Source organism: Streptomyces sp. NPDC007164, from assembly GCF_040634135.1.
GTDB classification, from domain to species: Bacteria; Actinomycetota; Actinomycetes; order Streptomycetales; family Streptomycetaceae; genus Streptomyces; species Streptomyces sanglieri.
The window spans coordinates 1-115,343 of the sequence record NZ_JBEYFB010000003.1; the positions used below are offsets into that span (position 1 = coordinate 1).

Genomic DNA, 115,343 nt, shown 5'->3' on the forward strand with positions numbered 1-115,343 from the left:
CAGGGCGCCCAGATCGTCGAATTCGTCAACGCCATCCTGGACGCCGTCATCGCCATCGCCAACGGCGGCACGGCGGGCGTCCCGAAAATGGTCGAAACCGCCCTCGCCGCCAGCGTCCCCCTCCTCATCGGCTTCCTCGCCTCACTCCTCGGCATCGGCAGCCTGGCCAACAAGGTCAAGAGCGTCTTCCATGCTGTCGCCCGCCCCGTCAACCGCGCCGTCGACAAAATAGTCAACTTCATCGCCAAAACAGGGAAGAAACTCTGGGCGAAGCTGAGAGGAAAAAACGGACATCCCAAAAATGGAGACTCCAAAAAAAGCAAAGACGTAAAGCGCGAAGCCCGCAGGATGCTCGCACTACGCACTGCCTCACCGCTGGAAAACGAAAAAGAACTGGACTCTATCATCTCCAGCGTCGCAGCAGAGCTTCGCCCTCGCGGGCTCAAGTCTCTACGCTCGAAGAAGTCCAGAAATAAGCCGGCAGAAATAAGCGTGATCGCAAAGGCCAGCCCAGAAGAGCAAGTTGCCAAAGTATTACTCCTGAAGCCCCAAATCGATAAATACCTCCCCGAACACGGCATCAATCTTGCGAAAGATCTAAAAAAGCACTGGTGGGACGCACAACTCAAAGAAACCAAGGCCTGGAACGGAATAGATGCGCTGGATAGATTCGAAGAACCCGCCATCGAATATCTCCGCGAACCGAGCACACACGAAAACCTCAGAGGATACTTCGACCCAGCAAAGAATGGCGGAACGAATCGCACCAAAGACGCCAGTGCGGACTCATTCAAACAGTATGCTCTGCATCAACTGGGTCCGAAGCCAAATCATTCGACCCGACCTGCATTCTATGAGAAGGTAGGGGACAACGCAGTCGCGAAACTCAGAAACAGCGCGATTGAAACAATCACTAGCAACCCCGACCTGAACGGTAAACTCAAGAGCCTTAAGTTTGGCGCCGACAGTCAGTACGGAAGGTTCTCCTCCCTGCCTGTCGCGAGACGTGAAGTCGACCCGAGGCTTGTAGCAGCTGCTGGCAAAGGCCGCGTACTTGAGTTCCTCAAAGAAATGGCAGAGGAGAAGAAATCGAGTGGTCTCACTTTGTCCGAATTGAAAGGACTTTGGGATGAAAAGGGGATTGGCGAGAACCCGCACAGAAAATGGCTTAAGGGCGAATTTCGTGCACTGGCCGATGGTCATCACGAGTGGATTCCCACGGATCAATTGCTCAAGATACTGGACACGGACATGAAGCAAGCGAACACTCAAAACTCCACGGGATGGATCGACCTCCAGGACGACCTGCGGTCACTCACAACCGATGTGATCTGGGAGATACGCCTCTCTGACAACATGACCGAAGTCGGTAGCCACGACATGGACGCCCACGTGGGGGCATTCATGACATACGACGGAAATCCAATCTATAACGGTCGAGACAAAAAATGGCATGACAGCCTGCGTGAATACTTCAAGAATTTCATAAAAGATAAACCGAATGGGAGCCCGGACCAATTCCTCGCCAACTTGCGCAACTTACTCGAGGAAGGGAAGTTGATGTGGAATGGAGACACTTCTAACTTCTCCGAGAAGCAGAAGAATCTGAAGATACTGGCAATCTATAAATCGATACGAATCGAAAGCACCCGCGTCGGCGAAGCCGCCCAAAAGGAAATCCCCTTCACCGTTGAGGAGTTGGGATCCGCACAGGAAGCCGCTTTTGGTCGCCTTCGCGACAAGATAGACACGCTGATCGAGAAATATTCCGGACGGAGTGCCTGAGTGAACTCGAATTTGGACCCGGCGGTTTCGAAATCGATTGCACGGGCCACTGGCCACGAACCACCATTCTCGAAGGAGGAATGCGAGGGGATCCAGGATCTCCACATCAGAAATTCACGCAATCTTGAGGTCCTGGCTCAGTGCGGCTCGCTTGAGATCTTGCTTCTCGTCGCATGCGACCCAGTGGATACAGATAATGTATCCCGCCTTGGGTCATTGCGTTCACTGACTGTCAGAGACAGCGGAATGGCTTCCGTTTCAGGGCTTGCCACTCTTTCGTTACTCAGCTTCTACGCGCCGCGAAATTTTATCTATGACATCACTCCACTGATGTCGATTTCGAGGCTACGCAACTTGGATCTGACTGGGAACCCCTTGTCCGAGAACTCCTACCGCCATCTGGTTCCACAACTCATCGAAAGAGGATGCCGGGTCATCCTCTCGGATGAGTTCGAGTGGAAGCTTACGCTCCATCTGCATGCCGAAGGAGTTCCTGTTTCCTGCTACAAAAGTCCGCAGGGATACAGGCTTTGCCGCCCCGGACTGAAGTTGACCGATTCCCCCGAATACGCCCATCCTGTGGTTGAGAAGAGTGACGCCGCGTCGCTCCTCTCAGGCAACCCCCAGAGGGCGTTTCAATACTTTGAAAACGACTGAAACACTTGCCGGTGCATGGCCCCCATACACCGGGCCGCCAACGCGCTCAACGGCGGGCTTCCTGCAGCGTCCCCCTAGTCTCAGCGTTCCAAGACACCGCAGCCAGCAGCCCAGCAGATCTGGCAGCCAGCTACTCATTGATCAGGTGGTCGAACTCCCCCGCCTCCACGCCCTTGGTCCAGGCGTCCATCTCTACAGCGGTGAAGAACACGGCCCCTGCATCAGGGTGGCTGCTGTTGCGCACGGCTATGCGACCGTCTGGCAAGGGGGCGGCCTCCACGCAGGCGCCTTGATCACCGCTGAAGGTGGACTTCCGCCACGCCAGAGCGTTCAACTCAGCGTAAGGCGAGGTGCGTTCATTTCGGCTCACTCGTACTCCTTCGCAATTTCTCGCACCACCACCACTGAACTCTCCGGGCTCAGCGCAAGCGCTACGAGGTGCTCGAAGGCCGCAATATGTGCCTCGATCTCGTGGGCACGTTCGAGGTAGCAGGCGCCCGCCCGGTGCTCCACATACGCCACGCCAGAATCGTCCGGCCACGGGGAGCTGAGGATCTGGAACGGGCCTGCCGCCATGCCCGGGTGCGCTCCGTGCTCGTAGGGGAGTACTTGCACGGTGATCTTCTGATGGCGAGTCATCTCGGCCAGATGAAGGAGCTGGCCCTTCGTGATCGCCGGGCTGCCGACCACTCGGCGCAGCACCGCTTCATTGAGCGCGGTCCAGAGGCGTAGTGGAGTGGATTCCCGACTCAGTGCAGCCTGCCGCGTCATGCGCAAGTCGACGAGGCGCTCCACCTCGTCGTCTCCCCGCTCGGCGGTTCCCCGCCACGTGATGGCATCGGTGTAGGCCCTGGTCTGGAGAAGCCCCGGGATGGCCTCGCTCTCGTACGCTCGGACTTGCGATGCCCCCTGTTCCAGTCCGACGAACAGGGAGAACCAACTCGGCATGGACATGCCTTAGCTTCCTTCCCACCAGCCCTTCTGGCGCGCGTTCCTGGCAGCCCTGAGGTAGTCGTCCCAGCGGTCCTCCGGGACGTTGTGGAGCGGAAGTAGAACTTCATCCAAGTCCCGCAGCGCAACCGGGCGTTCGGATGTCTCGTAGTAGGACACCTTTGCCACTGTGCAACGCAGCGCCTTGGCCACGTCATTCTGGTCGAGCCCAGCTTCCTTCCTCAGCCGGACCAGATCAAAGGCGAGCCAACGTCGCCTGAGGAAGTAGGCGCGAAGCTGCCTGCGTTTCTCCGCCGCTGCACGCCGAGTCAGCCAGAGAGACACCGGTCGAATACCTGCGTTGCGCGTGTAGCTGCCATCGTGAAGGATGCCCGACTCCGACCTGAGGAGTCGACTTCCTTCGGAGTCATCCACCTTCCCGGATGAGCAGGAAGGCACGCCGGTATGAATACCTTTCATTCCTGGCACTCGGTAAAGCACGGGCTTGTCGCGACCCGCCAAGAATACGAATCGGCTGTCAGTTGCCAACCACCCGCACCGGCAGCGACTTCAGACCGTTGATGAAGTTCGACACCAGACGCCCCGGTGAACCCGCCGGCTCGAGCGATCCCGGAAGCAGGCGGCACGTCTCCGCGTACAACGCCCGCAGCTGCAGCCGCGCGAAGTGCGCCCCCAGGCAGACATGCGGGCCGTCACCGAAGGAGACGTGGGGGTTCGGGGACCGGGAGAGGCCCAGCACGTGCGGATCGGGGAAGACGCGTTCGTCGTGGTTGGCGGAGGCGTGGAAGACGACCACCTTGTCGCCGGTGCGGATGCGGGTGCCTGCCAGCAGCGTGTCCTCGCGGGCCGTGCGGCGGAAGGTGAGGACCGGGGGGTGGCGGCGGAGGAGTTCGTCGACGGCAGTCGCGAACCCGACCTCGCCGTCGCGCAGGCGGCGGTACGCCTCGGGGTTCTCCGCCAGGAGGTGCAGGCCGCCCGGAGCCGCGCTGCGTACCGTGTCGTTGCCGGCGATCACCAGTAGGAAGAAGAACATCTCCAGTTCGGGCGCGGTCAGTTCGGGGTCCGTGGCCAAGGACGTCATCACGTCGTCGGCGGGGTGGCGGCGCTTGTGGGCAGCCAGGGCGTGCGCGTAGTCGAACATGTCGCGCAGGGCGGACGGGGAACGGGGGTTGAGCGGTCGCCCGTCCGGGCCCTGTTCAGGTGTTCCGGCCTCGTCGGGGTCCTGGTAGCCGATGACGCGCTGCGTCCAGTGGAGGAGGAGCGCGCGGTCGGTGTCCGGTACGCCGAGCAGGTCGGTGAGGTTGAGCAGGGCGTAGTCGTCGGTGACCTGGGCGACAAGGTCGCAGGTGCCGTCGCCGGCCCGCGCCCCGGCGACCGCGCGGGTGAGCAGGGAGCGGGCGCGTTCGCGGACGAGCACGGCGAAACGGTCGATGCGCTTCGGGGTGAAGGCGCGGCTGACGAGTACGCGCAGGCGTCGGTGGTGCGGCGGGTCCTGGTTGAGCATCATGCGGCGGAGGAACGGCAGGTCGGCGGGGTCCGGGTCGCGGATCTGGGTGGCGCCCAGGTACGAGGAGTACGTCGCGGAGTCCTTCAGGACCCGGACCACGTCCTCGTGCCGGGTGACCGCCCAGAAGCCGGGGCCCGCCGGCCAGCCGAGCACCTCCGGTTCGTCCTGCCAGGAGACGGGGTGGTGGTCGCGCAGGTGGCGGTAGTGGGCGTGGGGGATGCCCTGCCCGTACAGCCTCGGGTCGAAGACATCCGGTACGGGCATTTCGGCGGGGGCGGGACCGCTCATGCCTCCGCGTCCGCCCGCAGGAAGTCCTCCACCGCGCGGATCAGGTCGAGCGGGGCCTCGTCCATCGCGTAGTGGCCGCACGACGGCAGCTCCACCAGTTCGGCGCGGGGGAACCAGCGCATCCAGGTGGCGCGCTGCAACTCCGCGGAGAGGGCCGGGTCCAGCGCGCCCACTACGGCGAGGGCGGGCACGGGCGAGCCCTCGATCTGGTCGTGGAAGTCCTCGCCCGCCCAGGAGTCCAGCCAGGCCCGGAACGCCTTCGCGTCGCTGCATGCGACCGAGCGGCGCACCATGCGGTCCAGCCAGCCCGCAGGACGGCGGCCTCCGGTGGTGGTGTCGAGGATGATCCGCCGGTTCTGCGGGGTGTGCGCCGCCTCGGCGAAGAGTTCCCACTGCTCGGGCGGGAGCGGAAGGCCGGACGCGGGGACGGGCGAGACGCCGACGATCCTGCGTACCCGGTCCGGCGCGGCGGCCAGTGTCCGCTGGATGACGGAGCCGCCCATCGAGTGGCCGACCAGCGAGAACCGCTCCCAGCCCAGCCGGTCGGCCAGCGCGAGCACGTCCGACGCCCCCTCCGCCGTGGTGTACGAACCGTCCGTGTCCCGGGCCTCGCCGTACCCCCGCAGGTCCACCACCGCGTACTGGAACGAATCGAGGTCGAGATCCGGCAGCACGGGGGCGTACGCGGAGCGGTCGGCGAGCCAGCCGTGCACCGCGATCACCTTGTGCGGGCCGTCGCCGTGCAGTTCGTGGGGCAGAACAGGCAATGCGGTCACGCTGACTCCCGTCGCCGTACGGAGGAAAAGCGGCCGTTCACCGACCGACCCGACCACGGTCGCGCCAACTTCGGGTCCACGCAAGGGGCCGAGCCATGGGCCCATCGCTCTGTCACGGCAAACACAGCCCTCTACCAGTTCATGTATTAGATTGGTGTCATGAGTGATGACACCACCTACGGCCTGGGCGAGGGCCCCACCGCCAACGTCTCCGTCAGCCTGCACTCGGGCAATATCGCGGCCGTCCGTGCGCGCGTGGGGAAGCGGGGTTTCTCCGCCTACGTCGACGCAGCCGTGCAGCGCCAGATCGAGCGGGACAGCCTCGCCGAGCTGACCAACGCGCACGAGGCGGAGCACGGTGCGCTGAGTCGTACGGAGATCGATGCCGCCCGAGCGCTTCTGCGCGGCGACGCCGACGATGCACAGAACGCCGCCTGATGGCTCGGGCGGGGACGATCGTGCTGGACAGCGAGGGTCTGTCCAAGGTCGTGGCTGATGACCGGCAGGTCATGACGCTGCTCCGCGGAGCGGAGCAGGAGGACATGAGGGTGATCGTCAGCGTCCTCACCCTCATCGAGGCCCCCCACCGGAAAGTGAACGCCGCCCGGTTCAACTGGGCGGTGTCCAGGCTGACGGTCGAGCCCGTGAGCGAGGAGATCGGGCGCTCGGCCATGAAACTTCTGACCGATGCCGGACTCCATGGGCACAAGTACGCCATCGACGCCGTCGTGGGAGCGACTGCGTTGCTGATGCCGAAACCTGCGGTGATCCTTACTTCGGATCCTGAGGATCTGGGCCTGCTGTGCGGCGATCGGGTACGGATCATCAAGGTCTGAGCGTCAGGCTCCGCGCGGCACCGCACCTCACGCCAGCAGCTCCAGATAAGGGCCGAACTCCGACGCCAGCGTCAGCCGGCCCAGTTTCTGGTACTCGCGCTGGATCGCGTGGATCAGCGTCGGCATCGTCACCGGCTCGTCCGTGTCCGCCGCCAGGTACGCGGACGTCACCGCGATCGAACGGATGTTGCCGCCCGCCAACTCGAAGTTCTCCGCGCAGAAGGCGAGGTCCAGGTCCTTGCCCCGGGGGAGTACGGGGCCCAGGCAGCGCTCCCAGAGGACCAAGCGCTGTTCGGGGTCCGGGACCGGGAAGTCGATGACCAGGTCCAGGCGGCGGGTGAACGCGTCGTCCAGGTTGGCGCGGAGGTTGGTGGCGAGGATCGCCAGGCCGTCGAAGGACTCCATGCGCTGGAGGAGGTACGCGCTCTCGACGTTCGCGTAGCGGTCGTGGGCGTCCTTCACATCGGAGCGCTTGCCGAAGATCGCGTCGGCCTCGTCGAAGAGGAGGACGCCGTTCACGCCTGCGGCTTCCGAGAAGATGCGTTCCAGGTTCTTTTCCGTCTCGCCCACGTATTTGTCGATCACCGTCGCCAGATCGACCGTGTAGAGATCCAGGCCCAGGTCCGCGGCGATGACCTCCGCCGACATCGTCTTGCCGGTGCCGGAATCGCCGGCGAAGAGGGCGGACACACCTCGTCCACGGCCGCCGCCGGGGCGCATGCCCCACTCCCCGAGGACCCGGTCGCGATGTCTCGCGCGGGCGGTGAGTTCGCGGAGCTGGGCGTGGGTGTCCGGCGGGAGGACCAGGTCGTTCCAGGTGACGGTGGGTTCGATACGGCGGGCCAGGCGGTCCAGGCCCGCGGCGTTCTGGGCGCGGGCGCCCTGGCGGACGTGGTCGGGGGTGAGGGTGCCGCCGTCCAGGTGGGTGGTCTGGGCGGCGCCCCGGGCCGCGCGGGTGATCTGTTCCGGGGTGAGGAGGAACGGCGCGAGCAGCCGGTCCACGTCGATGGTCCCGGGTACGGGGGCGTCGTACGCCTCGGTCCAGAGGGCCGCCCTGGTCGAGGGTTCCACGCGTGGGGCGTGCAGGAGCAGGGGCGGGGCGGCGGACCAGGCCGCGTCCCAGGGGGCCCGGCCCACCAGGATCGTGGGGACCGGGGTTCCGGTGAGCAGCCGGAGGAGCTCCGGGTGTTCGCGGCAGACCGCGTCGACCGGGGCGCAGACCACGCCCGCACCGGTCAGCCGGGCCTCGCGGACCAGGGAGCGGACTGCCTCGACGGGGGACGGATCCTCCGCGAGGCGGGCCAGGTCCAGGCCCAGGACCCGGTGGCCCGCTCGGGTCAGCGCGGAGGCGGCGAGGGCGGTGCCCGCACCGCCCTGGTCCTCGCGGAGGTAGGCCAGCGAGGCGCCGTGGGCGAGGGCCCCGGCGAGTGGCGCCGGGTCTCCGACGCCCGCCACGGCGTGCCAGGGGGCGAGGAGATCGGCCAGTCGCGGGTCGGGGGTGTCGTCGCCCAGGAGGTGTGCGGTGACCCGGTCGGGGACGCGCAGCGCCCGGCTCAGGAACGGCCGGTCCAGGTCCTCGACCAGGAGGAGGCGGCCCTCACGGAGCGGGGCACGGGCGGCCAGCCGGCCACGCGCCTCCTGGTCGGCGGGGGAGAGCCCGCACAGGCCCAGCACCAGGCCGATCGACGGGCGGCGACGGGTGACGTCGTCGTTCAGGTAGCCGTAGAACGCCTCGAAGCGGTCGTCGAGATCTGGTACGAGCGCGATGAGGAGGATCTCGGTGTCGAGAGCGGTGAGGCCGAACTCGGCGGCCAGGACCGTGAGTCCGGACTGTTCCGTCGGCCCTGTGCCGTAGTCCGGAGCGGACGACGGTACGGGGTGGGGGAAGGCGCGGGCCTCGTCCTCGTCCAGCAGACGGGCGATGTTCTCGTCCGTGAGGTAGAGGCCGCGGAAGGCGTCGTCGGGGTCCGGATCGGTGAGCTGCCGGGCCTCGACCGCCCGGCGGATGCGCTGCTCCACCGCCACCGCGCGGGCGAGGAGGTGGCGCAGGTTCGGATCGCGATCGCCCGCGGTGGTCATTCGGCGCTGCCCTCCGTACCGGCCTTCCGGCCTTCCGTGCGGGTGTCCTGGTCCTTCCGGCTTTCCGTGCGGGTCTCCTGGTCCTTCCGGCTTTCCGTGCGGGTCTCCTGGTCCTTCCGGGTTTCCGTGCGGGTCTCCCGGTCCTTCTGTGCCTTCCGGGTCTCCACAATGCGGAGGGACAGACCGCGTCGTCGTTCCGCGTCGGGGATGCGCGAGGCGGCGCCCCCGCCCGGCCGCCCCGGGCGGCCGCCGTACACCGGGAGGCCCCCGCGCCCCGGCATCGGTTCCGACACCGGCTCGGCCCCCTCGGGTACGTCCCCGAAGCGGGTCTGCAGCCCCTCGTCCCCCACCGGCGGGCCCACCACATAGCTCGGCGACGCCGTCACCGGCACGCTGATCACCAGGTCGAGCGAGGGCTTCAACTCGCCGCCCAGCGCGCTCCACACGTCGGCGAACGATCGGTCCTCCGGTGGCGGCAGCGCGATCGACATCGGGACCGGCGCCCCGATCTCGGCCAGGGTGCCCGCCAGCCGCTCCGGGGGCAGGGCCTCGTAACGCAGCAGGCAGCCGAGCAGCGACGAGAGCAGCCGGTGTTCGTCCTCCGGGCGCTTCGTCCATGCCGTGATCAGGTACGACAGCTTGAAGAACCGGGGCGGGCGGCGACGGGCGATGATCGTGCCCCGCTCGTCGTAGTCGTTGTGCAGGCCCCGTTCGCGCCTGCGCATGTCCTCGCGGATGTCGTAGAGATACAGGTTGACCATGGGCGCGTTGACCTTCGCCGCCCATTCCCGGGTCGGGGCGTCGAAGACCACCGCGATCTGGCCGCCTTCGAGCACCTCCGCCCTGATCAGTGCCCGCAGTACGTCGTCGACCTCGTGGATCACCCGATCACTCCTGTGCGGTCATCGGCCGTGTGGTCACCGGCGCTCATGCGCGGCCCGCGAAGTCCGGTGGCTGGAGATTCCGCTGCACCACCAGGACCGGCTTCTTCAGCCGGGCGAGGTCGCGCGAGTCCGCTCTCAGCTCGCGCGGACCCAGCTTGTCCTTGCGCAGGACCAGGACCTGGACCTCGAAGGTGCCGTCACGTCCCACCGTGGCCGTCGCTCCGCCGGGAGTGATCCCGATGTTCCACGTGAAACGTACGGTCGCGCCCGGCGGATAGTTCTTGCCGCGGGCCAGTACCGGCTGGCCCGGCTTGGCCACCTGCGGAGTGACGGTCAGCGAGGGCTTCAGGACGCGCAGCCGGTCGGTGTCCTGGTTGTTGGCGCTCCGGCGGTCCGGCAGCGTGCCGCGCACGGTGGCCCGTACGTCCCCGGTGACCGCCGCGCGATACGTACCGGTCTGGGTCACCTCGATGCGGCCGCCGGCCGGGATGGTGCACGGTTTCGCCGCTGTGCAACGGGTCAGGGCAGGCAGGCTGCGGTCCTTGCCCTTGGACGGTTTCGGCCAGCTGGAGCCGATGACCACTCCTGTCGCCGGGTCCGGACCGGCGTTGGTGACGGTGAACCGCGCACGGGCCGGGCGGCCGGTGTACGTGCGGTCAGGGCTGATGTCGACCTTCATCGTCACATCCGCCGAGGGCGGTACGGGAGCCTCCAGGACCTCGATCTCCGCCGTGTCCGTCCCCGTGTTGCCCGCCGAGTCCGTCGCCGAGCAGGTCACCGTGGTACGGCCGACCGGGAAGAGCGAACCGGAGGCAGGGGTGCAGGTCACCGGCAGCGTGCCGTCGGTGACGTCCTGGGCGGTGGCGGCGTACGTCACGCGCGCGCCCTTCTTGTCCTTGGCCCGGACGGTCAGATCGTCCACGGTGACGACGGGCGCGTCGATGTCGTTCACATCGATGCTGATCTGCTCCTGGAAGTCCGGGTCGGCGGCCGCGGCCGGCCCGATCGTCTCCGTGCCGGGAACCTGGGTGCCCATCAGAAACTGGACGGTGCAGGTCAGGGTGGTGCCCTGCGGCGCGTCCGCGGCGACGTCGATGTTCTCCGCGAACGACGCGGTGTCGCCGCTCGTCACGCTGCGGGTGGGGGGATCCAGGGCAACGGTCAGGGACGGGTCGCAATTGTCGAGGCGGTAACCGACCGTGGTGGGAAGGTTGTTGAAGCCTTCGGCGATCGCCTCCGCGACCTTGTCGCCGTCGATCCCCTCCAGCAGACGGCCGTTGGTGGCGTTGATGATGCGGGTGGCCTGGTCGGGGGTGGTGAGCGGATCCTCGACATATTCGGGATCACCGGCATCACCATTGCCGTTCAGGCCGTCGCCGATCTTGCTCGCCACGTCGACACCGATCACCCGGACGCTCCGGTCCTGAAGATCGAAGATCGTGTCGTCGATGCTATGCCCGTTGCTCGGGGCGTGGCTGGAAGCATCGCCGACCAGCACGATGACCGGACTCGCCCCGTCACGGAAAACAGTTTGGCCACCGGCCCCGTTGGCGATCTGCCACAACCCGTTGATCCAGTCCTCGGACGGGCCCCGGCTCTTGCCGCCCAACGCGGTGTCCAGCTTGTTGACGCCTGCCTGCACCGCTTCGAGGTCGTCCGTCAGCCCCTGGAGCACGCTGAAACCGGCGTTGGGATCGCCCTCCTGATCGCCGAACGTGGCCACGGCGAACCGGGAGTCGGGCTGCTCGGCAAGGATCTTGTCGGTGATCTTGGGCAGGTTCTCCTGCACGCTCTTGATCGGGTCGGCCATGCTCGCGGTGCCGTCCACCAGCAGGATCACATCCGGCCTCGGCGGGATCGTCGGCGTACGCACCTGCTTGGCCACGCCCGTGGAACCGCCCGGGTCGACCGCGTCGGTGAACTCGGCCGGAGTGACCCAGGGTTCGGGCACCGACACCGACGGCGCCCCGGACGTGACGGCTGAACCGGGTGCGACGCCACTGACCACAAGAAGCAGGGCGAGGGCCGGGATCCGGAGCGCGGTGAGGGTGCGGCGCGAGGCGGACGGCCTGGGCCGACGCGTCCGCGGCCACAGAGCTCGCGGCGCCCGCAGCGCCCGCGCCACCCGCAGCGCCCGCCGAAGCGGCTGGAACCAGCGCACGGAAGTCCTCCCCCACCCTAGGCCGATCGGCACACCGGACGTCAGGGTCCTGTACCGGCGGCGGACGCACAGCGGAGCGGGAGTCACATCCTCGGGAAGCCCCCGCTGCCCGAAAGTGCATCCCGGGGCCCTGCCGAGGCGACGCACACACCAGCGTGGAAAGGCTCGGATCAGCCCCTGCCGAGGCGACGTGCACACCGGCACGGGAGCCGCAGATCAGCCCCTGCCGAAACGACGCACGCAGCAGCGCGGGAAGGCTCAGATCAGCCCCTGCCGCATCGCGTACGCCACCGCGTGCGACCGGTTCCGCAGCTGCAGCCTGGTCATCACCGAGTGCAGCACGTTCTTTATGGTGCGCTCGGAGTAGGCCAGTTTCGTCGCGATGTCCGCGGTGTCGTACCCCTCCGCGACCAGCCTCAGCACATCCACCTCGCGCGCCGCGAGGCCGGTGAAGTGCAGCCCGCGCGGGCCGAGCACCTGACCCTGGAGGCGGCCCACCTCCTCCAGCAGCCGTCCCAGCAGGTCGGACGGGAGATGCCCCTCGCCCCGCGCCACCGTTCCGATGACCTGCACCAGATGCTCCGGAGTCGCCTCGGAGCGCCTGACCACACCGGCGACACCGCACTCCGCGGCACTCACCAGCTTCTGCTCGTCGATGTCCGTGGTGACCAGAACGGTGCGTGAGGTGCTGGTGCGCTGTATGTGGCGCAGCATCGTCAACACCGCCTCGTCGACCGCGTCCACGACGACGACCACGATCCGGGGAGAGGTGTCGCCCTCCCCCCACTCCGTCACGCTGACCTCGGGCCGAGTCCGTAACTGACTGGCCACGCCCGCTTGCGAGATCGGATCCTGAGCTCGTAATGCGACAGTGATGCGCTCCATGGCAATGCTCCCCCTGGGCAACAGCCGATGGCGTCGCAGCGAACACAACCAACACGGCTGTTTTCGTATGCCTCACTCGTCTGAGGCGGTCAAAAGATGCCCGCGTATCCGTACAGGGAAACAAAAAGGCCGATCCGGGCACAGAATCTGCCCGGAAGTGTTCCTCCACGGCCGATGTCGGCGTTCAACGACGAACCTACGGTGCCGCCTATGAGTCTCACGGCAAGCCTCGACGATTCGTCCGTCACTGCCGCACCGGGCGAGGAGACGGCCCTCCCCCTGCGGATCCTCAACTCCGGCAGCACCGTCGAGGAGTACCGCTTCGAGGTGGTCGGCGCCTGTGCCGCCTGGTCGACGGTCGAGCCGGCGACGCTCTCCCTGTATCCGGGCGACTCGCAGACGGTCTCCCTCGTACTGCGTCCGCCCCGGGACTCGACCGTACTCGCGGGGGACACGCCCTTCGGGATACGGGTTGTGCCCACCAGCGAGCAGGGCGACACGGTGGTGCCCGAAGGGCGGGTGACCGTACTCCCCTTCACCGAGACGACCGCCGAACTGGTGCCGCGCAGCTCGCACGGGGCCTGGCGCGGCAAGCACCAGCTCGCCGTCGACAACCTGGGCAACGCCCCGGTCACCGTACGGCTGGGGGCCCAGTCGGGCACGGAGCGGGCACGGGTCTCGTTCGCCGAGGACACACTGCTGATCGCGCCCGGACGGGCGGACTTCGGGAAGGTACGCATCCGTCCGGCCAAGCGCGTGTGGCGCGGCATCCCGGTCACGCACCCCTTCCAGCTGGTCGCCACCCCGGACGTTGCCGAGGGCGAGGCCCCGGTCGCACCGGTGGTCGTGGACGGCACGTACCAGCAGGAGCCGATCCTGCCGCGCTGGCTCCCCCGCGCGCTGATCACCGCGGCCGTGCTGCTGATCGCGCTGGTGGGGCTCTGGTACGCGCTGCTGCGCCCGGCCGTGAAGTCGGCGGCCCGGGAGGCGATCACCCCGGACGCGGTACGGTCCGCCGCCGCGGCCGACAAGAGCAAGGCGCCCGAGAAGGGGTCCTCGGCCGGCGCGTCGGGCGGCGGCGGTGACTCCTCCGGGGCGAACGGGGGCTCGCCGAAGCCCAGCCCCTCACCGAGCGCCGGCGCGGACTCCGGCGCCTCGGCCGCGGCCCCGACCAGTGCGCAGGTGCAGGTCAGGGACTCGGTGGGCGGGGGGTCGAACACCGAGACGGCCCTCCAGGTGCCCGGCGGCCACACGTTCCAGCTGACCGACATCGTGGTCCAGAACCCGCAGGGCGACGCGGGCACGCTCGTGGTCTCGTCGGGGCGGGACGCGCCCGTGCTCCGGCTGGCGCTGGAGAACTTCCGCGACTCCGACTACCACTTCGTCACCCCGATCCTGGTGCTCGGCGGCGGGCAGGTCACGCTGACCGTGGACTGCCGGAAGGTCGGCAAGCCGGTGAACGCGCCGACGCCTTCGCGATGCTCGGAGTCGCTGTTCCTGGGCGGCACTATGAAGACCGACTCGGAGGACTGACGCGGCGGGGCGGATACGCGGCAGGGCTTCCGGTGAAGCTCCGGCTCCACCGGAAGCCCCACCGGAAATCCGCCCCTCCCTCACTCGGGCGGAGCCTCTTCCTCCTCCTCGGCCCCTTCCTTGGCGCGCTGTACGAAGGAGCCCTGCACGTCGGCCGGTTGCTCGTCCTCGTCCTCCGTCGCGGCCCGCTGCACGGACGCCGCCGAAGCTGGGGCGGAGGCCGAGTCCGGGGCGGAGGCCGAGTCCGAAACGGGGGCCGACGCCGGAGCCGGGTCCGACAGCACCCGGTCGGCGTTCGCGACGGCCTCCCGCTCGAACCGGTCGGACGGGTCGCTCACCCGGATCCCGCCCGCCGCCTCCGTGCCCTCCACCGGGCCGTTGCGCTGCTGGATCACATGGGTCAGCTCATGGGCCAGCGTGGTGCGGCCCTGCGTCGAGGACGGGTCGTAGGCGTCCCGCTGGAAGACCACGTTGTTGCCGACGGTGTACGCGTGCGCGCCCACGCCCTTCGCGGACTCGTGGGCGGCGGAGTCCGTGTGGATACGTACGTCGGAGAAGTCCGCCCCCATCCGCCCCTCCAGATCGGCGCGGGTGTCGGTGTCCAGCGGCTGCCCGCCGCCCGACGAGACCACGTCGTGCACGGGGGAGCGCTCTTCCTCCTCCTTGCGCTGGAGCATCGACCCCACGGCGCTGTTGCCGACCGCCCGCTGGAGCACGCTCATGCCCCCGGCCCCGACCACATCGGGCCGCCCGGTGGCCGCCGCACGGTAGAGGTGCGGGGTGTCCGCCGGCACCCGGCCCTCGGACGCCCGCGACGCGTGCACCGGCTCGTCGTGCTCATGCCCGTGCCCGTGGTCCCGCTCGTGGTCGTGGTCGTGTTCCTGGTCCCATTCCGGTGCGTGCATCGTCATCTCCCCTGACCGCGCCCCGGTCGAGGCGCGCCGTGATGGCCTCACCACTCCACCTTCACGACGCCGCACTGCCCCGTCCAGCCCGGACCCCGCCGGCCGGGGGCAGCCGCCGCTGCCCCTTCGGGCACCCGCTCCGTCCGTACGGCAAACGGCCGCACCAGCGGGCAGTGCGGTGGCCGGGCCGCACCGCCATCGGGATGATCGAAGACATGACCAAGAGCGACGTGACCGAGAGCAACGAGGACCAGCACATCACCCTGCGGATCGCCCAGGAACCGAAGGCGGACGAGCTCCTCGCGCGCAGCCCGCTCGCCGCGCTGGTGGGCATGCTGCTGGACCAGCAGGTGCCGATGGAATGGGCCTTCTCCGGCCCGTACTCGTTGGCACAGCGGATGGGCGGGGACGATCTGGACGCCCATGAGATCGCCGCCTACGACCCGGAGGCGTTCGCCGAACTCTTCACCACGAAACCCGCCCTGCACCGCTATCCCGGCTCCATGGCCAAGCGGGTCCAGCAGTTGTGCCAGTACCTGGTCGCAGAGTACGACGGCGACGCGAGCGCGGTATGGACCGACGTACCCGACGGGGCCGAACTGCGGCGGCGGCTGAACGCGCTGCCCGGGTTCGGCACTCAGAAGGCCCAGATCTTCCTGGCACTGCTGGGCAAGCAGTTCGGGGTCCGGCCGAAGGGCTGGCGAGAGGCTGCGGGCCCGTACGGAGAGGCCGGCTCGCACCGGTCGGTGGCCGACATCACGGGCCCGGAATCGCTCGCCGAGGTCCGCGCGTTCAAGCAGCACGCGAAGCAGGCGGCCAAGGCGGCCAAACGCGCCGCCGAAAAGTAGCCCCCGGGCCTGCCCGCCCCTAACGCCTGCGGCGGGCAGTGCCGAAGAGCGAACGCGAGATCTCCCGGCCCAGCTGCGTACCGACGGACCGGGCCAGCGACCGGAACATCCCGCTGCCCACCACCTGCTCGACCAGTGAGGCATCCTCCTCGGCCGCCTTCCCGCCCCTGCCCCCGCGCCCCCGCTCCCCGCGAACCGCCTCCTCCACCGCCGCCCGATCCGCAGCCTCCGCGGCCTTCGCTGCCTTCGCTGCCTTCGCTGCCTTCGCTGCCTTCGCTGCCTTCGCTGCCTTCGCGGCCTTCGCGGCCTTCGCAGCCTCTGCGGCCTCCTTGCCCGTGGCCACCGCCGCCGCCTCCGCCTCGGCTGCCCGCCGCTCCGACTCCTGACCGGCGCTCAGCTTCTCGTACGCCGACTCCCGGTCCACCGCCTGCGCATAGCTCCCGTACAGCGAGGAACCCTTCACGGCCGCGTCGAGCTCCGCCGCCGGCCACGGCCCCATCAGCGACCGCGGCGCCCGCAGCCGGGTCGCGGCGACCGGCGTCGGCGCGCCGTTCTCGCTCAGCACCGTGATCACGGCCTCGCCGATACCCAGCCGCGTCAACAGCTCCTCCAGGTCGTACGGCGAATTGGGGAATGTCTTCACCGTCGACCGCAACGCCTTCGCATCGTCCGGGGTAAAAGCGCGCAGCGCGTGCTGAACCCGGTTCCCGAGCTGCGCCAGCACCTCCGCCGGCACATCGCGGGGCGTCTGCGTGACGAAGAAGATGCCGACGCCCTTGGAACGGATCAGCCGCACGGTCCGGGTGATCGACTCCAGGAACGCCTTCGAGGCCCCGTCGAAGAGCAGGTGCGCCTCGTCGAAGAAGAAGACGAGCTTCGGCCGGTCGAGGTCGCCGACCTCCGGCAGATCGTGGAAGAGGTCGGCGAGCAGCCACATCAGGAAGGTGGAGAAGAGCCGGGGCTCGTCCTGCACCGCCGCCAGTTCCAGTACGGAGACGAGCCCGCGCCCGTCCGGCTCCTGCCGCAGCAACTCGGCCGTGTCGAACTCCGGTTCACCGAAGAAGTCGCCCGCGCCCTGCTGCTCGAAGGCGGTGATCGACCGCAGGATCACCCCCGCGGTGGCGGTGGAGAGACCGCCGATCCCCTTGAGTTCGGCCCTTCCGGTGTCCGAGACGAGGAACGCGACCACGGCCCGCAGGTCCTTGAGGTCCACCAACTCCAGGCCCTTGGAGTCGGCGTAATGGAAGATCAGGCCGAGCGACTGTTCCTGCGTCTGGTTGAGCTCCAGCACCTTGGACAGGAGTACGGGGCCGAAGCTGGTGACCGTCGCGCGCAGCGGGATGCCGGGGCCGATTCCGCCGAGCGCGTAGAACTCGCACGGGAAGCCCTCGGCCCGCCACTCCTGCCCCACCTGCCCGGCCCGTTCGGTGACCCGGTCACCCGGGGTGCCGGGGGCGGCGATGCCCGAGACATCGCCCTTGATGTCGGCGAGAAAGACGGGGACGCCATTGGCCGAGAGCTGCTCGGCGATCAGCTGGAGGGTCTTGGTCTTCCCGGTTCCGGTGGCGCCCGCGACGAGTCCGTGCCGGTTGAGCATCGCCAGCGGGATGCGGATCTGCGCGTCCGGCAGGCAGGTGCCGTCCCAGAGCAGCGCGCCCAGATCGAGGGCGGCCCCGGAAACGGCGTAACCGGCGGCGATCTCCCGCGCCGGCTCCGGCAGCACAGCGGCATTTTCGGCCGTACTCTCGCTGTCGCTCATCGGGGCCTCATTCCGTAATGCCTGCTTTTGTGGCGTTCTTGCCAGCATCGCAGTACCGCCCCGTGGCTGCGCCCGGAGGCTCTTGCCCGGTAGGCTTTCCGTGTGATCTTCAAGCGCATCGGAAATGGGCGGCCTTATCCCGACCACGGCCGGGAAAGCACCCGGCAGTGGGCGGATGTCGCGCCGCGCCCGGTCCGCCTCGATCAGCTGGTGACCACCAAGGGCAACCTGGACCTCGAAACCCTCCTCGCCGAGGATTCGACGTTCTACGGCGACCTGTTCGCGCACGTCGTGAAGTGGCAGGGCGACCTCTACCTGGAGGACGGACTGCACCGCGCGGTCCGTGCCGCGCTTCAGCAGCGCCAGGTACTCCACGCCCGCGTGCTCGAACTCGGCTGACCGAAGCGGCCCCGTCCACGGACCGGGCAGTGCCGGCAGGACTTGCGGTGCCGGCAGGACTTGCAGGACCAGCGGTACTGGCAGCACCGCCGCTACTGGCAGCACTGCCGGTGCCGACGAAACCTTGCGCGGCCTCGGGGCCGCACCGGGGTTCGTTCGGGTGCTTTCACACTCGGACGGGTGCGATCCATTGATCATTTAGTAGGCATCATCACCGGGTCGCACTACGCTGCGCCCATGAGCATGCTCACTCCCCCCGGCATGGGCGGAAAGTACCGCATCACGGGCGACAAGTACCCCCGGATGCGCCGCCCCCGGCGTCGCGGCAAACTGATCCTCGCTGCCACCGCCTCCGTGGTCGCCCTCGGGCTGGCCGGATGGGGCACGATGCAGCTCATCGACGTCTTCACCGGCGGCGACCGGAAGGCCAGCGCCGCGGACCACAAGACGGACTGCCCCACCGCCAGGCCGTCCGCGCCCGCGAAGGTGCTGCCGAAACCCGCGAAGATCACCGTCAACGTCTACAACGCGACACCGCGCAGCGGCCTCGCCAAGAAGGCGGCCGACGAGCTGAAGAAGCGCGGCTTCGCCATCGGCAAGGTGGGCAACGCCCCGGCCGCGTACGACAAGAAGGTCCCCGGCCCCGGGGTGCTGCTGGGCGCCCCGTCGGCCACGAACGGCTCGTTCCCGGTCCTCGGCACTCAACTGGTGGGCGCCACGCCGAAGACCGACGCCCGCAGGACGGCGGACATCGATCTGATTCTCGGTACGAAGTTCAAGACGTTCAACACGCCTCAGTCGGCGGCCGCGGCCCTCGCCGCCCTGACGAAGCCGGCCCCCGCACCGTCGTCCTGCTGACAACTGCGGGCACCCCTCGTCCGGGTGAAGATGCGAAGGCCCGGCGGAGGTGCGTAGGCGCGGGGGAAACCTCCCGCCCGCCGCCTGAAGCTAAATCACGCCAGGGGCCGGCCCGCGGCGAGGGCGCGCCACGAGTTCGCCACCGCAGTTGGGGCAGGCGTTCTGCATGAGGTCGCTACAGGGCACGCAGAACGTGCACTCGTACGAGCAGATACGGGCGGGCGAGTCCTGCGGCAGCGCCGCGTTCCCACACCGTTCGCAGCGGTCGCGCATCTCCAAGGCCATGGCTCCCCCAACGGATTCGGATGCCCGTCCTTGGCACGGTGGCACAGTGGCGCAGAGATCCCGATCGCGCAGTGCCCCGGCCGGGAAACGGAATCCCGGCCGGGGCACTGGCGTCTGCCCGGCCTCACACAGCCTCACACGGCCTGGTCCGGCCTGGTCCTGGTCCGGCCGAACGGTCCTGCTAGTCGACGGTGCCGTACATCCGGTCGCCCGCGTCGCCGAGGCCGGGGACGATGTAGCCGTTCTCGTTGAGCCGCTCGTCTACCGAGGCGGTGACCACGGTCACCGGCGTACCGGCCAGCTCGCGCTCCATCACCTCGACGCCCTCGGGCGCCGCGAGCAGCACGACCGCGGTGACATCGTCCGCGCCGCGCTTGATCAGCTCCTGGATGGCCGCGACGAGCGTGCCGCCGGTGGCCAGCATCGGGTCCAGGACGTACACCTGGCGGCCCGAGAGGTCCTCCGGCATCCGCGTGGCGTACGTCTCCGCCTGGAGCGTCTCCTCGTTGCGGATCATGCCCAGGAAGCCCACCTCTGCGGTCGGCAGCAGCCGCACCATGCCGTCGAGCATGCCGAGGCCGGCCCGCAGGATCGGCACGACCAGCGGCCTGGGGTGCGACAGCTTCACACCGGTCGTCGGTGTGACCGGGGTCTCGATGTCGACCTGTTCGGTGCGCACATCCCGGGTGGCCTCGTAGGCGAGCAGGGTGACCAGCTCGTCGGCGAGCCGCCGGAAGGTCGGGGAGTCGGTGCGCCTGTCGCGCAGGGTGGTGAGTTTGTGCGCGACCAGTGGGTGGTCGACGACGTGGATCCGCATGGGTTCAACAGTAACCGTGCCTCCCGCACCCGTGCGCTGGCATCAACCGCATGTTCGGGGGGAAGGTGGGGGCATACCGACCCAGCCTTGGGGTGATGAGCCGATGCCGGACGGGGAAAAGCGGAAGCGGGACCAGCCGGACACGCCGGTCCGGCCGGACGCACAGGTCCAGCAGGACACGCCGGTCCAGCCGGACCCGGAGGAGACCTACGCGGCGCGCCGGAGGCGGCGCGCCCAGTTCCTGCGCGAACTCCACGAGGCGAAAGCCCTCCGCGACCGGGTGCAGCCCCGCCGCGCCAGGGCGGCCCGGATGCGCCAGGCCATGCGCATGCGCACCTTCCGCTGGTAGCCGACGGCTGTCCGGCATCCCCCGCATTCCCCGGTGACGGCGCCCGGCATCCCCCTGGTGGCGGCGTCCGGCAGAACTGATGGCCGACTCAACGGCCGAACTCCTCTCTCAAAGCCCTCGTTTCTGCCACGATTCCGATGGGCGGGACCCAGGGCAGCCGGACAACCGACTTCCCTCCCGCCGGACCGACACCCCTAAGACCAGTGGGAGAGTCACGGTGTACTTCGCCGCACTGCTCGCGCGCACCGAAGACGGGTGGGAAGCGAGCGACACGGAGCTCGACGATGTGGAGACCCTGTCCGACCTGACAGATCTGGCCCGTGAAGCCTCGGTGGACGAGGACACGGTGCTCGTCTTCATCGAACAGGAGGACGCCTGGTTCGGCGTCGTCCGGGTGGACGGTGAGGAAGATCCCCGGATCTTCGTCTCGGACGCCACCGCCGCCGCACGCTCCTCGTACGGGGAGATCCTGCTCACCGACGAACTGCTCGGCCGCGAACCCGGGGCCGAGGACACGATCGCCGCCCTCGAAGAGCTCGTCGGCCTCGACGGCACGGAGGACGGCGACCCGGACACCACCCCCGACAACAACAACACCACTACCACCGACGATGACGACGACGGCCTCGACGCCGACGCCGTACCGGCGGGCCCGCTCGGCGACACCCGGATCCTGGCCGACCTCGGCCTCCCCGAAGCCGAACTGCTGATGCTGCGCACGGACGCACTGGTGGAGATCGCGGACGCGCTCGGCGCGGCCGAGGTCCTGGAGACCGTCCGTTAGGGTCCGCGGGTGAGCGAACCACCGCACCCGCAAGAAGCACCGGAAACGTCAGAACCGCACGACCCCGTGAGAGACCCGTGGCGGGCGCACATGCGCCGTGCCCTGGCCGAGGCCGATCTGGCGGCGCGGGCCGGCGATGTGCCGGTCGGCGCCGTCGTCCTCGGCCCGGACGGCACCCTGCTCGCCACGGGCCACAACGAACGCGAGGCCACCGGCGACCCGACCGCGCACGCGGAGGTCCTGGCCATCCGCAGGGCCGCCGCGGCCCTCGGCCGGTGGCGGCTGTCCGGCTGCACCCTGGTGGTCACCCTGGAGCCCTGCACAATGTGCGCGGGCGCCCTGGTCCAGTCCCGCGTGGACCGGGTGGTCTACGGCGCCCGCGACGAGAAGGCGGGCGCGGCGGGCTCCCTCTGGGACCTCGTACGCGACCGCCGCCTCAACCACCGCCCCGAGGTCATCCACGGCGTCCTGGAGGAGGAGTGCGCAAGCCTCCTGACGTCCTTCTTCCGCACCCCCTTCCGCACCTCCTGAGAACCGATTTCTGTCCACGGCGGGGGATGGTCTAAGCTCTCTCTCGGTAGCGTGTCCGAGCGGCCGAAGGAGCTCGCCTCGAAAGCGAGTGTGGGGAAACTCACCGAGGGTTCAAATCCCTCCGCTACCGCCATCGACGCCCTCCCGGACTGCGGAAACGCAGACTGGGAGGGCGTTCGCGCATCACTGGGCCCGCCACGCCAGCGCCGACGTCGGCTCTTGATCCCCGCGCGGACTTAAGCACCACTGGTCGAGTCGAGCGTGCGGCGAAATGTCCGAATCTCAAGAAGTAAGCAAAAACAGGCTCCCCCTGCCATAAACCAGCAGGTCAGGAACTGTGGTCCCCGCGCATGCGGGGTTGGTCCCCCGTGATCGTCGGCCAGGCCACGCAGCGAGTCGTGGTCCCCGCGCATGCGGGGTTGGTCCCTGGGTGCGGGTCAGCCTGGCGCGCTCCTCCATGTGGTCCCCGCGCATGCGGGGTTGGTCCCTTCCGGCAGCAAATGGAAGACGCCGAACTGAAGTGGTCCCCGCGCATGCGGGGATAGTCCCGATCTCGGCGTAGTACGCGCCGTTTGCGGCCGGCGGTCCCCGCGCGTGCGGGGGTTGGCCAACACACTGCGAGAGCCAGTATTCGGGAGCACAGTTCCCGCGTGTGCGGGCTCACCCGCTCCCGGCGCCCGCAGGCACACACCGACTACCGTATGAGCCACAGGGCGTCCCTGAAGTCTTGACCACTTCAGGGACGCCCTACTTCCGGTGGCCCTAATCAGCCACTTCGGTGCCCTCGCGCCCGAGCGCGAAATCGACCGTACGAAGCACGCCACCAGCGGCTTCGCCTGCGATACGCACGAACTCCTGCAGACGCCTCAAGTACAGGCACGGCCCAGCCCGACCGCATGCGTCGCACAGCACCGTGTGGTCGAGAACAGCCCGGTGCAACACCGCGTCGTCGGCCACTCGACGTCGGTCGGGGCCTGTCACCATGTGATCACCACCCACACGATCTTCCCGAACGGTCGTTCTGCGACGCCCCATTGCGCGGCCAGGGCCTGAACCAGATGCAGCCCCCGACCCCGGGCACGCTCGTTCGAGACGGGCCGAGCGCGCGGCTGCCTTCGGCGAGTGTCATGCACCTCGACCCGACACCGCCCTGGTGACGCTTCGACAGTCACCTTCAACGAGTCGCCGGGCTCCTGCCCGTATCGCACCGCGTTGGTCACCAGCTCACTGGCGAGCAGTTCGAGCGTGTCGAGCGCGTCATCGGGGATGGACGGTTCCTGATGAACGGCCGCCTGTAGGACGTAGCGCCTGGCGGGACGCACCGATTCCGGCTCGGACAGGTAGATCGCCTGCGGGGGCACAGCGGGCGGACCGCAAGAGTGGATGGACGGTAAGGCACCTGAACGTGCAGTCGTCATGCGACTCCCTCATGTACAGAACATGCACAGCCGACATGGCAGCGTCGCGCATCCATGTCGACACCAACGGGATTCCGATTACAGAATGCACCACGTGCATCACACTTCGCAACATGCATACAACGAATATGCACATGTGCATGCACCAATGAGAATGACTGTAACTAGGGGTCTCCGACGTGACACGGCACGACGCATCGCGGCAAACTGAGCCGACCCCCGTACGAGAGGCGGAATTGGTGAGCGCACCGACGGTGAGACGGCGGCAACTCGGCCGCACGCTCCGGGCCATGCGCGAGCAACTCGGCCTGAAGCAGGAAGATGTGGCACTACGCACGGATGGGGCGGTCAACCGGGCGAAGCTCTCGCGTATCGAGACTGCCCTCACCGCAGCGACGGCCGCAGACGTGGGCCTGATCCTCGATGCACTCGGCTGCACGGAGGACGGCCTGCGAACGTCACTGCTCAAGCTGACTCGCGAAGGCGCACGGCGCGGATGGTGGCAGTCGTACCGATCGGTCCTGTCCTCGGCCTACGAAGACCTGATCAGCCTGGAGAGCGAGGCCGATCACCTGAGCGCCTGGCAGCCAACCGTCATTCCAGGGCTGCTCCAAACCGGAGAGTACGCACAGCAGATCATTGCGGCCACAGCCATGAGCACCGCAGCCGAAGACCGCGTCGACGCCCTGGTGGAAGTTCGGCTCGCTCGCCAGTCAGTACTCACCCGCGAAGACCCGCTGAACCTCTGGGCAATCATCGGCGAAGCCGCACTTCGCACGCGCTGCACCGACTCCCAGATCATGTACGACCAACTCAATCGTCTGGTCACCGTGTCCGGCAGACCGACGATCACCATCCAGGTGCTCCCGTCGAACGCGGCACCGCACGTGGGGCAGATGGGGGCCTTCTCCATCCTCGGATACGGTACGCACGCCGATCTGTCAGTCGTACACGTCGAGTCGCTGACCAGCGCGTTGTACGTCGAGGAACGCACCGACGTGGCCGTATATCAGGACGCGGTTCAGCAACTTCGCGCGGCGGCACTGTCCGTTGACGAGTCCAGGCAAATGATCAGAGAGATAAGGGACCAGCAATGAACACCAGCCCCACCGTTGCCAACGCTTCGGACCTGCACGTGATCTGGTGGAAGTCCAGCGCGTCCGGGGCCCAGTCCGACTGCGTGGAGTGCGGCATCGTCGACACCGCAAACGTCGCTGTCCGCGACAGCAAGGTTCCGAACGGCCCAGCTTTGATCTTCGGTCGCGACGCCCTCTCCGCCATGGTCGACGCGGTAGCCGGCGGCCTTGTCTGATCCGGGCGGTGGACACGCCAAAGCGCATCGAAATGTCCGAATCTCAAGAAGTAAGTAAAAACAGGCTCCGCCCCGCATGAACCAGCAGGTCAGCAACTGTGGTCCCCGCGCATGCGGAGTTGGTCCCCAGTCCATGACGGTCAGCGCGTCGGTGTCGTTGTGGTCCCCGCGCATGCGGGGTTGGTCTCCGGCTTGGGACCGCGGTGACGCTCGCGGACCAGTGGTCCCCGCGCATGCGGGGTTGGTCCCCTGCGGGCCCGCCGGCAGACCTACGCCGACGTGTGGTCCCCGCGCATGCGGGGGTGGTCCCTGCTCGGCGGTTGATGCCACGAACGCCACGGCGTGGTCCCCGCGCGTGCGGGGGTGGTCCCCCGCAGTGGGTGTACGACTGGCAGGACGCCTAGTGGTCCCCGCGCGTGCGGGGGTGGTCCCGCGTCGTGCATTTCCTCGGGTACGCCGAGGACGTGGTCCCCGCGCGTGCGGGGGTGGTCCCTCATGGTCGACCTCTTCAACGCCGGGGTCGGCGTCTTCAGCGGGACGTCGTGGTCCCCGCGCCTGCGGGGATGGCCCCCAGACCGAGCTTCTCCGGGACCTCATGAATCCATGGTCCCCGCGCCTGCGGGGCCGTCCTCGCAGTGAGGTCGAGGCCGGGTTTCGGGGGTGGGCGGGGCGTAGTGGTCCGGAGGTGGGGCGTACACGGCTGTGGCCCCGCGCGACGGGCGTCGTGCGGGGCCACAGTTCCCCCACGCTCAGGTCGGGGGAAGCGGCATCGGGGGGACAAGCCGCTTCCCCCGATGGGAACGGGGCCTCCGGTCCTCGCCGCAGCCAGGGGGGGTGGCCGGCGGCGGGGATCCCACAGTGGGGGCCCGTTCCGAGCCGCTCGGAATACCTGCCGTATCCGCTGGGCTCACCGTCCATCCTGCTCCCCCTCGGGGGCCGGGCGGGCGGGCAAAAGGCCTCGATCGTCGGGTCCTTGGTCCTTAAAGGCCATGTGAGTGGACGGAAACCTCCCGGGGAGGCGGCCATCCGTGCGGATAGACTCGCCGCACTGCACAAAGGATCGAAACAGGGGACCGAAGGGGAGGCGGGGGCTGATGGTGCAAGCGAAGAAGATAGTTCTCTACGTGATATTCGTCTTCGTGGCGTACACGATCATCGCCTCTCCGGAACGGGCGGCCGAGCTCGTCCAGGTAGGGTTCGAGGGCGTTTCGAGTGCCGCACAGAGCGTCGGCGACTTCATGTCCGAGCTCGTGAAGTAGGAGTACACCGTGATCCGCCATCTGGTCCTGTTCAAGCTGAACGAAGGCGTCGAGCGGGACGACCCGCGGGTCGTCGCCGGGGCCGAGGCCTTCCGGGAGCTGGAGGGGCAGATCCCCGAGCTCGCGTTCTGGGAGTGCGCCTGGAACATCACCGACCGGCCGATCGCGTACGACTTCGCCATCAACTCCGCGGTCGCCGACCAGGACGCCCTGAAGCGGTACATCGAGCACCCCGCGCACCAGGCCGCCGCCGGACAGTGGCGCGAGTTCGCCACCTGGGTGATCGCCGACTATCCGTTCTGATCCGGTTCGGCACGGAATCTGGTTCGGTACGGATCCGGTTCGGTCCGCCACCTGGCCCCTCACCAATGCGGTGAGGGGCTTTTTTGGTGTTTAAACCAAGTTGAACCCAACACGACGCTATACGGTGCTTGCACACAGTGGACATGTCTTGTGATGCTATGACCGCTTTTGATGGATGAGTTGACCGAAGTTGACTGCAAAGGGGTGGCCTCATCGTGCCGGCCAGTACAGCGCCTCAAGTGCCTCCCCAGTCCGTCCAGACCGAGGCGCCCGACAGTACGACGACGCCCGCCAGGACCCGGGGCGCGGACACCAGGGCGCTCACCCAGGTGCTCTTCGGCCAGCTCAAGAACCTGGAGCCGGGGACCCCCGAGCACGGCCGGGTGCGGGCGGCCCTCATCGAGGCGAACCTTCCGCTGGTGCGGTACGCCGCGGCGCGGTTCCGCAGCCGCAACGAGCCGATGGAGGACGTCGTCCAGGTCGGCACGATCGGGCTGATCAACGCCATCGACCGGTTCGACCCCGAACGCGGCGTCCAGTTCCCGACCTTCGCGATGCCGACCGTCGTCGGCGAGATCAAGCGCTACTTCCGGGACAACGTACGGACCGTCCACGTCCCCCGGCGCCTGCACGAGCTGTGGGTCCAGGTCACCGGTGCCACCGAGGACCTGACGACCGCTCACGGCCGCTCGCCCACCACTGCGGAGATCGCCGAACGGCTGAGGATCTCCGAGGACGAGGTGCTCGCCTGCATCGAGGCCGGGCGCTCCTATCACGCGACCTCACTGGAGGCCGCCCAGGAGGGCGACGGGCTGCCCGGACTGCTGGACCGGCTCGGTTACGAGGACCCGGCGCTCGCCGGGGTCGAGCACCGCGACCTCGTCCGGCATCTGCTCGTACAACTGCCCGAGCGCGAACAGCGCATCCTTCTGCTGCGCTACTACAGCAATCTGACGCAGTCCCAGATCAGTGCCGAACTGGGTGTCTCCCAGATGCATGTGTCAAGACTGTTGGCCCGCAGCTTCGCCCGACTGCGATCCGCAAACAGGATCGAGGCCTAACCGGATCGGGTAGAGCAGCAGAAGTCCCGTTTCCGGCGGCCCAAATGACCCACACCCCCTGTTAACTGCGCAGACGTCACAAAGACTTGTCGACATGTCACTACAGCGTGTTGCCGACATGTGACATTCTGCGGGAACCGCGTTTGCCGTGGCCTCGCCTCCGGTATTCAGGTGGAGGCTGCGTTCCTCCGATGGTCGCGGCTCAACGCGACCGTCCGCGACCTCAAGGGGGTGGCATGTCCGCAGAACAGGGCAGCTCGAAGGTGCTCACGCTCACGAAGAGCGAACCCGCACCCGTTGTGCTCACCAGCTCGTCGGAAGCCATCGACACCCGCACTCTGTCCCGCTCCCTGTTCCTGCGGCTCGCCGCGCTGGGGCCGGCACCCGGCCCCGGTGGGACGGACAGCCCGGAGCGTGCCTACGTACGGGACACGCTCATCGAGCTCAACCTCCCACTGGTGCGATACGCCGCGGCGCGGTTCCGCAGCCGCAACGAGCCGATGGAGGACATCGTCCAGGTCGGCACAATCGGCCTGATCAAGGCGATCGACCGGTTCGACTGCGAGCGGGGCGTCGAGTTCCCGACCTTCGCGATGCCGACCGTCGTCGGGGAGATCAAGCGCTTCTTCCGCGACACCTCGTGGTCGGTGCGCGTCCCGCGCCGGCTCCAGGAGCTGCGGCTCGCGCTGACCAAGACCAGCGACGAGCTCGCGCAGAAGCTCGACCGCTCGCCGACCGTGCCAGAGCTGGCCAAGGCGCTCGGGGTCTCCGAGGAGGACGTGGTCGACGGTCTCGCCGTCGGCAACGCGTACACCGCCTCTTCGCTGGACTCGCCCTCGCCCGAGGACGACGGCGGCGAGGGCTCCCTCGTGGACCGGCTCGGCTACGAGGACTCGGCCCTGGAAGGCGTCGAGTACCGCGAATCGCTCAAGCCGCTGCTGGCCAAGCTCCCGCCGCGCGAGCGCCAGATCATCATGCTGCGGTTCTTCGCCAACATGACCCAGTCCCAGATCGGCGAGGAGGTCGGCATCTCGCAGATGCACGTCTCGCGCCTGCTGACCCGTACGCTCGCCCAGCTCAGGGAAGGACTCATCGCCGACTGACCGCCGTGGACTCCTGTACCGGAGCACAAGGGTTCCGATTTGACGGACCGTCAGCCACACTGGCGCGATGCGACGTCAGATGCTCGGCTCGAACGGCCGCCGGGGCAGCGTGATCGCCGCCTCGGCGGCCGCGCTGTGTCTGGGTGGCGTGCTGGCCGCCTGCGGCGGAGGTGCGACGGACGAGGGCTATGTGGCGCTCGGCGCGGCGGGAACGGATTCCGGGAGAACGTCGGCCGGGGCGGTGGCGCCGTCGGGGAAGGTGACGCTGGTCCCGCTGGACCGGGGCGGCAAGGGCGACGGCAGCGGTGGCGGGAGCGGCGACGGCGGTGGCGGTGATGGCCGCTCCGGCGATCGTGGAGCCTCACCGGGGGCCTCGGCGCGCGCCGACGGGCCTCACGGGGACGGGGACGCCACGACCGGTGGAGCGTCCCGGTCGCCCGGACCGGGACGACCGTCCGGATCGCCGGGAGCGCACGGTACCGGCGGCAGTGGGAACGGGAGCGGGGGCGGTGCGGGGGGCGCCGGAGGGGGGTCCTCCGAACCCTCGGCGCCTTCGACGCCCTCCGCGCCCGGATCCGGCGCACCCGCCGGGCCCGCCGTCCTGGCGGTGGGCGAACCGGTGCGGGCCGTGGCCGACAAGCGCTGGTGCGAGAAGGTGACCGTGAAGTTCCGGAACACCGGAGGGTCACCGGCGCGGTCGGGGACCGTCACCTTCGCCACGCACATCATCGGTGCGCTCGGGGTCGACTGGGCGACCGTCGAGTCGACCGGGCCGCTGCCCGCGCCGATCGACGCGGGAGCGGCGCGGACGGAGACGTACACCGTCTGTGTGGACGCCTGGCGGGTGCCCCTGGGCATGCATGTCGAGACCCGGGACGTCACCGCCGTATTGAAGTAGTGACGGATGGATGCGTGCGGTGCCGGACAGGCCCCGGACAGGTTCGAAAGGCCCTAGCGGAGGGCGAGCCAGGCGACCGCGCCGAGGGCGACGATCACCACGACGACGGCGGCGATCACCCCGACACGCGGTCCGGACGAGGTGGCGGCCGGCTGCTGCCGACGCTGCGGCTCGCCCTCGTCGACGAAGGCGCGGAACATCTGGGTGCTGCCGGCCGGGTCGTGGTTGCCCTCGGGGCCCTGCGGGGCGTGGGGGTTGTGTGCCATGTGCCAGGACCCTAGCGAACTCGGCGTTGCGGCCCAACCCCCGGGTCCGCGAAGGGCCGAGGCCGGAGGCGCGGGAACGGCGAGGAAGCGGTCGGCGGGCTGCGGTGGGGCGGGGCCGGCGGGCTGCCGTGGAGCGGATTCCGGCACGCGTTCGGCACGTGTTCGGCACGCGTTCGGCACGTGCTCAGGTGCGTGTTCGGCACGTGCTCAGGTGCGTGTTCGGCACGCACTCAGGTGCGTGCACGGGGGCGTGCACGGGGGCCTGTACAGGTGCGTACGCAGGGTACTTGCGGGGTGCGGGGCGGAGGCCGGTCGGCAACTCGGTCCGTACACACGGGACTTGGCCTGCCGACTGCCTCCCGGGCGGGGTCGGGGGGCGCTCCGGGCACTCGGTGTGCCCGCTTCCTCACGCTGCCGGAGCCGCCCGGGGCGGCACCCGGGGAGGCGCCCCGTCCGCCCCGACTGTGGCGCGAGACACATCCCGCATCATCCGCCCGCCACACGCTGGACCTTTGACCGGAGCCGTACGCGGCCTTTTGCTTTCCTTTACTTCTGCAAGCCCCCTTTCGTTTGCCTGCAGCAACCAACGGCTTCTATGGTTGCCCTAAGCAACAAGATGAACCGGTGAGATGTCTGGGGGTCCCATGGCCGCACGGAGTCAGTACGAAGAACTGGCCCGGCAGCTGAGTGCCGTAGGGGCCGTCAAGAGAGGTCTCGCCCGCATCCTGCCCGCCGAATGTCCGGGCGGCTCCGCCGCCGTGCTGGCTCTTCTCAGGCAGCACGGCGAGATGCGGATCAGCCGACTGGCCGAGCTGCTGGACGTCGATATGTCGGTGACCAGCCGTCATGTCGCCCATGTGGCCGAGCGGGGCTGGATCGAGCGGTCCCCTGATCCGGCGGACAAGCGGTCCCGCATCCTGCGGCTGACCCCCGACGGACACGACGTGCTCCGCGATCTGAACCGGCGGACCACCGAGATGTTCGCCCACAACCTCTCCGACTGGTCGGACGACGAGGTCGGACAACTCAACACGCTGTTGGCCCGGCTGCGCGACAGTTTCGCCTGTCGCGGGCCCAGCGGGTGCGGCCCCGGAAAGCACAGCGGCGACTGCCGCTCCCGGCAGGCCGACAGCGACAACGACTCGCACACCCGTACACCCGTGTAACAGAAGCAAAGACAAGGACTTAAATGGCTACGACCACACCAACCGGTGTGCGGGGCGGCCACGCCAAGCACGGGGGATCCCCGGATCCCTCGTCCGGCGCGCCGATGACACACCGGCAGATCATGGAGGCGCTCGCCGGGCTCATGCTCGGCATGTTCGTCGCCATCCTGTCGTCGACCGTCGTCTCGAACGCACTGCCCGAGATCATCTCCGACCTCGGCGGCGGCCAGAGCGCCTACACCTGGGTCGTCACGGCCTCGCTGCTGGCGATGACCGCCACCACCCCCCTGTGGGGCAAGCTCTCCGACCTGTTCAGCAAGAAGCTGCTGGTCCAGATAGCCCTGGTCATCTACGTCGCCGGCTCGGTCGTCGCCGGTATGTCGACCAGCAGCGGCATGCTGATCGCCTGCCGTGTCGTCCAGGGCATCGGCGTCGGCGGTCTCTCCGCCCTGGCGCAGATCGTCATGGCGGCGATGATCGCCCCGCGTGAGCGCGGTCGCTACAGCGGATACATCGGTGCGGTGTTCGCCGTCGCCACCGTCGGTGGTCCGCTGCTCGGCGGTGTCATCACCGACACCAGCTGGATGGGCTGGCGCTGGTGCTTCTACGTCGGTGTGCCGTTCGCCGTCATCGCGCTGGTCGTGCTCCAGAAGACGCTGAAGCTCCCGGTCGTGAAGCGTCAGGTCAAGGTCGACTGGTGGGGCGCGTTCTTCATCAGCGCCGCCGTTTCTCTGCTGCTGCTCTGGGTGACCTTCGCCGGTGACAAGTACGACTGGCTCTCCTGGCAGACCGCCGCGATGCTCCTCGGCTCCGTGGCGCTCACCGGGCTCTTCGTCGTCATCGAGTCCAAGGCCAGCGAGCCGATCATCCCGCTGCGCCTCTTCCGCAACCGCACCATCACGCTGGCCTCGCTGGCCTCGCTGTTCGTCGGTGTCGCGATGTTCGCGGGCACCGTCTTCTTCAGCCAGTACTTCCAGCTGGCACGCGGCAAGTCGCCGACGATGTCGGGCGTCATGACGATCCCGATGATCGCGGGTCTGTTCATCTCCTCGACGGTCTCCGGCCAGGTCATCACCAAGACCGGCCGCTGGAAGGCCTGGCTGGTCAGCGGTGGCTTCCTGGTCACCGCCGGTCTCGGACTGCTGGGCACCATCCGGTACGACACGGAGTACTGGCACATCGCGGTCTACATGGCCGTCATGGGTCTCGGCATCGGCATGATGATGCAGAACCTGGTGCTCGCCACGCAGAACCAGGTCGCTCCCTCCGACCTCGGCTCGGCCAGCTCCGTCGTCACCTTCTTCCGTTCCCTCGGTGGTGCGATCGGCGTCTCGGCGCTGGGCGCCGTCATGGCGAACCGCGTCACCCACTACGTCAAGGACGGTCTCGCGGACCTCGGCCCCAAGGGCGCTGCCATGGGCCACGGCGGTACCGGCGGCGGGGGCATCCCCGACCTGGACAAGCTGCCCGAGCCGTTCCGTACGGTCGTGGAGAGCGCCTACGGGCACGGTGTCGGCGATGTCTTCCTGTACGCCGCTCCGGCCGCGCTGATCGCCTTCGTGGTCACGATCTTCATCAAGGAGGTCGCCCTGAAGACCAGCGCTTCGAGCGAGGCCCCGACCACGGCCTCCGAGGCCCCGGCCGTCGAAGCCGCCGAGGCTCCGGCCGCCATCGCGGACGCGCCGGTCGTCGCGGCAGCGGCCACGGCCACGCCGACGGCCACCTCGGCCGACACCCTGGAGGCCCCGGCCGCCGGCCTGCACGGCACGTCCGTGCACGGTGTGGTGCGCGGCGCCGAGGGCGCGCCCGTCGCACGGGCCGCCGTCACGCTGATCTCGCTGGCCGGCCGGCAGCTGGGGCGCTCCGTCGCCCAGGCCGACGGCAGCTATGGTCTGGACGCGCCGGGCTCCGGCTCCTACGTCCTGATCGCGTCCGCCGACGGCTTCCAGCCGCAGGCGTCCACGGTGGTCGTCGGTGCCGAGCCGCTCGCGTACGACATCCTGCTCTCCGGTACGAGCGGACTGGCCGGTATCGTGCGGGCCGCGGAGACCTCCTCCCCGGTGGAGGGCGCCATGGTCATCGTGACCGATGTGCGCGGCGACGTGCTGGCCACCGGCAAGTCCGGCGAGACCGGCGAGTTCACCTTCGGTGAGCTGGTCCCCGGTTCGGTGACCGTCGCGGTGAACGCGGCCGGCTTCCGTCCGCTGGCGCTGCCGGTGGAGATCGGCGGCCAGGGCGTCACCCGGGTCGAGGCCGCGCTGCAGTCCGGTGCGCTGGTGCAGGGTGTCGTGCGGGCCGGTTCCGCGCGGCGGCCGCTGCCGGACGCCCGGGTCACACTGGTCGACGCGGCGGGCAATGTGGTCGCCACCTCGACGACCGGGGAGGACGGGGCGTACGCCTTCACCGACCTGGACTCGGGCGAGTACTCGGTCATCGCGACCGGCTACCCCCCGGTGGCGAGCGCGCTGACCGTCTCCGGCCGCGGGGCCGACGGCCACGACATCGAGCTCGCCCACCCCGGCGAGTAATCCGAGCAACCCGAGTAATCACAGACCCCTGGCGGGTCGGCGTTTCGAGCGGAGACGCTGTACCGGCCGGTGGAAATGGGCCCCGGTGGCGGGGACGGCAGGCAGGGGACGGCCTGCCGTCCCCGCCCCGGGGCCCGACTCATTGAGTCGTTGAGCAAGGAGAGAGAACGGGATGGGACTTCGCGCACAGGTACGGACGCGGGACGGCTGGGCGGTCCAGCACGCGGTCGTGACGGTCACCGACATGACCGGCGCGCAGGTGCTGCGGGCCACTGCCGACGAGGACGGGACGGTACGGACCGACGGTCCTCTGCAGGCCGGCGCGTACACCGTGATCGTCACGGCGGTCGGGTACGCCCCCGCCGCCTCCACCGCCCTCGTCACGGCGAGCGGGCGGGTCGAGGCCGGCACGGTGGTGCTGGCCCGCCAGGGCGGCGTGGAGCTGCCGCCGCCGGGCGCCTGGTCCCTGGACCCGGCGCACTCCTCGGTGGCCGCGGTCGCACAGCACCTGGGGATCTCCAGCGTGCACGGCCGGTTCACCGAGTTCAGCGGCCGGATCGAGATCTCTGAGGAGGTCCACCGGTCCCGGGTCGACGCCGTCATCAGCGCGGCGAGCATCGACACCGGCAACGGCATGCGCGACAAGCACCTGCGGTCGCCCGACTTCCTCGACTCGGACCGCTTCCCCGAGATCACGTACCGCTCCATCGGGATCACCCCCGCCGGCCCCGACCGCTGGACCGTCCACGGCCGGCTGTCGATGCACGGGGTGGAACGCCCGGTCGACCTGAACCTGAGCTACCTCGGCACGGGCCCGGACCCGTGGGGCGGGGTGCGTGCGGCCTTCAGCGCCACGGCGGAGCTGCGCCGCGAGGACTTCGCCATGAACTACAACCAGGTGGTGCAGGCGGGCATCTCGGCGATCGGCACGACACTGCGGGTGGAGCTCGACATCCAGGCCGTGCAGGGCGAGTCCCTGCCGTCGTAGTCACGGTGCGGGGTGCGCCCCTGCCGTCCTGTCACCGTGCGGGGTGCGTCCCTGCCGTCCTGGTCACCGTGCGGGGTGCGCCCCTGCCTCGTAGTCTGCGGGCATGGCACCCAATATCGCGACGAACACGGCTGTGGAACTCGACGAGTTGCTGGCCTTCGTACGGCCGAGGCACCGGGCGATCCTGCTGACCACCCGGTCCGACGGCCGCCCGCAGGGCTCCCCGCTGACCTGTGGGGTCGACGACGCGGGACGGATCGTCGTCTCGACCTACCCCGAGCGGGCCAAGACCCGCAACGCGAAGCGGGACGCGCGGGTCAGTGTGATCGTGCTGTCGGACGAGTGGAACGGGCCGTGGGTCCAGGTGGACGGTTCGGCCGAGGTGATCGACTCGCCGGAGTCGGTCGAACCGCTCGTCGAGTACTTCCGGAACATCTCGGGTGAGCACCCGGACTGGGACGAGTACCGGGCGGCGATGGTGAAGCAGGGGAAGTCGATCATCCGGATCACTCCGGAGCGGTGGAGTCCGATCGCCACCGGCGGCTTCCCGGCCCATCTGGCGTCCGACGGCTGAACGGGGCGCTGAAGCGGGGCGCTGAGGGGACGGAGTGCGCCCCTCAGCAGTCCCCAGCAGTCCCCAGCCATCCCCAGCAGCACCTCAACAGTCCCGCATCGCCCCTCGCCGGTCCCGCATCGCCTCGATGCCCGCGATCAGCAGGTCCAGGGCGAAGGCGAAGTCCCGGTCGCGCATCTCCTCGACCGTGTCGCCGCCGCGGGCGTCCATCACCTCCTGCGAGGACTCCATGATGTCGCTGAGATGCGGCTGGTCGCGGATCGTGGCCATCGCCTGCTGGTAGTACTGCTCCTGGCTGATTCCCGCAGCCGCGCTGCGCTGCGCGAAGTGGCCCTCGACCGTGCCGAACCCGTACACGAACTGGAAGACCGCGGAGAGCGCGCCGGTCTGGTGTTGCAGCGGCAGACCGGTCGCCCGGATCACGTCCTGGACGGCGTACGACATCAGCATCGCGTGCGGGCCGATGTTGAGGAAGTGCCCGGCGAGCGTCGACACCCAGACATGCCGGACCAGCAGCTCCCGGTACGCGACGGCCATCCCGCGCAGCCGGTCGTGCCAGTGCGCGTCCTGCGGCGGCGGCGTGAACTCCCGGTAGACCGAGTCCAGGGCCAGTTCCAGCAGGTCGTCCTTGGTGTCCACGTACCAGTACAGCGACATCGCGGTGACGTCGAGCTCGGCGGCGAGCCTGCGCATGGAGAACTTGGCGAGGCCCTCGGCGTCCAGCAGCCGGACCGAGGTCGCGGTGATCCTGTCCCGGTCCAGGCCCGCCGCCTGGTCCGGTTTGCGGGTGCGCGACGGTGTCCGCTGATCCAGCCACACGCTGGTCCTGGCGGGGTTCTTCACGCGGTCGGCCGCAGACACCATGGCGCACTCTCCTCGTCTTGCCGGCGGGGCGGGCCGGCCGCGTACGCGTGATCCGCGCACGGGGCGGATCCGTTACGGTCCGGCGCGCCCCTCCCCGATGCTATGCCGCCGCCGCGGTGCCGGTGGAGTCCGCCCGGGCGGCTTCCGTCCGCTCCGCGCGGCGCAGCAGCACGGCCGCGAGCAGGCCGCCGACCAGCACCGCGACCGCTCCGAAGAGCTGGCTGGTCTCCAGGCCCGAGGCGAAGGCGTCCGTGATCCGGGCCCGCTCACCGGCGTCGCCCGCCGAGGCGAGCGCGGCGGGCAGCGACGCCGCCCCGACCGCCGCCGGCACCAGGGCCGCGAACCGCGAGTTGAGCACCGCGCCGAGGACGGCGACCCCCAGGCCGTTGCCGAACTCGGCGAGCGTGCCGTTGACCCCGGCACCCACCCCGGCCTTCTCCGGCGGAATGGCGCTCATGATCGCGTTGGCCATGGCGGGCATGGCGAGCGCGATGCCCGCGCCCATCACGACCAGGCCGAGCAGCATGCCGCCGTAGCCGTCGCCGCCGAGCAGCGCGATCGCGGCCAGGCCCGCGGCCAGCAGGCTCATCCCGGACGCGATGGTGAGCGGCGTACCCAGCTTGGGCACCAGCCTGGCGCCCAGGCCGGTGAGGTTGAGCGCGACGACGCTCAGCGCCAGCGGGGCCGTGCGCAGACCGGCCTCCAACGGCTCGTAGCCGAGCACGAACTGGAGCTGCTGGGTGAGCAGGAAGAGCGAGCCGCCCATCCCGAAGGCGACCAGGATCGCGCCCGCGACCGCCCCGACGAACTTCTGGTTCCGGAAGAAGTGCATGTCCAGCATCGGGTACGGGATGTGCAGCTCCCACAGCACGAAGCCGGTGAGGACGGCGACCCCGACGAAGGCGGTCAGCAGCACCTGGCCCGACATCCAGCCGTGCCCCGGGCCGGAGATGATCGCGTACACGACGGACGCCATGCCGATGGTGGAGAGCAGGGCGCCGAGCAGGTCGGGGCGCTCGCCGCCGGCGCTCCTGGACTCCGGGACGAGCCGGGCCACGGCGACCAGGCCGATGACCGCGACCGGGATGTTGATCAGGAAGATCGCGCCCCACCAGAAGTGGTCGAGCATCACTCCGCCGATCAGCGGTCCGACGGCGAACCCGAGCGAGCTGACGGTCGACCAGATGCCGATCGCCTTGACGCGCTCGGAATCGTCGAAGATCTGGACGACGACGGCGAGTGTCGTGGTCATCAGCAGCGCACCGCCGATGCCCATGCCCGCGCGGGCGGCGATCAGCTGTGCGGACGTCTGGGCCAGCCCGGCCACCAGCGAGCCGATGCCGAACAGGGCGAGCCCTGCGATCAGCATCTTCTTGCGGCCGTAGCGGTCGGCGGAGCTGCCGGCCGTGAGCAGCAGGCCCGACTGGACCAGCGAATAGGCGTTGATCATCCACTGCACATCGGCGGTGGAGGCGTCCAGCTCCTGGGTGAGGGAGGGGATCGCGACGTTGAGGACGGTGTTGTCGAGCAGCACGGTGAGCTGGGCGAGACAGATGACGCCGAGGATCAGCCAGCGTTGTGGATGGCTCGGCGACGAGAGGTGGTTCTGCTCGGCGGCGGTCGCCGTCATACGGACTCCTGATCCCTTATGCGGTGTACGAGTAGCAGGCGTCGTACACCGTATAGCTGTCCCTGTACGGCGTACAACACATTAAGGCGCGGTACCGTGCTCGCCGCTGATCCGACAAGGGCTGGAGTGGTATGTCACTGCGTCGTCGTACGGTGGAAGTGCTCGTCGCGGCAGGGCTGTCGGTGACCGCCCTCGCGCCGCCCGCAGCGGCGGCAGGGCAGGGGCACTCGGTGCCGCTGCGCGTGGCCACGTACAACATCCATGCGGGCGCCGGCACGGACAACGTCTTCGATCTCGACCGGCAGGCCGCCGAGCTGCGCTCGCTGGACGCCGATGTGATCGGGCTCCAGGAGGTCGACGTCCACTGGGGCGACCGCAGCCAGTGGCGCGACCTGGCCGGTGAGCTGGCCGAACGGCTGGGAATGCAGGTGTCGTTCGCCCCGATCTACCGCCTCGACCCGGTGACGCCTGGCACGCCGAAGCGGGAGTTCGGCGTCGCGGTGCTGTCCCGGTATCCGATCGTGAGCGCCGAGAACCACGACATCACCCGGCTCTCCACCCAGGACCCGAACCCGGTGCCGGCGCCCGCGCCCGGCTTCGGTGAGGTGGTGGTGCGGGTGAAGGGACTGCCCGTGCACGTGTACGCGACGCACCTCGACTACCGCGGCGACCCGTCCGTCCGGATCGCCCAGGTCGCCGACACCCGCCGGATCATGGCCGAGGACCAGGAGTCGGAGCGGCGGCCGGTGCGTCAGGTCCTGCTCGGCGACTTCAACGCGGCGCCGGCCGCACCCGAACTCGCCCCGCTGTGGCAGGAGCTCGACGACGTGGAGCCCGGCGGTCCCACGTACCCGGCGCAGGACCCGGTGCAGCGGATCGACTACGTGGCGGTGTCGAAGGACACCGTGCGGGTACGCGACGCGGCGGTGGCCGAGACGCTCGCCTCGGACCACCGCCCTGTTGTCGCGGACCTGTTGCTGCGGCGCTGAGCCCCGGGCCCTCAGCCGCTCTTCTTCGGCTGGGTCAGGTCGTAGAAGGTGGCGCTGCCGGCCGTGACCTCCTTGAAGTTCTCCTCCACCCAGGAAGAGATCTGCGAGGAGGTGCCGTTGCCGCCGCCCATGCCGCCGCCCCCGCCCATGCCGCCGGAGATGAAGTAGTGGATCCGGCCGTCCTCGACGTACTGCTTGAACTGGGCGAGCGTCGGGGACGGGTCGCTCCCGTTGAAGCCGCCGATCGCCATCACCGGGTCGCCGGTGGCGAGTTGGTAGCTGGCGGCGTTCTGCGAGCCGATGGCCGCGGCGGCCCAGGTGTAGTCCCCGGCGTTCTTCTCCAGGAGCTTCTTGGCCTCGGTGCCGACGGACGCGCCATTGAGCAGTCCGCCCATGCCGCCGCCTCCGCCTCCGCCGCCTCCTCCGAAGCCCTCGCCCATGCCCATGCCCATGCCGGGCATGGCGCCGGGCTGCTGCCCGTTCTGCGAGGTGCCGGGCCGACCGTTCGCCTGGCCTTGGCCCTGGCCTTGACCCTGGCCGGGCGGGGTACCGGTCGGGGGCCGGCCCATGCCTCCGCCCTGCTGATTGCCCTGCTGATTGCCCTGTTGGCCGCCTTGCGGGATGCCTTGCTGGTTGCCCTGCCCCGGGAATCGCATCCCGCCGCCCGGACCACCGCGGCCACCGCCCCCCGGACCGCCCATGCCACCACCGGACGGCCCGGCCGTGACGATCGAGCCCTGGTGCCCGGTGTTCAGCGTGCTCACGGCGTACGCGGTCGGCCCGGCCAGCGACGCGGCGAAGCCCAGCCCCACGGCGACGAGCGCCACCCGGCGCCCCGTCCGGGACATGAGCAGCAGTCCCAGCCCGCCGGCGGTCCCGGCGACGAGCACGGCCGTGCGCAGCCACGGCAGGTAGTCGGTGGTCCGGGCCAGCAGCACGTACGACCAGTACGCCGTCACGGCGACCGTGCCGCCGAGCACGGCACCCGCCCACCAGCGGGACCGCTCCTCCCAGAGGACCGTGGCGCCCATGCCGATCAGCGCCGCGAGGTACGGGGCGAGGGCGACCGTGTAGTACTGGTGGAAGATGCCGGCCATGAAACTGAAGACGACCGCCGTCATCAGCAGCGAGCCGCCCCAGGCGAGGAACGCCGCACGGGCCGTGTCGGTCCGCTTCGCCCGCCAGGTCAGCCAGACGCCCGCGACCAGCAGGATCAGCGCGGCGGGCAGCAGCCAGGAGATCTGGCCGCCGATCTCGGAGTTGAACATCCGGCCGATGCCGGTCTCGCCCCACTGGCCGCCGGACCCGCCGCCCGGACCTCCCCCGCCGCCGACGCTGCCGGTCTCGTCGCCGTTGATCCGGCCCAGGCCGTTGTAGCCGAAGGTCAGTTCAAGGAAGGAGTTGTTCTGCGAGCCGCCGATGTACGGGCGGGACGAGGCGGGCCACAGTTCGACGATCGCGACCCACCAGCCGCCCGCGACGACCATCACGAGGGCCGAGAGCCCGAGCTGGCCGAGCCGTCGGCGTACCGGAACCGGCGCGCACAGCGCGTACAGCACGGCCAGCGGCGGCAGGATCAGGAAGGCCTGGAGGGTCTTCGCCAGGAACGCGAACCCGACCGCGACGCCCGCCCACACCAGCCACTTGGTGCGGCCGCGCTCCAGCGCGCGCAGCACGCAGTAGACCGTGACGGTCATCAGCAGCGCCAGCAGCGCGTCCGGGTTGTTGAAGCGGAACATCAGCGCGGCCACCGGAGTGAGCGCGAACACCACCATCGCGATCAGCCCGGCGACGGCGTTGAAGCGGCGGCGTACGCCCGCGTACAGCACCCCGGCCGTGGCCACCCCCATCAGCACCTGCGGGAGCAGGATCGCCCAGGAGTTGAGGCCGAGGACACGCACCGACAGGGCCATCGGCCAGAGGGAAGCCGGGGGCTTGTCGACGGTGATGGCGTTGGCCGCGTCCAGCGAACCGAAGAAGAAGGCCTTCCAGCTCCGGCTGCCCGCCTGCGCGGCGGCGGAGTAGAAGGAGTTGGCGTAGCCGGAGGCGCCGAGGTTCCACAGGTACGCGCCCGCGATGACCAGCAGCAGCACGAGGAACGCCGGCCGTGCCCAGCGCGGGTCCTCCGGCCTGCCGCGCCGGACGCGGTGCGCCGGGGAACTGTCCGGGCGTCCATGGGCCGGTGCGGTGGCCGGCGCAGGTGCCGGCGGGCCCGGCGGGGCCGGAAGGTGGTCGGGATGCAGCGTGGTCATCGGGCGTTCCCCAGTTCGTGGTGAGTGTCATCGGCGTGCCCGGCCGAAGGGGCCGCCGCGGCCGGGCCGTCCTCGTACGCCTCGCGGCTCCGGTCCGCCCGGTCCGGGAAGACCCAGGCGCGGAAGAGCAGGAACCGCAGCACGGTCGCCGCGAGGTTGGCCGCGATCAGTACGGCGAGCTCCGTGCCGTGCGACGGGGATCCGGACGCCGCCCCCAGCGCGCCCAGTGAGCCGCTGGTCAGCGCGAGGCCGATGGCGAAGACGACCAGGCCCTGCGCCTGATGGCGGACGGCTCCGCCCCGGCCCCGTACGCCGAAGGTGAGCCTCCGGTTGGCCGCCGTGTTGGCGACGGCCGACACCAGCAGCGCACCGCCGTTGGCGAGCTGCGGGCCGACGCCCAGCCGGAACAGTGAGTACAGGGCGAGGTAGACGAGCGTGGAGAGGGCGCCGACGACGCAGAACCCGACGAGCTGACGGGCCAGTCCGCCCGGCACCCCGCTCAGCGCGCGGTCGCGCGGATCGTCCCCGAAGGGCCGGGCCAGCCGGTCCAGCGGCAGTGCGCCGACCGCCAGCGCCCGCCCCACCCGCCACACGCCCTTCAGGTCCTCGGTCGCCGTCCGCACGATGTGGACGGTGGAGTCGGGGTCGTCGACCCAGTCGACCGGCACCTCGTGGATGCGCAGCCCGGCACGCTCGGCGAGCACCAGCAGCTCGGTGTCGAAGAACCACCCCGAGTCCTCCACCATCGGCAGCAGCCGCTCCGCGACATCGCGCCGGATGGCCTTGAACCCGCACTGCGCGTCGCTGAACCGGGCGGCCAGCGACGAGCGGAGAACGAGGTTGTAGGCGCGCGAGATGAACTCCCGCTTCGACCCCCGCACCACCCGCGAACCACGGCTCAGCCGGGAGCCGATGGCCAGGTCGGAGTGGCCCGAGATCAGCGGGGCGACCAGCGGCAGCAGCGCGTTGAGGCCGGTGGACAGATCGACGTCCATGTAGGCCAGGACCGGCGCGTCCGAATGCGACCAGACGGTGCGCAGCGCCCGTCCCCGGCCCTTCTCCTCCAGCCGGTACGACCGCACCCGGGGCAGCGCCGCCGCGAGCCGGGCCGCCACCTCCGGCGTCCGGTCGGTGCTGGCGTTGTCCGCGACGGTGATCCGGAAGCTGTACGGGAAGGTGCGCGCCAGATGGTCGTGCAGACGCAGCACGCACGGTTCGAGGTCCTTCTCCTCGTTGTAGACGGGTACCACCACATCGAGTACGGGTGCACCCGCCGCGTCGACCGCTGCGGCGAGGAGGTGGTCCCGGGCCGGCAGGGTGCCCCAAGGAGTGTCGGTTCGCATGCGACCGACACTCGCCAGCCCCGCTGTCACGCCGGTGTGCTGAGCCTGTCCCTCCGCTGTGAGTACGGACCGGTCTACTGTGCGTACGGACCGGTCTGCTGCGAGCACGGAACGTCCTGCCGCGTGTACGGACCACCCTGCTCCGAGCTCGTTCCGGCCCCCGCCTCCGCAGGCAGATGGACGGCGAACACCGTGCGTCCCGGCACCGAGTCCACCTCGGCCCGGCCGCCGTGCGCGGCGACGACGGCCTGCACGATGGCGAGCCCGAGCCCGGTGGAGCCCGCGTTGCGGGAGCGCGAGGCGTCACCGCGGGCGAACCGCTCGAAGACGTGCGGCAGCAGCTCCGGCGGAATGCCGGGCCCGTCGTCCTGGACCTCCAGCATCACCCACGGCCGGCCGGCCGCGCACCGCACCCGGACCGTGACGGTGGTGCCGGGCGGAGTGTGGGTACGGGCGTTCGCCAGCAGGTTGACCAGCACCTGGTGGAGCCGGGTCGGATCGCCGTGCACGGTCGCGGGCTCGTCCGGCAGTTCCAGGCGCCAGTGGTGGCCGCTCCGGCCGGCGGCGCGGGCATCGCTCAGCGCGTCGACGACGACCGGGGAGAGGTCGGTGCTCTCCAGGCCGAGCGGGCGTCCGGCGTCCAGCCGGGCGAGCAGCAGCAGATCCTCCACCATGCCCGTCATCCGCTCCGCCTCGGACTCGATCCGCCCCAGGGCGTGCCGGGTGTCGGGGCCGGTCTCCTCGCGGCCGCGCCTGGTCAGTTCGGCGTATCCGCGGATCGAGGCGAGCGGGGTGCGCAGCTCATGGCTGGCGTCCGCGACGAACTGGCGTACCCGCGTCTCGCTCTCCTGCCGGGCCTCCAGCGCCGAACCGACGTGCCCCAGCATCCGGTTGAGCGCCGCGCCCACCTGGCCGACCTCGGTACGCGGATCGGCCTGGGCCTGCGGTACCCGTTCCAGCAGGGCCACCTCGCCGCTGTGCAGCGGGAGTTCGGAGACCCTGGTCGCGGTCGCGGCGACCCGGCGCAGCGGCCGCAGGGCGACGCCGACCATGGCGGCGCCCGCGATCCCGGCCGCGATCAGCCCGGCACAGGTGACGCAGACCTCGACGAGGATCAGCGTGGTGAGCGCGGAGCCCACCTCGGCGGCGGGCAGCCCGACCAGGACGGTGACGCCGTGCGGATCGGTGACCGCCTCGACCCGGTTGGACCCGAGCCCCGGCAGGTCCACGCTCTTCGCCCCGCTCCCGGCGGTGACTCCGGCCGCCGCCAGCGCCCTGCTCTGGGCGGCGGTCATCGGCTGCCCGCTGTCCTCGGAGCCGGGCCCCGGCGTGGTGGTGCTCGCCACGACCACGCGCGACTCGGTGACCGAGCCGTCCTCCAGTACCGCCCCGAAGGCACCGACGGGCAGTCCGCGGGAGTCGACGAAGGCCAGCGGGCCGAGGCTCTGCGGCACACCGCCGCCGGGCATCGGGCCCCCGCCGGGCGGCTTCGCGGCCCGCATGGCGACGCTGTGCAGCTGGTCGTCGAGCTTGCCGTACATGTAGCTGTGGAAGGCGATGGTGGTGACCGTCCCGATCACCGCGGCGACGACGGCGATCAGCGTGACCGCCGAGACCACCAGCCGGGTCCGCAGCGTCCACGGCCCCCGCCACCCGCGGGCGCGCCTACTCACCGGGCTTGATGAGATATCCCGCCCCACGCCGGGTGTGGATCATCGATGAGCGTCCGGCGTCGATCTTCTTGCGCAGATACGAGATGTACAGCTCGACGACGTTCGCCTGCCCGCCGAAGTCGTAGTTCCACACCCGGTCGAGGATCTGCGCCTTGCTCAGCACCCGGCGCGGATTGCGCATCAGGAAGCGCAGCAGCTCGAACTCGGTCGCGGTGAGGTGGATGGACGTACCGCCCCGGCTGACCTCGTGGCTGTCCTCGTCGAGCATCAGATCGCCGACCACGAGCGTCGACTCGCTGCGCACCGCCGCCGTGCCCGAGCGCCGGATCAGCCCGCGCAGCCGCGCCACGACCTCCTCCAGGCTGAACGGCTTGGTGACGTAGTCGTCGCCGCCCGCCGTGAGCCCGGCGATCCGGTCCTCCACCGCGTCGCGCGCGGTCAGGAAGAGTACGGGCACCTCGGCGAGCTCCCGCCGCAGCCTGCCGAGCACGGCGAACCCGTCCGTGTCGGGCAGCATCACATCGAGGATCACCACGTCGGGCCGGAAGGTGCGCGCCATCCGGACGGCCCCGGCACCGTCCCCGGCGCTGCGCACCTCCCAGCCCTCGTAGCGCAGGGCCATGGACAACAGCTCGGCGAGGGGGGCCTCGTCGTCCACCACCAGCACACGGACGGGGGTGCGGTCCGCCCTCAGCAGTTCGGTACGCCCCTGGGGCGAGGTCGTCGTCGTCATGCCCCAAACCTGTGCGGCTCCCGTGAAAGGGCCCTTACCCGTTTCTGTGAATTCCCTGAGAAAGGGGCCGGCCCGGCGACGGCGGTCAGTCCACGCCGAACAAGTCGCTCGCGTTCCCGTGACAGACCGCCCGCAGCCAGTCGTCCCCCAGCTCCAGCCGTTCCAGCGCGTGCAGTTGATGGGCGTACGGGTACGGGATGTTCGGGAAGTCCGTGCCCAGCAGGATCCGGTCCCCGAGCGCCGCGAGCCGCCCCCGTCCGTCCGGCGGGAACGGGCTGAAGTCCTCCGTGAAGTCCGTGAACGCCATCGTCGTGTCGAGCCGCACCTGCGGGTACGCCTCCGCGAGCGCCAGGAACTCCGCGTACTCCGGCATCCCCATGTGCGCCACGATCAGCGGCAGGCGAGGATGCCGGGCGAGCAGCCGGCCGACCGGCTCCGGGCCCGTGTGCTTGCCGGGCGCCGGCCCCGAGCCGCAGTGCATCACCACCGGGATCCCGGCCTCCGCGAGCAGCCCCCACACCGGATCGAGCAGCGGGTCATTGGCGTCGTACGCGCCCACCTGGACGTGCGACTTGAAGACCCGCGCCCCCGCCTCGACGGCCTCGCGCACATACCGCTCCACGCCCTCCTCCGGGAAGAACGTCGCGGTGTGCAGACAGTCCGGCGCCCGGCGGGCGAAGTCGGCCGCCCAGCCGTTCAGCCAGGCGGCCATCCCCGCCTTGTGCGGGTAGAGCATCGAGGTGAAGCGGAGCACGCCGAACGAACGCAGCAGCGCGAGGCGTTCGTCCTCGTCGTGCCGGTAGGCGATCGGCCACTCCATGCCGGTCAGCGGCCCCGCCGAGTCGAAGTACGCCCAGACCTTGCTGAGCACCCGTTCCGGCATGAAGTGGGTATGGACATCGATGATCCCGGGCAGCCCCAGCCGCTGCCAGAACCGTACGACGTCGTCGGCGTCACCACTCGTTCCGCTCATCCCGTGCCCCTCTCACCGTCCTCACCGTCCGGACGTCTCCGACGATCTCAGAACAGCCCGCCCTGCACGCCACCGCCCCCGAGGTCCGCCACCGGCACCCCCACCCCGGCCCGCGGGTCCGCCGCCACCAGCTCCCACCCGGTCATCAGCCGGGTGTCCAGCACCACGACCCCGTCCGTCGCCGTCGCCAGATGCAGATCGGGCCCGGCCGCCGCCACCAGCCGCCCCGCGACAGCGCCCCCGGCCACCAACTCGGTGACGGCCCACGCCGGCTCGGCCGCGCCGTCGAGCCCGAACACCCCGGCGTGATCGACCGCCTCGAACGGCAGCCGCTCCAGCGATTCCGGCCACCCGGCCCCTTCCAGCGCCACGGCCCGCCCGTACAGCTCCGCCACCTCGGCCCGGCGCTCCGCCGCCCCCGGCAGCGCCCCGCGCACGGCCCGCTTCCTCGCGTACGGAATCCGGTCCGGCACCCCGAGCGCCGACCGCAGCAGCTCCTCGGTCCGCCGGCACGCCATCAGCGGCCCCCGCCCCAGCCAGCTGAACACCACGGCCCCCTGCTCACGCAGCCGCGCCGCTTCCCGCTGCTCGGCGGTGATCCCGACCTTCACCATCCCCGGCCCGAACCAGGCGAGATACACCCGGTACGTCCTCGGGTCGTCGGCGATCGTGTCGGCGGCCACCGAATGCGCCCGGTCCAGCCGCGCGCACTCCGGGCACCGCGCCCCCGTGCTACGCCCCGACACCTCGGCCCCCACCGGACACACATTCCCGCGCGCCCCGACACACCCGCGCGCGCCCTCGGCCCGGAAGCCGAGCTCCGTCCCGTAGGCCGGCGCACTCCCCCGTACGGCCCCGCCCCGCCGCCAGCCCAGCACGGGCGGCCCCTGCGCGTCGGGCCACCGCAGCCCGGTGCACTGCCACCCCATGGTCACCACCATCGCCCTCGACACATAGAGGCACCCTCAGTCGGATGCGAGGAACTCGGCCAGCCGAAGGGTGTCCTGGAGGTAGCGCTCGTAGGGGAACCCGGCCGCGACGAGCCCGGCGCGGAGCTCGTCGTAGAGCGGCTTTCCGGTGGCGTGGAAGGCTTTCCGGCCGGCCTCGGTGAGGCGAACCAGCCGCCGCCGCGCGTGTTCGGGATCGATGGTGATCTGCACCAGGCCACCCGCTTCGAGTGGTCGTAGCGCCCGGCTGATCGCCGGGTCCGACACCGACAACGCCTGCGCCAGCCGATGCTGCGTCGTCGGCTCGATGTCCTCCAGCGTGCCCAGAAGCCGGATCTGGCTGTAGGTCAAGCCGCCGGGGTCGTCGGTGCGCTGCCGGGTCGCCTCGCCCAGCAGCATGACCACACGGTGCAGCAGGTCTGCGAGTCCATCATCCACACCACCACTATACCTAATCGTTGACTGGTTAATATTAACTAGGTAAGACTGAGGCATGGACACCTTCCCGTATCTCGCCCAGTCCGCGTTCCCTCTGGTCTGGATCCTGGTGCCGGCCATCGGCGCCTTCGTGCGGACGCGCCACGCCCGGTCCCCCCAGCAGGCACTGGAAACCTGGCAGCGCTGGTGGGCCATCGGCGCCTTCGGCTGCGGCAGCCTGTGGATGACGGTCGCGTTCCTGGCCTTCCCGGACGTCATGGCCACCGCGATCGGCTTCGACCGGACGCCCTTCATGTTCGAGATCGCCTTCGCCAACCTCGGGCTGGCCGTCATGGGCTTCCGGGCCGCCTCGGCATCCGCGCGCGAGCGCATCACCATCGGACTCGGCGGCGGAATGTTCCTCTGGGGAGCCCTGGCCGGCCACGTCCACCAGTGGTTCGCCAACGGTGACCACGCCCCCGGCAACACCGGCGGGGTCCTCGTCAACGACCTCCTGATCCCGGCAGTCATGATCATCCTGGCCGTGCGGTCCCGTCACCTGGAGGCCACGCCCCGGCCGGCCGCGGGCATCGCCGCCTGACCAGCTCGCCCCGGCAGGGCTGTTCACACCAGCCCTGAAGGCTCGACCCTGAAAGCTCGGGCCCTGAAGGCAGAGCCAGAGGCCTTGAAGACAAAGCAAGAGGCCCTGTGGACTGATCCACAGGGCCTCTGAACTGTTGTGCACTCGGCAGGATTCGAACCTGCAACCTTCTGATCCGTAGTCAGATGCTCTATCCGTTAAGCTACGAGTGCTTGCGCTTCCCGGTTTTTTTCTCCCCGGTCGGCGTTGCGAGAACAACATTACATGACCTGTGCCGTAGCGCGAAATCCATTAGCCACACCTGCCCCGACCTGCGGAAACACCGTGTTCGGCGGTTGTTCGGGCGGGGCGCCGCGCCCCGTGGGGCCGTGCCTTCCCCGAGGCGGCGGACGGGACGGGTCCGTATGCGGCCGGAGCCCCGCGTCGGCGGGCCGGGCGCCGGGGCGCGGGTCAGCGGCCCCTCTCTCCATGGACGTTCACGCGGTCGCCGCCGCGGCGCCGGAAGCGTCAACTTCGCCGGTGGCCGATTCACCCTGAGCAGGGGTGGGCGCACCGGGCGCAGCGCGGGCTTTTGGCCATGACGGCGCGGGCGTGAGGGAGCCGGGTGGCGGGTGCGACGGGAGCGGCGCGGCGACGGCGGCGCGGGGGACGGGACGGCGGAAGCCGTCCGGGGGCGGGTTCCGCAAACCTGCCGCGCCCGGGTTGACCGAACCACCCCGCTCCTCGCTTTACGCGATCAACCGGATGCACTGCGCTAGTGGGTGCACCGGCTCCGCGGCGGCGCGCAGTTGTGCGGCCGGACGGCGGCGCGCAGTTGTGCGGCCGGACGGCGGTGCGTTCCAGCAGCGCCGACCCGAGGGGAAGAACCATGTCCACACCTCCTGCTCCGCTCCGGGTCACCCTGGCCAACGGCAGCTTCGAACAGCCCGTCGTCTCCGGTGTGGAGATCCTGCCGGACTCCTCACAGACGCAGGCGCCCAAGCGGGTCCCGGGCTGGCTCACCACCGCCACCGACCACATGATCGAGCTGTGGCACACCGGCTTCAACGGAGTGCCGGCGGCCGACGGCGCCCAGTTCGCCGAGCTCAACGCCAATCAGGTCTCCACGCTCTATCAGGACCTGCCCACCACGCCCGGCACGAAGCTGTACTGGCGGCTGTACCACCGGGGCCGCCAGGGGGACGACACCATGGCCCTGGACATCGGCGCGCCCGGCGCCACGGTCCAGCAGAGACGCTTCACCGACGCCACCACCGCCTGGGGCCACTACACCGGCACCTACACCGTCCCGGCGGGGCAGACGCTGACGCGGTTCGCCTTCCGGTCCGTCTCCGCCGCCGGCGGCAACCAGAGCATCGGCAACTTCCTGGACGGCATCTTCTTCGGCACCGCCCCCCATGTGGTGCTCACCAAGACCGCCGCGCCCACGGGGCCGCTGGAGGTGGGCGACGTCATCACCTACCGCGTCAGCGCCAGGAACGAGGGCGGCGGCGCGGCCGAGAACCTCGTCCTGACCGACGTCGTCCCGCAGGGCACGACGTATCTGCCCGGTTCCCTGCGCATCGTCGACGGCCCGAACGCCGGGCCGAAGACCGACGCGCGGGCCGAAGACCAGGCGTACTACGACACCCAGGGCGACAAGGTGGTCTTCGCCCTCGGCAACACCACCACCGGGGCAGGCGGCAGCCTGCCCAATACCGAGACCCTGCCTGCGGGAACCACCGCCGAGTACCGGGTCACCATCGACCGGGCCGCCGGCGGGCAGCAGCTCAGGAACACCGCCACCGCCTCCTACGAGAACCGCCTCGGCGACACCCCGGAGCCACTGACGGCCACCTCCAACGAGCAGGTCACACAGGTCAATCCGGCCGCCGACCTGGCCGTGGCCAAGGCGGCCGACGCGACCACCGTCACCGTCGGCCAGACCGTGACCTACCGCGTCACCGTCCACAACGCAGGCCCGAACCGGGCCACCGGCGTCACCGTCACCGACCGGCTCCCGGACGGTCTCGCCTTCCTGTCCGCCGACGGCCCCGGCAGCTACGACCCGGCCACCGGACGGTGGGCCGTGGGCACCCTGGCCGACGGCTCCGGGGCCACCCTCGTGCTGCGGGCCAAGGCCACCCGGACCGGCTCCGTCGTCAACACCGCCACGGCCACCGCCAACGAAAAGGATCCCGACACCGGCAACAACACCGACGCCGTCACCATCTGCGTCGAGCCGGCCCCCTCCTGCTGCGACCCCTGCGCCACCCGGAAGTAGCCGGGGGCTGCCGCAGATCGCCGCAACGGCTCCGGAAACGACTCAGGGAGTTCAGCCGAAACGGGCTGAACTCCCTGGTCAGAGAGCGGAGGCGGAGGGATTTGAACCCTCGATGGGCTTTAAGACCCAAACCGCATTAGCAGTGCGGCGCCATAGACCGGACTAGGCGACGCCTCCATGCACACCCCGCGCGAGCGCGAGTGGTGCGTGCAGATGATGACACAACTGAGCGGTGCGTCACCAATCGATGCCTACGGTACTAGGCAGTCGGGCACGAGGGCAAAGCGCCTGCGGTGCGCAACGCCGTGGCGTGCGGAGCGTTAGTGATGTCGGAGGCGCCGCCCTCCCGTTATTCCCTCCGTTCCACCGGCACTCCCGCCGCAGTGCACGAGCACAGGAGCCCGCAATGTTGCGCCGCCTCGCCCTCACCGCCGTCACCTCCCTCGCCGCGCTGTCCGCCGTCGCCCCGGCCGCGACCGCGGCCACCGGCCCCCTCCCCCTGCCGCTGCCGCTGCCCGTGCTCCAGGACGACGCCGGTACCCGGCTGACGATCACCGTCTCGGGCTCGGCGGACTCCGCGGCCGAGGGGACCTTCGAGCTGCGGTGCGCGCCGGCGGGCGGCAGCCACCCGGTGGCGGAGCGGGCCTGCGGCCGGCTGGACGAGCTGGCGGGCGGGAGGAAGGACCCGTTCGCCCCGGTGCCCGCGGACACGCTGTGCACCCTTCAGTCCGGGGGTCCGGCCACCGCCCGGGTCACCGGAACCTGGCAGGGGCGGCACATCGACTCGCTCTTCAGCCGGACCAACGGCTGCGAGATCTCCCGCTGGAACAATCTGACCCCGGTGCTCCCCAACGTCCGATGACCGGGCCGGGTCGGCTCGGACCGGTGGCCGGGGTGCGTCCGGGCGAACCCCGCGTACCCCGTGAGCAGGGGATCGTGCCCCGGCCGGGGCACATCGACGGCACATGACGGGGCGGAGTCGTACACCGTATGCACAGAACCTTGGTGAGAGCTCCCCCTCATCCGCAGCCCCTCGCCGCTTCGCTGCCTTTAGACTCCTCCAGTGACAGCCCGCGGCCCGAGGGGCAAGATGGGGCCCGCTGTCGGCAAGGTGCGGTAACCAGGGAGGAAGCGTCGTCGTGAGCAGCAGGCCATCCCGAGGCGCTGCTCGCCTCGCAGCCATACTCGATGCACTCCCCGACGGGCTGCTGCTCGTCAACTGCAACGGCACGGTCGTCAACGCCAACACGATCGCGCTGGAGATGTTCGAGACGCCGGGCACCGCGCTCGTCGGGCGCGGGCTGCTGGACCTGCTGCCCGAGTTCGACTCCAAGCTGATCCCGGGCTCGATGCGCCGGGCCGACACCGCCGGCGACCGCAGCCGTACGAAGCCGACCCGGATGACCGCCCGGCGCACCGACGGCACCGAGTACCCGGTCGAGGTCACCAGCGCCAGCCTGGAGGACGGGCAGGCCGCGTACAACGACTTCCAGAGCACCTACAGCGGCAGCTACACGGGCGACGAGCTGCTGATGCTCGTCGTACGGGATCTGTCGGGCACCGTGGACACCGAGGCCGAACTGGCCCGTTCGCAGCGGCAGACCGAGATGATCCTGCGGGCCGCGGCCGAGGGCGTCGTCGGCACGGACACCGATGGCCGGGTCGTCCTGGTCAACCCCGCCGCCGCGCAGATCCTCGGTTTCCGCGCCAGCGACCTGGGCGGCCAGGAGCTGCATCCGCTGATCCTGCACTCACGGGCGGAGGGCGAGCCGTTCCCGTACGAGGAGTCGCCGCTCGCCGACACCCTCAGGTCCGGGCGCAAGCACCGGGTGCGCGGCCAGGTCCTGTGGTCCAAGAGCGGCGCGCAGGTCCCGGTCGACCTGACCACCGCGCCGGTCCGGGACGGCGACCAGCTGGTCGGCGCCGTCATGACGTTCACCGACCGCAGGCCGTACGAGGAGCTCGGCGAGCAGCACCGGGCCGAGCTCGCCGAACTGACCGACAGCCACACCGCCGAGGTCGCCGAGCTGACGGAGCGCCACAGCTCGGAGCTGGCCGACCGGACCGAGCGGTACGCGGCCGAGCTGGAGGCGCAGGCCGACCGGCTGACGGCGCTGACCGACCGGCACACCCAGCTCACCGCCGTGCTCGGCGAATCGCTGCGCGGCCCGCTGGAGGAACTGCGCGGCGAACTCTCCACGCTCGCCGCCGACCCGGCGGGGCAGCTGTGGCCCGAGGCCAACCAGATCCTGCACCATCTGGCGGCGGGCTACGCCCGGATGACCACCCTCGTCGACAACGTCCTCGGCTATCAGCGCCTGGACGCCGGCTCCGAGAAGCTGGTCAAGGCGAACGTGCTGCTCGACTCGGTCGTGACGGCCGGTATCGACGCGTCCGTCGAGCTGATCGGTCCCGGGCGCGCCCAGTTCGCCGTGCACGCGCCGCCGATCGAGGCCGAGGTGGACGCGGCCCGGCTGGTGACCGCGCTCGCCCACCTGGTCGCGGATGTGGCCGGGGTCGACTCCACCGGCAAGGCCCGGGTGGTGCCCGGTGGCGGGTACGTCGACTCCACGGTCGTCGTCGCGGCGGCGCAGCGCGGCGAGGTCGTACGGATCGAGGTGCGCGGACCGTTCGCCGGGGGAGACCCGGTGCACGAGCCGATCGTGCGCGGGATCGTGCGGGCCCACGGCGGTGTGCTCCAGACGCACGAGGTGCCGGGGATGAGCGGCAGCGCGTATGTGCTCGAAGTGCCGTTGGGGGCCGGTTCGGGGACGGTGACGGCGCCCGCGCCGGAGCCGGAGGCCGAGCCGGTGGCCGACCGGGGCGGGCCGGAGACCGGGCAGCAGACGGGCGGCGGGCGGCGACGCGCGCGGCGGGCGTCCACGGACGCGTTCCTGGAGAGCCCGGTGGGCGGTTCCGGGGCGGGCGCGGAGGCGGACGGCGACACGGCCGCGGCCGAGCCGACCGGGCGGCGGCGGGCGCGCCGTGAGCCCGTGGTGCCGGACGCGGCCCAGATCGCGGAGAGCGCGCGCAGCGAGGGTTCGGGGCGCAGGCGGGGCCGGCCGAGCCCGGCCGAGACCGGTGCGCAGCAGCCGTCCCCGGTGCCCGGGCCGGCTCCGTCTGCCGAGTCCCTCGAATCTCCCGGGTCTCCCGAGCAGGGTGCCGGGCAGGCGTTGGCGCTGCCCGCGCCGTCCGAAGGTGCCGTGGTGACGGCGGCGGAAGGCGCGCAGGGCGGCGGCGGCAACAGCCGGCCGCAGCTCGGCCAGACCGTGCCGCCGCAGGGCGTGCCGGTGCCCGCGGGCGGACACCGCGCGCGTCAGGGTGCCGAGAGCCGGAACCAGGGCCAGGGGCAGAACCAGCTGGCTCTGCCCGCCTCCGCTTCGGATTCGGCCCACGTTCCGGCACCGGCCCAAGCCCCGGCTCCGGATTCCGGCTCGGCCGGCGCTTCGCCCGTACCGGCGCAGGCGTCCCAGCCGACCGGGCGGCGGGCCCGGCGGGCGCTGGCGGCCACCCAGGAGCGGGCCGCCCAGGCCGAGCCCGCGGGGCCCCGTACCGCGTTCGCGCTGCCGCCCGCGGAGGCCGACCGGTCCCCGGCCCCGGCCGCCGACGCGGACGCGGACGCCTCGCTGCCGGGACGCCATGACGCCGTACGCATCGCACCGGACGACGACCACACACCGCCCCAGCCGCATCCGGTACCGACCGGCCGTCGCCGGGCCCGCCACCCCGAGGTCCCGCAACAGGCCGGGCAGCCCGAGCAGCCCGAAGACCTGCCCGCCGAGGATGCGGAGCCGCTCGCGGTCGGACAGACCACGCACGCCACGGGCACCACGGCCGTCGCGACTGCCGCGGCAGAGAGCGCGGAAGGGCCGGAGAGCATGGAGGGCCCGGAGAGCGCGGAAGGCCACGCGCGGAGCATCGCGCCCCTGACGGACGCGCGTAGCCGGCCGCTGCCCGCGGAGGCTCCGATGCCCGGCGGGTCGTCGGACTCCACGCAGGGACGCGCGTTCAGCGTGCGGACGCTCGGGCAGGGCGTGCCGTTCGCCCAGCACATCGCGCACCAGCAGAACCAGACGCTCGGCGGTGCCGGACGGCGCCGCAAGCTCGCGGCGCCGCCGGAGGGCGAGCGCACCCCGCAGGCCGCCGCGTCGGCCCCGTCCCCGTCCGTCCCCGCGCAGGGCCCGCTGCGCTCCGACCCGGAGGCCGAAGGGCGTTCGTACGCGATAGGGGCCCCCGACGAGGGCGCCGAGGGGCCGGAGCCGCTGGACGGTCCGGGCGGCGCGGTCGAGGTCGCCAACCGCCCCTCGCCGCAGCCCGTCGACGACGAGCTGCCCCCGGAGCCGCTGGACAACCCGCGCCGGCTGCTCGTCTGGCCCGCGCCCGATGTCTCCACCCAGCAGGCGCTGAGCGACCGCGGCTACCGGCCGGTGATCGTGCACTCGCGCGAGGAGGTCGACGCCCAGATCGCGGCGTTCCCCGCCGCGCTGTTCGTCGATCCGCTGACCGGCCCGATCACCCGCAAGGCCCTCCAGTCGCTGCGGCAGGCGGCGGTGGCGGCCGAGGTGCCGGTGCTGGTGACGGCGGGCCTGGGACAGGCCTCGCGGGAGGCGGCGTACGGTGCCGACCCCGCCGTGCTCCTCAAGGCGCTCGCCCCGCGCGACAGCGAACAGCATCCGCCCCGGGTGCTGTTGATCGAGGAGCACGAGGAGATCGCGCTGGCGCTGACGGAGACCCTGGAGCGCCGCGGCATGCAGGTGGCGCGGGCCTCCACGGACAGCGAGGCGGTGTCGCTCGCCACCCGGATGCGGCCCAACCTCGTGGTGATGGACCTGATGCAGGTGCGCCGCCGCCGGGCCGGCATCGTCGACTGGCTGCGCGCCAACGGTCAGTTGAACCGGACCCCGCTGGTCGTCTACACCTCCGCCGACATGCACGGGCCGGAGCTGCCGAAGCTCAGCTCGGGCGAGACCGTGCTCTTCCTGGCCGAGCGGTCCACGAGCGAAGAGGTCCAGGCACGCATCGTCGACCTGCTCGCGAAGATCGGTACGAACTGAGGCACCGGTACGGGACGAGGGCGGTACGGGAGTCTCCCGTACCGCCCTCGTCGTGTCCGCGGCCGCCGGCTCAGAGCTGGGTGATATCCAGCTCGCCCTCCGCGTACTGCCTGCGGATCACCTTCTTGTCGAACTTGCCGACGCTGGTCTTCGGCACGGCCGCGATGACCGTCCAGCGCTCCGGCAGCTGCCACTTGGCGATCCCGGACGTGGCGAGGAAGTCCTTCAGCGCCACGTAGTCGGCGCTCGCGCCGTCCTTGAGGACCACGGTCGCCAGCGGGCGCTCGCCCCACTTCTCGTCCGGGACCGCGACGACGGCCGCCTCGGCCACATCGGGGTGCGCCATCAATACGTTCTCCAGTGAAACGCTGGAGATCCATTCGCCGCCGGACTTGATGACGTCCTTGGCCCGGTCGGTGAGCGTGAGGAAGCCGTCCTCGCTGATCACACCGACGTCACCGGTCTTCAGCCAGCCATCCTCGCTGAACTTGTCCTCGGGGCGCAGGGTCTCGCCGTCCCTGCCTCCGTAGTAGGACCCGGCGATCCAGGGGCCGCGCACCTCCAGCTCACCGGCCGACTCGTTGTCCCACGGCAGGTGCTCACCGCCGGGTCCGACCAGCCGTGCCTCCACGCCCGCCGAGAAGCGGCCCTGGGTGACGCGGTAGGGCCGGCCCTCCTCCTCGGTCAGTCCGGCGGGCGGCTGGGCGATGGTGCCGAGCGGCGAAGTCTCCGTCATGCCCCAGGCGTGGCAGAGGCGGACGCCGAGCTTGTCGTACGCCGCCATGAGGGAGGGCGGGCAGGCGGCGCCGCCGATGATGACGCGGGCCATGGAGCTGACGTCGCGCGGGTTGGTGGTGACCTCGGCGAGCAGCGCCTGCCAGATGGTGGGAACGGCGGCGGCGTGGGTCGGCCGCTCGCGCTCGATCATCTCGGCGAGCGGGGCGGGCTGCAGGAACCGGTCCGGCATGAGCATGCTGACGCCGGACATGAACGCCGCGTGCGGCAGCCCCCAGGCGTTCACATGGAACTGGGGGACGACCACCAGCGTGGTGTCGTTGTCGGTCAGGGACATCGATTCGGCCATGTTGACCTGCATGGAGTGCAGGTAGATGGAGCGGTGGGAGTAGACGACGCCCTTGGGTTCGCCGGTGGTGCCGGAGGTGTAGCACATGACGGCGGCCTGGCGTTCGTCCAGCTCGGGCCAGTCGTAGTGGGTGGGGCGGCCGGCGATCAGGTCCTCGTACTCGTGCACCCGGGGCGCCGCCCCGTCGAGGAGCGAAAGGTCGCCCGGACCGGTGACGATCACGTGCTCGACCGACGTCAGCCGGGGGAGGAGCGGTGCGAGCATCGGCAGCAGTGAGCCGTTGACGATGAGGACCTTGTCGTCGGCGTGAGCGACGATCCAGACCAGCTGCTCGGCCGGGAGCCGGAGGTTGAGCGTGTGGAGCACCGCGCCCATCGAGGGGATCGCGAGATACGCCTCGACGTGCTCGGCGTTGTTCCACATGAGGGTGCCCACCCGCTGGTCGGCGACCACACCGAGTTCGTCGCGCAGCGCGTTCGCGAGCCGCGTCGCGCGCCGGCCGACCTCGGCGAAGCTGCGCCGCTGCGGCTCGGGCTCACCGGTCCAGGTCGTGACCTGCGACTTCCCGTGAATGGTCATCCCATGGTTGAGGATGCGGGTGACAGTCAGCGGTACGTCCTGCATGGTGCTCAGCACGGCGTCCTCCCGGTGGGCGCTACGCGGCAGTAAGGTTGGCCTGATTCTGCTCACATACCGTTCGGTATGTCACTACTTCCGGGAGTACGAATCGGTGTCGTCCGGCAAAATCAGGCCCGGCCGATGCGCTGCACAGGCCCGGCGGGTGCGCTGCCACCGCCCGGGGTCACCGCACCGGAGCCAGCTCCGGGTCCTCCCTGAGCTTGCCGAGCGCCCGCGAGACCGCGCTCTTCACGGTGCCGACGGATACCCCGAGCACCTCGGCCGTCTGGGCCTCGCTCAGGTCCTCGTAGTAGCGCAGGACCACCATCGCCCGCTGCCGGTCCGGCAGCTTCAGCACCGCTCGCCACATGGCGTCGTGCAGCGTCTGCTGCTCGGCCGGGTCGGGGGCCGGAGCGGCCTCCTGCTCGGGCAGCTCGTCGCAGGCGAACTCGTCGACCTTGCGTTTGCGCCACTGCGAGGTCCGGGTGTTCAGCAGGGCCCGGCGGACATAGCCGTCGAGCGCCCGGTGGTCCTCGATCCGCTCCCAGGCGACGTACGTCTTGGTGAGCGCGGTCTGCAGCAGGTCCTCGGCATCGCTCGGATTGGCGGTGAGCGAGCGCGCGGCCCGAAGCAGCACGGGGCCCCTCGCGCGGACGAACGAGGAGAACGATGGGTAGGGGGTGTGCGGAGCGTACGGGGCGTGCGGCGTCCGCGAGGCGTACGCGGCGCGTGCGGCCCGCGGTGCCTGCAGGCCGTGTGAGCCGAGCCCGGTGGTGTGCGAGGAGTACGAGGTGTGCGACGTGTGTACCGGGTACGGCGTGTGCGGCGCGTGTCCGGTGGCGGCGGCTCCCCCGGAGCTGCCCGTGCAGACTGGCGTGGTCATAGCTCCACGCTAGAAGCGGGCACCGCTCCGGGGGATCGGCCCCAGGTCCCGAAAGCGCGTCCGCCTCAGGGTGTAGGGGTAGGGCCTGCTCCACCTCCTGTAGGTGGAGTCGTAGTCTCCAGGGCTCAGGGGCGCCCCCTGATGCCGCGCCCCGTCGCGGACACCGCCCCGGGGCCGGGCGCGCTCAGTCGTCCGTGCCGAGGATCAGCCCCGAGGTGGGCACGCCGGTGCCCGCCGTGACCAGGGTCCGGGCCGCCCCGGACACCTGGTTCACCGATGTGCCGCGGATCTGCCGGACCGCCTCCGCGATGCCGTTCATGCCGTGCAGATACGCCTCCCCCAGCTGGCCCCCGTGCGTGTTCAGCGGCAGCGCGTCCGCAGCGACGAACCCGGCCGCCTCCCCCGGCGCGCAGAAGCCGAACTCCTCCAGCTGCATCAGGACGAAGGGGGTGAAGTGGTCGTAGAGGATCCCCACGTCGATGTCGGAGGGGGTCAGGCCGGAGCTGCGCCAGAGCTGCCGGGCGACCACTCCCGTCTCCGGCAGGCCGGTCAGGTCGTCGCGGTAGAAGCTCGTCATCTGCTCCTGCGCCCGGCCGGCCCCCTGCGCGGCCGCCACGATCACGGCGGGCGGCCGCCGCAGGTCCCGGGCCCGTTCGGCGCTGGTGACGACGATCGCCTGTCCGCCGTCGGTCTCCTGGCAGCAGTCGAGCAGCCGCAGCGGTTCGACGATCCACCGCGACGCGGCGTGGTCGGCCAGGGTGACCGGCTTCCCGTAGAAGTACGCCGCCGGGTTCCGGGCGGCGTGGCGGCGGTCGGTCACCGCGACATGGCCGAAGACGTCCGGCGTCAGCCCGTAGGTGTGCAGATAGCGCTGGGCGGCCATGGCGACCCAGGAGGCCGGGGTGAGCAGCCCGAAGGGCAGGTTCCAGCCGAGCGCCGTACCTTCCGCGGTGGGCTCGCGCTGCTGCACGCCGGAGCCGAATCTGCGCCCCGAGCGCTCGTTGAACGCGCGGTAGCAGACCACCACGTCGGCCACCCCGCTCGCCACGGCCATCGCCGCCTGCTGGACGGTGGCGCAGGCCGCCCCGCCGCCGTAATGGATGCGGGAGAAGAACGACAGCTCACCGATCCCGGCCGCCTGGGCGACGGTGATCTCCGGGCTGGTGTCCATGGTGAAGGTGACGAGCCCGTCCACGTCGGCGGGGGTCAGCCCGGCGTCGTCGAGGGCGGCCCGCACCGCCTCGACGGCCAGCTTCAGCTCGCTGCGCCCGGAGTCCTTGGAGAACTCCGTCGCGCCGATCCCCACGACCGCCGCCCTGCCGCCGAGCGAATCGGCCCTGCGCACACTCATGCCGCCCCCTGCGGTACGCCGACGGTCACCGTGCCGGTGACGTGCCGGCCGAGGCCGTTGGAGCCGACGACGGCCACCTCGGCGGTCCCGTCGTCCGCGACGGCGGTGACCGTGCCGCTCAGCACCATGGTGTCCCCGGGGTAGTTGGGCGCGCCCAGCCTGATGGCGACCCGGCGGAGCACGGCCGAGGGGCCGAGCCGGTCGGTGACGTACCTGCCGACCAGGCCGTTGGTCGTCAGGATGTTCATGAAGATGTCCGGGGATCCCTTCTCCCGGGCCAGCTCCGCGTCGTGGTGCACGTCCTGGTAGTCGCGGGAGGCGATCGCGCCCGCCACGATCAGGGTGCGGGTCACCGCGATCTCCAGCGGCGCGAGTTCGTCACCGGCCTTCACCTTCACTCCGTGCCCTCCTTCACCAGCGAATCGCCGAGTTCCTGAAGCACTTCGCCGCCGCAGCCCAGATAGGCGTCGAGCTGCCGCCCCCAGAGGAAGTGGCGGTGCACCGGGTGGTCGAGGTCCGCGCCCGTGCCGCCGTGCAGATGCTGTCCGGCGTGCACCACCCGCTTGCCGGCCTCCGAGGCCCACCAGGCCGCGGTCAGTGCCTGCGGTCCGTACGGCAGTCCCGTGTCGTAACGCCAGGCCGCCTCGTACGCGGTGACCCGGATCGCCTCGGTGTCCATGTGGGCATCGGCGGCGCGCAGCAGCACCCCCTGCTTGGTGGAGAGCGGGCGCCCGAACTGCTCCCGGGTGTTCACGTGCGCGACGGCGCGGGCCAGTGAACCGGCGCACACCCCGGCCTGCAGTCCCGCGAACGCCGTCCGGGCCGCGGCCAGCACCGCCCCGTACGCCCCGGCGCCGCCGAGCCGCTCCCCGGCCGCCCCGTCCAGGACGAGCCGCGCCGCCGACCAGGGCGCCGTGGTCTCCACCGGCTCGGTCAGCACACCGGGATCACCGGTCCGTACGATCCACAGCCGCGCCGCCCGGTCCGGGACGAGGACGAGGCCGGCGTCCCGCAGCCACGGCACGTACGGCACACTGCCGCTCAGCCGCCCCCCACCGCCGTCGCCATCCACGCCGCTGCCATCCACGCCGTCGGTATCTGCGCCGTCGCCGTCCACGCCGTCGGTATCCGCGCCCTCGGTGTCCGTCCATATGCCGCCTCGCGACGGAAAGGCCCCGGTGGCGACGGCCGTGCCGTCCCTCAGCGCGGGCAGCAGCCGTTCCCGCTGTTCGTCCGTGCCGTGCCGGGCGACGGCCAGCAGCCCGTACACACAGCTGGCCGCCAACGGCACCTGGGCCGTCGTGCGGCCCTGCTCCTCCAGCAGGAGCACCAGGCCGAGCAGCCCGGTCTCCTCGACGGCCGCGGTCAGCCCGGCCGCGCAGAGCTCCTTCCACAGCTCGGCGTCCGTCCCCGTGCCGGCCGCGGCCAGACGCTCGGGCGTCGACAGATCGCCGAAGATCCGCGCCGCGAGCCCCTGCGCCGCGCTCTGCTCCTCGGTGGGTGCGAAATCCATCTCAGCCCTCGCCTCCCCGGAAGACCGGAAGCTCCAACTCGGGGTCCGTACGCAGGAATTCCAGCCGCACCGGCATTCCCGGCCGCACCTTGTCGTACGGCACACCGATGACATTGGCGACCATCCGCACCCCCTCGACCAGCTCGATCAGCGCCACCGCGTACGGTCCGCCCGCCCCGTCGGCGGCGAAGGCGGGGAAGGGCGGGTGGTGCATCACCACATGGCTGAAGACGGTGCCCTCGCCGCTCGCCTCGACGGTGTCCCACTCCTGGCAGCCGCACACGTTGCAGCCGGGCAGCCAGGGGAAGCGCGGCGTGCCGCACCCGGTACACCGCTGGATCAGCAGCCGGTGCCCGGCGACGCCCTGCCAGAACCCGGCGTTGTCCCGGTTGATCACCGGCCTCGGGCGCAGGTTCCGGCCGCCGCGCGCCGCCCGCTTCGCCGCCGGGGTGTACTTGAGGATCCGGAAGCGGTGCGTCCCGGCGGGTTCGCCGTTCGCCCCGACGTCCATGCGCGTGGTGACGAAATAGCCCGTCCCGAGCTTGGTGGTCTTGCGCTCCGAGACCGATTCGATGACCGCGTCGAAGGTGATCCGGTCCCCGGGCCGCAGCGGCCGCAGGTACTCCTGCTCGCAGTCGGTCGCGACCACCGAGGTGTAACCCGCGCCGTCGAGCAGGCCGAAGAGTTCCTCGTACGCCGCGGAGCGGTCGGTGTGCCCCGACAGCCCGCCCATCGTCCACGCCTGGAGCATCGTCGGCGGAGCGATCGCGTCCGGACCGCGGTACGCGGGACTGCCGTCCCCCATCGCCTCGCACCAGTGCCTGATCATCGGCTCGTTGACCGGGTCCTTGCCGGTGCCCGCGGTCGCGGCCGCCCGCCCCTCGAACTCCTTGAGCCGCCCGTACAGCTCGTCCGGCCCCTCGGGCACCCCCGCCCCGGCCGTCACCGCCGGCCCCGCTTCATGCCGAGCCGCATCGTCGCGACGATCTCCCGCTGCACCTCGCTCACCCCTCCCCCGAAGGTGTTGATCTGCGCCGCCCGGTTCATCCGCTCCAGCTCCCCGTCCCCGAAGGCGCCGGGCGAACCGCCCCGCACCATGCCCGCCTCGCCGGTGATCTCCTGGCACATCCGGTAGACCTCGACGGCGCTCTCGGTCCCCGCGAACTTCACGCCGCTCGCCTCGCCCGGGGCCGGCGAACCCGCCCCGACCTCCCCCACCAGACGCCAGTTGAGCAGGCGCGTCGCCGCGAGCCGGGCGTACGCCTCGGCCAGCCGGCCGCGCACCCACGGCTCGTCGGCCGGACGCCCGCCCGTCACCGGGTCGGGGGTACGGGCGTGGGCGAGGGCCGCCCCGTAGAAGTCCTCGGCCTGCATCCCGATCGCGGCGAGAGCCACCCGTTCATGGTTCAGCTGATTGGTGATGAGCCCCCAGCCGCCGTTCTCCGGACCCACCAGATTGGCGGCCGGCACCCGTATCCCGTCGTAGTAGGTGGCCGTCGTGGTGAGCCCGCCCACCGTCTCGATCGGCGTCCAGGAGAAGCCGGGGGAGTCGGTCGGGACGAGGATGATCGAGATGCCCCGGTGCTTGGGCGCGTCGGGATCCGTACGGCAGGCGAGCCAGATCCAGTCCGCGTTCTGGGCGTTGCTGGTGAAGATCTTCTGCCCGTCGATCACCCAGTGGCCGCCGTCCCCGGTACCGTTCGGGCGGGCGGTGTCGCCGCGGTCCCGCACCGCTCTGGTACGCATCGCGGCGAGGTCCGTACCGGCCTCGGGCTCGCTGTAGCCGATGGCGAAGACGAGCTCGCCGCTGAGGATCCTGGGCAGGAAGTACGCCTTCTGCTCATCGGTCCCGTACTTCATCAGCGTCGGGCCGACGGTGTTGAGGGTGACCATCGAGACGGGCGCCCCCGCCCGGTACGCCTCGTCGAAGAAGACGAACTGCTCGTCGGCGCCGCGCCCCTGGCCGCCGTACTCGACGGGCCAGCCCAGTCCGAGCATCCCGTCCGCGCCGATCCTGCGCAGCACCCGCCGCTGCCCGTCCGGATCCTCGGCCCCCGGGGCGGCACCGGCGTCCCTGCCGGGCATCACCTCGCGGAAGTACGTGCGGAGTTCGGCGCGCAGCTGCTGCTGGCGTTCCGTCTGGGCGAGGTGCACGGCGGGCTGCCTCCCGGACACGGGGCTCACGGATCAGGGTTTCTGACTGTCCGTCAGATCTGTGTCCGCTGTCAAGGTCGGCGACGCCCTTCGCGGGCCTTCGCCGCACAACGCGGAACGGCCCGCGCGAAGGTGCCGGAGCACCCTCACCGGACCGCTGCATGTCCTGCCGACCCTGGCCCGACCCCCCGACCGGCCCATGACCGGCCACGGCTCACCAGAGGTTGGTGAAGTTCACCGCGACGTTGTCGTTGTCCTGGTCGACCACGGTGAATCCGGAGCCGTTCACCTGCGCGGAGTTGCTCTGGTTCGACGCCCCGGCGCCTACGGCCTGCTGCTGGGACGTGGAAGAGTTGCCGGAGTTGTTGCCGCCGACACCGCTGCCGACAACCGTCGCGACGGCCGCGTTCGATCCGTCGTTCGCGAACGAACCGCTGTCGGCCTGGGCCACACCACCGAAGAGCGCGGCGGCAAGGGGCAGGGCGGCAACAGCGGCGAGGGCACGAGCGGTACGGATGCTTGCCATGTCAATTCCTCCAGGAACCGGAAGTACGGCTTGTTCCGAGGCAGCCGGCCGACCGCCCCGGTGTTGGTCACGACGTCGCGACACCAGAGTTGCCCACCGGATCCCCGGCGAACCACCCATGCGGCCCGGTTCCCCCGCAGGCGTGAGGAAGCGCCGATAAACCTTTGTGCTCCCCAAAAGCCCCAGCTCACCACCGCTCGCACCCCCACCGGCCCGCCGACGGACACCCGGCCCCGCACCACCCAAGGGAAAAAGCGTTCCGGCGGCAGGCCCGCCGCAGCCATGCCCCCTTCCCCTTTTCGAACGCCTGAACGAAAATAGAGTCATGGCCATCACCGACCGGCAGACCGCCGCCCTGGCCCTCGCCCATGCACTCTCCGCCGCCGAGCGCGGGCTCCCCGTCATCCCGCTGACCGCCCGCAAGCTCCCCGCGCTGCCCTCCCCGCACCGGAACGACGACCGCCGGCCGGTCTGCCGGGGCGCGTGCGGCCTTCCCGGACACGGCGTCCACGACGCCACCACGGACCCGGCGGCCGTACGGGCCCTCTTCGCCGCCGCCCCCTGGGCCACCGGCTACGGCATCGCCTGCGGCCGGCCGCCGCACCACCTCATCGGCATCGACCTGGACGTCGGCCCCACGGGCGGCGGCGACTCCGCCGTATCGCTGCGACAGCTTGCCCTGCACCATCTGTTCACGATCCCGCCGACCGTCACGGTCCTCACCCCGAGCGGCGGACGGCACCTCTGGCTGACCGGCCCGCCCGGCATCCCCGTACCGAACTCCGCGGGCCGCCTCGCCCCCGGCATCGACATCCGGGGCACCGGCGGCTACCTGGTGGGCCCCGGCTCGGTCACTCCGCACGGCCGGTACCGGCTCGCCCCGGGCACCGCCGGGCTGCCCCCGGCGCCCTGCCCCCGCGCGCTGCTGCGCCTGCTCACGCCCCCGGCGCGCCGTCGGCACAGCTCGGAGGACCCGGACCGGGGGCGGGGACTGGTCCGCTTCGTCCTCGCGTCACGCGAGGGCCGGCGCAACACACGGCTCTTCTGGGCGGCCTGCCGCGCCTACGAACACGGATACGGCGACGCCCTGGCGGACGCCCTCGTCCGGGCCGCCGTCCGCACCGGCCTCACCGAACGCGAGGCCCGCGCCACGATCGCGTCCGCGGCCCGCCTGTTCCGGTGGTGACCCGCCTGTTCCGGTGGTGACCCGCCCGATTCGGTGTCGACCCGCCCGTTCCGGCATCAGGAGGCGGTGCTGAGCTCCCAGAACCGGAAGACGGTGGACGTGTCCAGACAGTTCTGCAGACCCCGGACGTTATCGTTGGCGACCGCGTACTGCTTCCCCTGCCAGAGCGGCAGGAGCGGCAGCTGACGCGCCACGATGTCCTGGAGCTTGATGAACGACGACCGGGTGCTCGCGCGGTCGGTCATGGACGAGGTCTGCGGGATGATCCGCTTGGTTATGTCGCTGTTCTCGTAATTGTTCGACAGGACATTCCCGTCGCCGAAGAACGGCTGGGTGAAGTTGTCGGGGTCGGGATAGTCGGGCACCCAGCCCTTGACGTAGATCCCGAACTTTCCGTCGGCGATGCCCTTTTCGTACTGGTCGAACGGAACGGACTTCATCCCGGCCTCGAACAGCCCGCTCTTGTTCAGCTGATCGGCGATGGCCTGCAGTTCGTCGTCGGTGGCCGGTCCGTAACGGCTCGGCGTGGACCAGAGGGTGAGCTTCACCTTGTCGGTGATGCCGGATTCCCTCAGGACGTCCTTCGCCTTCTGCGGCTGCGGGCTGTCGCCGTACGTGTTGAAGAAGGAGTTGCCGTGTCCGGTGACGCCGACCGGGACGATCGAGTAGAGCGGTGTCGCCGTGGACTGGTAGACCTTGCTGACCAGGGCGTAACGGTCCACGAGATAGGCGATGGCCTTGCGTACGGCGAGCTTGCCGACCACCGGGTCCTTGACGTTGAAGACCATGTGCTGGACCTCCGCGCTGCTGCCCTGGACGACGTCTAGGCCGTCCTTGTCCGCGGAGGGCGCGGTATCGAGCTCGGCAATCGTCTTGGCGGTGAGGCCGCGATACGCGATGTCGACCTCGTCCTTCTCCAGAGCGGCCTTGAGCGCCTGCTGGTTCCCCTGGAAGAGCTTCATCGTCACGCCGGAGTTCTTCACCTCGGCGGTTCCGTGATAGCCGGAATAGACCGAGAAGGAGGCTTTCGACTTGTCTATGGAATCCAGCTTGTAAGGGCCGGAACCGACCGCCCTGCCGCCTCCGAGCAGACTGTCCTTGGGATAGACCCGGCGGTCCACGATGGAGCCGGCACCCGATGCGATCTTGCTCGGGAATGTCGCGTCCGGCACCTTGAGGCGGAATATGACGGTCTTGTCGTCCGGGGTCCTGATCGACGAGATCGTGGAGAGCAGCGGTGCGGGACCCGCCGGGTCGTTGATCTTGATCGCCCGGTCGAAGGAGTACTTGACGTCCGCCGAGGTGAGGCTGTTGCCGTTGCTGAACTTCAGTCCGTCGCGCAGCGTGCAGGTGTAGGTTCTGCTGCCGTCCGAGAAGCCGCACTCGTCGGCGGCCTCTGGCACCGGGATGGAACCCCCGGGCGGGAAACTCAGCAGCGACTGGAAGACGTTGTTGAACAGCAGCCAGGAGCCGGGGTCGTACCCCGCGGCCGGATCGGTCGCCAGGATGCCGTCGGACATGCCGACGACCATCGTGTCCTTGCTGTCGAATGGCCAGATCTGGTCCTCGGAGCCACAACCCGTCAGCAACAGCACCACCGCCACTCCCCCGGAGATCAGAGTGGCCGACCGCCTCGTACGAACCTTCACAGAACGTGCCTCATACTCTCGGCCGGGGACGTGGGGATCTCCGGACAACCGGATCAGGTCAAGAACTACTGCGAACGTCGCGACCGTCCAGCACTGTCAGCCCGGCCGTGCGCGGTGGAACGGACCGAAAGCCTGCCTGGACATGGTGTTCACCAGGGTTCTACGTGGTGACCGGCTGTCGAATGACAGCTGATGAACGATGAAGGGCAGACCATGATCGGTCCCGTGGTGCTTTGACAATCTAGTAGTACGCAGCGCCGTGTGGTGGCACATCATGCGACAAAAATCTTCACTCTCGGCCAGTGCCGGGGACGTAATTGGCTGGTATCCACCCGTGCCGCCCGATCGCCCGCCCCGGCCACCGCGACTACACCCCTGATCAGCGAACATCCCGCGGATAAACATCACACGGCCCCCGCGGCCCGCGATCTCCCGTACTCCGTCCGGAACCGTCCGTGGCCGGTTTCAGGCCCGTAGGTCACGTTTTGCCGAGGCTCCGAGGCCCAATTGCCTTGCAGGGCACGTCTCGTCGGCGCCGGCCCGAGTCGGTCCCGGCCCGAGGTGGAACCGTTCAACCGCGGCCGGGACGGGCGAGCCCTCGGCGAAGGCCGCCGCACGGGCCTCCAGGAACGTCGCCTGGGCCCGGCCGACAACCGCACCGCGGTCGGACCGAAAGGGAAGAGCCTCCGACCGATGCTGCTGGTCGGAGGCTCTCAACCACTGCGGTGGGTGTGGGATTTGAACCCACGGTGACATCGCTGCCACGACGGTTTTCAAGACCGTTCCCTTAGGCCGCTCGGGCAACCCACCCCTGCTCCGGCCACCTGCGACGGAGCGCCTACAGCGTACCGGCTCATTGAATCCGGCTGTACGTGCCTCAGCAGGTACCGGCAGCCGACGGACCGCCGTCCCGGAGAGTGGTGCGGCACCGGGCCGCCGCTGGTCAGCTGTCGCCGCTGCGCTCCCCGAGGGTGACCTCGGCCGTGGCCGTCCTGCCGTCGCGCGTGTAGGTCAGTGTCACCCGGTCACCGGGCTTGTGGGTCCAGATCTCGCCGATCAGGGTCGGGCCGCTGTCGATCGCGGTGTCGTTGAACTTGGTGATGACATCGCCCGGCTTGAGGCCGGCCCGGTCCGCGGGGCCGTCCTTCGACACGGCCGTCGTACCGCCCACCCCCTGGTCGGGGATGACCGCGCCGCCGGTCTTCTCGTCCATGGCGACCGTGGCGCCGATCACCGGGTAGACCGGCTTGCCGGTCTTGATCAGCTGCTGGGCGACGTTCGTCGCCTGGTTGATCGGGATCGCGAAGCCGAGGCCGATGGAGCCCGCCTGGGTCTGACCGACGCTGCTGCCGGTCGACTGGATCGCGGAGTTGATGCCGATGACCGCGCCGCGCGCATCGAGCAAGGGGCCACCGGAGTTGCCCGGGTTGATCGAGGCGTCGGTCTGCAGGGCGCTCATGTACGAGTTGCTGCCGCTGGAGCCGTCGCCGGAGGCGACCGGGCGGTTCTTCGCGCTGATGATGCCCGTGGTGACCGTGTTGGACAGGCCGAACGGGGCGCCGATCGCGATCGTGGAATCGCCGACCGCGACCTGGTCCGAATTGCCGAGGGACAGCGGGGCGAGCCCCGACGGCGGGTTCTTCAGCTTCAGCACGGCGACGTCGTAGCCCTTCGCCCGGCCGACCACCTCGGCACCGTACTTCTTGCCGTTGGAGAACGTCACCGTGAGCTGGCCGCTGTCCGCCGCGGAGGCCACCACGTGGTTGTTCGTGAGGATGTGGCCCTCCTTGTCGTACACGAAGCCGGTGCCCGTGCCGCCCTCGCCGTCGCCGCCCTGCGCGTCGATGGTGACCACGCTGGGCAGCGCCCTGGACGCCACGCCCGCGACCGTACCGGGGTCGCGCTTGAGGTCCTGCGGGTTGGCCGACGCCGAAACCGTGGTCGAGCCGGAGCCGTTGCGGTCGGCCGCCCAGTAGCCGAGGGCGCCGCCGATGCCGCCGGCGATCAGCGCCGCGGCCGCCACCGCCGCCACGAGGCCGCCCATGCCGCGTCTGCGCGGGCCTTCGGGGGCGTACGGCTGGGGCGGCGCGCCCCAGACCGGGCCGCCGGCGCCCGCACCGTGGGAGGCGTACGCGGGCACGGCGGGCGGCGACGGGGGAGGCCAGTTGGCCTCGGCGGCCGACTGCGGTGCGTGAGGGTTGAGGGGAGGCGCGTGGGGCGCGTGGGGAGGCGTGGCGGGCAGTTCGGCCACGGGGGCGGGGGCGGGCTCGGGCGGGCTCCCGGGCGCCCCCTGAGGAGCGTCGGCCGGCACTGGAGGTGCGGACGGGACGGCCTCGGCCGCAGTGCCCTCGTTGCCCTCGTTCTCTGTGCTCACAGCTCTTTACTCCTCGGTTCCACATCAATTTCGGCAAGAGATCCGCTGTATACGTGTCCCGTAACAGCTTTTCCCAAGGCACGTCAGGCCACTGTAAGCAGGACCTGTGCATCCGCACACCAATCTTTACATCGGTCAAAACGGTCCCCCGGTGCAAGACGCACCGCAGGGTGCGCCCCGGCCGCACCCCGGGGTACGCGCTTCCGCCGAGCCACGTGCGCACAGCGGTCGCCCGACGGTGACACGATGACGCGGTGACCCACGCACGCCAGCAGCCCACGGACCACCCCATCCAGGTCATCGCGCACCGGGGCGCGTCCGACGACGCCCCCGAGCACACCCTCGCCGCGTACCGGAAGGCGATCGAGGACGGTGCCGACGCCCTGGAGTGCGACGTACGGCTCACCGCCGACGGCCACCTCGTGTGCGTGCACGACCGCCGGGTGAACCGCACCTCCAACGGCCGCGGCGCCGTCTCAGCCCTGGAGCTCGCCGAGCTCGCGGCCCTCGATTTCGGCTCCTGGAAGGACCGCGAGGAGTCGGAGTCCCCGGACTGGGATCCGGTGCCGGGGGAACTCACCTCCGTACTGACCCTGGAGCGGCTGCTCGAACTCGTCGTCGAGACCCGGGCCGCCGGGCGACCGCTCCAGCTGGCCGTCGAGACCAAGCACCCCACCCGCTGGGCGGGCCAGGTAGAGGAGCGGCTGCTGCAGCTGCTGAAGCACTTCGAGCTCGACGCGCCCCCGGCCGACGAACCGTCGCCGGTACGCGTCATGAGCTTCTCGGCGCGCTCGCTGTACCGCATCCAGGCCGCGGCCCCCACGCTGCCCACCGTGTATCTGATGCAGTTCCTCTCGCCGCGGCTGCGCGACGGGCGGCTGCCCGCCGGGGCGCGGATCGCCGGGCCGGGGATGCGGATCGTACGCAATCACCCCGGCTACATCGAGCGACTGCACCGCGCGGGGCACCGCGTGCACGTCTGGACGGTGAACGAGCCGGAGGACGTCGAACGCTGCGTCGATCTCGGCATCGAGGCAATCATCACGAACCGCCCGAAGCAGGTTCTGGCGCAACTTGGACGCTCTTAGCATCAGTGACACGGAGTGCACCGGCGCATTCGAACCGTATTCGATCGTTACGAGTGCGTCACTGGCAGTCCATTGGCCGGTTTCCGGTCCAGTCCAGGGGGGCATCCACTCCGTGGCGTGGGGCAAAGGAGGTCTCGGGGGTGGCGTTGGTGGTGGCACAGGAAGTGCCCACGTCGTCGAGCATGGCCGTACCCCATGGCCCTGCGGGCGTGGGCCAGGCGCGGCACCGGATGCGCGCGCAGTTGCGCAGTCACGGGGTGTCGGATTCGGTCGTCGACGATGCAGTACTGATTCTTTCCGAACTGCTCAGCAATGCCTGCCGGCACGGCAGGCCACTGGGCCGGCACACGGATGTGGGTGACGGCGACGTCCGCGCCGCATGGCGCGTCGACAGGACGGGCGGGCTGACCGTCGAGGTTACGGACGGCGGCGGTCCGACCCGTCCGATTCCGGCCACTCCATCGGTCACGGCGCGTGGCGGCCGGGGGCTCAACATCATCAGCGCGCTGGCCGACGAGTGGGGCGTACGCGACAGCTCGTCCGGTGAAGTGACCGTCTGGGTCCTGGTCAATGAGGGACACGGGCAGCAGCCCGGGGGGCCGGGTACGCCCAGGCCGGGCATTTCGGCGCCGAGTCTCTCGGGGCCCGCCGTCTCGGGGCTCGACGCGCTGGGATTCGCGGACGCCTTCGACGACGTGGGCTGACGTCGCGCCACTCGCTCCGCCATTCGCTCCGGCGCCGATGCCGGTACCGGCGGACGCATGGGCGCGCGGGCGCGTGTGTCCCGGACGCGACAGGGACGGCTAGGCTCGCGGCCCAGACCGCACTGTCGCAATCGGGAGAAAGCCCACCATGGCCAAGAAGCGCCCTCAGACCAAGGCCGGGAAGCAGCAACTCAAGGACGGCGAGATCCCGGTGGTCGGGGCTCGCGAGCCCTGCCCGTGCGGTTCGGGCCGCCGCTACAAGGCATGTCACGGCCGGGCCGCCGCCCAGGCCGTGACCGAGCTCGTCCACCGCCCCTTCGAGGGACTGGCCGGCGAGTGCGACTGGGTCGCGCTGCGCGAACTGGTGCCCGCCGCCACGGTGGCGCTGACGCTGAAGGACGGGCTGCCCGAGGGCGTGCCCTCGGTGTCGCTCGCGACCGTCCTGCCGATGGCCTGGCCGGCGCTCCGCCGCGACGACGGTTCGGTGCTGCTGGCCCTGCAGAACGACACCCCGTCCGGCGACCTCAGCCGTGACCTCGCGGACACCCTGCTGCGGGCGCTGGCCGCCGAGCCCGGTTCGCCCGTGGCCGCGCAGCGCGTACCGGCCGACGGTCCGCGACTGCAGGACGTGCTCGACCCGGATGCGGCGTTCGAGCCCGCCGTCCACTCCGGCTTCGAGTTCTGGGTTCCGGACGCGGAGAACGCCACGCCCGAGGTGTCCGCCTCCCTGGAGCGTGCGAACGAGGCGGCGATCCCGACGACGCGGCTCGCCGGTGTGGACGCCGCCTACTGGTGCGAGACCCCGGAGAAGAACCACCTCCGCTGGGTCATGCCGCACGCCGAGGAGCAGCTGCTCGACGCGCTCGCCCGGCTGCACGCCGCCAGCGCCTCCTCGCTGGGCGAGGGCACCAGGCTGGTCGGCTCCTTCCGGGCGCACGGGCTGATGGTCCCGGTCTGGGACCTGCCGAGCGCGATGGGGGCCGAGGAGTGCGAAAAGCCCGCGGCGGAGTTCGCCGAGCGGCTGGCCGAGGTGCTCGCCTCGGACGCACCGCTCACCGCGGAGGAGCGGCGGGCACGCGGTGGGCTCACCAACCGTCAGGTAACTCTCAGCTGACGGTGACGAGCCCCGGGCCCGGCCGGCTCGATAGGTGACTCGCGTCACAACTCCCCGTACTGACAGGTAAATCCCTGTCCGAATACGCGAGATCGAATTTGCGAACGGCAGATCTCTTGTTACCGTTCTAGAAGCCCGGTCGCTGGTGCATCCCCCGTCGCCAGCGATCGGGCATCCTCATTTCCGGGTACGGCGCACAGCGCGCACCGCGGCGCACGAGCCCGCGCAGAAGCCCCTCGTCGATACGCCCCGGCTCATCGAGCAGGACGGTTCACGCCCCCGCATCCGCGGCCACCTCCACACCACTGCACCCCACGCCCCGCCTTGCCGGCGACGGTCGGCCCACGTACGGACCGGTGGAGCGGGCAGGGATGAGTCCCCGCGGGGACCGATCGGTCTCGGACAGATGCCGGGCACCGGAAACGGATACTGGAGGCGGATACTGAAGGCGGATGCCGGAGACGGGCGCCGGAGACGGACGATCTCCACCAATACCATCGCCACCTCCGGCCACACCAGAAACGCTCGAATGAATATTCGAGTAATCCGGTTCGAGGCATTCCGGAAAGGCCATCAGAAAGCCTTCCGGCACCGGACTTTGCGACGGCTGACGCCGCGGACTTTGCAATTGCGTGGCATGGACCGGACCGTATCCGCCACCGGGAATCGGCCATCGGATATTCCCGGGCCTCGCCTGTCGGCTTCGCATGAGTATCTGACGGTCCGCCGGATATCCCGACGGAAAACCGGGTTCGGCGCGACTTACCCCGGCACCCCGGCACCCCACATTCCGGCACCCAGACACCCGGGCACCCAGACATCCCAGTGCCCGGCATTCCAGCCCCCTGGCGCCCCGGCGCTCCGCCCCGTCAGTACGCGAGCCGGCTGCCACCGTCCGGTGCGCCGCTGCTCGCCTCGACCAGCGCGTCCAGCACCGTCCCCACGTCCGGCAGCCACGGCGCGTCCGACGCCGGGGCCCGCTCCCAGCGCACCTGCCCCGCCCCCACCTCGGACGGCGGGAGGACGAGATAACCGCCCTCGCCGTGGAAACGAAGCGAGCTGGGCACCCAGTCCTGGGCGTGCAGCAGTTCACCGAGCCGTTCCAGGCTGTACGGGGCGACCATCAGCGACCACCGCGTCGGCGTCGCCACCACGGGACCGAGCCGCACACCCATCCGGTCCAGCTCGACCAGCGCCCGGGCGGCGGCCACGGCCGGCAGGCTCAGCGCGCACGGGGCACGCCCGCCGGTGGCCAGGAGGATCGGGGCGGTGGGCCGGTTGGTCCACCACCAGCGCACCATGCGCTCGTCGGTGGACGCCGCGAGGAGACCGGGGTCGAAGGGGTGTGCGCCGGGCACGGCGCACTCGGGATCGGGACAGGCGCAGCTGCGGCCACGGTCACCGCGACCGCCGGCCGCCTTCAGCCCCACTCCGGGGAGCACGGGCCACCGCCATGCCATGGCGCAGGTCAGGGCCGCGTCGAGCTGGGCGGGCCTTCCCCTGCGCCGGAGCCGGAGCCTGCGTCGCCTTCCGAGGATCTCGCGCATGAGCGCTCGTTCCTTTCCGTTGAACGCCGAGGGTCCACATCACACCACGTGTGAGTTGCTGTACGTATGCATCACTTCACTGTGCGTACATGCTCTTCAAATCTGCGGTACGGGTGGGACGTCGGTACCGAGCATGGGCCGAGCCGAGTCGAGCAGGTGCGATACGGGTCCGGACGGATCGGTCCGGACAAGCGCGGCGAGGAGCGGCGCGCGTATCGCGCCTGCCGTACCGAGGTGCAAACCCCGCCACTCGGGGGTGGGGGCGTGGCCGTCACTGGAGAGGACGTCCGGGCCCGTTGCCGGGTTCCGGGGCGATCAGAACTGCCCCTGGCCTTCATCGATTACGTACCCAGCATGCCCGAAATGACGCTCCCTCCGGGACTTCACCCCGAGAACACCCCCTGTTCGAGCACGCCCAGTCGACCGCAAATAGTTGCCTTCGGGTGCATTTTTTGGCCAACTTAACAGCCGCCCGGACACCATAAAACCCGTGGGGACAATGCTGGACATCGCCTCACTTGTGCGTGTACATGTGGTGCTACGTGTACATGCGGATGCACTGATAGCGACGCAGAATGACATGGGGGTTTGCGATGCTATTCGACAGAAAGCACTGGTCGGAAAGCCGGAAGCCATGAGCGCCCCACACCTGCCGAAAGTGGCTGGAATCGATCCCACAGTTCCGGTTTCAGCACACACTGCCGGGCCTCTGTCCGAAGTGCCCTCCGCACCCGGAGCCGTCATCCAGGACCGGCTCGCCGGCTGGATCTCCGACCTCACCACGCTGCACGAACTCACCGAGCGGCTGGCCAGAACCGGCACGCTCGACGATGCCCTCCACGAACTGCTGGACGCCGGGGCCGCCCTGGTCGGCGCCCGCCGCGGCCTGGTCGTCTTCGAACCGTCCGACCGCCGCGGCCCCGTGAGCACCATCGGCCTCGGGCTCGCCCACGCCGAGCTCGGACAGATCGAGACCGTTCCGCGCACCGCCACCTCCTACGGCCGGATCCTGGAGGGGCTCCCGGACACCGAGGACGCGCTGACCACCCCCGACCTGCTGGGCGCCCCCGGCCTGGACCCCCGCCGCCGCGAGGTCGCCGCCCGGCTCGGATACGCCGCCAGCTACGCCGTACCGATCACCGCCGGGGCGACCGGCAGGCTCGGCGCCGCCGTCTGGCTGTACGACGAACCCGCCGAACCCCTGGAGCGCCAACGCCATCTCGTCGGTCTCTACGCCGGATACGCCGGTGAGCATCTGGCCAGGCTGCTGGAGCTGGAGCGGGCCAGGGCCGATGTCGCCACCGTCACCGAGGAGCTGCTGCCCAGCCGGCTGCCCCGGGTTCCCGGCGTGCAGCTGGCCGCCCGCCACCGCAGGGCGGCGCGGGGCGGCGGCGACTGGTACGACGCGCTCGCCCTGCCGGAGGGGGCGCTCGGTCTCGCCGTGGGCTCGGTGAACGGCTCCGGGCCGAGCGCGCTGGCCGCCATGGGACGGCTGCGGTCCGGTCTGCGGGCGTACGCGGTGATGGAGGGCGAGGATCCGGTCGCCGTGCTCTCCGACCTGGAGCTGCTGCTGCGGCTGACCGAACCGGCCCGTACGGCGACCGCGCTGTTCGCCTACTGCGAACCGGCCGAGCGCAAGATCCTGCTGGCCGGCGCGGGCCACACCCCGCCGCTCGTGATCGGCGACCGGCGCACCGAATTCGTCGAGACCTCGGTCTCCGCACCGCTCGGCATGCTCGCCTGCTGGGAGGCGCCCAGCGTGGAGATCGCGCCGGCGCCCGGCGAGACCGTACTGCTCTACACCGACGGACTGCTGCGCCGGACCGGCGACTCGACGGACCGGGCGTTCGCGCGGCTCCACTCGGCGGCCGCGTCCGTACCCAAGGCGATGCGCCACGACGCCGGAGCCGTCGCCGACCATGTGCTGCACACCGTGCTGCCGGACGGGCCCGGCCGGAGCGGCGGCGCTCGCGACCGGAACGACAGCGCCGAGGACGTGGTCGTACTGGCCGCGCGCTTCGACTGAGCGCCGCCGGGTCCCGCTCCACGCCCGCCCCAGCCGTGTAACAGGTCTTCCGGCCCTGTGCCCCCTTCCGTACGCCCGTACGATGGTCGGGGTCCAGTGTCGTATCAAGGAGAGACAAATCGTGGCTGAGGAGCTCACCCCGGAGAACCCGGAGACCGAGGAAGAAGAGACGGTCAAGCAGCGGAAGAACGGCCTGTACCCGGGCGTCTCCGATGAACTCGCCGCGAACATGAAGTCCGGTTGGGCCGATACCGAGCTGCACGGCCTCGAACCGATCGCCCAGGCCGCACACACGGCCGCCCGCCGCGCCGCGCTCTCCGCGCGTTTCCCCGGTGAGCGACTGGTCGTCCCCGCGGGCAACCTGAAGACCCGCTCCAATGACACCGAGTACGCCTTCCGAGCCTCCACCGAGTACGCGTACCTCACCGGCGACCAGACCCAGGACGGCGTCCTCGTCCTGGAGCCGACCGAGAACGGTCACGAGGCGACCCTCCACCTGCTGCCGCGCTCGAACCGCGAGAACGGCGAGTTCTGGCTCGACGGCCAGGGCGAGCTGTGGGTCGGCCGCCGCCACTCCCTCGCCGAGGCCGAGCAGCTGCTCGGCATCCCCGCGAAGGACGTGCGCGAGCTCCCCGCCGCGCTGACCGAGGCCACCGGCCCGGTCCGCAACGTCCGCGGCCACGACGCCGGCATCGAGGCCGCGCTGACCGACAAGGTCACCGCGGAGCGCGACGAGGAACTGCGCGTCTTCCTGTCCGAGGCCCGGCTGGTCAAGGACGCCTTCGAGATCTCCGAGCTGGAGAAGGCCTGCGACGCCACCGCGCGCGGCTTCGAGGACGTCGTCAAGGTCCTCGACCGGGCCGAGGCGACCAGCGAGCGCTACATCGAGGGCACCTTCTTCCTGCGTGCCCGCATCGAGGGCAACGACATCGGCTACGGCTCGATCTGCGCGGCCGGCCCGCACGCCACCACCCTGCACTGGGTGCGCAACGACGGACCGGTGCGCTCCGGCGAGCTGCTGCTGCTCGACGCCGGCGTGGAGACCGACGACCTCTACACCGCCGACGTGACCCGCACCCTTCCGATCAACGGCACGTTCACGCCGTTGCAGCGGAAGATCTACGACGCGGTGTACGAGGCGCAGGAGGCGGGCATCGCCGCCGTCAAGCCCGGCGCCGGCTTCCGCGACTTCCACGACGCCGCGCAGCGGGTGCTCACCGAGAAGCTCGTCGAGTGGGGCCTGCTGGGCGACCTGACCGTGGACAAGGTCCTGGAGCTGGGGCTCCAGCGCCGCTGGACGCTGCACGGCACCGGTCACATGCTCGGCATGGACGTCCACGACTGCGCCGCCGCGCGCACCGAGACGTATGTCAACAGCACGCTGGAGCCCGGCGTCTGCCTCACGGTCGAGCCCGGTCTGTACTTCCAGACCGACGACCTGACCGTGCCGGAGGAGTACCGGGGCATCGGCGTCCGGATCGAGGACGACATCCTCGTCACCGAGGACGGCAACCGGAACCTCTCCGACAAGCTGCCGCGCCGGTCCGACAAGGTCGAGGCGTGGATGGCCCGGCTCAAGGGCTGATCCCCACGCGTCGAAGGGCGCCCTGCTCAGGACACCATGAGCAGGGCGTCCTTCCGCCATTTCAGGACCTTGTCGAAGCTGACGACGGCACCGCGGCCGGGGCGGTTGCCGAAGTGCACATGGTCGGCGAGCTGCTCGATCAGACACAGCCCCCGCCCGTCCTCGGCGCTGAGCGGCGGGTACTGCCGGGGCTCGTACCGCTGCTGGTCCTCGTACCGCTCCGCGGAGTCGTGGAGGGTGCTCCGGGCCGGGAAGCCTGGGCCCGAATCGGCGACCTCGATACGGCACTTCTCGCCGTCCAGGTAGGCGGTGACCCGGTACTGCGCCGAGGCGGCGCCGGGCAGCTCGTCCCACACGTCCCACGGATCCCGGGTGCCGAATCGGTCGCCCCGGCCTTCCCGGTCGTCCTGGTCCGCGTGGTCACCGCCATGCTCGACGGCGTTCGCACAGGCCTCGCTGAGCGCGAGCGACAGATCGAAGGAGATGTCCGGGTCCACGCCCGCGGTCTCCATGGTGCCCAGCAGGAAGCGGCGGGCGAGTGGAACGCTCGCAGCCTCGCGCCGCAAATGGAGGGACCACCAGATGCTCATGCTCCAGCCTCCTGGCTGCGGCTCGACATACCGATACCTATTGCCGCGCAGCGCCGTTCGTAAGCGCGGACCGGATGTGAGACCGCTCATTCGGCGGATACCAGCTCTCCGTACACCCGTGTATGCCCGGCGCACACCCGAGAAAGCCCCGGCCCGTACCGACCGGCTCGTTCCCGTCGGACGGAAGGCGGCCTTCCGGACCTGCCGTACCGAAGCCGGGGCCTCGGTGCGATGATGACCCCGCCATGTCTATGCCGGTCGCACGCGCCGGAGCCGGTCTGCGGCTCCTGAGGACCGCGGTGTTCGCCGCGGTCTGTGTCGCGCTGTCCGCGGCGGGTCACGCCCTGGCCTCCTGTGCGCCCGTCCCTTGGTGGACCCTGCTCGCCGGATTCCTGGGGATGGCCGCGGTGGTGGCACCGCTCGCCGGACGCGAGCGTTCACTGCCGTCCATCGCCGCCGCGCTGGCGGGCGGGCAGATCGCCCTGCACGTCCTGTTCGGCATGGGTACGCACGGCACCCCGGCGAACACCGCGGCGGGCGACGACTCCTTGATCCGGTTCGCGGCGAGCCTGGTGTGCGGGGCCGGTCCGGCGCAGCTGAGCGCCGCCGAGGCGCACCGCGTCGTCACCACCGCGGGCATCGACCCGGCTTCGGTGTCGGGCGGTGCCCACCAGCACGTGGCCGCCGCGTCCGGTACGGATCCGGGCGCGCTCGCCGCGCTGCTGCCCGATCTGCCCATGGTCCTCGGCCACCTGCTGGCCGCGGTGGCCACCGGCTGGCTGCTGCGGCGCGGGGAGATCGCCCTGTTCCGGCTGGTCCGGCTGTCCGCGCACGGCGCCCAGCAGATCGCCGCCGGGGCCCGGCTGCGCGCCCTGCGCGCCGCACTCGCCCTGGTCGGTGCCCTGCGCGCCGGGCTCCGCGACTGCCCGACGACCGGGCCGCGCACCCTCCGTACGGCGGTCGACGCCCCGGCGCCCGCCACCGGCGACCCCTTGCAGCACCTGGTGATCAGGCGCGGTCCGCCACTCGCGTACGCACTCGCAGCCTGACGCGACACCTCCACCCGGCGCACGAACCGCGCTGTTCCGTACCCGGTCGGCGCATGCCCGCCGTTCGGAGGGGAGAGGTGTCGTGATGTCGGCGCACACCCGCGCGCCGGACCACTTTCCCTCGTGCTTCCGTGGAGTGATACCTGCCATGAACGTTTCCCGCATCGCCCTCGCCGGCGGCGTCGCCGCGTCCACCGTCCTGATCCTCGCCGGTACGGCCTCCGCGCACGTCAGCGTGCAGCCGCAGGGCGAGGCCGCCAAGGGCGGTTACGCCACCGTCAACTTCAAGGTCCCCAACGAGCGCGACAACGCCTCGACGACCAAGGTCGAGGTCAACTTCCCGACCGACCACCCACTGGCCTCCGTCATGCCGCAGGCCGTGCCGGGCTGGGACATCGAGGTCACCAAGAGCAAGCTGGCCAAGCCGCTGGAGATGCACGGCCAGAAGATCAACGAGGCCGTCTCCAAGGTCACCTGGACCGCCACGGGAGACAAGGACGAGCGCGGCATCCGCCCGGGCGACTTCCAGCAGTTCCCGCTCTCCATCGGCCAGCTCCCCGAGGACGCCGACCAGCTGGTGTTCAAGGCCATCCAGACGTACGACAACAAGGAAGTCGTCCGCTGGATCGAGGAGCAGAAGAAGGGCGCAGAGGAGCCGGAGAGCCCGGCACCGGTCCTCGCCCTGACCGCACCGGCCGCAGGCGAGCACGGTGCCGCCGACGACGCCAAGGGCACCGGCTCCGGTGCCGAGGCGGCGGACAAGCAGACGACGGCCGCTTCGGACTCGTCCACGAGCGACACCACGGCCCGTGTCCTCGGCATCGTCGGCATCGTCATCGGCATTGCCGGGGTGGCGTTCGGCGTCCTCGCCGGCCGCCGCCGCACCGCCTGATCCACAGCGCCACCCGTCCCACCGACCACCAGGAATCAGAGCTCCATGTCCAAGAAAACGGTGCTGGCCGCGGCGTTCGCCGCCGCGGCTGCGCTCACCCTGTCCGCCTGCGGCAGCAGCGAAGACAGTGCCAAGAAGCCCATCGCCGATGTATCGGTCCAGGCGAAGACCAAGGCCGCGACCGCCCTGGACCAGCCGTTCACCAAGCCGGATCTGGTGCTCACCGACACCCACGGCAAGAAGTACGACCTGCGCGAGCGGACCAAGGGAAAGCCGACGCTGATCTACTTCGGCTACACCAACTGCCCCGACGTCTGCCCGCTCATCATGAGCAACATCGCCATCGCCAAGAAGGCGCTCCCCAAGGCCGACCAGGAGAAGCTCCAGGTCATCTTCGTGACCACCGACCCCGAGCGGGACACCCCGTCCTCGCTCGGCAGCTGGCTCAAGATGCAGGACGCCTCCTTCACCGGTCTCACCGGCGACTTCCCGACCATCCAGGCGGGTGCACGCCAGATCGGCATCGGCATCGACGCGCCGAAGAAGGAGAAGGACGGCACGGTCGTCTCGATGCACGGATCCCAGGTCATCGCGTTCTCCCCGAAGACCGACAAGGGCTACCTCGTCTACAGCGAGGACACCTCGCCCGACGACTACACCAAGGACCTCCCCAAGATCATCAAGGGGGAGACCCCGTGAACCGCCGCATCGCCCTCGCCGGCGTCATGGCCCTCACCACCGGGCTGACGCTGGCGGGTTGCTCGTCCTCGGACGACAAGCCCGAGCTGAAGGTGACCGGCGCGTTCATGCCGCAGCCGGTCAGCGACATGGCGGCCGGCTTCCTCGTCGTGAAGAACAGCGGCGGCGTGTCCGACCGGCTCACCTCCGTCACCAGCTCCCTCTCCGACAACGTCACGATCCACGAGACGAAGAACCAGACGATGCGCATGGTGACGTCCTTCGACGTGCCCGCCGGCGGCGAACTGGATCTGGAACGCGGCGGCAACCACATCATGTTCATGAAGCTCAAGCAGCAGCCCAAGCAGGGCGAGAAGGTGTCCGTGCAGCTGCACTTCGAGAAGGCCGACCCGATCAAGGTCGACCTGCCCGTGATGGAGACCACCCACAACCCGAAGAAGCAGTGAGGGACTGACTCGTCATGACAGCCACCACCGCCCCGCACTTCGGACCGACCCCGTCGACTCCCGCGACACGCCGTCCACTCACCGCGGCGGCGCTCCTCGCCGCCCTCGTCGGCATGGTGTTCGGCCTGTTGCTGGGAGGTGCGGGCCCGGCGTCCGCGCATGCCGCACTGACCGGGAGCGATCCGCAGGACGGGGCGGTGGTCACCACCGCCCCCAAGGAGGTCACGCTCACCTTCTCCGAGCAGGTCGCCCTCGGTGACGACTCCATCCGGATCCTCGACCCCGCCGGCAAACGCGCCGACACCGGCGCCGCACCGCGTGATCTGCAGAGCGGCTCCACCGTGAAGTACGGGGTCTCGCTGCACGCCGGACTGCCCAACGGTACGTACACCGTCGCCTGGCAGGCCGTGTCCGCGGACAGCCACCCCGTGTCCGGCGCCTTCACCTTCTCCGTCGGAGCCCCCTCGAAGACCACCGTGGCGCTCCCGACGGACCAGGCCGGGGGTGGCCTCGTCGGCACCCTCTACGGCATCGCGCGCTACGCCGCGTACGCCGGTTTCATCCTGCTGGCCGGCGGCTCCGCCTTCGTGCTGGCCTGCTGGCAGCGCGGCGCGGGCGCCCGCCCGCTTCAACGCCTGGTCGTACGCGGCTGGATGACCCTCACCGTCGCCACCCTGGCGATGCTGCTGCTGCGCAACCCGTACACCGGATCCGGGAAGCTCGCGGACGCCTTCGACCTCGACGGGCTGAAGGCCGTGCTCGACACCAAGCCCGGCGCCGCGCTCGTCTCCCGGCTGCTGCTGCTCGGCGCCTCCGCGCTCTTCATCGCCGTGCTCTTCGGCGCCTACGCCAAGCGCGAGGACGAGCGCGAGAAGAAGGACCTGACCTTCGGGCTGGCCATCGGCGGCACGGTGATCGCCGCCGGGATCGCCGGTACGTGGGCGCTCGCCGAGCATGCCTCGACCGGGATCCAGCCCGGCATCGCCATGCCGGTCGACGTGCTGCACCTGCTGGCCGTGGCGGCCTGGCTCGGCGGTCTCACCGCGCTGCTGGTCGCGCTGTACCGGGCCCCCGACATCGACGCGACGGCGGTACGGCGCTTCTCCGGCATCGCGTTCGGCAGCGTCATCGTGCTCGCCGCGACCGGGATCTACCAGTCCTGGCGCCAGGTCGGCACCTGGTCCGCGCTCACCGGCACCGGATACGGGCAGCTGCTGCTCGTGAAGGTGGGGCTGATCGCCGTCCTGCTCGGGATCGCGTGGTTCTCGCGGCGGTGGACGGCACGCCTGATCACGGGCGGGAGCGGCGCGGCGACGGAATCCCGGGACGAAGAGACCTCTCCGGCCGAGACCTCGTCGACGGAGGCGTCCGCAGGCGCCGAGGATCCGGACACCGCCGGGGCCACGGCCGAGGACCCCGCGCGGGCGGCCCAGCTCGCCCGGCAGCAGGCCGCCGTGGCCACCGCCGAGAAGAAGCGGATCCGCGACTCCGACCCCGAGCGGTCCGGGCTGCGCCGATCGGTGCTGGCGGAAGTGGGGGTCGCCGTGGCACTGCTGGCGGTGACGACCGTGCTGACCTCCACCGAACCGGCGCGCACCGAGGAAGAGGCGGCCCGCGCATCGACCGCGGCGAGCGCCCCGGCAACCGCGGGCCCGGTCGAGATGAAGCTGCCCTTCGACACCGGCGGCGAAAACGGCAGGGGAACGGTGCGAATGGAGATCACCCCCGCCCGTACCGGCGCCAATGAGCTCCACCTCTGGGTGGACGGCAGCGACGGGAAGCCCATGGACGTTCCCGAGGTGAAGGTCGCCTTCACTCTGGAGTCCAAGGACATCGGCCCGCTCCCGGTCGTCCCCGCCCGGCTGACCGAGGGCCACTGGACCGCCGACGGCGTCCAGATCCCGATGGCCGGCAACTGGAAGGTCGCCGTGACCGTACGTACGTCGGACATCGATCAGACGACCATCGACAAGAACATGAAGATTGGTTGAGCGGGATCGTGAGCGGGATCGTGAGCGCGAACAACAGGAAGACCTCGGCGGGCGGCAGGGGCGACACCCCTCGTGGCAACGAGACCGGGGAGGCCGGTGGTGGCATCACCCGGCGTCGGCTGATCGGCAGCGCGGGCGCGGCCGGTGCGGCCGGGCTGGTGCTGGGCGCGGCGGGCGGCGCCACCGGCTATGCCGCGACCCGGCCCGACGAACCCACCGCACTGACGGCGGTCGGCTCCACCCAGGTGATGTTTCACGGGAAACATCAACCGGGGATCACCACTCCGCTTCAGGCGTGCGGCCACCTCGTCGCCTTCGACCTGGTGCCCGGGGCCGGCCGGAAGGAAGCCGCCGCGCTGATGCGCCGGTGGTCGGCGACGGCCGGGCGGCTGATGGCGGGCGAGCCCGCCGGGAGCGGCGCGGCGGACGGCCCGGACCACGACACGGGGATCGCGCTGGACGCCGGGCCGTCCTCGCTGACCGTCACCTTCGGCTTCGGCCGGACCTTCTTCGAACGCACGGGCCTGACCGACCGCCGCCCACCGGGGCTCGACCCGCTGCCCCCCTTCTCCACCGACCGCCTCGACGCCGCGCGCTCCAACGGTGATCTCTGGGTCCAGATCGGCGCGGACGACGCGCTGGTCGCCTTCCACGCGCTGCGGGCCGTACAGAAGGAGGCCGCCCCGGCCGCCAGGGTCCGCTGGCAGATGAACGGCTTCAATCGCTCCCCGGGTGCCACGGCCGAGCCGATGACCGCCCGCAATCTGATGGGCCAGGTCGACGGCACCAACAACCCGAAACCGGCCGAGAGCGACTTCGACCGCCGCATCTTCGTCCCGGATGCCCCGGGCGCGTCGGGCGCGTCGGACGCCCGGGATGGAGCCGATGCGAAGTACGACTGGCTCGCGGGCGGCTCGTACGCGGTCGTGCGCCGGATCAGGATGCTGCTCGACGACTGGGAGAAGCTCCCCGAGAAGCGCCAGGAGCAGGTCATAGGGCGCCGGAAGAAGGATGGCGCTCCGCTGAGCGGCGGCGCCGAGACCACCGCGATGGACCTCGACAAGGCCGGCTCCGACGGCAGGCTCCTGATCCCGGACAACGCCCACGCCCGGATCTCCGCCCCGGAGAAGAACAGCGGCGCGGCCATGCTGCGCCGCCCCTTCTCGTACCACGACGGCATCTCGGCGGACGGCACTCCGGACGCCGGTCTGCTGTTCGTCTGCTGGCAGGCGGATCCGCTGCGCGGGTTCGTTCCGGTGCAGCGGAAGCTGGACCGGGGCGATGCCCTGTCGCCTTTCATCAGGCACGAGGCGAGCGGTCTGTTCGCGGTGCCGGGCGGTGCGGCGGACGGCGAGTACGTGGGGCAGCGGCTGCTGGAGTCCTGAGCCACCGGAGCGCATTAGGGTGACGGTATGTCCGCCACGCGCTACGCATATCTCGGCCCCGAAGGCACCTTCACCGAGGTCGCCCTCCGTACGCTCCCGGAGGCCGCCACCCGCGAACTCGTCCCGATGGTCTCCGTACCGGCGGCTCTGGACGCGGTACGCAGCGGGGCCGCCGCGGCGGCGCTCGTGCCGATCGAGAACTCCGTCGAGGGCGGCATCACCGCGACGCTCGACGAACTGACCACCGGCGAACCGCTGATGATCTATCGCGAGGTGCTGCTCTCCATCACCTTCGCGCTGCTGGTGCGGCCGGGCACCGAACTGTCCGACATCAAGTCGGTCACCGCGCACCCGGCCGCCCAGCCGCAGGTACGCAACTGGATGGCCGCCAACCTCCCGGACGCCGTGTGGGAGTCGGCGGCGTCCAACGCGGACGGCGCCCGGCTGGTGCAGGAGGGCCGGTACGACGCCGCCTTCGCCGGTGAGTTCGCGGCGGCGACCTACGGCCTGGAGCCGCTGGTGACCGAGATCCATGACGCGGAGAACGCGCAGACCCGCTTCGTGCTGGTGGGCCGCCCGGCCCGGCCGGCGGCGCCGACCGGCGCGGACAAGACGTCGGTGGTCATCTGGATGGGCGAGGACCACCCCGGTGCGCTGCTCGAACTGCTCCAGGAGTTCGCGGTGCGCGGGGTGAACCTGATGCTGATCCAGTCGCGGCCGACGGGCGCGGGCATCGGGAACTACTGCTTCGCGGTGGACGCCGAGGGACACATCGCGGACCGCCGGGTCGGCGAGGCGCTGATGGGACTGAAGCGGATCTGCCCGAAGGTGCGGTTCCTGGGTTCGTACCCGAGGGCCGGTGTGGCGGTGCAGGACGTACGGCCGCTGCGGGCGGGTACGTCGGACACGGAGTTCACCGAGGCCTCCGACTGGCTGGCCAGAAACCTGGACGGCCGGGGCTGACGGGTTTCTTTCCTGCGGGACGGAACGGGAGGGCGTCAGTGCCGGTCCGGCGGTCGCGGCACGCCACGACCGACGAGCCGGTGTTATCTGCCGATTTTCTGCATCCACAGAGTTATCCACAGGGGCGGCTCTCGACCTGGGGACAAGTCGACACTCCAATGCGACATGGTCGACATATCACTCCAGTCGCCCCAGATGCATCCACAGACCGGAAGGCCACCCAGGGCTCCCCGTGTTGCCTCAATTCCGTTGATCAACTCTTCAAGAGGGGGAATTCCCACCCGAACGAGCGTCTGAAGTGGGTTTGAACGGGAAATCCGCGAGCCATGACACGACTTTCGGAATGCCCCCCTCCGGCATCCACAGATCTTCCTCACAGCCTGTGGATAACTTTGGGAAGCTCGGGAACCTGTGGACAAGCAACGATCAACTGCCCTTCCAGGCAAGGGTGATACGTCAAGACGAATGAAGCCTTCTGCCCCATTTAGGGGAGTAGGCTCTTTTTATTGACGGTCGAGATCAACTTCAGCCGCACAATCTCCCCCAGCATTACCAATTCAGGCAATTAGGGCAAAGTGACACGCTCGGCAATATCGGTTCGAGCTGCGCAAGTACAGGCCGGTAGCCTGGAGGGGTGATTGACCTTCGCCTGCTCCGTGAGGACCCCGACCGTGTTCGCGCCTCCCAGCGCGCCCGTGGAGAGGACGTCGAACTCGTCGACGCCCTTCTCTCCGCCGACGAGCGGCGCAGGTCGTCCGGTGTCCGCTTCGACGAACTCCGCTCCGAGCAGAAAGCGCTCGGCAAACTCATCCCCAAGGCCTCGCCCGACGAGCGCGCCGAGCTGCTCAAGAAGGCCGAGCAGCTGAAGGTCGACGTCAAGGCCGCCGACGTGGCACAGGACGAGGCCGACGCCGAGGCCAAGAGCCTGATGCTCAAGATCGGCAACATCGTCCACGAGGACGTGCCGGTCGGCGGCGAGGAAGACTTCGTCGTACTGGAGACGCACGGCACGATCCGTGACTTCGGCGCCGAGGGCTTCGAGCCCAAGGACCACCTGGAACTCGGCGAGAAGCTCGGCGCCATCGACATGGAGCGCGGTGCCAAGGTCTCCGGTTCGCGCTTCTACTACCTGACGGGCGTCGGCGCGCTGCTGGAGCTCGCCCTCGTCAACGCCGCGATCGCACAGGCCACCGAGGCCGGCTTCATCCCGATGCTGACGCCGGCGCTGGTCCGTCCGCGCGCCATGGAAGGCACCGGATTCCTCGGCCAGGCCGCGGAGAACGTGTACCACCTGGAGAAGGACGACTACTACCTGGTCGGCACCTCCGAGGTCCCGCTCGCCGCGTACCACATGGACGAGATCATCGACGCCGAGAAGCTGCCGCTGCGCTACGCGGGCTTCTCGCCCTGCTACCGCCGCGAGGCCGGTACGTACGGCAAGGACACCCGGGGCATCTTCCGGGTGCACCAGTTCGACAAGGTCGAGATGTTCTCGTACGTCGACCCGGCGGACGCCGAGGCGGAGCACCGCAGGCTCCTGGACTGGGAGAAGCAGTGGCTCACCGCCCTGGAGCTGCCCTTCCAGGTGATCGACGTCGCCACCGGCGACCTGGGCGCCTCGGCCTCCCGGAAGTTCGACTGCGAGGCGTGGATCCCGACGCAGGGCAAGTACCGCGAGCTGACGTCCGCGTCGAACTGCAACGGCTTCCAGGCCCGCCGCCTGTCCGTCCGGATGCGCGACACCCGCGACGGCAAGAAGGTGCTCCAGCCGCTGTCCACGCTGAACGGCACGCTCTGCGCCGTGCCGCGCACGATCGTGGCGATCCTGGAGAACCACCAGCTGGCCGACGGTTCGGTGCGGGTTCCCGAGGTGCTCCGGCCGTATCTGGGCGGGCGCGAGGTTCTGGAGCCGGTCGCCAAGTGACCTTCCCGTACAAGCTCGTCGCGACCGATCTCGACGGCACGCTGCTGCGTAACGACGACACGGTCTCCGGGCGCACCCGTGAGGCACTGGCCGCGGTCACCGCGGCCAGTGCCGCGCACATCATCGTCACCGGCCGCGCGGTCCCCTGGACCCGTCACATCCTGGACGACCTGGGCTACGAAGGGCTCGCCGTCTGCGGCCAGGGCGCGCAGGTCTACCACGCGGGCGAGCACAAGCTGCTGACCTCGCTGACGCTGGACCGGCAGCTCGCCGGGCTCGCGCTGTCCAAGGTCGAGGCCGAGGTCGGTCCGCTGGCCCTGGCGGCGAGCCGTGACGGGCTCGACGGCGAAGTGATGGTCGGCCCCGGCTACCGGGTACAGGAAGGCCCGCTTCCGGCGGTCTTCGTGAAGGACCCGGCCGAGCTGTGGTCCGCGCCCCTGAACAAGGTCTACATACAGCATCCGGATCTGGACGACGACGCCCTGGCGACGGCCGCGCGCGCGGCCGTCGGCAATCTCGTGGACGTGGTCATGGCCGGTCCGGGAGTGGTGGAGATCCTGCCGCTGGGGCTGAGCAAGGCGACCGGACTCTCGCTGGCCGCGCGCCGGCTGGGCGTGAAGGCCGCGGACACCCTTGCCTTCGGCGACATGCCCAACGACATCCCGATGTTCGCCTGGGCGCAGCGGGGCGTGGCGATGGCCAACGCGCACGCGGACCTGAAGGCCGTGGCGCAGGAAGTCACCGCGTCCAACGAGGACGACGGCATCGCCGTGGTCCTGGAGCGGCTGCTACAGACGTCCTCGTAGGGGCGCGTGGGCAGAGAACAGGGACAGGGGCAGGAAACAAGGAGCGTGGGTCGGGAGCAGCTGCTTCCGACCCACGTGTGCTTCACCGGCACGTGGGTCCTGTCGGCTCTGCTGTGGCGGAGGATGCGCGGATCGAACGCGCGCGGGGTTCACGGTCCCGACGACGGCTTAGCAAGCCGCTGCCTTACCACTCGGCCAATCCTCCGGGAGGGCGGCCGGCGCGATGCGCGAACGGTGCCGCCCCGGGCGTTCGTCCCGAGCCTCACCGTGCGGAGTCGTCGGTGAGTGACTACTCCGGTGCCGGCTGGGGTCCGCCCTGCGGGGAACTCGACGGACTCGGACTCTCGGTCATCGTCGCGCTCCTCTCCCGGCCTGTGGCGTGCGTGTCGGCGTACGTCGTGCGTGTCGGCGTACTCAGTACGTGTCGGCGTGCGCCATGCGTATTGGTGCACGCCGCGCGCGTTGCTGCACGCCGTGCGTATTGGCGTGTGCCTGCGTATTGGCGTGTGCCGTGCCAACCACTGTGCCGGGAACCGTCCTTCGACGCCACTCGTTTTGCGGGCAGCGCCGAAGGCCGCGAACTCCCGCCGGATCAGCGCTGCTTGTTACTGCGGCGGCCCAGATCCTTCAGGCTGCGGGTGAGTTCATCCATCCTGCCGTCGATCCGGACGATGTCCTCGGACATGTGGCCCAGCCGTACGCTCATGGCGCCGACGACCTGATGGGTGACGTCCAGCCTCCGGTCGAGGCTGTCGAGCCGGTGCGACATCCGGTTGAGGACCGGTCCGAGCTCCTGCAGTGCGCTGCCGACCCCGGCGAGGCAGCTCTCCACCCGGGTGACGCGGTGTTCGAGCGAGGCGTAGCCGGCCCGCAGATCCTGCTCGGCGTCGAGCAGGTAGGTACGTACACAGCGGGCGATGTCGCTGTCGCGAAGAAGCATCGCGACGTTGAGAACGGTCCTGCGGGTGTAGACCCTGAGCTGGGTCGCCGCCTGTGGATAACTTTCCGGCACCTTCCCAGTCCATAGCGACATCATGTCGCTATGGAAGGAGCGCAGGTCAGCGCCGCGCAGCACCCGCATCCCGTTTTCCATCAGCTCGTCCTGATGGCGGTCGGTGAGCCTTCTGACGGCGGTTGTGGATACTTCGAAGTAGCGAGCCACATCCTCTGTACGAAGGTGAATCCCGTCCGGGAGCATGACAAGGCTCTTGACCTTGTCGAGGACATCGACACGCTCCATCTGCTCCACGCGCAGCGCACGCGATTCGAGCAGGGCGACTTCTGTGGGCATGGGCATGCCTTCCGGTCGTGGAACGGCGGTTCGTGAAACCGCCGACGGGCAGCCCTGTCCCGGGCCTGAGGGGCGGAGGACGCTCACGGTTGCCACTCACTCAATGACCGACCCGGCGGACCCTGCCTCGCCGGCGTCGGCAATCCCTTTTTCACGAAAGCCACGACGCCACGGATTCCAGTTGCCTCCACGCAGCGTGCTCAACGAACCGATAACCGTACAGTTACGCGTACGACTGTCCGAAATACGTCAACCCCCGCCCGGAAGGCGAGGGTTGACGGGGCGGGCAGGGCGAGTCACTCCTCGCCGACCAGCTTCAGCGTGCGCAGCTTCTGGCCCGCGTACCAGGTGGCCACCACCGTGACCGCCGCCAGCAGGACGGTCGCGGTCGTCAGTCCGACGTCGGAGGTGATCGCGCCCGAGCCGCCGACCTTCTCGGCGACCGCGAGGGACCACTGCTGGACGCTGAGCGTGCGCGCCCCCGGCACCAGCGAGCCGAACAGGGCCTCCCACACCAGCGCGTAGACGAGGCCGAAGACGACCGCGTGCCGGCTGACGGTGCCCAGCAGCAGGAACAGCGCGCTGTACGCGATCGAGGCGACCAGTGCCGCGATGGTGTAGGCCACCGCGATCTGCTGGCCGTTGCCGTTGAGGATCAGGCCCGCGATCAGCGTGGGCAGCGCGGAGAAGACCATCGTCACGGCGATGGCCACGATCAGCTTGGTGAAGATGATCGCCGGCCGCTTCACCGGCTTGGACAGCAGGTAGACGATGGATCCGTCGTCGATCTCGGGACCGATGGCCCCGGTTCCGGCGATCACACCGATCAGCGGCACCATCGTGGCGATGGCGAAGCCGCTCAGCACGTCCGAGGCCACCTGGTCATCGGACCCGGCGAACATCCGTACCGCGACGGCGATGACCACCAGCAGCACGGGCAGGACGAACAGGATGGCGGCCCGGCGCCGGCCGAGCAGGGCCCGGTAGGTGAGCCGGGCGACTGTGGGGTCGTACATGACGATTCACAGCTCCTTTCAGGCCACTACTCAGGCCGCTACGAGATAGGAAAAGACCGATTCGAGGGACTCGTCGGACGGCGAAACGGTCAGCAGACGAATTCCGTGCTCACGCGCGACCTTCGGCAGCAGCTCGGTGAACCGTCCGAAGTCGACCGCCTGGATGAGCAGCGCCTGCTCCCCCCGGTCCACCTCGATGCCGGCCGTCGACGGGTCGGCGATCAGCGCGGCGGCGAGGGCCCGGTCGTCGCTGGAACGTACGAGATAGCGGTGCGGGCGGTCCGTCATCAGCCGGCGGATCCTGCGGAAGTCGCCGGAGGCCGCGTGCCGTCCCGCCACGATCACCTCGATGTGGGAGGCGAGCTGCTCGACCTCTTCGAGGATGTGGGAGGAGAAGAGCACCGTACGGCCCTGTGCCCCCATCCGTCGCAGCAGTTCCATTAGCTGCATCCGCTGGCGCGGGTCCATGCCGTTGAACGGCTCGTCGAGCAGCAGCACCGAGGGCTCGTGGACCAGGGCGGACGCCATCTTCACGCGCTGGCGCATGCCCTTGCTGTACGTCGAGATCTTGCGGTCCTGCGCGTACTCCATCTCGACCGTGGCCAGTGCCTGCTGCGCCTCCGCGTCGCCGAATCCCTGGAGTTCCGCGTTGGCGACGACGAACTCGCGGCCGGTCAGGAAGTCGTACATGGCTTCCCGCTCCGGCACGATCCCGATCTCCCGGTACACGGCCTCGTTCCGCCAGATCGGCTTGCCGTCCAGCGTGACCGTGCCCGTCGACGGGGCGAGAAATCCGGCCATCATGTTGATCAGCGTGGACTTCCCCGCACCGTTGGGCCCGAGCAGACCGGTGACGCCCGGTCCCACCGTCATGCTCACGTCGTTGACGGCGACCACGTTGCCGAACCAGCGCGAGGTGTGGTCGATCTCGATGGTGGTCACAGCCCGACCCTCCGGTAGCGGCGCATCAGTACGGCGTACGAGCCGGCGACGAGCGCGAGAACAACGATCAGATAGACCATGCCGACCCCGGCTCCCGGGACCGCCCCGCCGGGGAAGGCCGAGTCGGCCCCGAGGAACGCGCTCTGCACGCCGCCGATCAGCGTGATGGGCGAGAAGAGCCCCAGCCACTCGACGGCCCCTTCGGAGCCCGTCTGCCAGGCGATGGCCTGGACCGTGGAGACCGCACCGTAGGTGATGGTCAGTACGGCGATCACCGCGGCGACGCCGAAGCCGCGGCGCGGTGTCAGCGCGGCCATCACCAGCCCCAGCGCGGAGAAGAGCACGGAGAGCAGCGCCACCGAGACCAGCCCCTGCCCGAATCCCTTGGTCTGGTCGGCGAAGTCGAACTTCCCGAGGAGCGCGCCCACATAAAGGATGAGCAGCGGCGTTCCGGTGAGGATGAGGAGCGCGGAGGCCATGGCGGCCAGCTTGGCCACGACGTAGTCGACCCGTTCGATCGGCCGCGAGAAGTACAGCGACACACTCTTGAAGCGCAGGTCCCTGGAGACCGACTGCGGTGCCTGTGCGGCGAGGAAGAGGCCGATCACGGCCTGGAGATAGATCGCGAACGCGGTGTACTTGGTCGGCAGGGCCGTCGCCGAGGGGGTGGCGATGGCGACGGCGACGATGATCGCCGCGATCACGCACATCACACCGAAGAGCAGCATCGGCAGCACCTTGGACTTGGCGGAACGGCCGAGTCCGAAAGCCCCGCGCAGGGTCTGCGAGTAGAGGGATCGCCGCGCATAGCCACGGCCCAGCCGCGGGCCGTCGTAGGAGCGGTATCCGATGTTGTGGATGCGGGAGGTGTCGCTCCCGGTCACGGTCCCGGCCTCAGTGCTCATCGCGACCGCTCCCCTTCTGCTGTACGGCGGGCTGCTGCACGGCCTGCTGCTGTACGGGTCCGGCGGCCTCGGACGCTCCCTCGGTCTGGAAGACCTCGGCGATGTGATGGCGCCGCTGCTCCATCCGTACGAGGCCGAGTCCGAGCCCGGCGACGCTGTCGCGCACGATGTCGTACGTCTCGTCGCCGACCGCCTCGACCAGCAGGATGTGGCCCGCGCCGGGCAGTCCCTGGGTGTCGAGACCGTCCTGGCCGATGAACTTCACGCCGGCCCGGGTGAGGACCTGGCGCAGCGCGTCGGTGCCGTCCGGGTGGGTGTCGTTGTCGGTGACCTCGACCGCGAGGGTCGCGGTGGTCTGGGTGAAGTCGCTGGTGGAGCTGGAGCGCAGCAGCGCGCCACCGTCGATGACGACGACGTGGTCGCAGGTGCGTTCCAGCTCGCCCAGGAGGTGCGAGGTGACCAGGACCGAGATGCCGAAGTCGGTGTGTACGCGGCGGATCAGCCCGAGCATCTCGTCGCGGCCGACCGGGTCGAGGCCGTTGGTCGGTTCGTCGAGCAGGACCAGCTGCGGGTCGTGGACCAGCGCCTGCGCCAGCTTCACCCGCTGCCTCATGCCGGTCGAGTAGCCGCCGATGGGGCGGTAGCGCTCCTCGTACAGACCCACGTGCCGGAGCGTGTCGGCGGTGCGCTCGCGCGCCGCCGTCGGCGGCAGTCCGGACATCCGTGCCATGTGGACGACGAACTCGGTGGCCGAGACGTCCGGTGGCAGGCAGTCGTGCTCGGGCATGTAGCCGACCCGCTCCCGGATGGCGGCGCCACTGGTGGCGACGTCGAGCCCGAGCACCGCGGCCCGGCCTTCGGTGGCGGGGGACAGACCCAGCAGGATCTTGATCAATGTGGACTTGCCGGCTCCGTTGGAACCCACCAGGCCGGTCACACCGGGGCCGATGTCCAAGGAGAGCCGGTCAAGCGCGGTCACCCTGGGGAACCGCTTGCTCAGGCTTTCGGTCGCGATCACAGTCACAGTTCGAAGGTAGTGGCGCGGGCCACATCAGTCGTCAGCCCTGGCGGCTGGATCGGCCTCCGACTCCAGGTGTACGGACCCGTAGGGGGCCACCACGAAGGATGAGGAGCCGGCCGGAGCCGGTCGGGAGGGGAGTCGGGAGCGTGGCCGGGAGGGTGGTCGGGACGGCGGCCGGGAGCGTGACCGGGGGGGGTGGTCGGCCGAGTTGTCCACAGGTCTCCGCACACCCCTTGACGTAGTCGCCGGACATTGTCACATTCATCAGTGTCACGTTACGGGCACGTACCGCACACGGCAGGGAACGGACGGTGGCATGACCTCGGCAGTGAAGGACGAAAACGCCCCGGAACTGCGGGGGTTCAAAGAAGTCCAGGGCCTTGCGTACGCCTGCGCGGAGGCGGTCGCGGGCCGGCTTGAGCCGGGCGTGACCGAGCGCGAGGCGGCCCGCATGCAGCGCGACTGGCTGCGTGAGCGCGGGGTGCGGGACTGGTTCCACCTCCCCTTCGCCTGGTTCGGGGACCGCACGGCGTTCGCCGGCTTCAAGGTGCCCCTCCAGTTCTTCCCGACCAACCGGAAGCTGGAGCCGGGGATGCCCTTCATCCTCGACCTGGCCCCGGTGTACAAGGGCTTCACCGCCGACATCGGCTACTCCGGCTGTCTCGGGCTCAACCCCCTGCACGACAAGCTGCTGGCCGATCTGGAGGCCCACCGCGAGCTGATACTGCGCGAGGTGCGCGAGCGGCGTTCGCTGCGGGAGATATACGAGAACGTCGAACGCCTCATGATCAAGCAGGGGTACGCCAACCGGCATCGTGCCTACCCCTTCGGCGTCATGGCCCACAAGGTCGACCGCGTCGCCGAGCGCCGCTGGTCCCCGCAGGTGTTCGGCTTCGGCATCCAGTCCCTCAAGGGGCTGATGAGCGACGCGCTGCACGGGCACCGGGACGGCTGGTCGCCGCTGTGGAGTCCGTACCGCTTCTCCGACCATTCCCCGCAGCCCGGTCTGTGGGCGGTGGAGCCGCATCTCGGATTCCGCGGCACGGGCGCCAAGTTCGAGGAGATCCTGGTGGTCACCGACTCCAAGGACCCCGAGCAGAGCGCCTTCTGGCTGGACGACGATCTGCCGCATGTGCGGCGCTGGGCCGAGGAAAGGGTGGCGGCATGAGTCTGCGAGACCTGCCGGGGGCGCGCGAGCGCCGGGTGCGTACGGGCGGAATCGAGCTGTGCGTCGCCGAGTTGGGCGACGTGGAGCGGCCCACGGTCGTTCTGGTGCACGGCTACCCGGACAGCAAGGAAGTCTGGACGGAGGTGGCGAAGCAGCTGGCCGACCAGTGGCATGTCGTGCTGTACGACGTGCGCGGGCACGGCCGGTCCACGGCCCCGAAGCCGCTGCGCGGCGGCTTCACCCTGGAGAAGCTCACCGACGACTTCCTGGCCGTCGCCGATGCGGTGAGCCCTGACCGGCCGGTGCATCTGGTCGGGCACGACTGGGGGTCGGTCCAGGCCTGGGAGTTCGCCACGGTCAAGCGGACCGAGGGCCGGATCGCCTCGTTCACCTCGATGTCCGGCCCTTCCCTGGACCACTTCGGGCACTGGATCAAGCAGCGGATGGCCCGGCCCACTCCGCGCCGGGTCGGCCAGCTGCTCGGCCAGGGCGCCAAGTCCTGGTACGTCTACATGCTGCATACGCCGGTCCTGCCGGAGCTGGCCTGGCGCGGCCCGCTCGGCAAGCGTTGGCCTCGGATGCTCGAACGGCTGGAGAAGGTCCCGGCGGGCGACTACCCGACGTCCTCACTGCCCGACGACGCGGCGCACGGCGCCTGGCTCTACCGCGACAACGTCCGCGCCCGGCTGAGCCGGCCGCGCACCGACGCCTACGCCCATGTGCCGGTCCAGCTGATCACCCCGACCGGCGACATCTTCCTCTCGGAGAAGCTGTACGACCAACTTGAGCTCTGGGCACCACAGTTGGTACGCCGCACTCTCGACGGCAAGCACTGGGTGCCGCGCACCAGGCCGGACCAGCTCGCCTCCTGGATCAGTGAGTTCGTCGCCGCCAACGAGGCCGCCGAGGAAGACGGCCGTCCGGTGCGGGACACCGCGCCGACCGGTGCGTCCGCGGACAGGTTCGGCGGCCGGCTGGTTCTTGTGACGGGCGCGGCCGGCGGCATCGGCCGGGCCACCGCCTTCGCGTTCGCCGAGTCGGGCGCCCGGGTGGTGGCCGTGGACCGGGACGCGGAGGGCGCGGCCAGGACGGCCGAGATGGCCCGGCTGATAGGCGCTCCGGCCGCCTGGGGCGAAGAGGTCGACGTCAGCAACGAGCAGGCGATGGAGAAGCTCGCCGAGAAGGTCGCCGCCGAGTACGGAATCGTCGACGTCCTGGTCAACAACGCCGGGATCGGCCTGTCCGGCTCCTTCCTGGACACCACGAGCGAGGACTGGAAGAACGTCCTCGACGTCAATCTGTGGGGTGTCATCCACGGCTGCCGGATCTTCGGCGGGCAGATGGCCGAGCGCGGCCAGGGCGGCCACATCGTCAACACTGCCTCCGCCGCCGCCTATCAGCCCTCCCGGGCGCTGCCCGCGTACAGCACCTCCAAGGCGGCCGTGCTGATGCTCAGCGAATGCCTGCGGGCCGAGCTCGCCGAGCGGTCGATCGGGGTCAGCGCCATCTGTCCCGGCATCGTCAACACGAACATCACCGCGACGACGCACTTCGCCGGGGCCGACGCCGCGGAGGAGAAGCGCCTGCGGAAGCGGACCAGCCGGCTGTACGGGCTCCGCAACTACCCGCCGGAGCGGGTGGCCGACGCGATCCTCAAGGCGGTGGTGCGCAACCAGGCCGTCGTGCCGGTGACCCCGGAGGCCCGCGGCGCCCGCCTCCTGTCCCGGTTCAGCCCCGGCGCGCTGCGCGGGATCGCCCGGCTGAAGCCGCCGCTGTGAGCGGCCCCGGGCAGTCGGGGGCGGCGGACCGGAGATCCGCCGCCGAGTACCGGATCGAGGACCTGGCGCACGCGAGCGGGGCCACGGTCCGTACGATCCGCGCCTACCAGGACCGCGGTCTGCTGCCGACACCGGAGCGGCGCGGCCGGGCCAATGTGTACCGGGACACCCATCTCGCCCGGCTCCGGCAGATCGCCGATCTGCTGGACCGCGGCTACACACTGGCCAGCATCAAGGAGCTCCTGGACGCCTGGGACACCGGCCGCGGTCTGGGCGGGGTGCTCGGGCTCGTGGCCGAGGTGCACGGCCCCTGGACGGACGAACAGGCCGACCGGATCACCCGGGACGAACTGAACCGCAGGTTCGGCGGCACCCCGGACGACGAGGCGGTCGCCGAAGCGGTGGACCTGGGCGTGCTCGAACTCATTCCGGGCAGGGACGACGAGTTCCTGGTGCCGAGCCCGCAAGAGCTGGCCGTGGCCGTTGAGTTGTACGCGGCCGGCGTACCGCTCGGCGCAATCTCCGGACATCTGAGGGAACTTCGAGGCCGGGTCGAACAGATCGCCTCGCGCTTCCTGGAGTTCACCACCGAGCACGTCTTCGCCCGCTATCTCGGTCATCGGCCGCCGACCGACACGGACGCGGCCGAGGCGGCCGCCATGGTGCGCAGACTGCGTCCGCTCGCCCAGCAGACGGTCGATGCCGAACTCGCCCGCGCGATGCGGATGTTCGCGACCCGCCATCTGCACCATCACCTCGGCGCGGACACCCCTCTCGGATCGGATTCCCCCGCCCTCGCGACGCACCGGGTGGACCTTCCGCCCGAGACGATCCGGGCAGTCCAGCAGCTGGTTGGCCCGGAGAACGTCTCCGCGTTCGTGGCCGCGTCCACGGAACGCGAGGTGCAATCAAGGACATTGGAGGCACTTGCCCCATCAATCATCAAGGCAGACATAGTTGATCAAAGCATTTGATTTCACTTAGACTTGTCCACAGGATCGCCAAATAGCTTGTGGATAACTCAAGTTGACTGTGGATCAAACCTGTGGACGAAAAATTTCTTCAGCCCGGCCGGGAATTGCTTCAGCACATCGTGGGCGAAACCGAGATGCGCCGACGAGACCGTCACCGGCACCCTGGCGGTATGGATGAAAGACGCACCGTAAAGGTGTCCAAGTACCTCTCGAAACACCTGCGCCACCAGCCGGAACGGATCGGCATCACGCTCGACGCGAACGGCTGGGTGCCGATCGACACGCTGCTGCGCGCCATGGCCCGCAACAACGTCCCCCTCACCCGGGCCGAGCTGGACCATGTCGTGGCCGTCAACGACAAGCAGCGCTTCGCCGTCGAGAACGACCGGATCCGCGCGAGCCAGGGCCATACCGTCCCGGTGGATCTCGGTCTGCCGCCGGCCGAACCGCCCGCGTACCTCTACCACGGCACGGTGGGCCATGCGCTGGACTCGATCCGGAGCGAGGGCCTGCGGCCCATGAACCGCACGCACGTCCACCTCTCGCCCGACCGCGAGACGGCGACCAGGGTCGGTGCCCGACGGGGCCGGCCCGTGGTCCTGCCCGTGGACGCGGGCGCGATGCACCGCGCCGGCCACACCTTCCACGTCAGCGCCAACGGCGTCTGGCTCACCGCCTCCGTACCACCCGAGTTCCTGCGGTTCCGCGGCTGACCGGCGGCTCGGCCGCCCGGCAGCACCGAGGCGGCGTCCGCACAGGACGGGATCATCCGCTTCCAGCCCCGTATGGTCGTAGCCATGCGTCTGAGCACTGTGATTCTGCCGATCCACCGCTGGAGCGAGGGCCGGAAGGTCTGGCAGCGTGCCGAGGAACTGGGGTTCCACGCCGCCTACACCTACGACCACCTGGCCTGGCGGACCTTCCGCGACGGCCCCTGGTTCGGCGCGGTCCCGACCCTCACCGCCGCGGCCGCCGTCACCGACCGTCTCCGCCTGGGCACCCTCGTCACCTCGGTCAAGCCTTTTTCACCCATCACGGTGTGACCAGGGCGGATTCCCTCCGGGGCCGGCGCACGGGCACCTGCGCCCGTCCGCTCAGATGCCGATGAGCCGGACGCGGCCCCCACAGAGCCGCGTCATGTCTTCGATGTCGGACGTCAATACGACCACCGGCCCCGGCTGGCGCAGTGCCACCTCGGCGACTGTCGCGTCGATCGCGTACTTGTGCCGTGCAGGCCCGCGGCCTTGAGCAGTTCCGCGGACGCTTTCGCCGCGCCCTTGGTCACCGGCTCTACTTTGACGCGGGGCAGCGCCCACCGCAGCCGAGGCATGTTCACGCGTGCATGGCTGGCTTCCACAATGGTGTTGGCGTCGATGACGAAATCGGCCCCCATGGCGTGGAACACCTGGAACACGGCAAGGATCTTGCGGTCCTGCGCGATCCAGGCGGAAAGCCCTTGGGAGTCCAGGACCACGGTCTCGGCGTGATCGTTCACGCCGCGATCGCCGACCCGTCGGCGCTCGCCGTCCCGGAGATCCTGGAACGGGCCTCCGCCAGCTCCTCCTCGGTGAGAGCCCCGTTTTCCTCCTGGTGGCGCAGCAGGTCCGCCCCCAGAAGCTGGTGCCGCAACTGCCGCGCCACCGCCTCGGCGACATCACCGGAAACGTTGTCGGTGGGCTTCCTCAGTTCGGCGACCTGCTCGGTCGGCAGCGTCACCGTGACGCGCGTCGTATCCGCCATGACGCGAACATACTGCGATATGCGCACCCCGCGGCTGCCGTCCCGCCAGGTATGCGTCCGCGAATGGCGGGGCCGCGAGGTCGGTGCGCGGACGCAGGGTATCCGCTGCGAGCGATACCGGGGCCCCCACGACCGAAGTGGCCCCAGCCGAAGTGATCCGGTTTGGGCTGGGTCACACGCGACCGTCATGCTGGGGCCATTCGAGCGGCCTCGGACGGGTGGGAGACAAAGGATGCGACGAGACACGGGGGCAGCCCCGTCAGATCTCCAGCTGAAGATCGCGCTGCACGGCACCCAGCCGCCTCTGTGGCGGCGCCTCGTACTGCCGTCCGACACCTCTCTTCGCACCCTGCACGACGCCGTCCAGGCCGCCTTCGGCTGGCAGGGCGGCCATCTGCACCTCTTCACCGACGAGTCCGGCCGGGTGTACGGCGACGCGGCCCGGCTCAGCGACATCGGTCCCGGCTTCGGTCCCGGCAGCAGTGACCAACACGCCACCGCGCTCGGTGATGTTCTGCCCGAGGACGGGGCGCGGCTGCGCTATGTCTACGACTTCGGCGACGACTGGGAGCACCGGATCACGCTGGAGAAGACACTGCCGCGACCGGTCGGCGCGGAGCGAGCGGTGCGCTGCGTCGGCGGCCGTCGTGCCGACGTACCGGCTGAGGACATCGGCGGGGTGTGGGGCCTGGGCGAGGTACTGGCACGCCTCGAAGTACCCGGCAGGGCGGGAGACGGCCCGTACGACGAGCTGGTCGCCGAGCTGCGGTCGGCCGGCTACGACCCGGCAGCCTTCCCCCGGAACGGGATCGCTGAGCGGCTGGCCCGTTTGACGCCGGACACGGTGCCCGGCACGACGAAGCCGCCGGCCGGTACCCGGGCCGGGCGCGGCGGTGGGGGACAGCCGGCTGCCGAGGACACGGCATCGTGCGCCTGCGGGCACTGCCGAGGGCCGGGCGGCCCGGTCGGCCCCGGAGTCGACGGACCGGTCGCGAGTACGCCCGTGCTGCGCCCGGTCACCCTGGCTCCGCGGGAGGATCTCGCGGCGGCCGTGCGGGATGTGCCGCTCTTCGATTCGGCGCTGCGGCTCACCACCTGGTGTCGCGAGGGACGGCAGGTCACCGCGAGCCGGGTGCTGCGGCCCGCGCTCGCCCGTGAGGCCGTCGAGGAGCTCCGGCTATGGGAGTTCGCCGACGAGGCCTCGCCGTACGCCGAGGCCGCCGCCCGGGCCCGTGCGTTGAAGGCGCTGCGCAGCGCCAAGGACGTGGACGTTCTCGACGAGCCGTGGAGTTTCGCCGTGAACCGCGGGCTGATCACGATCAGCGGGGGCCGCGCCTGGGGCGGCGAGACGGCCGACTTCGCCGGCGAGAATCTTCTGGAGCTCTGGTCCATCACCCTGGGCGACTTGCTGGAGGAGATCGACGAGACGGGGGTACTGGACGAACCGCTCGGCGAGCTGGGCGAGCTGTCGGCCGAGATCGCCGACGCGCTGATCGGGCAGTTGTACGACGCCCTGGACGGCGCCTGGGTGGAGATCGACGACCTGCGGGCGAAAGCCCGAGAGGCGGGTGCTGAAGGGCCCGAGCTCGATTTCCTCCTGGCCTTGTTCGCGACGGCCTTCCGGGACCTGACGGAAGAGCTCGCCCACCTGGGCGCGGTGGAGTTCGTGCCCGGTGACCACGATGTCGTCGCGGCCGAGGATCTCCTGGCCACGCCCTTGAACGCCGTCAGCGGGCGCGGGCTCGCCGGTTCGGACGCCTGGTCGGACGCGTCGGGCCGGCCGTGGGACCACGAGAACGGGGACCGCATGCGGCTCACCCCGCTCGGCCGCCACGGGCTGCGCGCCCACCTGATGGAATGCGGTGCGCTCGCACCGCTGCTCGGCGAGTACGCCGAAGCCGACGCAGACACCCTCCTCCAGGGCCTTCTGGGCTACTCCCCCGAGGAGACGCGCCAAGAGGTCGAAGGGTGGCTGAAGCACCGTTCCGCGGCCGACGCCGCGGTGGGACTGCTCGACGCCTGTGCGGGCGACGGCCTCGACATCGCGGCCAGACGCGCCGTGGTCCAGCCGGTGCTGGCCGAACTCGACGACTCGCGAGCACTGCGCGTGCTGCGCAAGGCGGCGGACTCCGACGTCGAGGGATGCCGCCAGGTGGCCGCCGCGGCCCTGGGCGCACGCCCTGAGGCGGACGCGTACGCGGATGCGGCGCGCGCGGAGCAGGCCCGGTTGTGGCTGTTCATCGACGGTCTCTCGCTCTTCGTCGGTGCCCAGGAGGACGAGGAGCTGCTCCTGGGCTTCCAGGAGAACCCGAACGTGGCACCAGAGGTGCTCGAACAGCGGGTGGACGACCTTTGGCGAGTGGAGCACCCGGCCACCGCCCGGGTGCTTGCCGAGCTGGGCGAGAGCCTGCGCGACGTCGACAAGCGGCTGGCCAAACGTATCCGCACCGCGGCAAACAAGGCGCGCTCCCGCCGGTGACGGCGGGGCGGCGGAACTCACCGGAGAACGACGGGTACGTGGTGATGAGCGAGGCACGGTGCGGCTCGCTCACAGAAGGATGGAGTTGAGGAAGGTGGCACGAGTCGTCGCCTGGGAGTCGGGCACGGGCCACAGGAGTGTGCTGCCGCTGGCGGCACCTGAGTCGGCCTCCTGGGCGCGGGGCCTGCTCGACAACGGCTGGGCGGCGGTGTTCCTGCCCGGGGAGCCCGCCCGCCTCGGCCGACTGCTGCTGTGGCAGCCCGCCGGGGCGGCCGCCGCCGGGGACACGGCACCCACCGGCGTCGAGACCGACACGGTGGAACTGGTGCTGCCGCACGGCCGTTCGGTCAGGCGACGCAAGGTGACGGGCCACGCGCTGCCCGCCGCCCTCGCCGTCGCCGCCCTGACCGGGGCGCAGCCACCGAATCCGTCCGCCGCCGCCTGGCAGGCCGCCGCCCGCCTCGCGCTCCGGCTGCTCGCCGACGGCCGCCTCCACCCCGCCCTCACCCCCGCCGGCTACGACACCTGGCAGGCGGGGCCTTACACCGCCGCCCAGCGTCAGACCCTGGACGCCCTCGCCGCCGCGTTCCCGCCCCACGCCCACTGTCTGCCCGAGCCCGGCCCCCCTCCGGTGCGGATCGCCGAACCCGCCGCGCTGGTACGCCAGTTCTGCGACGCGGTCGCCGACGACCTGGCCCGCACCCCGGCCGCGCCGCTCGCCATGGGGGCGCTGCCGTACGCCTGGCGCGAGACGCGTGCCGTACCCGCCCTGCGCGAGTGGGCCGAGGAGACCGCCGCCGCGTTCACCGCCGATGTCGGCGTCTCCTTGCGCGTCGACCCCCCGGAGGGACGGCGCCGAATGTTCCGGGCCGTGCCGCAGCTGCACACCGCGACGGATCCGGGGCTCGTCGTCGAGGCCGCCCGGCTGTGGAGCGAGCCGGACGAGGTGGAACGGCTGCTCGGCCCGCGCGCCGAGACCGAGACGCTGCTGGCGCTGCGCCGCGGAGCCCGCGCCTGGCCTCCGCTTCAGCGGCTGCTGAGGGACGCCGCTCCCGACGAACTCCGCCTGTCCGACGACGAGGCCCTCGACCTGCTGGGCGACGCCACCGACACACTGCGTTCGGCCAGCATCGACGTGCACTGGCCGCGTGAGCTGGTCAAGGCACTCACCGCGACCGCGGAGATCGGGCAGCGCACCGCCCCCGGCTCCAGTGCGGGCGGACTCCTCGGCGCCGACGCACTCCTCGACTTCCGCTGGCAGATCTCGCTCGGCGGCGAGCCGCTCACCGAGGCCGAGATGGACGCCCTCGCCGAGACGCGCCGCCCTCTGGTCCGGCTGCGTGACCAGTGGGTGGTCGCCGACCCGAAGCTGGTGGCCCGCGTCAGGCGCCGCCGGATGGAACCGCTCACGCCCATGGAGGCGCTGAGCGCCACGCTGACCGGAGAGGTGGAAAGGGACGGCGAGCAGATCCCCTGTGAGGCGGTCGGCGCGCTCGGCGACCTCGTCGCCCGTATCCGCGATCCCGAGTCACGTACTCCCGCCCCGCAGCCCGCCGCGCTCAAAGCCATGTTGCGCGACTACCAGCGGCGGGGCCTCGCCTGGCTGGCCGAGATGTGCGAGCTCGGCCTCGGCGGCTGCCTCGCCGACGACATGGGCCTGGGCAAGACCATCACCCTTCTCGCCCTGCATCTGCACCGCCGGACCGACCCCGCGACCGCCGGCCCCACCCTCGTCGTCTGCCCGGCCTCCCTGCTCGGCAACTGGGAGCGCGAGGCGGCCCGGTTCGCGCCGTCCACTCCCGTGCGCCGCTACCACGGCGGCGAGCGCCACCTCGACGACCTGGCCGGCGACGAGATCGTCCTGGTCACCTACGGGGTGCTGCGCCGCGACCGCGAAGCCCTCGCCGGGACCGACTGGTCGCTGATCGCCGCGGACGAGGCGCAGCACGTCAAGAACCCCTACGCCGTCACCGCCCGCGAGCTGCGCGCCCTGCCCGCCCGCGCCCGCGTCGCCCTCACCGGCACGCCCGTGGAGAACAACCTCTCCGAGCTGTGGGCGCTCCTCGACTGGACCACTCCGGGGCTCCTCGGCCCCCTCGCGGCCTTCCGAGACCGGCACGCCCGCGCCATCGAGTCGGGCGAGGCCCCCGAGGCCGCCGAACGCCTGTCCCGTCTCGTGCGCCCTTTCCTGCTGCGCCGCAGGAAGTCCGACCCGGGAATCGCGCCCGAGCTGCCGGCCAAGACCGAGACCGAGCGGGTCGTGGCGCTGACTGCCGAACAGGCGGGCCTCTACGAGGCAGTGGTCCGCGAGACCATGGCGCAGATCGAGGAATCCGAGGGCATCGCCCGCCGCGGTCTGGTGCTCAAGCTGCTGACCGGGCTGAAACAGATCTGCAACCACCCCGCCCAGTACCTGCGCCAGTCCACGCCGCTTGGCGGCCGCTCCGGCAAGCTCGACCTGCTCGACGAGCTGCTCGGCACCATCACCGCCGAGGGCGAGTCGGTGCTGGTCTTCACCCAGTACAAGCAGATGGCGACCCTCCTGGAGAAACACCTCGCCGAACGCGGCACCCCCACCCTTTTCCTGCACGGCGGCACCCCCGTCGCTCGGCGCGAGGAGATGGTGGAGCGCTTCCAGCGCGGTGAGGTACCGGTGTTCCTGCTGTCGCTGAAGGCGGCGGGCACGGGACTCAACCTCACCCGCGCCACCCACGTCGTGCACTACGACCGCTGGTGGAACCCTGCGGTCGAGGACCAGGCCACCGACCGCGCCTACCGCATCGGCCAGGACAGGCCCGTCCAGGTGCACAAGCTCATCGCGGAGGGCACCGTAGAGGACAAAGTGGCGCAGCTGCTGGAGTCCAAGCGCACGCTCGCCGACGCCGTCGTCGGCTCCGGCGAGGCCGCCCTGACCGAGCTGTCCGACGCCGAACTCACCGAACTCGTCGCCCTGGGAAGGCAGACATGACCCGCGCACTCCCCGGCCAGCGCCGCGCACCCGCCCGCGGCAAGCGTGCCTTCGCCACGACTTGGTGGGGCCAGGCGTGGGTGACGGCCCTGGAGGACTCCACCCTGGACGCCGGACGCCTGTCCCGCGGACGTACCTACGCCCGTCAGGGCAAGGTCGGCCCAGCCGATGTCGCCCCGGGCCGGGTCAAGGCCGCCGTCCAGGGCAGCCGGCCGAGCCCGTACCGCTCCTCGGTCCGTCTGCCCGTCCTCACCGACGCCCAGTGGGACACCCTGCTCGACACCGTCGCGGCCCGTGCCGGGCATCTGGCGGCGCTCCTCGACGGCGAGATGCCCGCCGAACTCGTCGACGACGCCCGCCAGGCGGGCGTCCCCCTTCTCCCTCAGCCCACCGAACTCGACCCGGACTGCTCCTGCCCCGACTGGGGATACCCCTGCAAACACGCCGCCGCGCTCTGCTACGCCATCGCCGCCGCCATCGACGCCGACCCGTTCGTGCTCTTCGCGCTGCGCGGCCGAGGCCGCGAGGAGGTCCTCGCCCAGCTGCGCACACGCCGTACGGTGCCCCGGCAGGCAGCGAGCCCGCCGGCCCCGACCGGCGTCCCGGCCTCCGCCGCGTACACCGACTGGGCCGAACACGCCCCCGGGCTGCCGGAACTCCCCGCACCGGCCGCCCACACCGCGACCCTGCCCGTAGCCCCACCACCCGGCAGCGGCCTAACCTCCACGGATCTGGAGCACCTCGTAGCCGACACCGCCTCACGCGCCGTACGGCTCCTCGCGGGTGACACCACCGACCTGTACCTGACCCAGCACCAGGACACGGTACGGATCGCCGCGTGCAGCCCCGGCCCCGAGTGGTTCCACCACCTGATCGTGAACACCGGCACCAGACCGACCGAGTTCGCCCGCCTCACCCGCGCCTGGCGCCACGGCAGCACGACGGGCCTCACCGTCGCCGAACAACCCCACACCCCAGCCCCGGCGACGATGTCGGCCGCCCGCGCCACTCTGACCACAGCCCTCACCGAGATGACCACCACACCCGGCCCTCTCCGGACCTGGCGCAACCGCCTCACCCTCACCGACCACGGCATCCAGCTGCGCCTGGGCCCCGACACCTGCTGGTACCCCTACCTCCAGGATGACGACGGCGAATGGTGGCCCGCGGCACCGGCCGATACCGACCCGGTCACAGCGCTCACCTCGGTCTGGCAGCAGACCGAGGCGTGACACGAACGACAGGCCCGCGGGCGGTGGGGCACAGGTCCGCGTCACTCGCGCCTCGTTCATGCATCATGCGCTGACCTGCGAAACCGACCGGCACCCTGCTCCTGCGGACTCCGGTGACCGACTTCGGGACAGTACTGCGGTCAGAGGCCGACGAGCCGGACCTTGCTGCCGCACAACCGGGACAAGTCGTCGACGTCGGACGTGAGGATGGCGACCTTCGGCCGCCGCGTAGGCTCTGCCCATGCGTCTGAGCACCGTGATCCTTCCGATCTACCCCTGGACCAAGGGGAAGAAAGTGTGGCAGCGAGCCGAGGAACTCGACTTCCACGCCGCCTACACCTATGACCACCTGTCGTGGCGGAGCTTCCGTGACCAGCCCTGGTTCGGTGCCGTACCCACCCTTACCGCTGCCGCCGCATCAACCGAGCGTATCCGTTTGGGAACGCTCGTGACCTCCCCCAACTTCCGGCACCCCGTCACCCTCGCCAAGGACCTCATCACGCTCGACGACGTCTCCGACGGGCGCATCACCCTCGGCATCGGCGCCGGCGGCGACGGCTTCGACGCCACGACACTGCGCCGGAGCGACGAGGAACCGTGGACGCCGCGCGAACGCGCCGACCACTTCGAGGAGTTCGTACCGCTGCTCGACCAGCTGCTGCGTGAGCCCTCGGTGACCTACGAGGGCGCGTTCTACTCGGCGAACGAGGCGCGGAACATCCCCGGCTGTGTGCAGCGGCCCCGGCTGCCGTTCGCGGTGGCCGCCACCGGCCCGCGCGGGATGAGGCTCGCCGCCCGGTACGGGCAGGCCTGGGTCACCACGGGCGACCCGAAGCTGTACGGGACGGGTACGCCGGAGCAGTCCGTGGAGGCCATCCGCGGACAGGTCACCAAGGTGAGCGCCGCCTGCGAGTCCATCGGCCGCGATGCCGCCGGGCTGGACAAGATCCTGCTGACCGGATTCACCCCGGGCGACCCGTTCCAGTCGCTCGACGCCTTCGTGGACTTCGCGGGCACCCACTTCGCGCTCGGTATCACCGAGATCGTCATCCACGACCCGATCCCCGACTCCGACTTCGCGACGGACGAGAAGGTCTTCGAGCGCATCGCCACCGAGGCCCTGGGCCAGCTCAGCCACTGATCCACCCGCCACTGGAACCGTTGGCATATGCACCAGGCATGTTCCCCTGGTCAGGGGCGCGCATCCTCAGATGTGCGCCCCTCCGCACGACCGTGCACCCTCGTACGCGAGAATGGACGGGTGACCTCAGCTACCGACTCGCCCTCGCCTGCCGCTGTCCGGCTGATCGCCACCGACCTGGACGGCACCCTGCTCCGCGACGACAAGACGGTCTCCGACCGCACCGTCGCCGCGCTGGCCGCTGCCGAGGAGGCCGGTATCGAGGTCTTCTTCGTCACCGGACGTCCGGCCCGCTGGATGGGTGTCGTCAGCGACCATGTGCACGGCCACGGCCTGGCGATCTGCGCCAACGGCGCGGCGGTCGCCGATCTGCACGCCGGCGGCAAGCTGGTCGAGGTCCGGCCGCTGGAGCGCGCCATCGCCCTCGATGTCGTCCGCACCCTGCGCGCCGCGGCCCCGGGCACCACCTTCGCCGTCGAGCTGGCCACCGGCATCCACTACGAACCGGACTACCCGCCGTTCCACCTGGACCCGGGCGCCACGGTCGCCGTCGCCGAGAAGCTGCTGCACGAGGAGTCGCCCGGCACCGGTGTCCCCGTGCTGAAGCTCCTCGCCCACCACGCCGAGCTGGCCCCGGACGACTTCCTCACCCTGGCCCGTACGACGGCCGGCGACCGGGCCGCCTTCACCCGGTCCAGCCCCACGGCCCTGCTGGAGATCAGCGGTCCGGGGGTCTCCAAGGCCAGCACGCTGGAGCTCTGCTGCGCCGAGCGCGGCATCTCGCCCGCCGAGGTCGTCGCCTTCGGGGACATGCCCAACGACGTGGAGATGCTGAGCTGGGCGGGCACCTCGTACGCGATGGGCAACGCCCACCCGGCCGCACTCGCCGCCGCCTCCGGCCGGACCACCACCAACGGCGAGGACGGCGTCGCGGTCGTCATCGAGCAGATCATCGCCGCGCACCGGACCGGCGACACCGGGCGCTGAGCCCCGAGGGCCTTCCCGGACAGCCGCCCCTGGGCACCCCCCGGGGAAGCGCCCCTGACAAGCGCCTCGGACGGCTGCCCCGGAAGGCGCCTCAGAGGGGCGCCTCAGAGGGGCACCTCCCACACCACGGTCGTACCGCCCCCCTCCTCCCCGATCCCGGGTCCGAACCAGCTCGCACCGCCGAGCGACTCCGCCCGGCGGGCCAGGTTCCGCAGTCCGCTGCGCCGGCCGCCCTCGGGGATGCCCACCCCGTCGTCGGCGACCGACAGCCGCACCGCGTCCCTCCCGTCGGGCAGCGTGGCGGTCGCGTCGACGACCACGTCGATGAGCGACGCCTCGGCGTGCCGGAAGGCGTTGGACAGCGCCTCCCGCAGCGCCGCGATCAGGTTCTTGCCGGTGAGCTCGCCGACCAGCGCGTCGACCGGGCCGAGGAAGCGGTGCGAGGGCTTGAAACCCAGCGGGACCGCCGCCATGTTGATCTCGCGCAGGACCCGGGTGCGCAGCCCGGACGGCGCCTCGGCGGGTTCCTGCTGGAGCGCGAAGATCGCGGTACGGATCTCCTGGATGGTCACGTCCAGTTCGTCGACCGCCTGGCCGATCCCGGTCTGCACCTCGGGCACCACCGACCGTCGCTGGGCGCTCTCCAGCATCATTCCGGTGGCGAACAGCCGCTGGATGACCAGATCGTGCAGATCACGGGCGATCCGGTCCCGGTCCTCGTAGACCGCCAGCCGCTCCCGGTCCCGCTGTGCCTCGGCCATCATCAGCGCGAGCGCCGCCTGCGAGGCGAACTGGGTGGCGAGGGTCCGCTCGGTCTCCGTGAACGGCCGGCCGCCCCGGGCGCGGGGCGTGGCGAGCGCGCCGAGCACCCGCCCACCGCTGTGCAGGGGCAGCAGCATGCTCGGGCCGTACCGAGGGGCCAGCCTGGTAACCATGCGGGCGTCGGTGGCCGAATCGTCCACGAAGACCGCCTCACCGCCCAGCAGTTTCACCGCGACCGAGCTCTCGGGCCCGATGATCACCCCGAGCGAGGAGGTGGGGTCGTCGGCGGAGACGGCGACGATTTCCAGCCCGCCGTCCTCGGTGGGCAGCAGCACGATCCCTGCGGCGGAGTCGGCGAGGCGACGGGCCTGTTCGGCGACGACGGAGAGCGCGTCGTCGGCGTCCCCGCCGGAGAGCAGCGCGGTGGTCACGGCCACCGATCCGTCGATCCACCGCTCGCGCTGGCGTGCCGCCTCGTACAGCCGGGCGTTGCCGATGGCGATCCCGGCCTCGGTGGCGAGCACCCGCACCATGTGCAGGTCGTAGTCGTTGAACTCGCCGTCGTCGTCCTTCTCGGCCAGATAGAGGTTCCCGAAGATCTCCCCCTGCACCCGTATCGGGACGCCCAGGAAGGTCCGCATCGGGGGGTGGCCGGGCGGGAAGCCGGCGAACCTCGGATCGGCCGTCAGATCGGCGAGCCGCACCGGCGCCGGGTCGTGGATCAGCGCGCCCAGCAGCCCCCGGTGCCCGTCGGGGCGGCGGCCGATCTCGTCCGCCACCTCGTCCGGCACCCCGTAGGTGACGAAGTCGGAGAGCCCCTCGCCCTCCTCGTCGACGACTCCGATGGCGGCATAGCGGGAGTGGGCGAGTTCGGCGGCCGTCTCGCAGATCCGGTCGAGGGTGGAGTGCAGCTCCAGGCCCGCGCCGACGGAGCGCATGGCCTCCAGCAGCTGCGGGATGCGGGCGGTGATCTCGGTGGACAGGCCCTGCAGGCTGCGGGTCGCCCGGGTAGCCGCTTCGAGTGAGTCCTTCGGGTCCTGCTCCGGCATACCCCGAGAGTAGTTAGTCCCGATTAGGGAGGAAAGTCGGCCGCCGGGCCGCCCGGCTCACGCGGGCACGCCCACGGCTTCCCCGGCTGCTCGTGCGGCCTTCCGTTCAGGTACCCGCGTCGTGGTCTCGCGTTCGCGTTCCAGCATCCGGCGCAGAGGGCCTTCTCCGGCGGCGAGGTCGGCGTACGGGCCGCGCTGGACGACCCGGCCCCCGTCGAGCACCAGCACCTCGTCGACGGCTTCGAGACCTTGCAGGCGATGGGTGATCAGGACGGTCGTGCGTCCCTCGGTGGCGGCCAGCAGGTCCGCGGTCAGGGCGTCCGCGGTCGCCAGGTCGAGATGCTCGGCGGGTTCGTCCAGGACGAGTACGGGGAAGTCGGCGAGGATCGCCCTGGCCAGGGCGAGGCGTTGGCGCTGGCCGCCGGAGAGGCGTGCGCCGTGTTCACCGACGAGGGTGTCGAGCCCGTCCGGCAGGGCGTCGGCCCAGTCGAGCAGCCGGGCGCGGCCGAGCGCCTCCCGCAGTTCCTCCTCCGTCGCGCCGGTACGGGCCAGCCGCAGGTTCTCCCGGATGGAGCTGTCGAAGACATGGGCGTCCTGGGCACACAGCCCGACGAACCGCCGGACCGTGTCCCCCTCCAGCGCACCGGCCTCGACGCCGCCGATCAGGTACGTCCCGGCCCGTGCGTCCAGGAAGCGGACCAGGACCTGGGCGAGGGTCGTCTTGCCGGAGCCGGACGGCCCGACGACGGCGATCCGCCGGCCCGCCGTCAACGTCAGGTCGACGCCGTCGAGGGCGTCCCGCTCCGCTCCGGCGTACCGCGCGGACAGTCCCCGTACCTCCAGCGGGAAGGGCGACGCGGGCGCCTCGGCCGGGCTCTCGGGCTCGTGCACGGGCAGCGGGGCGTCCAGCACCTCGTACACCCGCTCCGCGCTCCGCTCGACCCTGCGGCGGTACTGCACGGCGAGCGGCAGCCCCGTCACGGCCTCGAAGGCGGCCAGCGGGGTGAGCACCACCACCGCGAGTTCCACGCCCGCGAGCCGGCCGTCGTACACGGCGGGAAGGGCGACGAGTGCGGTGGCGACGACGGTGAGGCCGGCGACGAGGGCGATGAGGCCGCCGCCGAGCGCGGTGGCGGTGGCCGCGCGGGCGGCGATCCGGGTCAGCACGCCGTCGGCCTCCCGGGTGCGTTCCGCACGGGCGGGCAGGGCACCCGCGACGGTCAGTTCGGCGGTCCCGCCGAGCAGGTCCGTGATCCGGGTGGCCAGATCGGCGCGTGCGGGGGCGAGCCGGCGTTCCGTGTGGCGGGAGCAGGCGTTGCTGACCAGCGGCACTCCCACCCCGGCCAGCAGCAGCCCGGCGGCCAGCACCGCGCCCGCCGCCGGCAGCAGCCAGCCGACGAACCCGGCGGCCGCCGTCCCGACGACCACGGCGGTCGCGGCGGGCAGCAGCCAGCGCAGCCAGTAGTCCTGCAGGGCGTCGACATCGGCGACGAGCCGGGAGAGCAGGTCCCCGCGCCGGGTGCGGCGGAGTCCGGCGGGCGCGACGCGCTCCAGCCCCCGGTAGACCGCGACGCGCAGTTCGGCGAGCATCTTGAGCACCGCGTCGTGCGACACCAGACGCTCGGCGTAACGGAAGACGGCCCGCCCGAGCCCGAAGGCGCGGGTCGCGGTCACCGCGACCATCAGATAGAGCACCGGGGGCTGCTCGGAGGCGCGGGAGATCAGCCAGCCGGAGACGGCCATCAGGCCTACGGCCGAGCCCAGGGCGAGGCTGCCCAGCAACAGCGCGAGTGCCAGTCGGCCGCGCTGCGCCCCGGCGGCCTCCCTGACCCGCGCCAGGACCCGGCCGGAGCGGGCTGCGGTCTCCCGCAGCGCCTCGGGTTCCGGCGTCGCTCCGGCGGGGGTGGAGGGTGCGCTCGTCGGCCGCGGTACGGCTGCGGACGGCTCGGCCCCGGCCGGCCGCACGGTCGCGCCCGGCTCCAGGGTCACCACCCGGTCGGCCACCGAGAGCAGCGCCGGGCGGTGCACGACCAGCAGCACGGTCCGGCCCACGGCCAGCCGCCGTACCGCCTCGACGATCCCCGCCTCCGTCTCGCCGTCCAGGCTCGCGGTCGGTTCGTCGAGCAGCAGCAGCGGGCGGTCGGCGAGGAAGGCCCGCGCCAGGGCGAGCCGCTGGCGCTGTCCGGCGGAGAGGCCCGCGCCGTCCTCGCCGATGAGTGTCCGTGCCCCGTCCGGCAGTTCCGCCACGAAGTCGTGTGCCCCGGCGTCCCGCAACGCGGCCGCGACCGCGCTGTCGTCGGCGTCCGGCCGGGCCAGCCGTACGTTCTCCGCGATGGTGCCCGCGAAGAGGTACGGGCGCTGCGGCACCCAGGCGATCCGTTCCCGCCAGCGCTCGGGGGCGAGCGTCGCCAGATCGGCGCCGCCGATCCGTACCCGTCCCTCGTCGGGTGCCGTGAACCCGAGGACCACGTCGAGCAGGGTGGACTTCCCGACGCCGCTGGGGCCGACCAGGGCCACCGTCTCCCCCTCGTCCACCACCAGTGAGGCCTCGTTCAGCGAAGGCTCGGTGCGGCCCTCGTGCCGTACGGTCACCCCTTCCAGCTCCAGCCGGAGCGAGGCGGGTACATCCGCCGTGCCGGCCTGCCGGGGCTCGGTCTCCAGGACCGCGAAGATCTCCTCGGCGGCCGAGAGTCCCTCGGCTGCCGCGTGGTACTGCGCCCCGACCTGGCGGATCGGCAGATAGGCCTCGGGCGCCAGGATCAGCACCACCAGGCCGGTGTAGAGGTCGAGTTCGCCGTGGACCAGCCGCATGCCGATGGTGACGGCCACCAGGGCCACCGACAGTGTCGCCAGCAGCTCCAGGGCGAAGGACGACAGGAACGCGATCCGCAGGGTGCGCAGCGTGGCCCGGCGGTACTGCGAGGTGATCGTACGGATGGACTCGGCCTGTGCCTTGGCACGTCCGAAGACCTTCAGCGTCGGCAGCCCGGCGACCACGTCGAGGAAGTGTCCGGAGAGCCGGGACAGCAGCCGCCACTGGCGGTCCATCCGCGACTGGGTGGCCCAGCCGATAAGAATCATGAAGAGCGGGATGAGCGGCAGCGTGACCACGATGATCGCCGCCGAGACCCAGTCCTCGGTGACGATCCTGGCCAGGACCGCCACCGGCACGACCACCGCGAGTCCGAGCTGCGGCAGATAGCGTGCGAAGTAGTCGTCGAGCGCGTCGACACCACGGGTGGCGAGCGCCACCAGGGAACCGGTCCGCTGACCGCTCAGCCAGCCGGGACCGAGCGACGCGGCCCGCTCCAGCAGCCGGCCGCGGAGTTCCGACTTGACCGCCGCGCTGGCCCGGTACGCGGCCAGTTCGGTCAGCCAGGCGACCAGGCCCCGGCCGAGCGCGACCGCGGCGAGCAGCACCAGCGGGGTCCTCAGCCCGGAGACCGTCAGTCCGTCCTCGAACCCGCCCACCACCACTTCGGCGATGAGCATGGCCTGGGCGATGACCAGCGCCGCCCCGAAAACTCCGAGCGCCACCACGGCTGCCAGGAAGAGGCGGGTGGCGCGGGCGTGGCGGAGCAGACGCGGGTCGATCGGTTTCACGTGAAACAGCCCCTATCGAGCTCGGTCGTCGGACCGGGGTCCGCCCGGCGGATCAGGGTCGGCGTCGCGACCCCGGCCGTGATCCGCCGGGCAGGCCCCGGCTGCGTTCAGTGCGCCTCGGCGATGTGCTGCGTACCGATGCGCTTGCGGAACACCCAGTACGTCCAGCCCTGGTACAGCAGGACGACGGGGGTGGCGATCCCCGCGCACCAGGTCATGATCTTCAGCGTGTACGGGGTGGACGAGGCGTTGGTGACCGTGAGGCTCCAGGCGTCGTCCAGCGAGGACGGCATGACGTTCGGGAAGAGTGTCAGGAACAGCATCGCGACCACGGCCGCGACGGTCACACCGGAGAACGCGAACGACCAGCCCTCGCGTCCCACCGCGATCAGGGCGACCGCGGCGACCAGCGCCACCGCGGCGACGATCATCGCCAGCAGGCTCCAGCCGTCCCCGTTGTCGAGCTGGGTCCAGATCAGGAAGCCGAGCGCGAGCACCGCGGTGACGATCCCCAGCTTCAGCGCCAGCCTGCCCGCCCGCTCCCGGATGTCCCCGACCGTCTTGAGCCCCGCGAACACGGCGCCGTGGAAGGTGAAGAGGAAGAGCGTGACCAGTCCGCCGAGAATGGCGTATGGGTTGAGCAGGTCCCAGAAGTTGCCCACGTACTCCATGTCGGCGTCGATCTTCACGCCGCGCACGATGTTCCCGAAGGCCACGCCCCAGAGCACGGCCGGGATCAACGAGGTCCAGAAGATGGCGTGTTCCCAGTTGGTCTGCCACTTCTCACCGGACCGCTTGGCCCGGTACTCGAAGGCGACCCCGCGCACGATCAGACAGACCAGGATGATCAGCAGCGGCAGGTAGAAGCCGGAGAACAGGGTGGCGTACCACTCGGGGAAGGCGGCGAAGGTCGCACCGCCCGCGGAGAGCAGCCACACCTCGTTGCCGTCCCAGACGGGCCCGATCGTGTTGATCAGGACCCGTCGTTCCTTGCGGTCGCGGGCGAGCAGCTTGGTGAGGACGCCGATCCCGAAGTCGAATCCCTCCAGGAAGAAGTAGCCGGTCCAGAGGACGGCGATGAGCACGAACCAGACGTCGTGGAGTTCCATCTCTCAGCTCCTCTGCTCTCAGTAGGAGAAGGCCATCGGCCGGTCGGCGTCGTCGTGGTCGCCGCCGATCCTGGTGGGCGGATTGAGGTCGGCCTCCGTGAGCTCCGGAGGGCCTGCCTTGATGTACTTCACGAGCAGCTTGACCTCGACGACCGCGAGCACGGCGTAGAGCAGGGTGAAGCCGATCATCGAGGTGAGCACCTCGCCCTGCGAGACGCCGGGGGAGACCGCGTCGCGGGTCTGGAGCACTCCGTAGACGACCCAGGGCTGGCGGCCCATCTCGGTGAAGATCCAGCCCCAGGAGTTGGCGATCAGCGGGAAGAGCAGGGTCCAGAGCGCGACGATCCAGTAGCACCTGGCGAGCTTCGGGCTGAGTGCCTTGTTCTTGAAGAGGACCAGGTGCGGCACTTCGTCCTCACCGGTCCTCAGCCCCGGCGGCAGCATGAACTTCTTCCGGGTCAGCCACAGTCCGAGGATTCCGAGTCCGAAGGACGCCATCCCGAAGCCGATCATCCAGCGGAAGCTCCAGAACGCGACCGGGATGTTGGGGCGGTAGTCGCCGGGGCCGAACTTCTCCTGCTCGGCCTTGTTGATGTCGTTGATGCCGGGGACGTACGAGGTGAAGCTGTCGTCCGCGAGGAAGGACAGTATCCCCGGGATGGAGATCTCCACGGTGTTGTGGCCCTTGGCCACGTCGCCGACCGCGAAGATCGAGAAGGGTGCCGAGTTCTGCCCCTCCCAGAGGGCTTCGGCGGCGGCCATCTTCATCGGCTGCTGCTTGAACATGACCTTGCCGAGCTGGTCGCCGCTGATGGCGGTGAGAAGTCCGGCGATCACCACGGTGATCAGTCCGAGGCGAAGCGAGGTCCGCATCACCGGGATGTGCTTCTTGCGCGCCAGATGGAAGGCGGCGATGCCGACCATGAACGCGCCGCCGACCAGGAAGGCCGCGGTGATGGTGTGGAAGAACTGGGCGAGCGCGGTGTTCTGGGTGAGCACGTGCCAGAAGTCGGTGAGCTCGGCCCGGCCGCGTTCCTTGTTGATCCGGTAGCCGACCGGGTGCTGCATCCAGGAGTTGGCCGCCAGGATGAAGTACGCGGACAGGATCGTCCCGATGGAGACCATCCATATGCAGGCGAGGTGGATCTTCTTCGGCAGCTTGTCCCAGCCGAAGATCCACAGACCGATGAACGTGGACTCGAAGAAGAACGCGATCAGTGCTTCGAACGCGAGTGGGGCGCCAAAGATGTCGCCGACGAACCGCGAGTAGTCGGACCAGTTCATGCCGAACTGGAACTCCTGGACGATGCCGGTGACGACGCCCATGGCGATGTTGATCAGGAAGAGTTTGCCCCAGAACTTCGTCGCCCTGAGGTACTTCTCGTTGTTCGTCCGGACCCAGGCGGTCTGCAGGCCGGCGGTGAGCGCGGCGAGCGAGATCGTCAGGGGGACGAACAGGAAGTGATAGACGGTGGTGATACCGAACTGCCATCGCGCCAGGGTCTCCGGCGCCAGAGCTAGCTCCACGTCGTCTTCTCCTTACGTCGCCGTAGTCACACCGGCAGTTTGCCCTTTAAATCCGACTAATCATGGGAGGAAACAGGACACGCTTGTGAACGCGTTCACATTCACAAGCATTATGGCGCACAGACTTTCGGGACGTTCGGGCGGGGTACCCCTCTCGGGACGTTTTGATCAATCCACCCGAACCAGACGCCCCGACCCCGGGAGCGAGAGGGCCCGCACCGGCAAAAGGCCCCGCACCTCGACGAACGAGGTGCGGGGCCGGGCCCTTCGTCGCACAGGCGGCCTGCGCGGTCGCTCTACAGCTCCTTGCGGTACGACTCCGCCGCCTTCAGGAACAGGTCGTTCGCCTCGCCTTCCCCGATCGAGACCCGCACGCCCTCGCCCGCGAACGGCCTGACCACCACTCCGGCCCGCTCACAGGCCGCGGCGAAGTCGCCGGTACGTTCGCCGAGCCGCATCCAGACGAAGTTCGCCTGGGACTCCGGCACGGTCCACCCCTGGCCGGCCAGGGTGCGCTGCACCCGCTCGCGCTCGGACACCAAGGAGCCCACCCGCCCCAGGAGTTCGTCCTCGGCACGCAGCGAGGCGACCGCCGCGTCCTGGGCGAGCTGGCTGACCCCGAACGGCACCGCCGTCTTGCGCAGCGCGGCCGCCACCGGCTCGTGGGCCACCGCGAAACCGACCCGCAGACCCGCCAGGCCGTACGCCTTGGAGAAGGTCCGCAGCACCGCCACATTCGGCCGGTCCCGGTAGATCTCGATGCCGTCCGGCACCTCGGCGTCGCGGATGAACTCCCGGTACGCCTCGTCGAGCACCACCAGCACATCGCCCGGCACCCGGTCCAGGAACCGCTCCAGCTCGGCCCGGCGCACCACGGTGCCGGTCGGGTTGTTCGGGTTGCAGACGAAGATCATCCGGGTGCGGTCCGTGATCGCGTCCGCCATCGCGTCGAGGTCGTGCACCTCACCGTCGGTCAGCGGCACCTTCACCGAGGTCGCGCCGCTGACCTGCG

General features: G+C 70.4%; 98 protein-coding genes, 5 tRNA genes, 2 pseudogenes and 1 CRISPR repeat array (1 of these 106 running past the window's edge). Of the genes and pseudogenes, 53 read left to right on the forward strand and 52 right to left on the reverse strand.

Going from position 1 to position 115,343, the window contains the following annotated elements:
• Nucleotides 1-1,785, forward strand: a pseudogene (locus ABZ622_RS06600) (hypothetical protein); the annotation flags it as partial.
• A complete protein-coding gene (locus ABZ622_RS06605) occupies nt 1,786-2,442 on the forward strand; it encodes a hypothetical protein (RefSeq protein WP_360541045.1) in 657 nt (218 codons plus the stop codon).
• A 130-nt stretch (nt 2,443-2,572) separates the two neighbouring features.
• Here ABZ622_RS06605 and ABZ622_RS06610 read toward each other — a convergent pair whose 3' ends face one another.
• The 5 genes from ABZ622_RS06610 to ABZ622_RS06630 form a co-directional block, all read right to left on the reverse strand.
• On the reverse strand, nt 2,573-2,812 hold the full coding sequence (locus ABZ622_RS06610) for a DUF397 domain-containing protein (protein ID WP_360541047.1): 240 nt from the start codon (nt 2,810-2,812) through the stop codon (nt 2,573-2,575).
• Nucleotides 2,809-3,396, reverse strand: coding sequence for a DUF5753 domain-containing protein (locus ABZ622_RS06615; protein ID WP_360541049.1), 588 nt, complete (start codon nt 3,394-3,396; stop codon nt 2,809-2,811). Before ABZ622_RS06615 ends, ABZ622_RS06610 begins: the two co-directional genes overlap by 4 nt.
• Nucleotides 3,397-3,399: 3 nt before the next feature.
• Complete coding sequence (locus tag ABZ622_RS06620; RefSeq protein WP_360541051.1) at nt 3,400-3,717, reverse strand: helix-turn-helix transcriptional regulator; 318 nt, start codon at nt 3,715-3,717, stop codon at nt 3,400-3,402.
• A 193-nt stretch (nt 3,718-3,910) separates the two neighbouring features.
• Entirely contained in the window at nt 3,911-5,188 is a 1,278-nt protein-coding gene (locus ABZ622_RS06625; RefSeq protein ID WP_360541053.1) for a cytochrome P450, read from the reverse strand.
• Entirely contained in the window at nt 5,185-5,964 is a 780-nt protein-coding gene (locus ABZ622_RS06630) for an alpha/beta hydrolase (protein WP_266491823.1), read from the reverse strand. The genes ABZ622_RS06625 and ABZ622_RS06630 overlap by 4 nt, the downstream gene beginning before the upstream one ends.
• Before the next feature lie 159 nt (nt 5,965-6,123).
• Here ABZ622_RS06630 and ABZ622_RS06635 point away from each other — a divergent pair, with 159 nt between their 5' ends.
• On the forward strand, nt 6,124-6,402 hold the full coding sequence (locus tag ABZ622_RS06635; RefSeq protein ID WP_360541055.1) for a hypothetical protein: 279 nt from the start codon (nt 6,124-6,126) through the stop codon (nt 6,400-6,402).
• The gene (locus ABZ622_RS06640) at nt 6,402-6,800 is read left to right on the forward strand and encodes a DNA-binding protein (protein ID WP_360541057.1); all 399 of its coding nucleotides are present in this window, start codon (nt 6,402-6,404) and stop codon (nt 6,798-6,800) included. The genes ABZ622_RS06635 and ABZ622_RS06640 overlap by 1 nt, the downstream gene beginning before the upstream one ends.
• 27 nt (nt 6,801-6,827) lie before the next feature.
• Here the strand turns inward: ABZ622_RS06640 and ABZ622_RS06645 are convergent, their stop codons facing one another.
• The 4 genes from ABZ622_RS06645 to ABZ622_RS06660 form a co-directional block, all read right to left on the reverse strand.
• Nucleotides 6,828-8,879: an ATP-binding protein gene (locus ABZ622_RS06645; protein WP_360541059.1), complete on the reverse strand. Its 2,052-nt coding sequence runs from the start codon at nt 8,877-8,879 to the stop codon at nt 6,828-6,830.
• Complete coding sequence (locus ABZ622_RS06650) at nt 8,876-9,763, reverse strand: DUF4255 domain-containing protein (protein ID WP_360541061.1); 888 nt, start codon at nt 9,761-9,763, stop codon at nt 8,876-8,878. The genes ABZ622_RS06645 and ABZ622_RS06650 overlap by 4 nt, the downstream gene beginning before the upstream one ends.
• 43 nt (nt 9,764-9,806) lie before the next feature.
• Nucleotides 9,807-11,924: an HYR domain-containing protein gene (locus ABZ622_RS06655; protein ID WP_360541063.1), complete on the reverse strand. Its 2,118-nt coding sequence runs from the start codon at nt 11,922-11,924 to the stop codon at nt 9,807-9,809.
• Nucleotides 11,925-12,182: 258 nt separating this feature from the next.
• A complete protein-coding gene (locus ABZ622_RS06660; RefSeq protein ID WP_124719999.1) occupies nt 12,183-12,809 on the reverse strand; it encodes a response regulator transcription factor in 627 nt (208 codons plus the stop codon).
• A gap of 210 nt (nt 12,810-13,019) precedes the next feature.
• Between ABZ622_RS06660 and ABZ622_RS06665 the strand changes: the two genes are divergently transcribed.
• The gene (locus ABZ622_RS06665; RefSeq protein WP_360541066.1) at nt 13,020-14,342 is read left to right on the forward strand and encodes a hypothetical protein; all 1,323 of its coding nucleotides are present in this window, start codon (nt 13,020-13,022) and stop codon (nt 14,340-14,342) included.
• Between the two features lie 80 nt (nt 14,343-14,422).
• Here the strand turns inward: ABZ622_RS06665 and ABZ622_RS06670 are convergent, their stop codons facing one another.
• Entirely contained in the window at nt 14,423-15,253 is an 831-nt protein-coding gene (locus tag ABZ622_RS06670) for a DUF4157 domain-containing protein (protein ID WP_360541068.1), read from the reverse strand.
• Between the two features lie 209 nt (nt 15,254-15,462).
• Here ABZ622_RS06670 and ABZ622_RS06675 point away from each other — a divergent pair, with 209 nt between their 5' ends.
• Nucleotides 15,463-16,095 carry an HhH-GPD-type base excision DNA repair protein gene (locus ABZ622_RS06675; protein WP_360541070.1) on the forward strand — a complete coding sequence of 211 codons (633 nt, stop codon included), beginning with the start codon at nt 15,463-15,465 and terminating at the stop codon, nt 16,093-16,095.
• 19 nt (nt 16,096-16,114) lie between these two features.
• Here ABZ622_RS06675 and ABZ622_RS06680 read toward each other — a convergent pair whose 3' ends face one another.
• Nucleotides 16,115-17,854: a helicase HerA-like domain-containing protein gene (locus tag ABZ622_RS06680; RefSeq protein WP_360541072.1), complete on the reverse strand. Its 1,740-nt coding sequence runs from the start codon at nt 17,852-17,854 to the stop codon at nt 16,115-16,117.
• A 102-nt stretch (nt 17,855-17,956) separates the two neighbouring features.
• Here ABZ622_RS06680 and ABZ622_RS06685 point away from each other — a divergent pair, with 102 nt between their 5' ends.
• Together ABZ622_RS06685 and ABZ622_RS06690 are read left to right on the forward strand one after the other, a co-directional pair.
• Nucleotides 17,957-18,253 carry a type II toxin-antitoxin system VapB family antitoxin gene (locus ABZ622_RS06685; RefSeq protein WP_072488263.1) on the forward strand — a complete coding sequence of 99 codons (297 nt, stop codon included), beginning with the start codon at nt 17,957-17,959 and terminating at the stop codon, nt 18,251-18,253.
• 261 nt (nt 18,254-18,514) lie between these two features.
• Nucleotides 18,515-19,111: a LytR C-terminal domain-containing protein gene (locus tag ABZ622_RS06690; RefSeq protein WP_360541635.1), complete on the forward strand. Its 597-nt coding sequence runs from the start codon at nt 18,515-18,517 to the stop codon at nt 19,109-19,111.
• A 90-nt stretch (nt 19,112-19,201) separates the two neighbouring features.
• On the opposite strand, the gene ABZ622_RS06695 is transcribed toward ABZ622_RS06690, so the two are convergent.
• Together ABZ622_RS06695 and upp are read right to left on the reverse strand one after the other, a co-directional pair.
• Nucleotides 19,202-19,396 (reverse strand): DUF1272 domain-containing protein, encoded by a 195-nt coding sequence (locus tag ABZ622_RS06695; protein WP_360541074.1) that lies wholly within the window; start codon nt 19,394-19,396, stop codon nt 19,202-19,204.
• Between the two features lie 181 nt (nt 19,397-19,577).
• On the reverse strand, nt 19,578-20,213 hold the full coding sequence (gene upp, locus ABZ622_RS06700; protein WP_124719993.1) for a uracil phosphoribosyltransferase: 636 nt from the start codon (nt 20,211-20,213) through the stop codon (nt 19,578-19,580).
• Nucleotides 20,214-20,316: 103 nt separating this feature from the next.
• Between upp and ABZ622_RS06705 the strand changes: the two genes are divergently transcribed.
• From ABZ622_RS06705 to ABZ622_RS06720, 4 genes are all read left to right on the forward strand, one after another.
• Complete coding sequence (locus tag ABZ622_RS06705; RefSeq protein WP_360541076.1) at nt 20,317-20,562, forward strand: hypothetical protein; 246 nt, start codon at nt 20,317-20,319, stop codon at nt 20,560-20,562.
• Nucleotides 20,563-20,779: 217 nt separating this feature from the next.
• Entirely contained in the window at nt 20,780-21,346 is a 567-nt protein-coding gene (locus tag ABZ622_RS06710) for a hypothetical protein (RefSeq protein WP_360541078.1), read from the forward strand.
• Between the two features lie 90 nt (nt 21,347-21,436).
• Nucleotides 21,437-21,877, forward strand: coding sequence for a tRNA adenosine(34) deaminase TadA (gene tadA, locus ABZ622_RS06715; protein WP_360541080.1), 441 nt, complete (start codon nt 21,437-21,439; stop codon nt 21,875-21,877).
• 45 nt (nt 21,878-21,922) lie between these two features.
• Nucleotides 21,923-22,010: transfer RNA gene (locus tag ABZ622_RS06720), tRNA-Ser, on the forward strand.
• 203 nt (nt 22,011-22,213) lie between these two features.
• Nucleotides 22,214-22,537: a CRISPR direct-repeat array (repeat unit 21 nt; unit sequence GTGGTCCCCGCGCATGCGGGG).
• 317 nt (nt 22,538-22,854) lie between these two features.
• Here ABZ622_RS06720 and ABZ622_RS06725 read toward each other — a convergent pair.
• Complete coding sequence (locus tag ABZ622_RS06725; protein WP_360541082.1) at nt 22,855-23,295, reverse strand: ATP-binding protein; 441 nt, start codon at nt 23,293-23,295, stop codon at nt 22,855-22,857.
• Between the two features lie 254 nt (nt 23,296-23,549).
• On the opposite strand from ABZ622_RS06725, the gene ABZ622_RS06730 reads away from it, so the two are divergent.
• The 7 genes from ABZ622_RS06730 to ABZ622_RS06760 all read left to right on the forward strand — a co-directional run bounded on the left by ABZ622_RS06730 (nt 23,550) and on the right by ABZ622_RS06760 (nt 29,231).
• Complete coding sequence (locus tag ABZ622_RS06730; protein ID WP_360541636.1) at nt 23,550-24,392, forward strand: helix-turn-helix transcriptional regulator; 843 nt, start codon at nt 23,550-23,552, stop codon at nt 24,390-24,392.
• Entirely contained in the window at nt 24,389-24,607 is a 219-nt protein-coding gene (locus ABZ622_RS06735; RefSeq protein ID WP_360541084.1) for a DUF397 domain-containing protein, read from the forward strand. The genes ABZ622_RS06730 and ABZ622_RS06735 overlap by 4 nt, the downstream gene beginning before the upstream one ends.
• 1,094 nt (nt 24,608-25,701) lie before the next feature.
• A complete protein-coding gene (locus ABZ622_RS06740; protein ID WP_360541086.1) occupies nt 25,702-25,866 on the forward strand; it encodes a hypothetical protein in 165 nt (54 codons plus the stop codon).
• Nucleotides 25,867-25,875: 9 nt separating this feature from the next.
• Complete coding sequence (locus tag ABZ622_RS06745; RefSeq protein ID WP_360541088.1) at nt 25,876-26,169, forward strand: Dabb family protein; 294 nt, start codon at nt 25,876-25,878, stop codon at nt 26,167-26,169.
• A gap of 215 nt (nt 26,170-26,384) precedes the next feature.
• A complete protein-coding gene (locus ABZ622_RS06750) occupies nt 26,385-27,230 on the forward strand; it encodes an RNA polymerase sigma factor SigF (RefSeq protein ID WP_266914311.1) in 846 nt (281 codons plus the stop codon).
• A gap of 236 nt (nt 27,231-27,466) precedes the next feature.
• The gene (locus tag ABZ622_RS06755; protein WP_266689722.1) at nt 27,467-28,333 is read left to right on the forward strand and encodes an RNA polymerase sigma factor SigF; all 867 of its coding nucleotides are present in this window, start codon (nt 27,467-27,469) and stop codon (nt 28,331-28,333) included.
• A gap of 67 nt (nt 28,334-28,400) precedes the next feature.
• Complete coding sequence (locus ABZ622_RS06760) at nt 28,401-29,231, forward strand: hypothetical protein (protein WP_360541090.1); 831 nt, start codon at nt 28,401-28,403, stop codon at nt 29,229-29,231.
• Between the two features lie 53 nt (nt 29,232-29,284).
• On the opposite strand, the gene ABZ622_RS06765 is transcribed toward ABZ622_RS06760, so the two are convergent.
• Nucleotides 29,285-29,497: a hypothetical protein gene (locus ABZ622_RS06765; RefSeq protein WP_342285256.1), complete on the reverse strand. Its 213-nt coding sequence runs from the start codon at nt 29,495-29,497 to the stop codon at nt 29,285-29,287.
• Nucleotides 29,498-30,141: 644 nt separating this feature from the next.
• Between ABZ622_RS06765 and ABZ622_RS06770 the strand changes: the two genes are divergently transcribed.
• From ABZ622_RS06770 to ABZ622_RS06785, 4 genes are all read left to right on the forward strand, one after another.
• Nucleotides 30,142-30,663 (forward strand): MarR family transcriptional regulator, encoded by a 522-nt coding sequence (locus ABZ622_RS06770; RefSeq protein WP_360541093.1) that lies wholly within the window; start codon nt 30,142-30,144, stop codon nt 30,661-30,663.
• 23 nt (nt 30,664-30,686) lie between these two features.
• Complete coding sequence (locus ABZ622_RS06775; RefSeq protein WP_360541095.1) at nt 30,687-33,191, forward strand: MFS transporter; 2,505 nt, start codon at nt 30,687-30,689, stop codon at nt 33,189-33,191.
• A gap of 172 nt (nt 33,192-33,363) precedes the next feature.
• Nucleotides 33,364-34,179 carry a YceI family protein gene (locus tag ABZ622_RS06780; protein ID WP_360541097.1) on the forward strand — a complete coding sequence of 272 codons (816 nt, stop codon included), beginning with the start codon at nt 33,364-33,366 and terminating at the stop codon, nt 34,177-34,179.
• A 103-nt stretch (nt 34,180-34,282) separates the two neighbouring features.
• On the forward strand, nt 34,283-34,753 hold the full coding sequence (locus ABZ622_RS06785) for a PPOX class F420-dependent oxidoreductase (RefSeq protein WP_266914324.1): 471 nt from the start codon (nt 34,283-34,285) through the stop codon (nt 34,751-34,753).
• 84 nt (nt 34,754-34,837) lie between these two features.
• On the opposite strand, the gene ABZ622_RS06790 is transcribed toward ABZ622_RS06785, so the two are convergent.
• Entirely contained in the window at nt 34,838-35,617 is a 780-nt protein-coding gene (locus tag ABZ622_RS06790) for a TetR/AcrR family transcriptional regulator (RefSeq protein WP_360541099.1), read from the reverse strand.
• A 100-nt stretch (nt 35,618-35,717) separates the two neighbouring features.
• A complete protein-coding gene (locus ABZ622_RS06795) occupies nt 35,718-37,247 on the reverse strand; it encodes an MFS transporter (RefSeq protein WP_360541101.1) in 1,530 nt (509 codons plus the stop codon).
• Between the two features lie 131 nt (nt 37,248-37,378).
• Between ABZ622_RS06795 and ABZ622_RS06800 the strand changes: the two genes are divergently transcribed.
• A complete protein-coding gene (locus tag ABZ622_RS06800) occupies nt 37,379-38,236 on the forward strand; it encodes an endonuclease/exonuclease/phosphatase family protein (RefSeq protein WP_360541103.1) in 858 nt (285 codons plus the stop codon).
• 11 nt (nt 38,237-38,247) lie between these two features.
• Here ABZ622_RS06800 and ABZ622_RS06805 read toward each other — a convergent pair whose 3' ends face one another.
• The 7 genes from ABZ622_RS06805 to ABZ622_RS06835 form a co-directional block, all read right to left on the reverse strand.
• Nucleotides 38,248-40,488: a glycosyltransferase family 39 protein gene (locus tag ABZ622_RS06805; RefSeq protein WP_360541105.1), complete on the reverse strand. Its 2,241-nt coding sequence runs from the start codon at nt 40,486-40,488 to the stop codon at nt 38,248-38,250.
• Nucleotides 40,485-41,831 (reverse strand): bifunctional glycosyltransferase family 2/GtrA family protein, encoded by a 1,347-nt coding sequence (locus tag ABZ622_RS06810; RefSeq protein ID WP_360541107.1) that lies wholly within the window; start codon nt 41,829-41,831, stop codon nt 40,485-40,487. The genes ABZ622_RS06805 and ABZ622_RS06810 overlap by 4 nt, the downstream gene beginning before the upstream one ends.
• Before the next feature lie 74 nt (nt 41,832-41,905).
• Nucleotides 41,906-43,504, reverse strand: a complete 1,599-nt coding sequence (locus ABZ622_RS06815; protein WP_360541109.1) for a HAMP domain-containing sensor histidine kinase — start codon at nt 43,502-43,504, stop codon at nt 41,906-41,908.
• Nucleotides 43,497-44,237 carry a response regulator transcription factor gene (locus ABZ622_RS06820; protein ID WP_124719978.1) on the reverse strand — a complete coding sequence of 247 codons (741 nt, stop codon included), beginning with the start codon at nt 44,235-44,237 and terminating at the stop codon, nt 43,497-43,499. The genes ABZ622_RS06815 and ABZ622_RS06820 overlap by 8 nt, the downstream gene beginning before the upstream one ends.
• Nucleotides 44,238-44,322: 85 nt before the next feature.
• Entirely contained in the window at nt 44,323-45,210 is an 888-nt protein-coding gene (locus tag ABZ622_RS06825) for an amidohydrolase family protein (RefSeq protein WP_360541112.1), read from the reverse strand.
• A gap of 47 nt (nt 45,211-45,257) precedes the next feature.
• Nucleotides 45,258-46,139 carry a DUF2797 domain-containing protein gene (locus ABZ622_RS06830; protein ID WP_360541637.1) on the reverse strand — a complete coding sequence of 294 codons (882 nt, stop codon included), beginning with the start codon at nt 46,137-46,139 and terminating at the stop codon, nt 45,258-45,260.
• Nucleotides 46,140-46,175: 36 nt separating this feature from the next.
• Nucleotides 46,176-46,595: a MarR family transcriptional regulator gene (locus ABZ622_RS06835; protein WP_360541114.1), complete on the reverse strand. Its 420-nt coding sequence runs from the start codon at nt 46,593-46,595 to the stop codon at nt 46,176-46,178.
• Nucleotides 46,596-46,650: 55 nt separating this feature from the next.
• On the opposite strand from ABZ622_RS06835, the gene ABZ622_RS06840 reads away from it, so the two are divergent.
• Nucleotides 46,651-47,175 carry a DUF6790 family protein gene (locus ABZ622_RS06840; RefSeq protein ID WP_360541116.1) on the forward strand — a complete coding sequence of 175 codons (525 nt, stop codon included), beginning with the start codon at nt 46,651-46,653 and terminating at the stop codon, nt 47,173-47,175.
• Between the two features lie 139 nt (nt 47,176-47,314).
• Here ABZ622_RS06840 and ABZ622_RS06845 read toward each other — a convergent pair.
• Nucleotides 47,315-47,387: transfer RNA gene (locus ABZ622_RS06845), tRNA-Arg, on the reverse strand.
• A 656-nt stretch (nt 47,388-48,043) separates the two neighbouring features.
• Between ABZ622_RS06845 and ABZ622_RS06850 the strand changes: the two genes are divergently transcribed.
• The gene (locus ABZ622_RS06850; protein ID WP_360541118.1) at nt 48,044-49,438 is read left to right on the forward strand and encodes a hypothetical protein; all 1,395 of its coding nucleotides are present in this window, start codon (nt 48,044-48,046) and stop codon (nt 49,436-49,438) included.
• 86 nt (nt 49,439-49,524) lie between these two features.
• On the opposite strand, the gene ABZ622_RS06855 is transcribed toward ABZ622_RS06850, so the two are convergent.
• Nucleotides 49,525-49,615: transfer RNA gene (locus ABZ622_RS06855), tRNA-Ser, on the reverse strand.
• 229 nt (nt 49,616-49,844) lie between these two features.
• Here ABZ622_RS06855 and ABZ622_RS06860 point away from each other — a divergent pair.
• Nucleotides 49,845-50,300 (forward strand): SSI family serine proteinase inhibitor, encoded by a 456-nt coding sequence (locus ABZ622_RS06860; protein WP_360541120.1) that lies wholly within the window; start codon nt 49,845-49,847, stop codon nt 50,298-50,300.
• A gap of 277 nt (nt 50,301-50,577) precedes the next feature.
• Entirely contained in the window at nt 50,578-54,492 is a 3,915-nt protein-coding gene (locus tag ABZ622_RS06865; RefSeq protein ID WP_360541122.1) for a PAS domain-containing protein, read from the forward strand.
• Between the two features lie 70 nt (nt 54,493-54,562).
• On the opposite strand, the gene ABZ622_RS06870 is transcribed toward ABZ622_RS06865, so the two are convergent.
• The 8 genes from ABZ622_RS06870 to ABZ622_RS06905 form a co-directional block, all read right to left on the reverse strand.
• Entirely contained in the window at nt 54,563-56,212 is a 1,650-nt protein-coding gene (locus ABZ622_RS06870; RefSeq protein ID WP_360541124.1) for a long-chain fatty acid--CoA ligase, read from the reverse strand.
• 166 nt (nt 56,213-56,378) lie between these two features.
• A complete protein-coding gene (locus ABZ622_RS06875; RefSeq protein ID WP_360541126.1) occupies nt 56,379-57,077 on the reverse strand; it encodes a SigE family RNA polymerase sigma factor in 699 nt (232 codons plus the stop codon).
• Between the two features lie 184 nt (nt 57,078-57,261).
• Complete coding sequence (locus ABZ622_RS06880) at nt 57,262-58,428, reverse strand: lipid-transfer protein (protein WP_360541128.1); 1,167 nt, start codon at nt 58,426-58,428, stop codon at nt 57,262-57,264.
• Entirely contained in the window at nt 58,425-58,820 is a 396-nt protein-coding gene (locus tag ABZ622_RS06885) for a MaoC family dehydratase (protein ID WP_317867550.1), read from the reverse strand. The genes ABZ622_RS06880 and ABZ622_RS06885 overlap by 4 nt, the downstream gene beginning before the upstream one ends.
• A 2-nt stretch (nt 58,821-58,822) precedes the next feature.
• The gene (locus tag ABZ622_RS06890; protein ID WP_360541130.1) at nt 58,823-59,941 is read right to left on the reverse strand and encodes an acyl-CoA dehydrogenase family protein; all 1,119 of its coding nucleotides are present in this window, start codon (nt 59,939-59,941) and stop codon (nt 58,823-58,825) included.
• Between the two features lies 1 nt (nt 59,942).
• Entirely contained in the window at nt 59,943-60,887 is a 945-nt protein-coding gene (locus ABZ622_RS06895; protein ID WP_360541132.1) for an OB-fold domain-containing protein, read from the reverse strand.
• Nucleotides 60,884-62,095, reverse strand: coding sequence for an acyl-CoA dehydrogenase family protein (locus tag ABZ622_RS06900; RefSeq protein ID WP_360541638.1), 1,212 nt, complete (start codon nt 62,093-62,095; stop codon nt 60,884-60,886). Before ABZ622_RS06900 ends, ABZ622_RS06895 begins: the two co-directional genes overlap by 4 nt.
• 214 nt (nt 62,096-62,309) lie before the next feature.
• Nucleotides 62,310-62,621, reverse strand: a complete 312-nt coding sequence (locus ABZ622_RS06905; protein ID WP_124719964.1) for a hypothetical protein — start codon at nt 62,619-62,621, stop codon at nt 62,310-62,312.
• 325 nt (nt 62,622-62,946) lie between these two features.
• Here ABZ622_RS06905 and ABZ622_RS06910 point away from each other — a divergent pair, with 325 nt between their 5' ends.
• Nucleotides 62,947-63,807: a bifunctional DNA primase/polymerase gene (locus tag ABZ622_RS06910; protein WP_360541134.1), complete on the forward strand. Its 861-nt coding sequence runs from the start codon at nt 62,947-62,949 to the stop codon at nt 63,805-63,807.
• 56 nt (nt 63,808-63,863) lie between these two features.
• Here ABZ622_RS06910 and ABZ622_RS06915 read toward each other — a convergent pair whose 3' ends face one another.
• From ABZ622_RS06915 to ABZ622_RS06925, 3 genes are all read right to left on the reverse strand, one after another.
• Complete coding sequence (locus ABZ622_RS06915) at nt 63,864-65,456, reverse strand: ABC transporter substrate-binding protein (protein WP_360541136.1); 1,593 nt, start codon at nt 65,454-65,456, stop codon at nt 63,864-63,866.
• Nucleotides 65,457-66,179: 723 nt separating this feature from the next.
• Nucleotides 66,180-66,266: transfer RNA gene (locus ABZ622_RS06920), tRNA-Ser, on the reverse strand.
• 133 nt (nt 66,267-66,399) lie between these two features.
• Nucleotides 66,400-67,830, reverse strand: coding sequence for a trypsin-like peptidase domain-containing protein (locus ABZ622_RS06925; protein ID WP_360541138.1), 1,431 nt, complete (start codon nt 67,828-67,830; stop codon nt 66,400-66,402).
• 254 nt (nt 67,831-68,084) lie between these two features.
• On the opposite strand from ABZ622_RS06925, the gene ABZ622_RS06930 reads away from it, so the two are divergent.
• The 3 genes from ABZ622_RS06930 to ABZ622_RS06940 all read left to right on the forward strand — a co-directional run bounded on the left by ABZ622_RS06930 (nt 68,085) and on the right by ABZ622_RS06940 (nt 70,736).
• Nucleotides 68,085-68,918 (forward strand): glycerophosphodiester phosphodiesterase, encoded by an 834-nt coding sequence (locus tag ABZ622_RS06930; RefSeq protein ID WP_360541140.1) that lies wholly within the window; start codon nt 68,085-68,087, stop codon nt 68,916-68,918.
• A gap of 53 nt (nt 68,919-68,971) precedes the next feature.
• Entirely contained in the window at nt 68,972-69,622 is a 651-nt protein-coding gene (locus ABZ622_RS06935) for an ATP-binding protein (RefSeq protein WP_360541142.1), read from the forward strand.
• Between the two features lie 148 nt (nt 69,623-69,770).
• On the forward strand, nt 69,771-70,736 hold the full coding sequence (locus ABZ622_RS06940) for a DUF5926 family protein (RefSeq protein ID WP_360541144.1): 966 nt from the start codon (nt 69,771-69,773) through the stop codon (nt 70,734-70,736).
• A gap of 869 nt (nt 70,737-71,605) precedes the next feature.
• Here ABZ622_RS06940 and ABZ622_RS06945 read toward each other — a convergent pair.
• Entirely contained in the window at nt 71,606-72,283 is a 678-nt protein-coding gene (locus ABZ622_RS06945) for a bifunctional DNA primase/polymerase (RefSeq protein ID WP_360541146.1), read from the reverse strand.
• Between the two features lie 634 nt (nt 72,284-72,917).
• Between ABZ622_RS06945 and ABZ622_RS06950 the strand changes: the two genes are divergently transcribed.
• Together ABZ622_RS06950 and ABZ622_RS06955 are read left to right on the forward strand one after the other, a co-directional pair.
• Nucleotides 72,918-74,309: a PP2C family protein-serine/threonine phosphatase gene (locus ABZ622_RS06950; protein WP_360541148.1), complete on the forward strand. Its 1,392-nt coding sequence runs from the start codon at nt 72,918-72,920 to the stop codon at nt 74,307-74,309.
• A gap of 121 nt (nt 74,310-74,430) precedes the next feature.
• Complete coding sequence (locus tag ABZ622_RS06955; RefSeq protein WP_360541150.1) at nt 74,431-75,894, forward strand: aminopeptidase P family protein; 1,464 nt, start codon at nt 74,431-74,433, stop codon at nt 75,892-75,894.
• A gap of 26 nt (nt 75,895-75,920) precedes the next feature.
• On the opposite strand, the gene ABZ622_RS06960 is transcribed toward ABZ622_RS06955, so the two are convergent.
• Nucleotides 75,921-76,484: an ATP-binding protein gene (locus tag ABZ622_RS06960; protein WP_360541152.1), complete on the reverse strand. Its 564-nt coding sequence runs from the start codon at nt 76,482-76,484 to the stop codon at nt 75,921-75,923.
• A 245-nt stretch (nt 76,485-76,729) separates the two neighbouring features.
• Here ABZ622_RS06960 and ABZ622_RS06965 point away from each other — a divergent pair, with 245 nt between their 5' ends.
• The 9 genes from ABZ622_RS06965 to ABZ622_RS07005 all read left to right on the forward strand — a co-directional run bounded on the left by ABZ622_RS06965 (nt 76,730) and on the right by ABZ622_RS07005 (nt 86,639).
• The gene (locus ABZ622_RS06965; protein ID WP_360541154.1) at nt 76,730-77,533 is read left to right on the forward strand and encodes a hypothetical protein; all 804 of its coding nucleotides are present in this window, start codon (nt 76,730-76,732) and stop codon (nt 77,531-77,533) included.
• 148 nt (nt 77,534-77,681) lie between these two features.
• Nucleotides 77,682-78,425 carry a YcnI family protein gene (locus ABZ622_RS06970; protein ID WP_360541156.1) on the forward strand — a complete coding sequence of 248 codons (744 nt, stop codon included), beginning with the start codon at nt 77,682-77,684 and terminating at the stop codon, nt 78,423-78,425.
• 45 nt (nt 78,426-78,470) lie between these two features.
• The gene (locus ABZ622_RS06975; RefSeq protein WP_360541158.1) at nt 78,471-79,124 is read left to right on the forward strand and encodes an SCO family protein; all 654 of its coding nucleotides are present in this window, start codon (nt 78,471-78,473) and stop codon (nt 79,122-79,124) included.
• Nucleotides 79,121-79,570 (forward strand): copper chaperone PCu(A)C, encoded by a 450-nt coding sequence (locus ABZ622_RS06980; protein ID WP_360541160.1) that lies wholly within the window; start codon nt 79,121-79,123, stop codon nt 79,568-79,570. The genes ABZ622_RS06975 and ABZ622_RS06980 overlap by 4 nt, the downstream gene beginning before the upstream one ends.
• 14 nt (nt 79,571-79,584) lie before the next feature.
• Entirely contained in the window at nt 79,585-81,561 is a 1,977-nt protein-coding gene (locus ABZ622_RS06985; RefSeq protein WP_360541162.1) for a copper resistance protein CopC, read from the forward strand.
• Nucleotides 81,562-81,665: 104 nt separating this feature from the next.
• Entirely contained in the window at nt 81,666-82,946 is a 1,281-nt protein-coding gene (gene efeB / locus ABZ622_RS06990) for an iron uptake transporter deferrochelatase/peroxidase subunit (protein ID WP_360541639.1), read from the forward strand.
• A 27-nt stretch (nt 82,947-82,973) separates the two neighbouring features.
• Entirely contained in the window at nt 82,974-83,909 is a 936-nt protein-coding gene (gene pheA, locus ABZ622_RS06995; RefSeq protein WP_360541164.1) for a prephenate dehydratase, read from the forward strand.
• A 634-nt stretch (nt 83,910-84,543) separates the two neighbouring features.
• Nucleotides 84,544-85,833, forward strand: coding sequence for a serine--tRNA ligase (gene serS / locus ABZ622_RS07000; protein WP_360541166.1), 1,290 nt, complete (start codon nt 84,544-84,546; stop codon nt 85,831-85,833).
• Nucleotides 85,830-86,639: an HAD family hydrolase gene (locus ABZ622_RS07005; protein ID WP_360541168.1), complete on the forward strand. Its 810-nt coding sequence runs from the start codon at nt 85,830-85,832 to the stop codon at nt 86,637-86,639. Before serS ends, ABZ622_RS07005 begins: the two co-directional genes overlap by 4 nt.
• Before the next feature lie 114 nt (nt 86,640-86,753).
• Here the strand turns inward: ABZ622_RS07005 and ABZ622_RS07010 are convergent.
• From ABZ622_RS07010 to ABZ622_RS07035, 6 genes are all read right to left on the reverse strand, one after another.
• Nucleotides 86,754-86,844, reverse strand: a tRNA-Ser gene (locus tag ABZ622_RS07010).
• 387 nt (nt 86,845-87,231) lie between these two features.
• Nucleotides 87,232-87,930, reverse strand: coding sequence for a hypothetical protein (locus ABZ622_RS07015; RefSeq protein WP_360541170.1), 699 nt, complete (start codon nt 87,928-87,930; stop codon nt 87,232-87,234).
• 296 nt (nt 87,931-88,226) lie between these two features.
• Nucleotides 88,227-88,946, reverse strand: coding sequence for an ABC transporter permease (locus tag ABZ622_RS07020; protein WP_360541172.1), 720 nt, complete (start codon nt 88,944-88,946; stop codon nt 88,227-88,229).
• 30 nt (nt 88,947-88,976) lie between these two features.
• Complete coding sequence (locus ABZ622_RS07025) at nt 88,977-89,888, reverse strand: ABC transporter ATP-binding protein (protein ID WP_360541174.1); 912 nt, start codon at nt 89,886-89,888, stop codon at nt 88,977-88,979.
• Nucleotides 89,885-90,793: an ABC transporter permease gene (locus ABZ622_RS07030; RefSeq protein ID WP_360541176.1), complete on the reverse strand. Its 909-nt coding sequence runs from the start codon at nt 90,791-90,793 to the stop codon at nt 89,885-89,887. The genes ABZ622_RS07025 and ABZ622_RS07030 overlap by 4 nt, the downstream gene beginning before the upstream one ends.
• Nucleotides 90,783-91,772, reverse strand: a complete 990-nt coding sequence (locus ABZ622_RS07035; protein ID WP_360541640.1) for an ABC transporter ATP-binding protein — start codon at nt 91,770-91,772, stop codon at nt 90,783-90,785. Before ABZ622_RS07035 ends, ABZ622_RS07030 begins: the two co-directional genes overlap by 11 nt.
• 358 nt (nt 91,773-92,130) lie before the next feature.
• On the opposite strand from ABZ622_RS07035, the gene ABZ622_RS07040 reads away from it, so the two are divergent.
• The 5 genes from ABZ622_RS07040 to ABZ622_RS07060 all read left to right on the forward strand — a co-directional run bounded on the left by ABZ622_RS07040 (nt 92,131) and on the right by ABZ622_RS07060 (nt 96,777).
• Complete coding sequence (locus ABZ622_RS07040; protein ID WP_360541178.1) at nt 92,131-92,982, forward strand: M24 family metallopeptidase; 852 nt, start codon at nt 92,131-92,133, stop codon at nt 92,980-92,982.
• Complete coding sequence (locus tag ABZ622_RS07045; RefSeq protein WP_360541180.1) at nt 92,979-94,760, forward strand: SDR family oxidoreductase; 1,782 nt, start codon at nt 92,979-92,981, stop codon at nt 94,758-94,760. Before ABZ622_RS07040 ends, ABZ622_RS07045 begins: the two co-directional genes overlap by 4 nt.
• A complete protein-coding gene (locus ABZ622_RS07050) occupies nt 94,757-95,734 on the forward strand; it encodes a MerR family transcriptional regulator (protein ID WP_360541182.1) in 978 nt (325 codons plus the stop codon). The genes ABZ622_RS07045 and ABZ622_RS07050 overlap by 4 nt, the downstream gene beginning before the upstream one ends.
• Nucleotides 95,735-95,904: 170 nt before the next feature.
• On the forward strand, nt 95,905-96,447 hold the full coding sequence (locus ABZ622_RS07055) for an RNA 2'-phosphotransferase (RefSeq protein WP_360541184.1): 543 nt from the start codon (nt 95,905-95,907) through the stop codon (nt 96,445-96,447).
• Between the two features lie 84 nt (nt 96,448-96,531).
• Entirely contained in the window at nt 96,532-96,777 is a 246-nt protein-coding gene (locus tag ABZ622_RS07060; RefSeq protein WP_360541186.1) for an LLM class flavin-dependent oxidoreductase, read from the forward strand.
• A 51-nt stretch (nt 96,778-96,828) separates the two neighbouring features.
• On the opposite strand, the pseudogene ABZ622_RS07065 reads toward ABZ622_RS07060, so the two are convergent.
• Together ABZ622_RS07065 and ABZ622_RS07070 are read right to left on the reverse strand one after the other, a co-directional pair.
• A pseudogene (locus tag ABZ622_RS07065) lies at nt 96,829-97,229 on the reverse strand (DNA-binding protein).
• Nucleotides 97,226-97,474, reverse strand: a complete 249-nt coding sequence (locus ABZ622_RS07070; RefSeq protein ID WP_360541188.1) for a hypothetical protein — start codon at nt 97,472-97,474, stop codon at nt 97,226-97,228. Before ABZ622_RS07070 ends, ABZ622_RS07065 begins: the two are co-directional and overlap by 4 nt.
• Nucleotides 97,475-97,706: 232 nt before the next feature.
• Here ABZ622_RS07070 and ABZ622_RS07075 point away from each other — a divergent pair, with 232 nt between their 5' ends.
• The 5 genes from ABZ622_RS07075 to ABZ622_RS07095 all read left to right on the forward strand — a co-directional run bounded on the left by ABZ622_RS07075 (nt 97,707) and on the right by ABZ622_RS07095 (nt 106,281).
• The gene (locus ABZ622_RS07075) at nt 97,707-99,953 is read left to right on the forward strand and encodes a plasmid pRiA4b ORF-3 family protein (RefSeq protein WP_360541190.1); all 2,247 of its coding nucleotides are present in this window, start codon (nt 97,707-97,709) and stop codon (nt 99,951-99,953) included.
• 94 nt (nt 99,954-100,047) lie between these two features.
• Nucleotides 100,048-102,921, forward strand: coding sequence for a DEAD/DEAH box helicase (locus tag ABZ622_RS07080; protein ID WP_360541192.1), 2,874 nt, complete (start codon nt 100,048-100,050; stop codon nt 102,919-102,921).
• Nucleotides 102,918-104,153: an SWIM zinc finger family protein gene (locus ABZ622_RS07085; protein ID WP_360541194.1), complete on the forward strand. Its 1,236-nt coding sequence runs from the start codon at nt 102,918-102,920 to the stop codon at nt 104,151-104,153. The genes ABZ622_RS07080 and ABZ622_RS07085 overlap by 4 nt, the downstream gene beginning before the upstream one ends.
• Before the next feature lie 241 nt (nt 104,154-104,394).
• Nucleotides 104,395-105,294, forward strand: coding sequence for an LLM class flavin-dependent oxidoreductase (locus ABZ622_RS07090; protein WP_360541196.1), 900 nt, complete (start codon nt 104,395-104,397; stop codon nt 105,292-105,294).
• Nucleotides 105,295-105,414: 120 nt separating this feature from the next.
• A complete protein-coding gene (locus ABZ622_RS07095; protein ID WP_360541198.1) occupies nt 105,415-106,281 on the forward strand; it encodes a Cof-type HAD-IIB family hydrolase in 867 nt (288 codons plus the stop codon).
• Between the two features lie 104 nt (nt 106,282-106,385).
• Here the strand turns inward: ABZ622_RS07095 and ABZ622_RS07100 are convergent, their stop codons facing one another.
• The 5 genes from ABZ622_RS07100 to hisC all read right to left on the reverse strand — a co-directional run.
• Nucleotides 106,386-108,092: a GAF domain-containing protein gene (locus tag ABZ622_RS07100; RefSeq protein ID WP_360541200.1), complete on the reverse strand. Its 1,707-nt coding sequence runs from the start codon at nt 108,090-108,092 to the stop codon at nt 106,386-106,388.
• Nucleotides 108,093-108,149: 57 nt separating this feature from the next.
• Entirely contained in the window at nt 108,150-111,695 is a 3,546-nt protein-coding gene (cydD, locus tag ABZ622_RS07105) for a thiol reductant ABC exporter subunit CydD (RefSeq protein ID WP_360541202.1), read from the reverse strand.
• A gap of 107 nt (nt 111,696-111,802) precedes the next feature.
• Nucleotides 111,803-112,804 carry a cytochrome d ubiquinol oxidase subunit II gene (gene cydB / locus ABZ622_RS07110; protein ID WP_317860230.1) on the reverse strand — a complete coding sequence of 334 codons (1,002 nt, stop codon included), beginning with the start codon at nt 112,802-112,804 and terminating at the stop codon, nt 111,803-111,805.
• A gap of 18 nt (nt 112,805-112,822) precedes the next feature.
• The gene (locus ABZ622_RS07115; RefSeq protein ID WP_360541204.1) at nt 112,823-114,331 is read right to left on the reverse strand and encodes a cytochrome ubiquinol oxidase subunit I; all 1,509 of its coding nucleotides are present in this window, start codon (nt 114,329-114,331) and stop codon (nt 112,823-112,825) included.
• 296 nt (nt 114,332-114,627) lie between these two features.
• A protein-coding gene (gene hisC / locus ABZ622_RS07120; protein WP_360541206.1) for a histidinol-phosphate transaminase crosses the window boundary here: on the reverse strand, nt 114,628-115,343 show its 3' portion. 364 nt of this gene lie beyond the right edge of the window; 716 of the gene's 1,080 nt are visible here — the last part of the coding sequence; the start codon falls outside the window, past its right edge — the gene reads right to left on this strand; it ends in the stop codon at nt 114,628-114,630.

Excerpts from the sequence above, each read along its gene's own strand:
- ABZ622_RS07085 (WP_360541194.1), top strand. The coding sequence starts at position 102,918 with ATGACCCGCGCACTCCCCGGCCAGCGCCGCGCACCCGCCCGCGGCAAG.
- ABZ622_RS07070 (WP_360541188.1), bottom strand. The coding sequence starts at position 97,474 with ATGGCGGATACGACGCGCGTCACGGTGACGCTGCCGACCGAGCAGGTC.
- ABZ622_RS06740 (WP_360541086.1), top strand. The coding sequence starts at position 25,702 with ATGGTGCAAGCGAAGAAGATAGTTCTCTACGTGATATTCGTCTTCGTG.
- ABZ622_RS06615 (WP_360541049.1), bottom strand. The coding sequence starts at position 3,396 with ATGTCCATGCCGAGTTGGTTCTCCCTGTTCGTCGGACTGGAACAGGGG.
- ABZ622_RS06910 (WP_360541134.1), top strand. The coding sequence starts at position 62,947 with ATGGCCATCACCGACCGGCAGACCGCCGCCCTGGCCCTCGCCCATGCA.
- ABZ622_RS06690 (WP_360541635.1), top strand. The coding sequence starts at position 18,515 with ATGGGCGGAAAGTACCGCATCACGGGCGACAAGTACCCCCGGATGCGC.
- ABZ622_RS06810 (WP_360541107.1), bottom strand. The coding sequence starts at position 41,831 with ATGCGAACCGACACTCCTTGGGGCACCCTGCCGGCCCGGGACCACCTC.
- ABZ622_RS06675 (WP_360541070.1), top strand. The coding sequence starts at position 15,463 with ATGACCAAGAGCGACGTGACCGAGAGCAACGAGGACCAGCACATCACC.
- pheA (WP_360541164.1), top strand. The coding sequence starts at position 82,974 with ATGTCCGCCACGCGCTACGCATATCTCGGCCCCGAAGGCACCTTCACC.
- ABZ622_RS06890 (WP_360541130.1), bottom strand. The coding sequence starts at position 59,941 with ATGGATTTCGCACCCACCGAGGAGCAGAGCGCGGCGCAGGGGCTCGCG.
- ABZ622_RS06705 (WP_360541076.1), top strand. The coding sequence starts at position 20,317 with ATGCCGGACGGGGAAAAGCGGAAGCGGGACCAGCCGGACACGCCGGTC.
- ABZ622_RS06775 (WP_360541095.1), top strand. The coding sequence starts at position 30,687 with ATGGCTACGACCACACCAACCGGTGTGCGGGGCGGCCACGCCAAGCAC.
- ABZ622_RS06645 (WP_360541059.1), bottom strand. The coding sequence starts at position 8,879 with ATGACCACCGCGGGCGATCGCGATCCGAACCTGCGCCACCTCCTCGCC.
- ABZ622_RS06790 (WP_360541099.1), bottom strand. The coding sequence starts at position 35,617 with ATGGTGTCTGCGGCCGACCGCGTGAAGAACCCCGCCAGGACCAGCGTG.
- ABZ622_RS06805 (WP_360541105.1), bottom strand. The coding sequence starts at position 40,488 with ATGACCACGCTGCATCCCGACCACCTTCCGGCCCCGCCGGGCCCGCCG.
- ABZ622_RS07040 (WP_360541178.1), top strand. The coding sequence starts at position 92,131 with ATGACCTCGGCAGTGAAGGACGAAAACGCCCCGGAACTGCGGGGGTTC.
- ABZ622_RS06825 (WP_360541112.1), bottom strand. The coding sequence starts at position 45,210 with ATGAGCGGAACGAGTGGTGACGCCGACGACGTCGTACGGTTCTGGCAG.
- ABZ622_RS06940 (WP_360541144.1), top strand. The coding sequence starts at position 69,771 with ATGGCCAAGAAGCGCCCTCAGACCAAGGCCGGGAAGCAGCAACTCAAG.
- ABZ622_RS06985 (WP_360541162.1), top strand. The coding sequence starts at position 79,585 with ATGACAGCCACCACCGCCCCGCACTTCGGACCGACCCCGTCGACTCCC.
- ABZ622_RS06640 (WP_360541057.1), top strand. The coding sequence starts at position 6,402 with ATGGCTCGGGCGGGGACGATCGTGCTGGACAGCGAGGGTCTGTCCAAG.
- ABZ622_RS06725 (WP_360541082.1), bottom strand. The coding sequence starts at position 23,295 with ATGACGACTGCACGTTCAGGTGCCTTACCGTCCATCCACTCTTGCGGT.
- ABZ622_RS06780 (WP_360541097.1), top strand. The coding sequence starts at position 33,364 with ATGGGACTTCGCGCACAGGTACGGACGCGGGACGGCTGGGCGGTCCAG.
- ABZ622_RS07020 (WP_360541172.1), bottom strand. The coding sequence starts at position 88,946 with ATGTACGACCCCACAGTCGCCCGGCTCACCTACCGGGCCCTGCTCGGC.
- ABZ622_RS06905 (WP_124719964.1), bottom strand. The coding sequence starts at position 62,621 with ATGGCAAGCATCCGTACCGCTCGTGCCCTCGCCGCTGTTGCCGCCCTG.
- ABZ622_RS07030 (WP_360541176.1), bottom strand. The coding sequence starts at position 90,793 with ATGAGCACTGAGGCCGGGACCGTGACCGGGAGCGACACCTCCCGCATC.
- ABZ622_RS06975 (WP_360541158.1), top strand. The coding sequence starts at position 78,471 with ATGTCCAAGAAAACGGTGCTGGCCGCGGCGTTCGCCGCCGCGGCTGCG.
- ABZ622_RS06945 (WP_360541146.1), bottom strand. The coding sequence starts at position 72,283 with ATGCGCGAGATCCTCGGAAGGCGACGCAGGCTCCGGCTCCGGCGCAGG.
- cydB (WP_317860230.1), bottom strand. The coding sequence starts at position 112,804 with ATGGAACTCCACGACGTCTGGTTCGTGCTCATCGCCGTCCTCTGGACC.
- ABZ622_RS06880 (WP_360541128.1), bottom strand. The coding sequence starts at position 58,428 with ATGAGTGTGCGCAGGGCCGATTCGCTCGGCGGCAGGGCGGCGGTCGTG.
- tadA (WP_360541080.1), top strand. The coding sequence starts at position 21,437 with ATGCGCCGTGCCCTGGCCGAGGCCGATCTGGCGGCGCGGGCCGGCGAT.
- ABZ622_RS07015 (WP_360541170.1), bottom strand. The coding sequence starts at position 87,930 with ATGCCCACAGAAGTCGCCCTGCTCGAATCGCGTGCGCTGCGCGTGGAG.
- ABZ622_RS06830 (WP_360541637.1), bottom strand. The coding sequence starts at position 46,139 with ATGGGGTGGCAGTGCACCGGGCTGCGGTGGCCCGACGCGCAGGGGCCG.
- ABZ622_RS06770 (WP_360541093.1), top strand. The coding sequence starts at position 30,142 with ATGGCCGCACGGAGTCAGTACGAAGAACTGGCCCGGCAGCTGAGTGCC.
- ABZ622_RS06970 (WP_360541156.1), top strand. The coding sequence starts at position 77,682 with ATGAACGTTTCCCGCATCGCCCTCGCCGGCGGCGTCGCCGCGTCCACC.
- ABZ622_RS06860 (WP_360541120.1), top strand. The coding sequence starts at position 49,845 with ATGTTGCGCCGCCTCGCCCTCACCGCCGTCACCTCCCTCGCCGCGCTG.
- ABZ622_RS06635 (WP_360541055.1), top strand. The coding sequence starts at position 6,124 with ATGAGTGATGACACCACCTACGGCCTGGGCGAGGGCCCCACCGCCAAC.
- ABZ622_RS06665 (WP_360541066.1), top strand. The coding sequence starts at position 13,020 with ATGAGTCTCACGGCAAGCCTCGACGATTCGTCCGTCACTGCCGCACCG.
- ABZ622_RS07055 (WP_360541184.1), top strand. The coding sequence starts at position 95,905 with ATGGATGAAAGACGCACCGTAAAGGTGTCCAAGTACCTCTCGAAACAC.
- ABZ622_RS06660 (WP_124719999.1), bottom strand. The coding sequence starts at position 12,809 with ATGGAGCGCATCACTGTCGCATTACGAGCTCAGGATCCGATCTCGCAA.
- ABZ622_RS06950 (WP_360541148.1), top strand. The coding sequence starts at position 72,918 with ATGAGCGCCCCACACCTGCCGAAAGTGGCTGGAATCGATCCCACAGTT.
- ABZ622_RS06680 (WP_360541072.1), bottom strand. The coding sequence starts at position 17,854 with ATGAGCGACAGCGAGAGTACGGCCGAAAATGCCGCTGTGCTGCCGGAG.
- ABZ622_RS06795 (WP_360541101.1), bottom strand. The coding sequence starts at position 37,247 with ATGACGGCGACCGCCGCCGAGCAGAACCACCTCTCGTCGCCGAGCCAT.
- ABZ622_RS06765 (WP_342285256.1), bottom strand. The coding sequence starts at position 29,497 with ATGGCACACAACCCCCACGCCCCGCAGGGCCCCGAGGGCAACCACGAC.
- ABZ622_RS06735 (WP_360541084.1), top strand. The coding sequence starts at position 24,389 with ATGAACACCAGCCCCACCGTTGCCAACGCTTCGGACCTGCACGTGATC.
- ABZ622_RS06960 (WP_360541152.1), bottom strand. The coding sequence starts at position 76,484 with ATGAGCATCTGGTGGTCCCTCCATTTGCGGCGCGAGGCTGCGAGCGTT.
- ABZ622_RS06625 (WP_360541053.1), bottom strand. The coding sequence starts at position 5,188 with ATGAGCGGTCCCGCCCCCGCCGAAATGCCCGTACCGGATGTCTTCGAC.
- ABZ622_RS06840 (WP_360541116.1), top strand. The coding sequence starts at position 46,651 with ATGGACACCTTCCCGTATCTCGCCCAGTCCGCGTTCCCTCTGGTCTGG.
- ABZ622_RS06670 (WP_360541068.1), bottom strand. The coding sequence starts at position 15,253 with ATGACGATGCACGCACCGGAATGGGACCAGGAACACGACCACGACCAC.
- ABZ622_RS06760 (WP_360541090.1), top strand. The coding sequence starts at position 28,401 with ATGCGACGTCAGATGCTCGGCTCGAACGGCCGCCGGGGCAGCGTGATC.
- ABZ622_RS06695 (WP_360541074.1), bottom strand. The coding sequence starts at position 19,396 with ATGGCCTTGGAGATGCGCGACCGCTGCGAACGGTGTGGGAACGCGGCG.
- ABZ622_RS07045 (WP_360541180.1), top strand. The coding sequence starts at position 92,979 with ATGAGTCTGCGAGACCTGCCGGGGGCGCGCGAGCGCCGGGTGCGTACG.
- ABZ622_RS06785 (WP_266914324.1), top strand. The coding sequence starts at position 34,283 with ATGGCACCCAATATCGCGACGAACACGGCTGTGGAACTCGACGAGTTG.
- ABZ622_RS06875 (WP_360541126.1), bottom strand. The coding sequence starts at position 57,077 with ATGACCACGCCAGTCTGCACGGGCAGCTCCGGGGGAGCCGCCGCCACC.
- upp (WP_124719993.1), bottom strand. The coding sequence starts at position 20,213 with ATGCGGATCCACGTCGTCGACCACCCACTGGTCGCGCACAAACTCACC.
- ABZ622_RS06965 (WP_360541154.1), top strand. The coding sequence starts at position 76,730 with ATGTCTATGCCGGTCGCACGCGCCGGAGCCGGTCTGCGGCTCCTGAGG.
- ABZ622_RS07060 (WP_360541186.1), top strand. The coding sequence starts at position 96,532 with ATGCGTCTGAGCACTGTGATTCTGCCGATCCACCGCTGGAGCGAGGGC.
- ABZ622_RS07090 (WP_360541196.1), top strand. The coding sequence starts at position 104,395 with ATGCGTCTGAGCACCGTGATCCTTCCGATCTACCCCTGGACCAAGGGG.
- ABZ622_RS06800 (WP_360541103.1), top strand. The coding sequence starts at position 37,379 with ATGTCACTGCGTCGTCGTACGGTGGAAGTGCTCGTCGCGGCAGGGCTG.
- ABZ622_RS06820 (WP_124719978.1), bottom strand. The coding sequence starts at position 44,237 with ATGACGACGACGACCTCGCCCCAGGGGCGTACCGAACTGCTGAGGGCG.
- ABZ622_RS06850 (WP_360541118.1), top strand. The coding sequence starts at position 48,044 with ATGTCCACACCTCCTGCTCCGCTCCGGGTCACCCTGGCCAACGGCAGC.
- ABZ622_RS07100 (WP_360541200.1), bottom strand. The coding sequence starts at position 108,092 with ATGCCGGAGCAGGACCCGAAGGACTCACTCGAAGCGGCTACCCGGGCG.
- ABZ622_RS07075 (WP_360541190.1), top strand. The coding sequence starts at position 97,707 with ATGCGACGAGACACGGGGGCAGCCCCGTCAGATCTCCAGCTGAAGATC.
- ABZ622_RS06755 (WP_266689722.1), top strand. The coding sequence starts at position 27,467 with ATGTCCGCAGAACAGGGCAGCTCGAAGGTGCTCACGCTCACGAAGAGC.